Origin of the sequence: Saccharothrix sp. BKS2, assembly GCF_047689505.1 — a bacterium.
GTDB classification, from domain to species: domain Bacteria; phylum Actinomycetota; class Actinomycetes; order Mycobacteriales; family Pseudonocardiaceae; genus Actinosynnema; species Actinosynnema lopnurensis.
Map to the genome: position 1 here is coordinate 223,815 of NZ_JAUQOL010000004.1, position 114,263 is coordinate 338,077.

The following is a 114,263-nucleotide window of genomic DNA, read 5'->3' on the forward strand; positions in this document are numbered from 1 at the left end:
ACCCCGTCGTCACGCTCAAGCGCGCTCTGGACAACGTCAAGCCCGCGCTGGAGGTGAAGTCCCGCCGCGTCGGTGGCGCCACCTACCAGGTGCCCATCGAGGTCAAGCCGGGTCGCTCGACCACGCTCGCCCTGCGCTGGCTGATCACCTACTCCCGGCAGCGCCGTGAGAAGACCATGATCGAGCGCCTGATGAACGAGCTGCTCGACGCGAGCAACGGCCTGGGCGCGAGCGTCAAGCGCCGCGAGGACACGCACAAGATGGCCGAGTCCAACAAGGCGTTCGCCCACTACCGCTGGTGATGTGACGCCCCGCCGGTCCCCCGGGACCGGCGGGGCTCTCCCAGCCCTAGTGAGCCTGCTACCCAGCTAGCTCAAGACAGGGGAAACACCCGTGGCACAGGATGTGCTCACCGACCTGGCCAAGGTCCGCAACATCGGGATCATGGCCCACATCGACGCGGGCAAGACCACGACGACCGAGCGGATCCTGTTCTACACCGGGATCAGCTACAAGATCGGCGAGGTCCACGACGGCGCCGCGGTGATGGACTGGATGGAGCAGGAGCAGGAGCGCGGCATCACGATCACGTCGGCCGCGACGACCTGCTTCTGGAAGAACCACCAGATCAACATCATCGACACGCCGGGCCACGTCGACTTCACCGTCGAGGTGGAGCGCAACCTGCGCGTCCTCGACGGCGCCGTTGCCGTGTTCGACGGCAAGGAGGGCGTCGAGCCCCAGTCCGAGCAGGTCTGGCGGCAGGCGACCAAGTACGACGTGCCGCGCATCTGCTTCGTCAACAAGATGGACAAGCTCGGTGCGGACTTCTACTTCACCGTGCGGACCATCCAGGAGCGCCTGGGCGCCAAGCCGCTGCCGATCCAGATCCCGATCGGCGCGGAGAGCGACTTCATCGGCGTCGTCGACCTGGTGGAGATGCGCGCGCTGACCTGGCGCGGCGAGGTCCAGAAGGGCGAGGACTACACGGTCGAGGAGATCCCGGCCGACCTCGCCGACAAGGCCGCCGAGTACCGCGAGGCGCTCGTCGAGGCCGTCGCCGAGACCGACGACGCCCTGATGGAGCTGTACCTGGGCGGTGAGGAACTGACCGTCGAGCAGATCAAGACGGGCATCCGCGACATCGTCAAGAACCGCTCCGCCTACCCGGTGCTCTGCGGTTCGGCGTTCAAGAACAAGGGCGTCCAGCCCATGCTCGACGCGGTGATCGACTTCCTGCCCGCGCCGCTGGACCTCCCCCCGGTCGAGGGCACGCTCCAGGACGGCGAGACGCCGGCCTTCCGCAAGCCCGCGACGGACGAGCCGTTCTCGGCCCTGGCGTTCAAGATCGCGGCGCACCCGTTCTTCGGCAAGCTGACCTACATCCGGGTCTACTCGGGCAAGGTCGCCGCGGGCACCCAGGTCATCAACTCGACCAAGGACCGCAAGGAGCGCATCGGGAAGATCTTCCAGATGCACGCCAACAAGGAGAACCCGGTCGACGAGGCCATCGCCGGTCACATCTACGCCGTGATCGGGCTGAAGGACACCACCACCGGTGAGACGCTCTGCGACCCGCAGTCGCCCATCGTGCTGGAGTCCATGACCTTCCCCGAGCCGGTCATCCAGGTGGCGATCGAGCCGAAGACGAAGGCCGACCAGGAGAAGCTGGGCACCGCGATCCAGAAGCTGGCCGAGGAGGACCCGACGTTCCGGGTCAACCTGGACCAGGAGACCGGCCAGACGATCATCGCCGGCATGGGCGAGCTCCACCTGGACATCCTGGTGGACCGGATGCGCCGCGAGTTCAAGGTCGAGGCGAACATCGGCAAGCCCCAGGTGGCGTACCGGGAGACGATCCGCCGCAAGGTGGACAAGTACTCCTACACCCACAAGAAGCAGACCGGTGGTTCCGGCCAGTTCGCGAAGGTCCTCATCGACCTGGAGCCGCTGGAGAAGACCGAGGACGGCGCGCTCTACGAGTTCGTCAACGCGGTCACCGGTGGTCGCATCCCGCGGGAGTACATCCCGTCCGTGGACGCGGGCGCCCAGGACGCCATGCAGTACGGCGTGCTGGCGGGCTACCCGCTGGTCGGCGTGAAGCTGACGCTGCTCGACGGCGCGTACCACGAGGTCGACTCGTCGGAGATGGCGTTCAAGATCGCCGGTTCCATGGCGCTCAAGGAAGCCGCTCGCCAGGCGAGCCCGGCGATCCTCGAACCGCTGATGGCCGTCGAGGTCACCACGCCCGAGGACTACATGGGCGACGTGATCGGCGACCTCAACTCCCGCCGCGGCCAGATCCAGGCCATGGAGGAGCGCAGCGGCGCCCGTGTCGTCAAGGCACTGGTCCCGCTGTCGGAGATGTTCGGGTACGTCGGCGACCTGCGGTCCAGGACCCAGGGTCGCGCGAACTACTCGATGACGTTCGACTCCTACGCCGAGGTTCCCGCGAACGTCGCGAAGGAGATCATCGCGAAGGCGACGGGCGAGTAACCCCAACCGGAGCACCGCAGCACCACGCGGGCTCTCCGGGGTGAGTCCCTGGGGTCCGCACCACCCAGACGTGAGATCCGGCGGGCGGCAGTCCGCCCGCCGGATTAAGCAACAGAGTCCAGGAGGACAATCCAGTGGCGAAGGCGAAGTTCGAGCGGACGAAGCCGCACGTCAACATCGGCACCATCGGTCACATCGACCACGGTAAGACGACGCTGACGGCTGCCATCTCCAAGGTCCTGCACGACAAGTTCCCGGACCTGAACCCCTTCACGCCGTTCGACCAGATCGACAAGGCGCCGGAGGAGAAGCAGCGCGGCATCACCATCTCGATCGCGCACATCGAGTACCAGACCGCGAACCGGCACTACGCGCACGTCGACTGCCCCGGTCACGCCGACTACATCAAGAACATGATCACCGGTGCGGCGCAGATGGACGGCGCCATCCTGGTGGTCGCGGCGACCGACGGCCCGATGCCGCAGACCAAGGAGCACGTGCTCCTGGCCCGCCAGGTCGGTGTGCCCTACATCGTGGTGGCCCTGAACAAGGCCGACATGGTGGACGACGAGGAGATCCTGGAGCTCGTCGAGCTCGAGGTCCGCGAGCTGCTCTCCGAGTACGAGTTCCCGGGTGACGACCTGCCGGTGGTCCGCGTCTCCGCGCTGAAGGCGCTGGAGGGCGACGCCGAGTGGGGCGAGAAGCTCATCGGCCTGATGGACGCCGTGGACGAGAACATCCCGGAGCCCGAGCGCGAGGTTGACCGGCCGTTCCTGATGCCGGTCGAGGACGTGTTCACCATCACCGGCCGCGGCACCGTGGTCACCGGCCGCATCGAGCGCGGCATCATCAAGGTCAACGAGGAAGTCGAGATCGTCGGCATCAAGGAGCAGTCGCGCAAGACGACTGTCACCTCGATCGAGATGTTCAAGAAGTTCCTCGACGAGGGCCGCGCGGGCGACAACGCCGCCCTGCTGCTCCGCGGCATCAAGCGCGAGGAGGTGGAGCGCGGCATGGTGATCGTGAAGCCGGGCACCACCACCCCGCACACCGAGTTCGACGCGCAGGTCTACATCCTGTCGAAGGACGAGGGCGGCCGCCACACGCCGTTCTTCAACAACTACCGCCCGCAGTTCTACTTCCGCACCACCGACGTGACCGGCGTCGTGACCCTCCCCGAGGGCACCGAGATGGTCATGCCGGGCGACACCACCTCCATGGCCGTGAAGCTGATCCAGCCGATCGCCATGGACGAGGGTCTGCGGTTCGCCATCCGCGAGGGTGGCCGGACCGTCGGCGCGGGCTCGGTCACCAAGATCATCAAGTGATCTAGCTCCACATCTCACCCCCGGATTTGGTTCGCGCACCTCCGTGTGCAACTATTGACGGGTTGCTCGTCGGGGCGGCCGGTTCGAGTTCTGGACTCGGCCGCCCCGTCGCGAGCGGGGTTTGATCGGGCAAGACAAGATCCCACGGGTTGCATCAGTGGGACCGGGCCATGGCCGGACGGGCGACACGCCCGACCGCGTGGACCGGGCACCGTGACACCGCTCGGTGTCAGTCCTGAATAGGGGGCGGAGCGCGCCGGAGGTCCCGTGACCTCGCGAAAGGTGCCCGCACCGCGGCGGTACTAGAAGCAGAGGAACGGCAAGCCATCATGGCGGGACAGAAGATCCGCATCCGGCTCAAGGCCTACGACCACGAGGCGATCGACGCGTCCGCGCGCAAGATCGTCGAGACCGTGACGCGCACCGGCGCTCGGGTCGTCGGGCCTGTGCCGCTGCCCACCGAGAAGAACGTTTACTGCGTCATCCGCTCGCCGCACAAGTACAAGGACTCGCGCGAGCACTTCGAGATGCGCACGCACAAGCGTCTGATCGACATCCTCGACCCGACGCCGAAGACGGTGGACGCGCTCATGCGCATCGACCTGCCGGCGAGCGTCGACGTCAACATCCAGTAAGCGTTGGACGCGGCAGTGTTGATCCCTTTTGGGGCGGAGAGCAAAGAGACTCATGTCTGACAGGCAGGTTAAGGGCCTCCTGGGCACCAAGCTCGGCATGACTCAGGTCTTCGACGAGAACAACCGGGTCGTCCCGGTGACCGTCGTCAAGGCCGAGCCGAACGTGGTCACCCAGGTTCGGACCCAGGAGAACGACGGCTACTCGGCCGTGCAGCTGGCCTTCGGCGCCATCGACCCGCGCAAGGTGAACAAGCCTGTCGCGGGCCACTACGCCAAGGCCGGCGTGACGCCGCGCCGCCACCTGGCGGAGCTGCGCACCACGGACGCTTCCGAGTACACGGTCGGCCAGGAGATCACCGCCGAGGTGTTCGAGGCCGGCGCTGTGGTCGACGTGGTCGGCACCAGCAAGGGCAAGGGCACCGCGGGTGTCATGAAGCGCCACGGCTTCAAGGGCCTCGGCGCCAGCCACGGCACCCAGCGCAAGCACCGCTCGCCCGGTTCCATCGGCGGGTGCGCCACGCCCGGCCGCGTGTTCAAGGGCCTGCGCATGGCGGGCCGCATGGGTCACGTCCGCGTGACCACCCAGAACCTCAAGGTGCACGGCGTCGACGCCGAGACCGGGCTGCTGCTCATCAAGGGCGCGGTTCCCGGTCCCAAGGGCGGCACCGTGTTCATCAAGACCGCTGCGAAGGGTGGTGCCTGATCATGACTTCCGTTGAGATCCGCACCCCGGAGGGCGCGACCGACGGCTCCGTCGAGCTGCCCTCGGCAGTCTTCGACGCGCAGGCCAACGTGGCGCTGCTGCACCAGGTCGTCGTGGCCCAGCTGGCCGCGGCCCGCCAGGGCACGCACTCCACGAAGACCCGCGGCGAGGTGTCCGGCGGTGGCAAGAAGCCGTACCGCCAGAAGGGCACCGGCCGGGCCCGCCAGGGCTCGACCCGCGCGCCGCAGTTCGCCGGTGGTGGCGTCGTGCACGGCCCGCAGCCGCGCGACTACTCGCAGCGCACCCCCAAGAAGATGAAGGCCGCCGCCCTGCGCGGTGCCCTCTCCGACCGGGCGCGCGCCGGCCAGGTGCACGTGGTGAGCGGCTTCGTCGCGGGCGACGCCCCGTCGACCAAGTCGGCCCGCAAGGTGCTGGAGACGGTCACGCAGGCCCGCCGCGTGCTCGCGGTGCTGCTGCGGACCGACGAGGTCTCCTGGGTGAGCCTGCGGAACCTCCCGCACGTGCACATCATCGCCCCCGACCAGCTGAACACCTACGACGTGCTGGTCAACGACGACGTGGTGTTCACCAAGGACGCGCTCGACGTCTTCCTGGCGAGCAAGGCCCAGCAGGGCAAGGGCTCCGCCGAGGCGACCGCCACCGCGTCCGACGTGGACGAGGAGGCCGCCAAGTGATCCCCGACCACAGGGACATCCTGCTCGCGCCGGTCATCTCCGAGAAGTCCTACGGGCTCCTGGAGGAGAACAAGTACACCTTCGTGGTGGCTCCCGGCTCGAACAAGACCCAGATCAAGATCGCCGTGGAGAAGGTCTTCGGCGTCAAGGTCGTCAGCGTCAACACGATCAACCGCCAGGGCAAGCGCAAGCGCACCCGGACGGGCTACGGCAAGCGCAAGGACACCAAGCGCGCCATCGTGACGCTGTCCGCCGAGAGCAAGCCGATCGAGATCTTCGGCGGCCCGGCCGCCTGATGACGACGAGGACTGCGTAGAGATGGGCATTCGCAAGTACAAGCCGACGACTCCGGGTCGTCGCGGTGCGAGCGTCTCCGACTTCGCCGAGATCACTCGGTCGACGCCGGAGAAGTCGCTGATCCGCCCGCTGCACGGCCGCGGTGGCCGCAACGCGTCGGGCAAGATCACCACCCGACACAAGGGCGGCGGTCACAAGCGGGCGTACCGCCTGATCGACTTCCGCCGCACCGACAAGGACGGCGTGCCGGCCAAGGTCGCGCACATCGAGTACGACCCCAACCGCACCGCGCGCATCGCGCTGCTGCACTACGCCGACGGCGAGAAGCGCTACATCATCGCGCCGTCGAAGCTGCAGCAGGGCGACCGGATCGAGAACGGCCCCAAGGCCGACATCAAGCCGGGCAACAACCTGCCGCTGCGCAACATCCCGGTCGGCACGGTCATCCACGCGATCGAGCTCCGCCCGGGCGGCGGCGCGAAGATCGCCCGCTCGGCCGGCGCCAGCGTGCAGCTCGTGGCCAAGGACGGCCCCTACGCCCAGCTGCGGATGCCCTCGGGCGAGATCCGCAACGTGGACGTCCGGTGCCGCGCCACGGTCGGCGAGGTCGGCAACGCCGAGCACCAGAACATCAACTGGGGCAAGGCCGGCCGCATGCGCTGGAAGGGTCGGAAGCCCACCGTCCGCGGTGTCGCCATGAACCCGGTCGACCACCCGCACGGTGGTGGTGAGGGCAAGACCTCCGGTGGTCGCCACCCGGTGAACCCGGCCGGTAAGCCCGAGGGCCGCACGCGCCGCCGCAACAAGCCAAGCGACAAGCTCATCGTCCGGCGTCGTCGCACCGGTAAGAAGCGCTGAGCAGGGAGGGAGTGAAGGATGCCTCGCAGCCTTAAGAAGGGCCCCTTCGTGGACGACCACCTGCTCAAGAAGGTGGACGTCCTCAACGAGTCGGGCAAGAAGACCGTCATCAAGACCTGGTCCCGCCGGTCGACGATCATCCCCGACATGCTGGGCCACACGATCGCGGTGCACGACGGCCGCAAGCACGTGCCGGTGTTCGTCACGGAGGCGATGGTCGGGCACAAGCTCGGCGAATTCGCCCCGACCCGCACGTTCAAGGGTCACATCAAGGACGACCGGAAGTCGCGCCGCCGTTAAGGCGACGAACTAGAGGAAGAGCAAGGGGAAGCAGCGATGAACGCCCGCAACGAAGCCGAAGCGCCGGAGCTCCCGCGCGCCGTGGCTCGGGCTCGCTACGTCCGCGACACGCCGATGAAGGTGCGTCGCGTCGTCGAGCTCATCAGGGGTCGTAGCGCCAGCGAGGCCCTGGCCGTGCTCCAGTTCGCGCCGCAGGCGGCATCTGAGCCGGTCCGCAAGGTGCTCGCGAGCGCCGTGGCCAACGCCGAGAACAACCTGTCCCTCGACCCCGACACCCTGTGGGTGTCGAAGGTCTACGTGGACGAGGGTCCGACCCTCAAGCGGTTCCGCCCGCGCGCCCAGGGCCGCGCTTACCGGATCCGCAAGCGGACGAGCCACATCACCGTCGAGGTGGAGAGCCGTCCCAAGAAGACCAGCGCGAAGGGGAACCGGTAGTGGGCCAGAAGATCAACCCGCACGGCTTCCGGCTGGGGATCACCACCGACTGGAAGTCCCGCTGGTACGCCGACAAGCAGTACGCCGAGTACGTGGCCGAGGATGTCAAGATCCGGAAGCTGCTCTCGAAGGGCATGGAGCGTGCCGGCATTTCCAAGGTGGAGATCGAGCGCACCCGTGACCGGGTCCGCGTCGACATCCACACCGCCCGGCCGGGCATCGTCATCGGTCGCCGCGGCGCCGAGGCCGACCGCATCCGCGGTGAGCTGGAGAAGCTCACCAAGAAGCAGGTGCAGCTCAACATCCTCGAGGTGAAGAGCCCCGAGTCGGACGCGCAGCTCGTCGCGCAGGGCGTGGCGGAGCAGCTGTCCAACCGCGTGGCCTTCCGCCGCGCGATGCGCAAGGCGATCCAGTCGGCCATGCGCTCGCCGCAGGTCAAGGGCATCCGCGTGCAGTGCGGCGGCCGTCTCGGCGGCGCCGAGATGTCCCGCTCGGAGCACTACCGCGACGGTCGGGTGCCGCTGCACACGCTGCGCGCCGACATCGACTACGGCTTCTTCGAGGCCCGCACCACGTTCGGCCGGATCGGCGTGAAGGTGTGGATCTACAAGGGCGACGTGGTCGGCGGCATCTCCGCCAAGCGCGAGCGCGACGCCGCACCGTCGGCCGAGCGCGCGCCGCGGCGCGACCGCGGTGAGCGCCCGAACCGGGCCCGTCGTTCCGGTGCCAGCGGCACCACCGCGACGAGCACCGAGGCGGGACGCGCCGCGCAGGCCAGTGACCAGACGACCGGTGACGTTGCCGCGAGCAACGCCCCGGACGTCGCGAAGACGGAGGGCTGAGTAGTGCTCATCCCGCGCAGGGTCAAGCACCGCAAGCAGCACCACCCCGGTCGGTCCGGTGCTGCCAAGGGCGGTACGAGGGTCACCTTCGGTGAGTTCGGCATCCAGGCGCTGGAGCCGGCCTACGTGACCAACCGGCAGATCGAGTCGGCTCGTATCGCCATCACCCGGCACATCCGCCGTGGTGGCAAGGTCTGGATCAACATCTTCCCGGACCGCCCGCTGACCAAGAAGCCCGCCGAGACCCGCATGGGTTCCGGCAAGGGCTCCCCGGAGTGGTGGGTGGCCAACGTCAAGCCGGGTCGGGTGCTCTTCGAGATGAGCTTCCCGAACGAGGCCGTGGCCCGCGAGGCGCTCCGCCGCGCGATCCACAAGCTCCCGATGAAGTGCCGCATCGTCACGCGTGAGGGTGGTGAGTTCTGATGGCAGCGGGTACCACCGCTTCCGAGCTGCGTGAGCTCACCGAGGAAGAGCTCGTGCTGCGCCTGAGGGAGGCGAAGGAGGAGCTGTTCAACCTCCGCTTCCAGATGGCCACCGGGCAGCTCGACAACAACCGCCGCCTGCGGACGGTCCGGAACGAGATCGCCCGGGTCTACACCGTGATGCGGGAGCGGGAGCTGGGCCTGTCGTCCTCTCCCGACGCGGTTTCCACTGGTGAGGGTGCGGCATGAGCGAGAGCAACGAAGTGACCGGGACCGAGTCGCGCAACGACCGCAAGGTCCGCGAGGGCTACGTCGTGTCCGACAAGATGGACAAGACGATCGTCGTCGCGGTCGAGGACCGCAAGAAGCACCGCCGCTACTCCAAGGTCATGCGCTCCACCACCAAGGTGAAGGCGCACGACGAGCAGAACACCGCCGGTGTCGGCGACCGCGTCCTGCTGATGGAGACCCGGCCGCTGTCGGCGACCAAGCGGTGGCGCCTCGTCGAGGTCCTCGAGAAGGCCAAGTAGAGCTGTAAGACCGAGCCCGTCAGGTCGGAAATCTGGCGGGCCAGGAATGGTCAGGAGAAGTAAGTGATCCAGCAGGAGTCGCGGCTGCGCGTCGCCGACAACACCGGTGCGAAGGAAATCCTTTGCATCCGTGTTCTCGGTGGCTCCGGCCGCCGCTACGCGGGTATCGGGGACATCATCGTCGCGACGGTGAAGCAGGCCATCCCCGGTGCCGGCGTGAAGAAGGGCGACGTGGTCAAGGCCGTCGTCGTCCGCACCGTCAAGGAGAAGCGCCGTCCCGACGGCTCGTACATCCGGTTCGACGAGAACGCCGCGGTGCTGATCAAGAACGACAACGAGCCGCGCGGCACCCGCATCTTCGGCCCGGTCGGTCGCGAGCTGCGCGACAAGAAGTTCATGAAGATCATCTCGTTGGCGCCGGAGGTGCTCTGACCATGAAGGTCAAGAAGGGCGACACCGTCGTGGTCATCGCCGGCAAGGACAAGGGCGCGCGGGGCAAGGTCATCCAGGCCTACCCCGCCGACAACCGGGTCCTGGTCGAGGGCGTCAACCGCATCAAGAAGCACACCCGGATCACGCAGACCCAGCGCGGCGCGCAGTCGGGCGGCATCGTGACCCAGGAGGCCCCCATCCACGTGTCCAACGTGATGGTGGTCGACTCGGACGGCAAGCCGACCCGCGTTGGTTACCGGACGAACGACGAGGGCAAGCGGGTCCGCATTTCCCGTCGTAACGGGAAGGACATCTGATGACCACCGCAGAGAAGACCACGCCGCGGCTCAAGACGCGGTACCGCGAGGAGATCGCGGCCGAGCTGCGCAAGCAGTTCGAGTACGCCAACGTCATGCAGACCCCCGGCGTGGTGAAGGTCGTCGTGAACATGGGTGTCGGCGACGCCGCCCGCGACGGCAAGCTGATCGAGGGCGCCGTGCGCGACCTGGCGATCATCACCGGTCAGCGCCCCGAGGTCCGTCGGGCCCGCAAGTCCATCGCGCAGTTCAAGCTGCGCGAGGGCATGCCGATCGGCGCGCGCGTCACGCTGCGCGGCGACCGCATGTGGGAGTTCCTGGACCGGCTGCTGACGATCGCCCTCCCGCGAATCCGTGACTTCCGCGGCCTGTCGGGCAAGCAGTTCGACGGCAACGGGAACTACACGTTCGGTCTCAACGAGCAGTCGATGTTCCACGAGATCGACCCGGACGCCATCGACCGCCCCCGCGGCATGGACATCACGGTCGTCACCACCGCCACGAACGACGAGGAGGGCCGGGCGCTGCTGAAGCTCCTGGGCTTCCCGTTCAGGGAGAACTGACATGGCCAAGAAGGCGCTGATCAACAAGGCCGCGGCCAAGCCGAAGTTCAAGGTGCGGGGCTACACCCGCTGCCAGCGCTGCGGGCGCCCGCACTCGGTGTTCCGCAAGTTCGGCCTGTGCCGGATCTGCCTCCGTGAGATGGCCCACCGGGGCGAGCTGCCCGGTGTGAGCAAGTCCAGCTGGTAGTCCCAGCACGGCGGCAGGTTTTTTTCTCACTCCACTTCGCTGTAGGCCCGCTCACGACCCGGCTCCCGCGGGACACCCGCACCGAGCCGCGGACCCTGACTGGGGAACCGCAGCGAGAAAGGTTGACCAGGTCACCATGACGATGACCGACCCGATCGCAGACATGTTGACGCGTCTGCGGAACGCGAACTCGGCTTACCACGACAAGGTCGTGATGCCGCACTCGAAGTTGAAGGCCAACATCGCCGAGATCCTCAAGCGCGAGGGCTACATCGCGAGCTACGGCGATGAGCAGGGCGAGGTTGCCAAGAACCTGGTGATCGAGCTGAAGTACGGCCCGAACCGGGAGCGCAGCATCGCCGGCCTCCGCCGCGTGTCGAAGCCCGGTCTGCGCGTCTACGCGAAGTCGACCAACCTGCCGAAGGTCCTCGGTGGTCTGGGCGTCGCGATCATCTCGACCTCTGGCGGTCTCATGACCGACCGTCAGGCCAACAAGTCCGGCGTGGGCGGCGAAGTCCTCGCCTACGTCTGGTAAGGGAGGGGGACCAGGCATGTCGCGCATCGGGAAGTTGCCGATCACCGTCCCCTCCGGGGTCGACGTGAACATCGCGGGCCGGGAGGTCAACGTCAAGGGGCCGAAGGGCACCCTGTCGCTGACCATCGCCGAGCCGATCATCATCGAGAAGGCCGAGGACGGCACCCTCGAGGTCAAGCGCCCGAACGACGAGCGCCGCAGCCGCTCGCTCCACGGCCTGTCCCGCACGCTGGTGCAGAACATGGTCGTCGGCGTGACGCAGGGCTACGAGAAGAAGATGGAGATCCACGGCGTCGGCTACCGCGTGGCGCTCAAGGGCTCCGACCTGGAGTTCGCGCTGGGCTACAGCCACCCGGTGAAGGTCGAGGCCCCCGAGGGCATCACCTTCGCGGTGGAGACCCCCACCCGCTTCTCCGTGGCCGGCATCGACAAGCAGCTCGTGGGCGAAGTCGCCGCCAACATCCGCAAGCTGCGCAAGCCCGACCCGTACAAGGGCAAGGGCGTGCGGTACGCGGGCGAGAAGATCCGCCGCAAGGTCGGAAAGACGGGTAAGTGACATGAGCGAGACTGCAACGAAGTCCGTCTCTTCGGGGCGGAAGCCGGTGGGCAAGGACATCTCGACCACCCGCCGCGTCGCCAAGACCCGCCGTCACTTCCGCCTCCGCAAGAAGGTCAGCGGCACCGCGGAGCGTCCGCGCCTGGCGGTGCACCGGTCGTCGAAGCACATCTCCGTGCAGCTGATCGACGACCTCGCGGGCCACACCCTGGCGGCCGCCTCCTCGGTGGAGGCAGACGTCCGGGCGGTCGACGGCGACAAGAAGGCCCGTGCGGCGAAGGTCGGCCAGTTGGTCGCCGCCCGCGCGAAGGAGGCCGGTGTCTCCAAGGTCGTGTTCGACCGGGGCGGCAACGCCTACCACGGCCGGATCGCGGCTCTGGCCGATGCCGCCCGTGAGGCGGGGCTGGAGTTCTGACAATGCACATCTTCGGAATTGAGAGGGACGCCTGATGCCAGGACGCACGCGTCGCGAAGGCGGCGGAGGCGAGCGCGGTGAGCGTCGCGACCGTCGTGACGGCGGCCGCGGCGGCGCGGCCCAGGAGAAGACCCCGCACCTGGAGCGCGTGGTTGCGATCAACCGCGTCTCCAAGGTCGTGAAGGGTGGTCGTCGGTTCAGCTTCACCGCCCTCGTCGTGGTCGGTGACGGCGACGGCATGGTCGGTGTCGGCTACGGCAAGGCCAAGGAAGTGCCGGCGGCGATCGCCAAGGGTGTGGAGGAGGCGAAGAAGAACTTCTTCCGCGTCCCCCGCATCGCGGGCACGATCCCCCACCCGGTGCAGGGCGAGAAGGCGGCCGGTGTCGTGCTGCTGCGTCCGGCTTCGGCCGGTACCGGCGTCATCGCCGGTGGCGCGGTCCGCGCGGTGCTGGAGTGCGCCGGTGTCCACGACGTGCTGAGCAAGTCGCTGGGCTCCGACAACGCCATCAACATCGTGCACGCCACCGTGGCCGCCCTGAAGGGCCTCCAGCGTCCGGAGGAGGTGGCCGCGCGCCGCGGCCTCCCCCTGGAGGACGTGGCGCCCGCCGGCATGCTGCGCGCTCGCGCAGGGGCGGGGGTCTGACGTGGCTCAGCTCAAGGTGACCCAGGTCAAGAGCAGCATCGGTACCAAGCACAACCACCGTGAGTCCCTCCGGACCCTCGGGTTGCGCAAGATCCGCCAGTCGGTGGTCCGCGAGGACACGCCGCAGGTCCGCGGCCTGATCCACGCCGTGCGCCACCTGGTGGTCGTCGAGGAGGTCCAGTCGTGACCATCAAGATCCACGACCTGCGTCCGGCCCCCGGCGCCAAGACCGCGAAGACCCGTGTGGGTCGCGGTGAGGGCTCCAAGGGCAAGACCGCGGGCCGAGGCACCAAGGGTACCGGCGCGCGGAAGAACGTCTCGCCGCGCTTCGAGGGTGGCCAGATGCCGCTGCACATGCGGCTGCCGAAGCTGAAGGGCTTCCGCAACCCGTTCCGCACCGAGTACCAGGTGGTGAACGTGGGCGACATCGCGCGCCTGTTCCCCGACGGTGGTCGGGTGGACGTGGACGCCCTGATCAACGCCGGCCTGGTCCGCAAGAACCAGCTGGTGAAGGTCCTCGGCAACGGCGACCTCAACGGCGTCAAGGTCGATGTCGTCGCCAACAAGTTCTCCGGCAGCGCGGTCGACAAGATCGCGGCCGCGGGCGGCACGACCGTCGAGCTCTGACCACACAGGTCACCTCACCCGAGAACGGCCCCCGGAGCCCAGCTCCGGGGGCCGTTCCACTTCCCCCCGCGAGTCGTACCTCCAGACCTCGCGAGTCGTACGTTCAGACCCACCGTGTCGAACGTTCAGGACGGGTGAGTTCAACGTTCGCGCCCACCTCGGGGTTACCGGCGGGTAATTGCTGACCAGGCACGGAGCGACGCGAATGTTGAACTCGGGGGTCCGGAACGTACGACACGGTGGGCGTGGACGTACGACTCGCGGTTGACCGTTGCCGGTTGGCCAAGTGAGACGTTCGCGCAGGGCGGAAACCGGTTGTGCCGGTGAGTTGGCGTGCGGGCACGTGGCTCGTCGTCTTCTTCGGCGCCTCGGTGGTGGTCGCGTTGACCCCGGGTGCCGACAAGCTCCTGGGACGCGCCACTCCGGCTACCGCGGTCCTGTCCAGGCCGTCGTGGCGCTGTTGGGTAGGCCAGCGGTCTGGTGGCCCCGTGGTGGTCGGGCTCGGGGCCGTGTTGGCCGCGAGCCACCTCGCGTTGGCGATCACCGAGTGGGTCGGGGTGGGCTGCCCGGTGCAACCCGCGATCCGGGTCCTCACCGCCGGTCCGGGCGGGGAAAGTCCTGCTGGTGGCACCGATCCGCCGCGCGGGGAGTTCCTGGTGGCGATCTCCGACCCCGGGGCGGTGCTGGTCTTCACCGCCTTCGTCCCGCGGTTCGTCGACCCGGCGCGCGGGCCCATCCCGCTCCGGCCGGCCGTGCTCGGCGGGGTCTGCCTGGCCGCCGAACCGCTCGCCGGGACCGCCTGCGTCGCGGTCGGTGCGGGCACCCGCAGGGCCGGTCCGACCCGGCGCGCCAGTGTCCGCCCGGACAAGGCCACCGGGGCGGTCCTGCCGGGGACGGCGGGCGCTTCGGCCGTTTCCCGGACGTGGACCCCGGCTCCGCGGGCCGTCGAACTTGATCCGTTCGGCGGCTTGCGAGCACGCGTAGTCGATCAGGTACCAACTGTGTATGACGACTGGCTACGGCGATCCGCCTCGCGGCTGTTAGAGTCGCGGGCTGAACCCGGATGTCCTCCGGGTCGGTCGCGGCTACCCGTCGCTTCCGCCATCGCCGGCGTTGGCCGGCGGGACGACCGCAAGACTGTGCCGGCAACACAGCCGGTACCGCACGGATGCCGACCCAGGCGGGGCGGCAACGCTGATGGAGGTTCGCGTGCTCGGCGCATTCCGCTCGGCTCTCGCGACGCCGGACCTACGCAAGAAGATCCTCTTCACCCTGGGGATCGTCGTGGTGTTCCGGTTGGGTGCGACCATGCCCGCGCCGGGCGTCTCCTTCAAGAACGTCAAACAGTGCATCGAATCGGTCGACCAGCAAGGCGTGTACTCGCTGATCAACCTGTTCAGCGGCGGTGCGCTGCTCAACCTGTCGATCTTCGCGCTGGGCATCATGCCCTACATCACCGCGAGCATCATCGTCCAGCTGCTCACCGTGGTCATCCCGCGGTTCGAGCAGCTGAAGAAGGAAGGGCAGGCGGGTCAGGGCAAGCTGACCCAGTACACCCGCTACCTGACCATCGCGCTGGCGGTCCTCCAGTCCACGGGCATCATCGCCCTGGCCGTGCGGGACCAGCTGTTCGCCAACTGCCCCGTCCCGGTCATCCCGGACGAGAGCATCTTCAACCTGGTCGTCCTCGTGGTCGTGATGACCGCCGGCACCAGCGTGATCATGTGGCTCGGTGAGATCATCACCGAGAAGGGCATCGGCAACGGCATGTCGCTGCTGATCTTCTGCGGCATCGCGGCCCGCATCCCGATCGAGGGCAAGATCATCTGGGACCGCGGTGGCCTCACCTTCTTCCTGGTCTGCCTCGCGGCCCTGCTGATCATCGCCAGCGTCATCTACGTCGAGCAGGCCCAGCGCCGGATCCCGGTCCAGTACGCGAAGCGCATGATCGGCCGCCGGATGTACGGCGGCACCTCGACCTACCTGCCGCTCAAGGTGAACCAGGCCGGTGTCATCCCGGTCATCTTCGCCTCGTCGCTGCTCTACCTCCCCGACCTCATCGCGCGCCTGACCGCCTCCACCGACGGTTCCGCGCCGAGCTGGTGGGAGACCTTCGTGCAGACGCACCTGGTGAGCCAGTCGAGCCCGGTGCACATCGCGCTCTACTTCCTGCTGATCGTCTTCTTCACCTACTTCTACGTCGGCATCACGTTCAACCCGGACGAGCGCGCCGACGAGATGAAGAAGTTCGGTGGGTTCATCCCGGGCATCCGACCGGGTCGACCCACCGCCGAGTACCTCCGCTTCGTCTTGGGGCGGATCACGCTGCCCGGCTCGCTCTACCTGGGCATCGTGGCCATCCTGCCGAACCTGTTCCTCGACCTCACCGGTCAGGGCCAGAACCAGAACTTCCCGTTCGGCGGCACCGCGGTGCTGATCATGGTCGGTGTCGGTCTCGACACCGTGAAGCAGATCGAGAGCCAGCTCATGCAGCGCAACTACGAAGGGTTCCTCCGCTAGTGCGAATCGTTCTCGTCGGCCCGCCCGGAGCGGGCAAGGGCACGCAGGCCCAGCTGCTCAGCAGCAAGCTCGGCGTGCCGCACATCTCCACCGGGGACCTCTTCCGCGCTCACATCAGCCAGCAGACCGACCTCGGCAAGGAGGTCCAGGAGTACCTGGACTCCGGTGAGCTGGTCCCGGACGAGGTGACCAACGAGATGGTCCGCGAGCGGCTCGCCCAGGCGGACGCGACCGGCGGGTTCCTGCTCGACGGCTTCCCGCGCAACGTCGCCCAGGCGGGCGTGCTCGGCGAGATGCTGGCGGCGGCCGGCCACTCGCTCGACGCGGTGCTGGAGTTCCGGGTCGACGAGGACGTCGTGGTCGAGCGCCTGCTCGCCCGCGGCCGCACGGACGACAAGGAAGACGTGATCCGGCACCGCCAGCAGGTGTACCGGACGGAGACCGCACCGCTGCTCGACCACTACGCCGACGTCGTCGTGCCGATCGACGCGGTCGGCGAGGTGGAAGAGATCAGCGAACGGGCCATCCGCGCGCTGCGCGACGTGAAGTGAACGGTGTTGTCGATGCCCTACGGCGCGTGGTACCAGGCCGTGACCGCATGATCGAGATCAAGAGCCGCGGCCAGCTGGAGGCCATGAGGGCCGCCGGCCTGGTCGTGGCGCGCACGCTCGTGGCGCTGACCGCGCACACCAAGGCCGGGGTCAGCACCGCGGAGCTGGACGAGCTCGCCGAGCAGACGATCCGGGACGCCGGGGCCATCCCGTCGTTCAAGGGCTACCACGGCTTCCCGGCCTCGATCTGCGCGTCGGTCAACGAGCAGGTCGTCCACGGCATCCCGAGCCGCACCCAGGTGCTCGCGGAGGGCGACCTGATCTCGATCGACTGCGGCGCCATCCTGGAGGGGTGGCACGGCGACTCGGCCGTCACCCTGCCGGTGGGCGCGGTGACCGAGGCCGAGCTGAAGCTGTCCGAGGCCACCCGCCGCTCGATGCTCGCGGGCATCGCGGCGGCCGTGCCGGGCAAGAAGCTCAGCGACATCTCCTTCGCCATCGAGTCGGCCACCACCCAGGCGGGCGACGAGCACGGCGTGGACTACGGCATCGTCGACGGCTACGGCGGCCACGGCATCGGCACGAAGATGCACATGGACCCGTTCCTGCCGAACGAGGGCAAGCCGGGCAAGGGCCCCAGGCTGAAGGTCGGCATGGCGATCGCCATCGAGCCGATGCTGACCCTGGGCGGCCGGCGCACGGTCGAGCTGGAGGACGGCTGGACCGTCGTCACCGCCGACGGCTCGCGCGCCGCCCACTGGGAGCACTCGGTGGCCATCACCGAGGACGGCCCGTGGGTGCTGACCGCGCCGGAGGAGTGAATCGCTCCAACGGGTGACCAATATCCGCTGAACGAGTGACAGCTTCGTGAAACCGTCTTGTGCTGTGGATCATCGCCCCCCTCGGGGGACGCTACGGGCGTAGGCTGACCGCGTAACGGACAGCAACGGCCTCGTCGCCTGTCGCCCGGAGGAAGTGCGCAGCCCATGACCGAGTCACACTTCAAGGCCGCGGACGACGATCGCGGTGTGGTGGTCGCGCGGTTGGCCAAGGCCCACGCCGAGGGCCGGCTCACCCGGACCGAGTTCGACGAGCGGAGCCGGGCCGTCCAGGACGCCCGCAGCTACGCCGAGCTGCGCGACCTCACCGCCGACCTGCCGGACCCGGACCGGGGCCCTGACCGGGGCCAGTCCCCGGCGGACCGGGACCGGCCGCTCCCCGGCGGCGCGGGCGGCGACCGCCCCGAGCCCCTCTGGCAGAGCCGGCCGGTGCCGGTCCAGGACGACCCGAACGCCGCCCCGGTGTGGCGCAGCGCCCCGGTCGACGGCCAGGAGCAGGCCGAGAGCGGGCGACCGGCCCCGGTGTGGCAGGACGCCTCGACCCCCGGCGGCCGGGACGACCGGGCCGCGGACGCCAAGCCCACCCCGGTGTGGCAGGACGCGCCGGCGGCCGGCGGCTCCTCGGGCCGCGCCCCCGCGGGCGCCCGGATCGGTCCGGACGCGCACGCCGACCGCGACACCGGCTACGACCGGGACCCCGGCTACGACCGCGGCACGGGGTACGACCAGGGCACCGGCTACGGCGCCCCCGCAGGCACCGGCTACGCCCCGTCGTCGCAGCGGCAGCCCCAGCGCCCGCGCCGCGAGCCCCCGCCCGTGCCCGAGAAGCGCGGCAAGGCGACCGTCTTCCTCACCGTGCTGACCGTCGTCTGGCTGTTCGCCAGCGCGATCAACCTCCTCATCTGGGGCATCATCAACGGCACGTCCGAGACGTCCGTCTACCCGTGGTGGTTGTGGGTGGCCGGCCCGCTCGGCATCGTGGTCCTCACCGCCCACCTGGTCCGATTTGGGCTTCGGCGGTAACGCGCGTACTATGGACGGGTGGCGCACACGTCGCGCCGGTTCCGTCATGCCCAGGGCTTCCCCTGGTGGGTGACAAGGGTTCGCAAGGACCTTATCCGGAGTCGGGGTGCCGCGTGCCCCGGGCAAGTACCTATCCAGGAAGCACCCACCGTCACGAAACGCGGAGGACATGGGCAAGAAGGACGGGGCCATTGAGGTCGAGGGCCGCGTAGTCGAACCGCTTCCCAACGCGATGTTCCGCGTCGAGTTGGAGAACGGGCACAAGGTCCTGGCTCACATCAGCGGCAAGATGCGTCAGCACTACATCCGCATCCTCCCGGAGGACCGGGTAGTCGTGGAGCTCTCACCCTACGACCTGTCCCGCGGGCGCATCGTCTACCGCTACAAGTGACCTCCGGCGCGCCCCTCGGCGCGCCGGCTGACGCAGGAGAAGCTCAGGCGTGAAGGTCCAGCCGAGCGTCAAGAAGATCTGCGACAAGTGCAAGGTGATCCGCCGCCACGGCCGGGTCATGGTGATCTGCGAGAACCTGCGCCACAAGCAGCGCCAGGGCTGACCAGCACCGACCGAGCACGGGTCGAGTCTTCACCGACGCGACACGGAAGCAAGCCTCCTCGCACCTGCCCCGCGGCACACCCGCGCGGGCACACCCCCGGACTCCAGGCCGGGGCCGGGACACCGGTCGTGAGAACGACCGGATGGCGCAGCGAGTCAGTCCCGGAACCGGGCGAGGAGCAGACCTGGAGAAACGACGACAGGAGCAAAGCGCCGCATGGCACGACTCGTTGGCGTCGACCTCCCCCGCGAGAAGCGGTTGGAGATCGCGCTCACCTACATCTTCGGCATCGGGCGCACCCGCTCCCAGGAAGTGCTGAAGGCGACGGAGCTCTCCCCGGACGTCCGGGTGCGGGAGCTCTCCGATGAGGACCTGGCCAAGCTCCGGGACTACATCGAGAACAACTTCAAGGTCGAGGGTGACCTCCGCCGCGAGGTTCAGGCCGACATCCGCCGCAAGATGGAAATCGGCACCTACCAGGGGCTGCGCCACCGTCGCAACCTGCCCGTCCGCGGGCAGCGCACCAAGACGAACGCGCGCACCCGCAAGGGTCCGAAGAAGACCGTGGCGGGCAAGAAGAAGGCCGGCAAGAAGTAAGACCTCGCGCACTACGTAGGAGATCACCCAGAGATGCCACCCAAGTCCCGTACGGGCGCCGGGGTCAAGAAGGTCCGGCGCAAGGAGAAGAAGAACGTCTCGCACGGCCAGGCCCACATCAAGAGCACGTTCAACAACACCATCGTGTCCATCACGGACCCGCTGGGCAACGTGATCAGCTGGGCCTCCGCCGGCCACGTCGGCTTCAAGGGCTCGCGCAAGTCGACGCCCTTCGCCGCGCAGATGGCCGCGGAGAACGCCGCGCGCAAGGCCGCCGAGCACGGCATGCGCAAGGTGGACGTGTTCGTGAAGGGTCCCGGCTCCGGCCGCGAGACCGCGATCCGTTCGCTGCAGGCCGCCGGTCTCGAGGTCGGCACCATCCAGGACGTGACCCCGCAGCCCCACAACGGCTGCCGCCCGCCCAAGCGGCGCCGGGTCTGAGGCACGGGGAGGAGTAAGACACCATGGCTCGCTACACCGGACCGGCCACGCGCATCTCGCGTCGCCTCAAGGTCGACCTCGTGGGCGGGGACCAGGCGTTCGAGCGCCGTCCCTACCCGCCCGGCCAGCACGGCCGCGGTCGCATCAAGGAGTCGGAGTACCTGCTCCAGCTCCAGGAGAAGCAGAAGGCCCGTTACACGTACGGCGTGCTGGAGAAGCAGTTCCGCCGCTACTACGAGGAAGCGGTCCGCCGCACCGGCAAGACCGGTGAGAACCTGCTCCAGATCCTGGAGTCCCGCCTGGACAACGTCGTGTACCGCGCGGGTCTCGCGCGCACCCGGCGCCAGGCCCGCCAGCTGGTCAGCCACGGTCACTTCATCGTGAACGGCCAGAAGGTGAACATCCCGAGCTACCGGGTGTCGAAGTTCGACATCATCGACGTGAAGCCGAAGTCGCTGCCGACGCTCCCGTTCGAGGCCGCTCGCGCCTCGTTCGGCGACCGCCCGGTGCCGGCGTGGCTCCAGGTCGTGCAGTCGAACCTGAGGATCCTGGTCCACCAGCTCCCGGAGCGGGCGCAGATCGACACGCCCGTCACCGAGCAGCTGATCGTCGAGCTCTACTCGAAGTGATCCTCCCGGAGGGGCCGGCTCGCGTTCTCGAACCGGGCAGGTCCCTCCGGTCGGGTCCCGCGGCGGCACGGAATGGTGTGCCGCGCGCGTTCGCCGGTCTCCGCGACTGGTGTCCCACGGCGTCATATGGCGGGCGCCGGGGTAAGAGAAGAGGAAGAACCCAGTGCTGATTTCCCAGCGTCCCTCGCTCAGCGAGGAAGCGGTCAACGAGACCCGCTCCCGGTTCGTCATCGAGCCGCTGGAGCCGGGCTTCGGCTACACCCTCGGCAACTCCATCCGCCGCACCCTGCTGTCGTCCATCCCCGGCGCGGCCGTGACCAGCATCCGCATCGACGGCGTGCTGCACGAGTTCACGACCGTGCCCGGTGTGAAGGAGGACGTCACCGACGTCATCCTCAACCTCAAGGAGCTGGTCGTCAGCTCCGAGGAGGACGAGCCGGTGACCATGTACCTGCGCAAGCAGGGGCCTGGTGCGGTGACCGCAGGCGACATCGTGCCCCCGGCCGGTGTCACCGTGCACAACCCGGACCTGCACATCGCGACCCTGAACGGCAAGGGCAAGCTGGAGATCGAGCTCGTGGTCGAGCGCGGTCGCGGCTACGTCCCCGCCGTGCAGAACAAGCAGGCCGGTGCCGAGATCGGCCGCATCCCCGTCGACTCGATCTACTCGCCCGTCATGAAGGTGACCTACAAGGTCGAGGCCACCCGTGTCGAGCAGCGGACCGACTTCGACAAGCTGATCCTCGACGTGGAGACCAAGCCCTCCATCACGCCGCGCGACGCCGTCGCGTCCGCGGGCAAGACGCTGGTGGAGCTGTTCGGCCTCGCACGCGAGCTGAACGTCGACGCCGAGGGCATCGAGATCGGCCCCTCGCCCGCCGAGGCGGACACCATCGCGGCGTTCGCGATGCCGATCGAGGACCTGGACCTCACCGTCCGGTCCTACAACTGCCTGAAGCGCGAGGGCATCCACACGGTGGGCGAGCTGGTCTCGCGCAGCGAGGCGGACCTGCTGGACATCCGCAACTTCGGCGCCAAGTCGATCGACGAGGTCAAGATGAAGCTCGTCGGCCTCGGCCTCGCGCTGAAGGACAGCCCCCCCGGGTTCGACCCCTCGGCCGCCGCGTCGGACTACCCGACCGACGGTGGTTGGGGTGCCGCGGACACGTCCGTGGACACCCACGACGACGGCCAGGACTACGCGGAGACCGAGCAGCTCTGAGGCCGCTTAGCGGCCGGGCCGGAGCAGAGGATCAGGAAGAAATCCGAGGAGCAATTCGATGCCCACCCCGACTAAGGGACCCCGTCTCGGGGGCTCGCCGGCCCACGAGCGGCTGATGCTGGCCAACCTGGCCACGTCCCTGTTCACCCACGGTCGGATCACGACCACGGAGGCGAAGGCGAAGCGGCTCCGGCCGTACGCCGAGAAGCTGATCACCAAGGCGAAGGCCGGTGACCTGCACAACCGTCGCGAGATCCTCAAGGTCATCCGCGACAAGGACATCGTGCACAAGCTGTTCGCCGAGATCGGCCCGCAGTTCGCCGAGCGCACCGGCGGCTACACCCGCATCACCAAGACGCTGCCGCGCAAGGGCGACAACGCCCCCATGGCCGTGATCGAGCTGGTCGCGGAGCAGACCGTCGCCTCCGAGGCCGAGCGGGCCCGCAAGACCCGCTTCGCCAAGGACGAGGCCCCGAAGGCCACCGAGGCCACCGAGGCCGAGGAGACCAAGGCCGAGGACGTGGAGGACCAGGACGCCGAGGCGCCCGAGTCCGCCACGAAGGACGCGAACGAGGAGCCCGCCGAGGGCGCCGACGACGAGTCCGCCCAGTCGCAGGCCAAGAAGGACGAGTCCTGACGGACTCCCCCTTCGCCGACGAGCCCGTCGCCCCCTCTCGGGGTGACGGGCTCGTTCGCGTGCGCCTGGACCTGGCCTACGACGGCACGGACTTCTCGGGGTGGGCCCGCCAGCCGGGCCGGCGCACGGTGTGCGGGGTGCTGGAGGACACCATGTCCACGGTGCTGCGCTTCGACGTCGGCCTGACCGTGGCGGGGCGCACGGACGCCGGGGTGCACGCCTCGGGTCAGGTGGCGCACGTCGACCTGCCCCCGACCGTCGACGTGGCCGGCCTGCCGAGGCGGCTGGCGCGGGCCCTGCCGCCGGACGTGCGGGTGTTCTCGGCGCGGGTGGTGCCGGCGGAGTTCGACGCGCGGTTCGCGGCGCTGCGGCGGCACTACGAGTACCGGGTCACCGACGCGCCCTCCGGGGCCCACCCGCTGCGGCGGGTGGACACGCTGGCCTGGCCCCGGCCGCTGGACGTGGGCGCGCTGGGCGAGGCGTCCCGGCTGCTGCTGGGCGAGCACGACTTCTGCGCGTTCTGCCGCCGCCGGGAGGGCGCGACGACGATCCGCGAGCTCCAGCGGCTGGAGTGGGTGCGGGAGGGCGGGCTGCTGACCGCCCACGTGTCGGCGGACGCGTTCTGCCACTCCATGGTGCGCAGCCTGGTGGGGGCGCTGCTGGCGGTGGGGGAGGGGCGCAAGCCCGTCGGGTGGCCCGCCTCCCTGCTGTCGCTGAGCGGGCGGTCGAGCGAGGTGGCGGTGGCCCCGGCGCACGGGTTGTCGCTGGTGCGGGTGGACTACCCGGCCGACGGGGAGCTGGCCGCGCGGGCGGCCGTCACGCGCAACGTGCGCGGCGCGCCGGCCTGAGGGCTACCAGCCGAGGACGCCGCTCAGGTCCACGGGAATCGGGAGCGGTGCCGCCTCGACGGTCGCCCGACAGCCCGTGAGCAGGACGTCCTGGGCGAGGTACCGCCCCTGAACGAGACGGTACGCGGTCAGCTCCAGCCGGTCCCGCTGGTTGACGGTCCACACGAAGGGCACCCCTGCCGAAGCGAAGGCGGTCACCTTGCTCTCCTGCTCGGCCCGCGTGTTGCCCGGAGACCAGACCTCGACCGCCATGAGCATCGACTCCGCGGGGAAGCTCGCGTCGAGTTCGGGGTCCTGGTCGAGGACCACCACGTCCGGGATCAGGCCGGTGCGCAGCGCGGAGGAGATCCTGACCGCCACGCCGGGCACGACGTGCAGGTCCTTCCGGCCCGCGGCCCAGATGGCGTCTTCGATTTGCCTGGTCAACCGGTGGACGACGCGCTGGTGCCTACCGGCTGGTGAAGGAGACATGTGGAAGTACCCGTAGATCAGCTCGGTGCGTGACCCGTCCGTCGGTTCGGGAAGGGCCAGCCAGTCCTCGACGGTGTGAGGGCCGATCGGGTGCTGCACGGCTGCGGACATCTCCACCTCCTGGATCGACATGAGTATGAGCCTGCCCTCGCCCCAACGGCCAAACAACCCCCCTGACCAGGTGAAACGCGCACGGCCCCCTCACCGGCGGAAGGTGGTGAGGGGGCCGCGCGCGGTGTGCGCGCCCGGGGCTACCGGGGGCTCACGGGACCGGCGGGGCTCAGAGGTCGAGCGTCCACGAGTCGATGAAGCCGGTGTCCTGCCGGTACGCGTCGCGCACCCGCAGCTGCCACGTGCCGTTCGAGTTCTCGGCCGACAGGTTCACCGTGTAGGTCGCGTCGAGGTTGGCCGCGCTGTCCGAGCCGGACTCCACCTTCAGCCGCTTCACCGCGCCGCTGGGCGTGATCAGGTCGACCGCCAGGTCGCCGCGGTAGGAGTGCTTGACGTGCACCTCGACCCGCGCCGCCGCGCCGGCCTTGCCCGCGCAGCCCGACACGGCGATCGAGCTGGTCGCCGTGCCCAGGTCCGGCACGGCCACGTCGGTGGCGTTGGTCTGGGCGTCGCAGCCGGTGGGCGGCTCGGTGGCGTCGCCGACCACGCGCAGCAGCTTGTTCGGCGAGCCGGTGCCCGGACTCGTCACCACGCCGTTCGTGGCGCCGTCCACCAGGGCGTCCCGCACCTGCTGCGGGGTCGCGGTGGGGTTGGCGGCCAGGTAGACCGCCGCCGCGCCGGCCACGTGCGGGGACGCCATGGACGTGCCGCTGATGGTGTTGGTGGCGGTGTCGTTGGTGTACCAGGCCGAGGTGATCGACGAGCCCGGCGCGAAGATGTCCACGCAGGTGCCGACGTTGGAGAACGACGACCGGGCGTCGGTGTTGGTGGTGGAGCCGACCGTGATCGCCTCCGCCGTGCGGGCGGGCGAGTAGTTGCACGCGTCCGCGCCGTTGCTGTTGCCCGCCGCGATGGCGTAGGTGACGCCGGAGGCGATGGAGTTGCGCACGGCCTGGTCCACGGTGGCGTCCGCGCCGCCGCCCAGCGACATGTTCGCCACGGCCGGCTTGACCGCGTTGGCGGTCACCCAGTCGATACCGGCGATGACGCCCGCGTAGGTGCCGGAGCCCGCGCAGTTCAGCACCCGCACGCCGACCAGCTTCGACAGCTTCGCCACGCCGTGCGCGGTGCCCGCGACGGTGCCCGCCACGTGCGTGCCGTGGCCGTTGCAGTCGGCGGTGTCGTTGTCGTTGTCGACGGTGTCGCGGCCGGACGACGCGCGGCCGCCGAAGTCGCCGTGCGAGTTCCGGATGCCGGTGTCGATGATGTACGCCGTGACGCCCTCACCCTCGTTCGGGTAGGTGTAGGAGTTGTCCAGCGGCAGCGCGGCCTGGTCGATCCGGTCGAGGCCCCACGACGGGGTCGGCGCCTGCGTGCCGGAGATCGTGACCTCGCCGTCCTGCTGCACGTACGACACCGACGGGTCGGCGGCCAGCCTGCGGGCCTGGGCCTCGGTCATGGTGGCCGAGAACCCGCGCAGCGCACGCGTGTAGGTGTGCTTGACGACGGCCTGGTACTTGCCGCTCAGCGCGCTCACGCTGCTCGCGCCCGTGTCCTTGAGCACGACGATGTAGCTGTCCTTCACCGCGTTCGGCGCGCCGAGCCCGCGGATGTCCCCCTCCGCCGCTGCGCTGAAGGTGGTCAGCGCCGCCGTCACCGCGAATGCCGTGCCGGTGGCCAGGCCGGCTCCGCCCAGCCTCCTCGTCCAGGACGTGCGAACATCTCCCATGTGCGGCGTCTCCTCCTCGCAGGGTTGTGTTCGCACGGTGTCGAGCCCGATACCGTCCGAACACGGTGAGTCGTTCCTAGTTCGCCTGCGGGGGCTGCGCAAGAATTATTTGGAAACATAGGACGAACGGCCGATCAACACTTTTTTTCCAGCTGTCAACGAATTGCTGCGTAAAGTGCCTGGACCGATCGCAAAAAATATGCCCCCGAACCTGTCGGTCCGGGGGCGGTAAAGCGTGGCGGGTCGGTCGTCGAGGGTTCAGTCGCCGCGGCGCACGGCACCCAGGATCTGCTGCTCACCGGGCGTCGTGACCAGGCGCAACGGCCGCCACAGGTTCGTGCCCAGCGCGATCACCTGGTCGTCCTTCAACGTCGTCAGCTGGTGCGCCATCTGCGGCGGCAACCGCCAGATCTGCGACGCCAACTGCGCCTGCCCGATCGGCAGCCGCTGGAGCAGCACCAGGTCCGCGGTATTCGCCGTGGTCGCCGCCTGCGGGTGCAAATACGGCAACACGTACATGGTGGTCTGCCACGGCGACCGCGGCGGGAACAGCTCCTGCGGCACGTGCCCGCCGTCGTGCACGACCAGCAGCGGGCTGTCCTCCGACGGCCGGGGCAGCTCCACCGGGCTCAGCCGGCGCAGCTGCACCAGCGGCGAGGGGCGCCCGTCCTGGCCCGCGCCCGCCGCGCGCACGACCGGCTGCCACGCCGCCGGGCGGCCGGTGGCGATGGTGATCCACGCGCCCGTCGCCATGGCCCGCAGCGCGATCTGCCGCGCCAGGTACAGCCCGCCCACGACCACCATGCGGGTGGGCGCGGAGCGCAGCACCGAGATCGTCAGCGGCTCGCCCTGGAGGCCCGAGCCGAGCACCATGCCGCCGCGGTCGCCCGACGGGCTCACCACGTCCAGCAGTTGCGGCGACACCAGGAACTCCGGGGCCACGCCCGCGCCGCGCGAGTTCATCAGCCGGGGGTTGGTCACGCCACACCGCCCAGCGGGAGGGTCGCGGCCAGGCCCGAGACCTGGAGGCCGTTCAACGGGGTCAGGGTGATGTCCAGCTTGTCCGCCAGCGTCTTGAGCCGGTCGTCGGCGCGGTCCAGCTCGGACGGCGTCCGCGCGCTGACCCGCACCATGCCGCGCAGGCCGACCTGGCCCTCCTCGGTGCTCGGCGAGATGGTCAACGACAGCGTGGACGACAGCGCGCGCACCCCGGTCAGGGCGTTGAGGTTGTTGCGCATCCCCTTCGCGGGCCAGCCGGTGATCGCGTAGCTGGAGTGGCCGACGCCGCCCGCGGTCACGCCGGACCACTTCTCCCGCAGCGACACCGCGTTGTTCGACCCGGCCACCGAGGTCAGCTCGGCGGCCGAGATGCCCGCCCGGATCAGCTCGTCGGGGTCCAGCGGCCGGATCGACACCCCGGTCGACTCCAGCGCGTTGCGCACCCGCGACAGCGCGCCGATCAGCGCGCGGTGGGCGCCCACGACGCCGCCGCCGCGCTCCCGGATCGCCGCCTGGCACCGCCGCGGGTCCAGCCGCACCGCGATCCACGTGGTGCGCCGCGCCGCGGCGGGCAGCGGGCCCAGCACCTCCAGGTAGGAGTTCAGGGCCGGGGAGTTCGCCGGCAGCGCCGCGCTGCCGGGGTAGCAGTGCCAGATCACCGAGATCGCGTCCAGCACCACGCCGCGGTCCTCCAGCGTCGGCGCCAGCGCGCCCAGCGGCAGCGACGGCGCGCTGCCCACCGCGGTGATGAGGTTCGGCGCCGGGTCGACCAGCAGCACGGCGGTCCACGCGCCCTGGTGCCACGCCAGGCCCAGCGGGTTGCGCTCGTGGTCGATCCCCTTGGCCACCACCAGGTCCGGCACCGCCAGGCGCAGCAGCGCCACCCGCGGGTCGTCCGGGCCGATGACCGAGTCCTCCTCCTCCGACGGGGGCTTCGCCTCCACCGGGCCGGTGCGCTTGGCCGTGCGGCCGTGCGAGCGGGAGCTGTAGCGCACCACCAACGAGATCCACTGGGTCAGCCAGCGGCCCCGGGACTTCGTGAACGCGAGGACCAGGGCGATCAGCACCACGCCGCCCGCGACGTACATCGGCACGGGCGCGACGGTGTCCCCGGTCGCGCCGACCGCGATCAGCACCAGGCCGATGGCGATGCCGACCTCCAGCACCACCAGGTTGGCCACCGGCAGCGCGCCCAGGCTGGCGCCGGCGGTGCGGCGGCGGGCGCGGAGGAGGGTGGCGCGCACGGCGTTCCCGGCGGACTGCGCGCGGGCCGCGGCGGGGTTGGGCGGCCCCGGCTGCGGGGCGGGTCCCGGTCGTGGGGTGGTGACGGACATCCGGTCTGGTTCTCTTTCCGTCGGCGTGCGCCGGGCGGACCTGCCGGGTCTGGCCAACCCGCGCACGGACCACCCGCCGTCCGGCTATCGTGCAAGACCGTACCGCGACCGGGAGAGCAGCGAGCCGAGAATGGCATCAACACCCACCACCAAGTCACAGGTCCAGGCGTACCGATTCGTGCTGCGCCGGATGCAGTCCGCCCTGGTCCGCCGGGACGCGGTGATGCTGCACGACCCGATGCGGACGCACTCCCGCGCCACCGGGGTCGGCGTGCTGCTGGGTGTCGTGATCCTGATCGGCTTCCTCATCTACGGCTTCTTCTCCCCGGACCCGCAGGTGGACGACAACACGCAGATCGCCATCTCCAAGGAGACCGGCCAGGTCTACGTGGTGCGCCAGGGCAACCCGCGCACGCTCATCCCGATGACGAACCTGGCGTCCGCGCGACTGCTGCTGCTGGCCCAGCAGCAGCCCGACAAGAGCCAGTCCGCGGTGGGCGGCTCGGACGCGCCGGCGGGCTCCGCCGCGCAGGCCGGTGCGCCGCAGGCCGCGGGCGGCGACCCGAAGCTGGTCACCGAGAAGGCGCTGGCGAAGCTGCCCAAGGGCCGGCTGACCGGCATCCCGGACGGCCCGGACGTGCTGCCCAAGACCGGTGACCGGATCGGCGCCGACTGGTCGGTGTGCGACGCGCTGACCCTCGACGAGTCGCTGAACGACCCGGGGTCGCCGGGCCGGTTCACCACCACGGTGCTCGCCGGCTACAGCGGCGGCGACCAGGTGCTGGACGGCAACCAGGCCCTGCTGGTGCGCGCGGGCACCGACGACAAGCAGGCGTACCTGATCTACAAGGCGCCGGTGAACTCCAAGGTCACCTCGACCTCCACGGTGCGCGCCAAGGTCGACCTGACCCAGGCCGAGGTGCTCACCGCGCTGAACCTGAACAACCGGCGGCCGCGGGCGATCAGCTCCGGCCTGCTCAACGCGATCCCCGAGGCCAAGCCGCTGGTGGCGCCCGAGATCGAGGGCCGCGACCAGCCCGTGACCTACGTCTCGAACGAGCGCCTGAAGGTCGGCGACGTCATCGAGGTGGCGCGCACCGGCGCCGATCCGGTGTTCTACGTGGCGCTGCGCGAGGGGCTCCAGGAGATCAGCCGCGCGGCGGGCGACCTGATCCGCGCGAAGTACGCGCAGGGCGCCCGGCCGCGCCAGGTGGACATCGCCCGGACCAACAACGCGCAGAAGGTCAGCGAGCTGGACTTCGACGACTACCCGACCGAGGTGCCCGAGGTCCTCCAGGACAACCAGAACAACCGGGTGATCTGCCTGGGCTGGCAGGCGAAGGACATGGCCTCGGCCAACCGGTCGCAGCACACCAGGGTGACCATCTCGCCGTCGCTGCCGATCCCGTCCGACGTGGCGCCGGTGGACATCAACCAGGTGGGCGCGACCGGCGAGGTGGTCAGCCAGTTCGTGATGGCGCCGGGCAAGGCGGCCGTGGTGCGCAGCGCGACGTCCACGCAGGACTTCGCCACCGGCCCGATCCACCTGATCACCGGGCGCGGGGTGAAGTACGGCATCCCCGACACCCTGACCTCGGGCGCGCTCGGCCTCGGCGCGGACGGGTTCGTGCCCGGTCCCGAGTCGATCCTGCGGCTGCTGCCCAACGGGCCCCAGCTCAACCGCAACGACGCCTCCCGCAGCTGGGACTCCATCCCGGTGCCCAAGGAGAACGGGCTGCTGCCCGAGCAGCAGCGGGCCCGCCAGGGCGGCTGAGCGGGGCTGAGCGGGGCCGCCAAGGCGGCTGGGCGCGGCGGCGGAACCGGAGCGGACCGGCCTCCGTCACAGGTGCGGGAGGTGACGGGGTGAACGAGGTCCCACTCGGGTCCGCGGCGGCGGGCGTGTCGGTCGACCCGCGCTGGATCGAGCTGTACGCCGAGCGCCTGGAGGACGCCGCCGCCGAGCTGTCCCGGGCGCGCGACGACCTGCGCCGGGCGCCCGTGCCGCCCGACGGCTTCGGCGAGCTGGGGCGCGTGCTGCGCGGCGGCGTCGCCTACCAGCGGGCCGCCGGTGTGCTCCACCAGCAGCTCGACCGGGCGTGCGAGGTGCTGGCGGCGGCCGCCGAGGGGCTGCACCGCGTGTCCGAGCACTACGGCAGCCAGGACGACGAGGCGCTCGCGCTGGTCCGCGCCGCCGGCCGGCGCCTGGACGGGGTGGGCTGATGCGGGCCGGGGACGGCCGTCAGCTGGCCGCCGCGGTGGGACCGGAGCTGGACTACCTGTCCGGCATCAGCCGCCGGCTCGGCGTGCGGGACCTGGTCGCCGAGTACTTCAGGCCGGTGCTGGGCGAGTGGGGCGAGCTCCAGGACGAGGCCGAGCGGTGGCGCGCGGCCGGCGTGGTGGTCGAGCGCGTGACGCGCGACCTGACCGAGCCCCTGAGCAAGCTCGACTCGGCCTGGCGGGGCCGGGACGCCGATTCGTTCGTGGACCACGTGCGCCAGGTGGGCCTGGCCGGGCAGGACGTGTCCGACGCGATGCACGCCATGGGCGAGGCGCTGGACCAGACCGCCGAGGTGGTGCGGGGCATCGTGCGGGACATGTCGCGGGTGTTCGCCGAGGCGGCCGACGCGGTGTCGGGCGCGGCGGCCCTGCCGCTGGACGGCGACCGGCGCGTGGTGGAGCTGCTGGACGAGCTGCACGACCCGGCGAGGGAGCTGCACGAGGCCGTGCGCGACGTGCTGGAGGCGTTCGTCCGGCTGTGCGAGGGCGTGTCCGAGCCGGAGCGGTTCGGGGACGTGGTGGTGGAGCACCGCTACCCCGAGCGGAACTGGGCGTTCAGCGCGCCGGAGCAGCCCGCGGCCGACCAGCCGGGGAGGCCCGCGCCGGGTGGGGCCGAGGCGGGGCAGCCTGCCGACCCGAAGCCTGCCGGTGCTGGTGCCGCTGCTGGTGCTGGTGCTGCGGCCGGCGGTGGTGGCGGTGGCGTGCCCGGTGGTGGTGCGCCGGGTGGTGGTGGCGTGCCCGGCGGTGGCGGTGTGCCGGGTGGTCCCGGCGGTGGCGCGTCCGAGCAGGTGCAGCAGGGCGGGTCGACGACCGTCGCCGGGCCCTCCGCCGAACCCGCGCCGCGACCGGCGGCGGCAGCGGCGGCGGCACCGGGTGGTGCGGCGGGCGGCGCGGCCGGGACGGGCGTGGTGGGCGGCGGCATGATGCCCCCCATGGGCGGCGCCGGCGGCCAGCAGGGCGGCGACCGGGAGCACCAGTCGAAGGTCCGGGTCACCGGCACCGCCGAGGAGCTGTTCGGCAGGCCCAAGAAGTCCGCGCCCCCGGTGCTCGGCGAGGACTGAGAGCCCGAGACCGAGAGCCGAAGAAAGGGCCGCCCGGACGAACCCGGGCGGCCCTTTCCACGTTCTCCGCGAGGTCAGATCAGCGATCTCTTCGCCGGCACGGCCGCGCGGCGGGCCCGGTTCCGGTTCACCGTGTGCACGATGAACAGCGTCAGCAGCAGCAGGCCCACGCCCGCGCCCGTGCCCGACAGCGCCACGATCATCGGCGTCCGGTCCGGCGGGTTCAGCGGGTCGAGGGTGGTCATCACCTGCTCCGGCGACACGGGCTTCGCGCCCGGCCGCTCCGAGGGCAGTTCCGCGGTCAGCGCGGCCACCGGGTTGATCATCCCGTAGCCGACCTTGCGGTCCCGCCCCTCCGGGTTGCCGGGGTGCTGCGCGGTGGCCTTGATGCGGTTCATCACCTGCCGCGCGTCGAGGTGCGGGAACCGCTCGCGCACCAGCGCCGCCACGCCCGCCACGTAGGGCGCCGCGAAGCTGGTGCCCTGGATCCTGGTGGGCTTCCCACTCGGGTCGACGTTCGCGTCGGTCAGGCCCTCGCCCGCCGGGTCGAGGGTGACGATGCCCTCGCCGGGCGCGGCCACGCTGACCCACGGGCCCCACACCGAGAACGACGAGACCTCGCCGATCTGGTTGATCGAGGCCACGGACAGCACGTTCTCGGCGTACCACGGGGGCGAGGCGACCACCCGGACGTCGTCGACGTCCTCGTTGTCGTTCTGCCCCTCGCAGCCGTTGGCGGGGTCGATGTTGCCCGCCGCGGTCACCACGACCACGTCCCGGGCGTTGACCGCCCAGTCGATCGCGGCCTGGAGCTCGCGCTCCTGCCTGCTCGGCTCGTGGGGCGCGGCGCAGGCGGTCAGCGAGATGTTGACGACCTGCGCGCCCTGCTCGACCGCGACCACGATGGCCTGCGCCAGCGTGCCGACCTTGCCCGCGGTGGGCCGGTTGTCGACCTTCGCCGGGTCCTTGAACTCGTAGTGCTTGCTGGTCTGCCGGATCGCGATGACCTGGACCTCGGGCGCGGCCCCGACGAAGCCGGTCGCGTCGTCCCGGCTGGCCGCGGCGACGCCCGCCACCCCGGTGCCGTGGCCGTCGCAGTCCTTGACGCCCTTCTCGTCGGTCTCGACGTAGTCGCCGCCCGCGCTGACCCGGCCGGCCAGGCGCGGGTGCTGGGCGTTGACGCCGGTGTCGATGACCGCCAGCTTCACGTTCCGGCCGGTGGCGAAGCGGTGCGCCTCCTCCAGGCGCAGCTGCATCTGCCCCCACGGCCGGTTCTCGATGCGCCGGTTGTTCGTGCCCGACCGGATGCACTCGACGCTCTTGGTGTAGTTGACGTCCTCCCGCGCCGGCACGTTCGCCGGCCGCAGCCCCGGGTCGACCGGCGGCGGCTGTGAGTTCGGCCGGTCCGGCGGCGCGGCAGAGGTCGGCTGGGCGTGCGCGCCGGGCCCGGTCACCAGGGTGACCGCCACGGCGAGCAGCGCGGCGAGCTTGCGGGTCCGCATCACGACCTCACGCCGGGATGAGCTGGCGCATGGCGACGTACAGGTCCATCACGGCCAGCGCCAGCGGCAGCACGGCGGCGATCAGGATCGCCTCCAGCACGTCCACCGTGCGGCGCAGCACCGGCGAGAACTTCTGGTTGGGGAAGATCACGCCGAGCACCAGGGCCGCCGCGCCCACGGCCACCAGCGAGCCGAACACGTACAGCAGCCGGTCGGCGGGCGAGGACTGGAGCAGCCACCCGACCAGCACGCCGGTGCCCGCCACCATGCCGCTGACCAGCAGCGCCACCGCCTGCGCGCCGTTGGCGTAGGAGCGGCCGCGCAGCAGCAGCACCAGGGTCACCACGATCGCCAGCAGCGTGCCCCAGATGCTGTCGTCGGAGGCGGCGATCACGCCGAACACCGCGGCGATGCCGCCGCAGCCGATGATCGTGCCGGTCAGGTACTCGTGGGCGTTGGCGGTGCGGCGCTCGATGACCGAGTACTCCGGGAAGCCGGTGTCCTCCTTGAGGTCCTCGGCGCTGCCCGGGACGGTCGGCAGCGGCAGCTTGGCCAGCTGGATGGTCAGCCGCGGCAGCGCGGACAGCGCCGCCAGGGAGACCGCCGCGGTGGCCGCCGCGATGCCCTCGACCGGGTGGTCGACGAAGATGCCGATCAGGAACGCCAGGCCGCTGAGCGCGCCCGCGGTGGCGGCGGCGATGAACACCGTGATGCCGCGCCCGATCAGCAGGATCGCCACCGAGGCGAAGATCAGCACCAGCGCGCTGGCCAGCAGCAGGCTCGGCCGGCCGACCGGTCCGGGCACGGCGTAGAGGCCGGCCACGTACGCCATCGGCAGGCCGCCCGCCGCGGCGATCAGCACGCCGGTGCCGGTGGCGTTGTACGAGCGGGAGATGACCGCGCCCGCGGCCAGCGCCGCGATGGCCACCAGGCCCGCGCTGAGGGCGGGGCCCAGGTTGGTGCCGCCCGCCAGCGGGCCGGACAGCAGCACCGCGACCGCGGCCGTGATCAGCGCCAGCGCGCCCGCGAGGTGGCCGTAGCGGCGCGCGGTGTCCTTGGTCCACGGCCGGAAGCTGTCCGGGTCGGACTCGGCGATCGCGTCGACCACGTCGTCGTACAGCGGCGGCGGCGGGTTCTCGTTGCGCTTGCGGAGCTGGAGCAGCTCGCCGTCGACCACGCCGAGCGAGGCCAGCGTGCGGCTGGGGTCGAGCGGGCCGTCGCCGAGCTTGGCCAGGGCCCACCCACCGTGCCGCACACCGCCGTCCGGAGTGGCCTCCTTGGCCATGTCCAGCAGCATCGGCAGGAGGTCGGCCACGGCCACGTCGGCGGGCAGCGCGACGTCGATGCGCGTCCGCGGCGCCACCACCGTCACCCGGCTGAACACCGTCGTACCGGTCGCCACCAGCGCCCCCTAAAGTCCTGGATGAGTGTGTGCCGCAGGTCGCCCCGACTGTATTGGTCCGGTCGGCGGACCCTCCGGCGGACCCAAGTATGGCCGTCCCGGGCCTCCCGGCAGTGCCGTTCCGCACAACACGTGCGCAACACTCTTTGCCGGACCCACCTCCGGGAGGTGCCCCGATGCGCCATAGTGTCGGGTGCGACCGGCCGCGCCCGCACGCGCGCCAAGCGGTCTTGGATCGAGTTTGAAGAGGTGCCCGTCAGGTGAGCACGCTGCAGTTCAAGCGCACGGCACGCCTCGCCGCGCCCCGCCCGCCCGGCGGTGAAGTCCACCTCGAACCACCGCCCGAGGTGCCCCGGGTCATCCCCGGCAACATCATGATGAAGGCGCTGCCCGTCGTCATGATCGTCTCGTCCGTCGGGATGATGGTCCTGATGTTCGCCTACAGCAACAAGAGCCCGGCGGCCATGATCATGCCGGGCATGATGCTGATCTCGACCATCGGCATGATGGCCGGCGGCATGGGCGGCGGCCGGGGCCAGAAGAAGGCCGAGATGAACGAGGACCGCAAGGACTACCTGCGGTACCTCGGCCAGATGCGGGACCGCGCCCGCGAGGCGGCCAACGAGCAGCGCGCCGAGCGCGAGTGGGTCCACCCGGACCCGCAGGTGCTCTGGTCCCTGGCCACCACCCGGCGCATGTGGGAGCGCCGGCAGAACGACCCCGACTTCTGCCACCTGCGCGCGGGCCGCGGCTCGCAGCGCCTGGCCACCCGCCTGGTGCCGCCGCAGACCGGCCCGGTCGAGGAGCTGGAGCCCATCGCGACGCTGGCGCTGCGCCGGTTCGTGCGCGCCCACTCGCTGGTGCCCGACCTGCCCATCTCGATCGCGCTGCGCGGCTTCGCCGCGGTCGGCCTGCTCGGCGAGACCGAGGTCAAGCGCGGCCTGGCCCGCGCCCTGCTCGCGCAGATGGCGACCTTCCACTCACCGGACGACCTGCTCATCGCGGTGGTCACCACCGGCCGCACCAAGGCCGAGTGGGAGTGGATGAAGTGGCTGCCGCACGTGCAGCACCCCACCACCATCGACGGCATCGGCCAGATGCGGATGATGGCGGGCTCGCTGACCGAGGTCGAGCAGATGCTGGACGAGCAGCTGCGCGACCGGCAGCGGTTCACCCGCAACGCGCCGCCGCCCGCGGACCAGCCGCACGTGGTCATCCTCATCGACGACGGCGACGTGACCCGCGAGGAGCAGATCGTCCTGGAGGAGGGCCTGGTCGGCGTCACCCTGCTCGACCTGTCCGAGTCGCTGGGCAACCTGACCGCCCGCCGCGGCCTGCGGCTGGTGATCGAGGACGGCAAGCTGGGCGCGCGCAGCGCGAGCGGCGTCGAGTGGTTCGGCGCGCCGGACTGGCTGAGCGTGGTCGAGGCCGAGGCGCTGGCGCGCCGGCTGTCGCCGTACCGGATCGGCGGCGTGGACTCGGGCGGCGTCGACGAGGACCCGCTGTCCATGAACAACAACCCGCCGCTGCTGGAGTTCCTGGGCATCCCCGGCGACCCGATGACCTTCGACGTGCAGGCGGCGTGGCGGCCCCGGCCGGTGCGCGACCGCTACCGCGTGCCGTTCGGCATCGGCGAGTTCGGCCAGCAGGTGGAGCTGGACATCAAGGAAGCGGCGATGGAGGGCATGGGTCCGCACGGCCTGTGCATCGGCGCGACCGGTTCCGGCAAGTCCGAGTTCCTGCGCACGCTCGTGCTCGGGATGCTGGCCACGCACTCGTCGACGACGCTGAACATGATCCTCGTCGACTTCAAGGGCGGCGCGACGTTCCTCGGCCTGGACAAGGCCCCGCACGTCGCCGCGACGATCACCAACCTGGCGGGCGACCTGACCCTGGTCGACCGGATGAAGGACGCCATCGCCGGCGAGGTGGCCCGCCGCCAGGAGGTCCTGGCCAAGGGCAACTACAAGAACGTGTGGGACTACGAGAAGGCGCGCGAGAACGGCGCCGACCTCGACCCGCTGCCCGCGCTGTTCATCTGCATCGACGAGTTCTCCGAGATGCTGACGGCGAAGCCGGACTTCATCGACATCTTCCTCCAGATCGGTCGCGTCGGCCGGTCGCTCCAGATGCACATGCTGCTGGCCTCGCAGCGCCTGGAGGAGGGCAAGCTGCGCGGCCTGGACACGTTCCTGTCCTACCGGATCGGCCTGAAGACGTTCTCCGCCGCGGAGTCGCGCGCCGCGATCGGCGTGCCGGACGCCTACGAGCTGCCGCCCATCCCGGGCTCGGGCTACCTGGGCGTGCAGGGCTCGCCGCTGACCCGGTTCAAGGCGCTGTACGTGTCGGGCCCGTACCGGCCCGCCGGCATCCAGGTCGGCGGCCCGGCCGCGCCGGTGACCAGCGACAAGCGGCCCCGGTTCTTCGTGCCGGACTACATCGAGGTCCCCAAGGAGCCGATCCGGCCGCTGGAGCCGGTGGTCCAGCAGAAGAAGGAAGAGGACTCCAACGAGCCCAGCGAGCTGGAGGTCGTGGTCGAGCGCCTGGTGGGCCAGGGCCCGCCGGCGCACGAGGTGTGGCTGCCGCCGCTGAACGAGCCGCCGTCGCTGGACACCCTGCTGCCGCCGCTCCAGCAGACCGAGGACCGCGGTCTGACCGCGCCCGGGTTCTTCGCCAACGGCAAGCTCCAGGTGCCGCTGGGCGTGGTCGACAAGCCGTTCGAGCAGCGCCGCGACCTGCTGTGGGCCGACTTCTCCGGCGCGGCCGGCCACGGCGCGATCGTCGGCGGCCCGCAGTCGGGCAAGTCGATGATGCTGCGCACCCTGGTCACGTCCATGGCGTTGACGCACACGCCCGAGGAGGTGCAGTTCTACTGCCTCGACCTCGGTGGCGGCACGCTCGCCGCGCTGGAGAAGCTGCCGCACGTCGGTGGCTTCGCCAGCCGGTTGGACGTGGACAAGGCGCGCCGCATGGTGGCCGAGCTGTCCGGCCTGATCTCCGAGCGCGAGCAGCGGTTCCGCGCCCAGGGCATCGACTCGATGGTCGAGTTCCGCAACCGCAAGCGGCGCGGCGAGATCCGGGACGACGACTTCGGCGACGCGTTCCTGCTGGTCGACGGCTGGATGAACTTCCGGCAGGAGTTCGAGGTGCTGGAGCCGGCGGTCCAGGCGCTCGCCGCGCAGGGCCTGTCGTTCGGCGTGCACGTGGTGGTGGCGGCCAACCGGTGGGCGGAGATCCGGCCCGCGATGAAGGACCTGCTGGGCACCCGGTTCGAGCTGCGGCTGGGAGACCCTAGCGAGTCCGAGGTGGACCGGAAGGTCGCGGTCAACGTGCCCGCCGGCCGGCCCGGTCGCGGCCTGTCGCCGCAGAAGCTGCACTTCCTGACCGCGCTGCCGCGCATCGACGCCTCGTCGGACGCCATCAACGTGGCGGCGGGCGTGCAGGACATGATCGCCAAGGTCGGCGGCACCTGGCGCGGCAGGCACGCGCCGCAGGTCCGCCTGCTGCCCGACGTGCTGCCGCACGACGAGCTGATGAACCAGGTGCTCCAGGTCAGGCCCAACCGGGGCCACCTGGTGCCGCTGGGCGTCAACGAGGACGAGCTGGCGCCGGTCTTCCTGGACTTCGACGCCGACCCGCACTTCATGGCGCTGGCCGACGGCGAGTCCGGCAAGACGAACATGCTGCGCACCATCGTGCGCGGCATCATGGGCAGCTACACCTCCAGCGAGGCGCTGATCCTGCTGGTCGACTACCGGCGCACGATGCTCGGCTACATCGGGACCGACCACCTGCTGTCCTACGCGGTGTCGGGCAACCAGCTGACGGACATGATCAAGGACGTCCGCGGCTCGATGCAGGGCCGACTGCCGGGGCCGAACGTCACGCAGGAGGAGCTGAGGAACCGGTCCTGGTGGAAGGGGCCGGAGCTGTTCGTGGTGGTCGACGACTACGACCTGGTCGCGCCGCAGGGCGGGGTGAACCCGCTCCAACCGCTGGCCGAGTTCATCCCGCAGGCCAAGGACGTCGGCCTGCACATCATCGTGGTGCGCCGCATGGGTGGCGCGTCGCGGGCGCTGTTCGACCCGATCCTGGGCAAGCTCAAGGAGATCTCGGCGCCGATCATGGTCGGGTCGGGGTCCAAGGAGGAGGGCAACATCGTGGGCAACCTCAAGCCCTCGCCGCAGCCCCCGGGCCGGGGCACGCTCGTCACCCGCAAGTTCGGGCAGCAGCGCATCCAGGTGGCCTGGATCGACCCGGAGTAGTGCGTGGTCGGGGCCGCCGGACCGGTGGCCCCGGGCGGCTCGGAGGTCTGGACGCGCGGAGGGCCCCACCGGACACCGGTGGGGCCCTCCGCGCGTCTGCGGGAGGTGGTGCGGGCCGCGCCCGCCGGTCCGACCCGTGCTCGCGGACGTGGCACGACCCGTGGCCACCGGCGCGGGGAAGCGCCCCGGCGGCCACGGGTCGTGGCGTCCACCCCGGTCCCCGGTCCCGACCCCCGGTGTCCCCCCGGGGCCGCCCCCCGGACCTGTCCGGCGCGCGTACGGCGGACCCCCTCCTGCCTGCCGCCGCCCGCCCACCGGACCGGGACCGCGGTGAACTGGCTCCACTGTGCCCGGTGGCGCTCACAGTCGACTCACGCCGCGCTGTCACGGTGATCAGGACTCCCCTATGCTCCAACGGCGGTGGAGGTGGGGGAGCTGTCGGTCGAGCTGCGCGTCCTCGGGCCGCTGGAGGTGCGGCTCGGCGATCGTCCCGTGCCCGTTCCCGCCGGCCGGGCCCGGGTCCTGCTGGCGTCGCTGCTGCTGCGCGCTGACGAGGTGGTGCCCACCGACCTGCTCATCGACCGGCTCTGGGACGGCGCGCCGCCCACCGCGTCGCGGGCCCGCGCGACGTTGCAGATGGTGGTGACGCGGCTGCGGCAGGCGCTGGGCGAGGCCAACGTGGTGCGCACGGTCGCCGACGGCTACCTGGCCGAGGTGCCGCCGGGGAGCCTGGACCTGCACCGGTACCGGGAGCTGGTGGCGCGGCGGCGGTTCGCCGAGGCGCTGGCGCTGTGGCGCGGTGAGCCGCTGGTGGACGTGCGGTCGGACTCGCTGCACCGCGAGGAGGTCGCGCCGCTGCTGGAGGAGCGGCTGGGCGTGCTGGAGCGGCGCGTCGACGCGGACCTGGCGGTGGGCCGGGCGGCGGAGCTCGTGCCCGAGCTGCGGGCGCTGACCAGGCAGTACCCCCTGCGCGAGCGGCTGTGGGCGCAGCTGGTGGCGGCCCTGCACCGGGCGGACCGGCAGGCCGAGGCGCTGGCCGCCTACCGGGAGGTGCGCGAGCATCTGGTCGACGAGCTGGGCGTCGAGCCCGGACCGGCGTTGCGGGAGGTGCACCGGCGGGTCCTGGGCGACGAGCCGGCCCCGCGCGGCCCGGCGGTGCCCCGGCAGCTGCCCGCGCCGCCGCCGTTCTTCACCGGTCGCGGGGACGCGATCGCCGCGCTGGACGAGGCCGCGTCGGGCGGCGGCGCGGTGATCTCGGCCATCAACGGCACGGCCGGGGTGGGCAAGACGGCGTTGGCGGTGCACTGGGCGCACCGGGTGGCGACCCGGTTCCCGGACGGGCAGCTGCACGCCAACCTGCGCGGGTTCGACGTCAGCGGCGAGCCGGTGCCGCCCCGGGTGGTGCTGCGCGGTTTCCTCGACGCGCTGGGCGTGTCGCCCGCCACGGTTCCGTCCACCGTGGACGAGATGGCCGCGATGTACCGCAGCCTGCTGGCCGACCGGCGGGTCCTGGTGCTGCTGGACAACGCCCGGGACGCCGACCAGGTGCGGCCGCTGCTGCCCGCCGGCCCCCGCTGCGCCGTGCTGGTGACCAGCCGCAACCAGCTCACCGGCCTGGTCGCCGGCGAGGGCGCCGCCCCGCTGACCCTCGGCCTGCTCGACGCCGGCGACTCGGTGGTCCTGCTCCGGCGCCGGCTCGGGGCCCGGCGCGTCGACGCGGACGCGGGGGCGATCGACGAGCTGGTGGCCCGGTGCGCGGGCCTGCCCCTGGCGCTCAACGTGGTGGCCGCCCGCGCGGCGGTGAACCCCCGGCTGCCGCTGCGGGCGCTGGTCGACGAGCTGGCCGACGAGGAGACCCGGCTCGACGCGCTGGAGACCGGCGACCGGGCCACGAGCGTGCGCACCGCCCTGTCCTGGTCCTACCGCCGGCTGAGCCCGGCCGCGGCCCGGCTGTTCCGGCTGCTCGGCGTCGCGGCCGGTCGGGACGTGCCGGTGGCCGCCGCGGCGAGCCTCGCGGGCCTGCCGGTCGGGCGGACCCGCCGCGTGCTGGGTGAGCTGACCGGCGCGCACCTGCTGACCGAGCACGAGCCCGGCCGCTACGCGTGGCACGACCTGCTGCGCGCGTACGCGGCCGAGCTGGTGCAGGAGCACGAGACCGCGGAGGAGCGCCGCGCCGCGGTGCGCCGGCTGCTCGACTTCCACCTGCACTCCGCCCACCGCGCGGGCGCGCTGATGTCGCGGCACCACGCCGCGGTCCCGCTCACCACGCCCGACGAGGCCGTGCACCCGGTGGTGCTCGCCGACCGGGACGGCGCGTCCGCGTGGTGCGAGGTCGAGCACCGCAACCTGGTCGAGGCGGTCGGGCTGGCGCGGCGGCACGGGTTCCCCGAGCACGGCTGGCGGCTGCCGAACGCGATGTGGCCGTGGCTCAACCTGCGCCAGGACTCGGCCGAGTGGACCCACCTGTCCGAGATCGCGCTGGAGGCGGCCCGCGCGGTCGGCGACGAGTACGCGGAGGCCCTCTCCCTGCACACGTTGGGCTGCCTGGCGAAGAACCGCTCCGAGTACGACAGCGCGCTGCGGCTGTTCGAGGACGCGCTGCGGCTGCGCGAGCGGGTGGGCGACGTCCGGGGCACCGCGTCGACCGTCGCCCAGGTCGCGGGCGTCTACTCGCGGACCGGCCGGTTCGAGGAGGCGTGCCGGCTGCACGTGCGGGCCATCGAGCTCTCGCGCGCCCTGCCCGGCGCGGACTACACGACCGTCACCCTGAACAACTACGCCGACACGCTCACGCGCATGGGGGAGTACGAGCGGGCGCTCGCGCCCTGCCTGGAGGCCATGGAGATCTGCCTGCGGGCCGACCAGGACCTGCTGGCCTCGGTCAAGGACACGCTGGGCGTGATCTACCTGGGGTTGGGCCGGTTCGACCTGGCGATCGGGGAGTTCACCGAGATCCTCGCGTCGCCGCGGTACCTGCTCAGCGCCCGCCAGGAGGTGTTCGCCCTGGACAACCTGGCCACGGCGCTGGAGGCCACCGGGGACGTCGCGGGGGCGCGCGACGCCCTGCGCAGGGCGCTGGAGGTGCTGGAGCGCGACGCCAACCCGCGGGCGGAGGAGGTCCGGGCCCGGCTGGCGGAGCTGGTCACCGGGTGAGCGGTGCGGTGGCCCCCGACCCGGTCGGGGGCCACCGCACCGGCGGTCCCGGACGCAGCCGGCGGTCCCGGACGCAGCCGGCGGTCCCGGACGCAGCCGGCGGTCCCGGACGCAGCCGGCGGCCGCGCCGGTCGAGCTGGTGCGGGCCGATCCCCCCGGCGCGCGGTGACCCACCCGTGTGGACGGTCGCGGCTCTAGCGCGGACAACGGTGGGCGCACAACCCGCCACCAGTCGTAAACTGGTCCACGTCCAGGGGGAGGGGCATGGTGGTTCGGGTCGAGGTGCCGGGTTCCGCCCTGGCCCGGTGGGAACGTGGTCCGGTGCCACCGCACGCGCGTCGGCGGGCGGCCCTCGCGTGATCCGGTTCACCGTGCTGGGCCCGCTGGAGGTGTGGCACGGCGACGAGCGGGTCGCGGTGCCCTCGGGTCGCGGGCGGGTGCTGCCGGCCACCCTGCTGCTGCGGGCGGGCGAGCAGGTGGCGGTCGACGAGCCGGTGGACCGGCTGTGGGACGGCGGCGCGCCGAAACCGGAGCGGGCGCGGGCCACGCTCCAGATGGTGGTGCGCCGGCTGCGCCAGGCGCTGGGCGAGGCGAACGTGGTGCGCACCGTCGTGGGCGGGTACTTCGCCGCCGTGCCGCCGGGCGCGCTGGACCTGCACCGCTTCCGCGACCTGGTGGCCGTGGGCCGGGTGGCCGAGGCGCTGGGGCTGTGGCGGGGCGCGCCGCCGGCGGACGTACGGTCGGACGTGCTGCACCGCGACGACGTGGCGCCGCTGCCGGCCGACCGGCGGGCCCTGGTCGTGCTGGACAACGCGGCCGTGGACCTGCTGCGCCGCATCCTCGGGCCCGAGCGCGTGGCCGCCGAGGCCGAGGCGTCCGCGGAGCTGGTGGAGGTCTGCGGCGGCCTGCCGCCGGCGCTGCGGGTGGCCGCCGCGACCATGGCCGTCGAGCCCGGCTCGGCGGCCGACTACGTGGCGGCGCTGCGGTCGGGCGACCGGCTCTCCGACCTGGAGATCCCGGGCGACCCGGCGTCCGCGGTGCGCGTCACGTTCCACCTGTCCTACTGGGCGCTGACCCCGTCGGCCCGGCGGCTGTTCCGCCTGCTCGGCGTGGTCCCGTGCCGCGACTTCACCGCCGAGACCGCCGCGGCGCTGACCGGCACGGGGCTCGACGGCACCCGCCGCGCGCCGGCCGAGCTGCTGCGCGCGCACCTGCTGGAGCAGCCGCAGCCGGGCCGGTTCGGCATGCACGACCTGCTGCGGCTGCACGCGGAGGCGTGCGCGGCGACCGAGGAGTCCGAAGAGGACCGGCGCCTGGCCCCCGGCCGGCTGCTGGACCTCCACCTGCACAACGTGGACCGCGCGGACCGGGTGATGCGCCGCAGCCGCACGGTGCTGTCGCTCACGCCGATCGCGGACACCGTGCCGCTGCTGACGTTCACCGAGCGGCCGCGGGCCATGGCGTGGGTCGACTCCGAGATGCCGAACCTGCGCGTGCTGATCCCGTTCGCGGTGGAGCGGGGGTGGCTGGAGCACGCCTGGCAGCTGCCCACCGCGATGTGGAGCTACCTGCACACCCATTACGTCTGGGCCGAGTGGCGGACGCTCAACGAGATCGCCCTGGCCGCCGCCCGCCACCTCGGCAACCGGTTCGCCGAGGCGGTGGCCCCGCACACGCTCGGCAGCACGACCCGCCGCGTCCGGCCCGAGGACTCCCTGGCGGAGTTGGTCCTCGCGCTGGAGATCCGCGAGGAGATCGGGCACGCGCACGGCACCGCGGCGACCTGCCTCGAACTCGCCGGCGCCTACGAGTCGCTGCGGCGCTACGACGAGGCCGTGGAGTACGGCGAGCGGGCCGTGGAGCTGTGGACGGCGCAGGGCAACGAGGAGGGGTTGGCGGTGGCGTTGAACAACCACGCCGGGACCTGGAGGTGCGCGGATGACCACCACGTTCAAGGTGCTGGGCCCGCTGGAGGTGCGGCACGGCGGCGAGCGGGTCGAGGTGCCCGCCGGCCTGGCCCGGGTGCTGCTGGCGACCCTGCTGCTGCGCGCGAACCAGACCGTGACGGTGGACGCGCTGGTCGAGCGGCTGTGGGACGGCCGCGCGGGCAACCCGGCGCGGGCCCGCTCGACGCTGCACATGGTGGTGACCCGCCTGCGGCAGGCGCTGGGCGAGGCCAACGTGGTGCGCACCGCGACCAACGGCTACCTCGCCGAGGTGGGGCCCGACGCGCTGGACCTGCACCGGTTCCGCGCGCTGGCCGCCGAGGGCCGGTGCGCGGAGGCGCTGGGCCTGTGGCGGGGCGAGCCGCTGTCGGACGTGCGGTCCGACGCGCTGCACCAGGAGGACGTCGAGCCGCTGCGGGAGGAGCGGCTGGTGGTGCTGGAGCGGCGGATCGAGGCCGACCTGGCGGCCGGGCGCGCCGTGGACCTGGTGCCCGAGCTGCGCGCGCTGACGAAGGCGTACCCGCTGCGGGAGCGGTTCTGGGGCCAGCTGGTGCTCGCCCTGCACCGCGGCGACCGGCAGGCCGAGGCGCTGGCCGAGTACCGGGCGATCAGCGAGCGGCTGGTGGAGGAGCTGGGCGTCGACCCGAGCCAGTACCTGCGCGCGGTGCACCACACCGTGCTCGTCGGCGAGCCCGCGCCCCCGGCCGCGCCGCCCGCCGCGTCCACCGCGTCCACCGCGTGGACCGCGCTGTGCCAGCTGCCGCCCGAGACGGTCGACTTCGTCGGGCGCGAGGACCTGTGCAAGGAGGCGATCGCGCTGCTGACCGGCCGCTCCGGCGGCACCGGGGTGCCGGTGGTCGCGATCACCGGCCCGCCCGGCGGCGGCAAGAGCGCCTGGACGGTCCGGGTCGCGCACGCGCTGCGCGACCGGTTCCCCGACGGCCAGCTGTTCGTCCGGCTCGACGGCGCGGGCCGCGCGCCCCGCGACCCGGGCGAGGTGCTGGCCGAGCTGCTGACCGCGGTCGGCGTCGCCTCCTCGGCCATCCCGGACCGGCTGGAGGCCAGGGCCGCCGCCTTCCGCGCGCACGTGGCCGACCGCGCGGTGCTGCTGGTCCTGGACGACGCGGCGAGCGTGGCGCAGGTGCGGCACCTGCTGCCGGGCACGCCCGGCACCGCGGTGCTGATCAGCAGCCGGCGGCGGCTGTCCGGCCTGCCGGGCGTCCGGGTGCTGCGGGTGCCGCCGCTGTCCCCCGCGATGGCGCTGGACCTGCTGTCGCTGATGATCGGCGCGGACCGGGTGGCCGCGGCGGGGCGGGCGGTCGACGAGGTCGTCGAGGTGTGCGGCGGGCTGCCGCTGGCCCTGCGGATCGTGGGCGCCCGGCTCGCCGCCCGGCCGTCCCTGCCGCCGGCGAAGCTCGCCGCCCGGCTGGTCGACGAGCGGCGCAGGCTGGACGAGCTGGCGGCGGGGGACCTGGAGGTCCGGGCGAGCCTGGAGCCGAGCTACGAGGCGCTGGCGCCGGAGGCGGCGCTGGCGTTCCGCCGGCTGGGCCTGCTCGGCGCGGTGGACGTGGCCTCGTGGGTGGTCAGGGCGCTCACCGGGCTCGACGACCCGGAGCCCGCGGTGGAGCAGCTGGTCGAGGCGAACCTGCTGGAGGAGACGGGCGCGGACGCGACCGGCGAGCCGCGCTACCGCCTGCACGACGTCCTCGCGGTCTACGCGGCAGAGATGGCCGCCGCGGACGACCCGGCGGGCAACGACGCGGTGCTGCGCGCCTACTTCGGCGTGCTGACCACGCTGGCCGAGGCGGCGTCCGGGCGGACGACCCAGAGCGTGGACGAGGTGCCGCTCAGCCCGGTGGAGCCCTCGGGCGTGCTGCCCGCGCGGGAGGTCGAGCGGCTGACCGCGGACGGCGTCGCCTGGCTGCTGGCCGAGCAGGTCGCGCTGGAGCGCGCCATCGAGGCGACGGCCCGGCGGGGGTGGGCGGTCGAGTCCTTCCGGCTCTACGAGCGCGCCATGCGGTACCTGGACGTGTTCGTCCCCAACGACCGGGTGATCGAGCTGGCCGGGGTGGTCGAGCGGGCCCTCCGGGACGCGGGCGAGGACCGGTGGGCCGGGCGCATGAGGTACCACCTGGCGATCCAGCACATCAAGGCGTCGCTCGACGACGAGCTGCTGGGCTCGCTGGCGGAGTGCGCCCGCGGGTTCGGCCGGGACGGCGACCACGCCGCGGAGGCGCTCGCCCTGGCGTCGCTGGCGCACTACGGCCACCTGCACACCGGTGTGGCGGACGTGGCCTTGGCCCGGCGCGCGGTGGAGGCGGCGCGGCGCAGCGGCGTCCGGAGCGCGGCCTGCTCGGCGCGGCGCGAGCTGGCCCTGATGCTGGCCCACTCCGGGCGCTACGAGGAGGCCCTGCCGCACTTCGACGAGACCCTGGCCCTGTGCCGGGAGCTGGGCAACGAGCTGGCCGAGGTGCAGTTCAACCACAGCGTGGCCAGGTGCGCCCTCCAGCACGGCGACCTGGCGCGGGCGGCCGAGGCGTCGGCCCGCGCCGTGGCGAGGATCGACGTCGTGGACGACCTGCGGGGCACGGGCTACGTGACGAGCCTCGCGGGCCGGGTGGCGGTGGCCACCGGTCGCCCGGCCGAGGGCGTGCGGCTCGCGACGCGGGCGTACCGGATCTTCGTCGAGGTGGGCGAGGGGATCGGGGCGGCGAACGCGGCGGCGTCCATCGGCGAGGGCTACCTGGCGCTGGGCCGGCCGGCCGACGCGCTGGCCGTGCTGGAGCCCGCCCTGCGCGAGTACGGCGAGGTCGGCACGACGCTGGAGGTGGAGCGGATGCGCAGGGCCTTCGCGGAGGCCGGCGCCGCGGTCGGGGGGACGGGAGGACCCGCGGCGCCGTGACCGCGGCGGTGGCGGCGGGCGACGCGGTGGTTCGACGCGGCGGGCGAGGCGTTCCTCCTCGACCGGGGACCCGCGCGCCGTGACCGCGTGGTGGCGGCGGGGTGTGCGGCCGGGACGGATCGCTCCCGCATCGGGTATGCATGTGCGTGCCCGCGGGTGCCGGGACGAGGGGATGGCGCATGAGCTTGCACGTGGCGGTGGACTTCGGCACGTCCAGCACCTGCGTCGCCCTGTCCCGGAACGGGCGGGAACCCCAGGTGGTCGTGGTCGACGGCCAGCCGATCGTGTCGTCGGCGGTGTTCGCCGCGGCGGACGGCACGCTGTTCGTCGGGCAGGAGGCCGAGCGCCAGGCGGCCGTGGACCCCTCCCGCTACGAGCCGCACCCGAAGCGCCGGGTCGACGAGGGCGAACTGCTGCTGGGCACCAGCGTGCTGCCGGTGGCGGACGTGGTGCGGGCGGTGCTGGCGCGGGCGGTGGGCGAGGCGCGGCGGGTGGCCGGCAACGCCCCCGTCGACCTGCTGGTGCTCACCCACCCCGCGGACTGGGGCGCGATGCGGACCCGGGTGCTGCTCGGTGCGGCCCGGGGCCTGGCGCAGGAGACGCGACTGGTGCCGGAGCCGGTCGCGGCGGCCGTGTTCCACTCCGCGACCCACGCAGTGCCGGACGGCGCGGCGCTGGCAGTGCTCGACCTGGGCGGCGGCACGGTGGACGCGAGCGTGGTGGTGCGGCGGGGCGGCTCGTTCCGGGTGCTGGCCGCCAAGGGCGACCCGGGGTTCGGCGGCGCGGACGTCGACCAGGCGCTGCTGGACCACATCGGCTCGCTGGTCGCGCCGGGCGACCCGGACGCGTGGCGCGGGCTGGTCGAGGGCCGGGAGCTGGCCGACCGCCGCAAGCGCCGGGTGCTGCGCCAGGACGTGCGCGGCGCCAAGGAGACGCTGTCCCGGCACTCCTACACCGACGTGCCGCTGCCGCCGCCGTTCCCCGACGCGCACGTCACCCGCGCGGACCTGGAGCGCCTGGTCGCCGCGCCGCTGACCCGGGCCGCCGCGCTGGTCGTGGGCGCGGTGCGCGACGCCGGGCTGGACCCGCGCGAGCTGGCGGGCGTGTTCCTGGTCGGCGGGTCGAGCCGGATACCGCTGGTGGCCCGCCTGGTGCTGGAGCAGTCCGGGGTGGTGCCGACGAGCATCGACCAGCCGGAGACCGTGGTGGCGCGGGGCGCGCTGCGGGCGGTGGCCGCGGACCCGCTGCGCACCGGGGCCCTGCCGCCGCGCGACGAGGCCACGCGGCGGATCCCCGACGACGGCACCCGCCGGATCACCCGGCGCATCACCCCGCCGCCGACCGGGTTCCCCGCGCACTTCCCGTACCCGCCGCCCGCGCCGCGCCGGAGCCGGGTGCCGCTGCTGGTGACCGGGGCGGTGGTCGTGCTGGCCGCCGTCGGCGGTTCCGTGGCCTACGCGCTGAGCCGGGGCGAGGACGGCACGCCGGGACCGGCCACGACCGGGTCGTCCACCTCGGCCGCCGGCGGTCGGGCGATCGCCCAGTACGACTACAGCTTCACCGCGCCGGCGGGCTGGGAGCAGACCGGCGGGCAGGTCGAGACCCGCAAGGTGCTGCTGGAGCCCGCCTCCGGCGGTGCGGGCCCGGAGGCCATCGCGGTGCAGGAGCAGAAGCTCGACTACGACTCCTCCACCGACCCGGACCGGGCCCGGTCCGAGCTGCGCGCGCTCTACGACCGGGGCACCGGTCTGTCCGGGTTCGACGCCTCCGCCACCTTCGCGGGCAAGGACGTCGTCCACTACCGGGAGACGGCGGGCGCGACGACCATCGACTGGTACGTGCTGTTCCAGGACTCGTTCCAGGTCAGCGTCGGCTGCCAGTACCCGGCGGACGGGCGGGAGCGGGTCCGCCCCGCGTGCGAGCAGGTCGTCCGCACGCTGACCGTGACCGGCTGACAGGCCCCAGGGGAGACGATGACCGGCATTCCGGAGTCCACGGCCAGGTTCCGCGCGGACGTCGACGCCGCCGTGACCAGGGCCACCCGGGCCGCCGCGGCGGCCGGGGCCCGGACGGCGGCCCAGCGCGAGCGCAACCGGGAGCTGGCCGAGCGGGCCCGCGGCCGCGAGGTGCGGCCCGGGGCGCACGAGGCGACCTCGGCGGACGTCCGGCGCGTCGCCGCCGGGTTCCGCGAGCACCGGGGCCTGCCGGTGGAGCGGTTGCCGGCCGCGGCGGAGTTGCTCGCGCCGGAGTTGCCCGCGCCGGAGAAATCGCGAGAGCAAACGGACGCTAATGCAAATCCCGTGGCGCCCACCACTCCGCTCGGTTCTCGCGCGGTGGCCGGCCCGAGCGGTCAACTGCCCCCCGACACCGGCGATGACGAGGACTTTTCGCAAGCGCGAATCCTCTACTGACGCCGTTTGCTCCCCCAAACGTTTACTAGCGCAACTACTTCCGGGAAAAACGCGCCAGGGCGGAACCGGGCGTGGCAGGGTCTGCGTCGGAAGAGGCGTACGAACCGGGAACGCCTGATCGAGAAGACCTAGGGGGTCTCACGAATGAGTGGCTTTCAGACTGGACACGCCGAACTGGTCAAGGGCGCTGAGGACATCATCAGCGTCGACGAGTCGGTGCAGGCCATCCTGTCGCAGCTCCGCAGCACGGTAGAGGGCCTGTCCAGCGCCTGGTCCGGTAGCGCCGCGGTGGCCTTCACCAACCTGATGGAGCGCTTCAACGGCGACGCCCAGAAGCTGCACCAGGCGCTGGTGGAGATCGCGGAGCAGATGAGCGGCACCGCCGCCACCTACCTCACCCAGGACCAGGACCAGGACCAGGTGATGTCCTCCATCGCCAACCGCCTCAACGGCTGACAGGTCCTGCCGCACTTCCGCTCCACCCGCTTTTCGCTTCTTCCTGACTTGGTCTTTTAAGAGGGGAATCATGGTCGACACCAACCGCATCAAGGTCAGCTTCGGCGAAATGTCGAGCTCGGGCTCCGCGATCCAGAGCCAGGCGAACCAGGTGCAGTCCGAGCTGGACAACCTGAAGTCCCGCCTCGCGCCGCTCATCGCCCAGTGGGACGGTGGCGCGTCCACCGAGTACCAGGCCCGCCAGAAGGAGTGGGACGAGGCCGCCGCCGGCATCCAGCAGGTGCTGGCCAGCATCGCCACCGCCGTCCTCCAGGCCGGCGAGGCGTACCAGGCCGCCGAGCAGCAGAACGCGAACCGCTGGGGCGGCTGATCGCCCCCGGCGCGCAGCGCCTTTCGCGGGTCCCGGAACTCGACGTCGGTTCCGGGGCCCGCGTTTTTGCGTGCGGTGGCGGGCCGGGGCGGGGCGTCGGGGCCGGTCGGGCGGCCGGGGGGCGGCGTGAGCCGGAGCGGCCGAGGGCATCGGGCTGGCCAGGTGGCCAGGGGCGGTGGCCCCAGGGCGGTCAAGGGTGGCGACCCGGCGCGGTGCCGAGGCGTGCCGGCCCGGTCTCGCGTCTTTCTGCTCGCGGCCCCGGGGCCTCACCGAGGCGCACCCGCCGGCCGAGGCCCGAAAAATCTTTTCCGCGCGCGACCCGGAGCGCGCCGGCCCGCCCGGTTCCGCCTCTTTTCCGCCCGAAACCCCCGCCAAGCCCCCGAAAACCCGGCCAAAAGCTGTGACCCAGGGCACAAAACCACCCCTCCGGGAGCAGGTCGGAACCCGGTTGACGGGGGCGGTTTTGACCGCCCCGACCCCACCCGGTATCTTCTTACGTTGTTGTGCGGTACTCGGTGCGCAGTAGCGTGCCTGGTGTTCTGGCCCTCTGCCCACCTGGGGTCTCTGGCCTGAGCAACCGCCGCGATGACCCCAGACGCAAGTGACGACGAGGTAGACCCGTGCGCACGTACAGCCCGAAGCCCGGCGAGGTGACCCGAGCCTGGCACGTGATCGACGCCCAGGACGTGGTGCTCGGTCGGCTCGCCACCCAGGCCGCGACGCTGCTGCGCGGCAAGCACAAGCCGACTTACGCACCCCACGTTGACACCGGTGACTTCGTCATCGTCATCAACGCGGACAAGGTCGCGTTGACCGGCAAGAAGCGTGACCAGGAGTTCGTGTACCGGCACTCCGGCTTCCCGGGTGGCCTGCGCCAGCAGTCCTTCGGCGAGGTGCTCGACACCCGCGCCGACCGCCTGGTCGAGAAGGCGATCAAGGGCATGCTGCCCAAGAACCGCCTCGGCCGCGCGATCGCGGGCAAGCTCAAGGTCTACGCGGGCCCGAACCACCCGCACGCTGCGCAGCAGCCGCAGCCGTTCGAGATCAAGAAGGTCGCCCAGTGACCGAGCCGCAGCAGACCGAGGACACCGACGTGACGACCCCTGAGGCCGACCTCGACGCCGTCGAGGCGACCGACGTCGAGACCACCGACGTCGACACCGACACGACCGACGTCGACGAGACCGGCGAGGCCGCCGGGACCGAGACTGCGGAGGCCGAGGCCACCGAGCCCGAGGCCGAGCAGGCGGAGGAGTCCGACGAGGCCGAGGCCGAGCCGGCGCCCGTCCGCCACACCCTGAACGCGGGTGCGCACCACCTGGCGCAGACGGTCGGCCGCCGCAAGGAGGCCATCGTCCGCGTCCGGCTCATCCCGGGCAGCGGCAAGTTCACCCTGAACGGGAAGACGCTGGAGCAGTACTTCCCGAACAAGGTGCACCAGCAGCTCATCCGCGAGCCCCTGGTGACCACGGAGAAGCCCGAGACCTTCGACGTCATCGCGAACCTGCGCGGCGGCGGCACCACCGGCCAGGCCGGTGCGCTGCGCCTCGCGATCGCCCGCGCGCTGATCGCCGTCGACTCCGAGGACCGCCCGGTGCTGAAGAAGGCCGGCTTCCTCACCCGTGACCCCCGGGTCAAGGAGCGGAAGAAGTACGGTCTGAAGAAGGCCCGCAAGGCGCCTCAGTACAGCAAGCGCTGACCCCCACCGGGTCCAGCGAGCACCACCCTGCGGGAGCAGCCAGTTCTTCGTCGAACTGCTGCTCCCGCAGTGCTTTTCGCCACTGTTGTTCCCGTCACTGGAGGTCACGGCGATCATGGCTCGGCTGTTCGGCACCGACGGCGTCCGCGGACTCGCCAACGGGGACCTGACCCCCGAACTCGCGCTGTCCATCGCCGCCGCGGCGGCCCGCGTACTGGCCGAGCACGACCGCTCGCACCGCCCGGTGGCGGTGGTCGGCCGCGACCCGAGGGCCAGCGGCGAGATGCTGGAGGCGGCCGTGGTGGCGGGCCTGACCTCGGCGGGCGCCGACGTGCTGCGGGCGGGTGTGCTGCCCACGCCGGCGGTGGCCCACCTGGTGGCCGCGCTGGGCGCCGACGTCGGCGTGATGATCTCCGCCTCGCACAACCCGATGCCCGACAACGGCATCAAGCTGTTCGCCGCCGGTGGGCACAAGCTGCCCGACGCGGTGGAGGACGAGATCGAGCAGAAGATGGGCGAGCGCTCCCACCGCCCGACCGGCGCGGGCGTCGGCCGGGTGCGCGACGTCGAGGACGCCGAGGGCCAGTACGTGCAGCACCTGCTGAAGGTGACGCCGCACCGCCTGGAGGGCCTGAAGGTCGTGGTGGACTGCGCCAACGGCGCCGCCTCGGTGGCCGCCCCGGACGCCTACCGCCGCGCGGGCGCCGAGGTGATCGAAATCCACGCGGGCCCGGACGGGCTGAACATCAACGACGGCTGCGGCTCCACCCACCTGGACCAGGTGCGCGCGGCCGTGCTGCTGCACGGCGCGGACCTGGGCATCGCGCACGACGGCGACGCGGACCGCTGCCTGGCGGTGGACGCCAAGGGCGACGTCGTGGACGGTGACCAGATCATGGCCGTGCTCGCGCTGGCGATGAAGGACTCGGGCGAGCTGACCGACAACACGCTGGTCGCCACCGTGATGAGCAACCTGGGCCTGCACATCGCCATGCGCGAGGCGGGCATCGAGCTGAAGACCGCCGCGGTCGGCGACCGCTACGTGCTGGAGGAGCTGCGCGCGGGCGGGTACGCGCTGGGCGGCGAGCAGTCCGGGCACGTGGTGCTGCCCGCGCACGCCACCACCGGCGACGGCCTGCTGACCGCGCTGCGCCTGATGGCCCGCGTGTCCGAGACCGGCACGCCGCTGGCCGAGCTGGCGGGCGTGATGCGCCGGCTGCCGCAGGTGCTGGTCAACGTCGTGGTGACGGACAAGGCGGCGGTGGCGCAGGACGCCGCGGTCCGGGAGGCCGTGGCCGACGTCGAGGCCGAGCTGGGCGACACCGGCCGGGTGCTGCTGCGCCCGTCGGGCACCGAGCAGCTGGTGCGGGTGATGGTGGAGGCGGCCACGCACGAGCTGGCCGAGTCCGCCGCCCAGCGGCTGGCGGGAGTGGTGTCCGCGGTGCGGTGACCCCGCGCCGCCCGTCACCGCACGCCCGTCGCCGCACGCCCGTCGCCGCACGGCCGGTCCGATCGCGTGTTCGCCCAGGCCCCCTGATCCGGCGTTCGGCCCCCTCGGGCTGCTCCGAGCCGGCACCCTGTCGGCGGAACCCGGGAGCCCTCGCGGGCGTCGGACCGGGGACGAGGGGAGGCGGAGGCGATGGCAGGCTTCGGCGTCGGGCCGGGTGAGCTCCAGGGCGTTGCCAAGCAGTACGAGGACCACGGTGCGGACATCACGCAGCTGAAGAGCACCGTGACCCCGGCTGTCGGCGCGGGCCACGTGGGTCGCAAGTTCCGCGGTACCGAGACGAGGTACAAGACCTACTTCGACCGCCTCCAGGCAAGCGTGGAGACGTTCGGGCGCGAGGCCGGCAACGTCGCGCTGCGCCTGAAGGACGTGGCCAAGACGTACGAGAGCAACGAGTCCGCCACGTCCGACCAGTTCAGGGGGTAGCGGCGGTGGCCGACCAGAACGAGATCAAGCAGCTCCTCGACGACCCGAACGTCACGCCGGAGACCAAGAAGGACCTGGTCCGCGCGCTGGCCGGCTCGGGCGCGAGCGAGGAGGACGTCCGCCGCTACGCCGAGGCGAACGGCGTCGACGTCCCGAACGACCCCGGTCTGCTCCAGCACGGCGCGGGCATCCTGCTCGCCCCCGTCACCGGCGGCGCGAGCGTCGCGTTCAACGCCGGCCAGGAGGCGCGGCACGGCGACTGGACCGCGGAGGGCGAGGAGGCCGACGACCTCGTCGCCAAGGCCAAGGAGGAGCGCGAGCTCGGCAGCACGCAGAAGGTGCTGGACGAGACCGGCGACTTCCGCACCTCCGACGAGCTGCTCGACGCCGGCGCGCCCGGCCTGCGGTTCTTCGAGAAGTTCATCCCGGTCTACCAGGAGGCCGCGCCCCTGGCCGGTCACGGTGGCCAGGCGCCCGACCTGAAGACCTACGTCTACCGGAACTACGACGAGGTCCGCGAGATCGACCTCGGCAAGTTCCGCGAGGACGCCGACAAGGTCGACAAGGCCGTCGCCGAGCTGGACAACCACGAGAACGGCCTCGGCACGGCGTGGAACGGGCTGGCCTCCTGGGAGGGTGACGCGGCCAACGCCGCCAACACCTACAACGGCAGGTTCCTCAACACCGCGGGCACCTTCATCCAGGACGCCAAGGGCGCTCCCGGCACGATCACCACCGCCGCGAGCACGATCCAGCAGCTGGTCAAGGAGTACGCCCAGCACGTCCACGACCTGTACTCCGAGCAGTGCGGCGGGCTGACCGTCGACGCGGCGAGGGAGGCCATCCGGCAGGCCAAGGGCGACATCTTCGAGAACGACGCCGGCATCCTCGACTGGCTGTCCGGCGTGCCGGGCCCGCTGACCGGCGCGGTGCTCGGCGCCCTCTGCGGCGGTCCGCTGGGGATGCTCGCCGGCCTGGGCTGGGGCAGCTGGATCAGCGACGCCCGCAACTCGATCATCAACGAGGCCAAGCAGAAGCTGAAGGGCCTCTGCGAGGAGTTCGACAGCAAGAAGCAGGCGTTCGACGGGTACTGCCAGACCGTGCAGACCGGCGTCCAGGGCGCCTACGACACGATGTTCGCCCAGCTCGACACCCAGCTCAAGGACCAGCCGTTCGGCCAGGTCGGCGACCCGCCGCCGTTCACCGGCGAGCAGGGCGGCCGGGAGCAGGTCCAGCAGCCCGGCGGGAGCGGCGACACCCCCGGCGGCGGTGGCGGCACGCCGGGGGGTGGCGGGGGCACGCCCGGTGGCGGCGGTGGCGGCACGCCCGGCGGTGGCGCGCCCGGCGGTGGCGCGCCCGGCGGTGGCGCGCCCGGCGGCGCCGGCGCGGCGGAGGTGCCCAAGCCGCCGGAGAACCCGTTCGACCAGGACGGCGACGGCAAGCCGGACGTGCCGGGCGACACCGACGGCGACGGCAAGCCCGACGACCTCGACGGTGACGGCAAGCCCGACGACCAGACCGGGAAGCCGGACGGCCTCAAGGGCGAGGAGGAGCCCGAGGTCGTCACGATCCGCAGCGGTGAGAACGAGATCCAGGTCACCGAGCCGGACGCCGAGGGCCACGTGCTGATCACCGTCGACACGCCGACCGGCGAACCGAAGACCTTCGACGTCGACTTCAGCGAGAACCCGGACGCGGTGAACGCCCTGCTGGGCCAGAACGGCGCCGCCGCCCTGGCCGGCGCCGCGCCGACCGCGACCGGCACCGCGCCGGGCGGTCCGGTGACCGGCGGCGCGACCGGCGCGGACGGGCCCACCCCGATCCGGGCCGGCGAGGACGGCAGGGCGCTGATCGAGGTGGACGGCCTGGCGATCACCGCCGAGGTCGACCCGCTGACCGGTGAGATCACCCTCTCCGTGGACAGCGGCGACGGCACGCGCGACGAGTACGGCGTGGCGTTCGGCGAGGACGAGCCCCGGGGCACGCCGGGCATCCCCGGCCTGGACGGTGCGGTGCCGCTGCCCGGCGAGGGCGGCCGGCCCGCGCCCGCCGCGGAGCCGTTCACCACCACGCCCGCGCCCGACACCGGCGCCCTCCGGCCGGAGCCGGCGATCGGCTTCACCGAGCCGGGCGCCGCCCCCGCCTTCACCGAACCGGCTCCCGCCGCGGCCCCGGCCTTCGCGGAGCCCGCTGCCGCGCCCGCCTTCACGGAACCGGCCGCGGCCCCCGCTTTCACCGAACCGGCCGCCGCCCCCGCCTTCGCGGAACCGGCCGCCGCCCCGGCCCACAGCGCGTCCGGCGGCTTCACGGCCCCGGCCGGCTTCCCGGCTCCCGCGGGCTTCACCGCACCGGCCGGGTTCACCGCCCCCGCCGGCTTCGCCGCGCCCTCGTTCGACCAGCCCCTCCAGTCCGGTCTCGACGGTGGCTCCGCGTCGTCGAGCGGCGGCACGACCAGCGCGTCCGGCGTCTCGGTGCTCGGCGACAACCCGTTCAACGCCGCCGACTCGGTCCTGGGCGGCTCGGCCGGGTCCGCGGACAACCCGTGGAGCGGCCCGACCACCGACCCGGCCGACCCGGGCCTGGCCGACACGAACGCCTCCCAGGCGGGCCAGCCGGGTTCGGCGACCCTGCCGTCCATGCAGGACGCCGGCCAGCCCGGCGCCCAGGGCACCGCCGGCGGCATGATGGGCGGCGGGATGATGGGCGGCGGCATGGCCGGTGGCGGCCAGCAGCAGAGCGGCGACACCGAGCGCAGCCCCGGCCAGTGGCGCACGACCGGCTCGCTGTTCGACGACGACCTGAACCTCAGCCGGGTGCAGGGCGTGCTGGGTGAAGAGGGGAGCCGGTAGCGGTGGGCGTCATCGAGGTGGACCCGAGGGTCCAGGCGGCGTTCGACGAGCGGATCGCCGCCGCCCGGCGGGCCAACGCCGAGGTCGCCGGGGCCCTCCACGCGGACCGGGAGCGCCTGGCCGCCGCGGCCCGCGAGCGGGAGGCGCGCGCCGCGGCCGACCGCGACCGGTTGCGCGACCAGGCCGAGCAGGTCGCGGCGAAGGGCGACAAGCAGCAGCGCCAGCCGCAGTGGGCGCCGAGCGCGCAGCGCGGCACCGCCGAGATGGCCTTCGGCCCGGAGGACGACGAGGAGGCCGCGCCGCCGGCGCCGCGCCCGACCCCGCCCCCGGTGGTCCACCAGCCGCCGCCACCGCCGGTCTCCCGGCACCGCCGCGCGGCCCCGGTGGAGGACGACGACGACCTGAGCGGTCAGAGCTGGCTCACCTGAGCGCGGGGCGCCGCGGCGCTCCCCGGCGGGGGCGCCGCGGCGAACGTCTCAGCTGCGCGCCAGCGGTCCCCGCTGGTACGCCAGCACGGCGCCCTTCACGTCGCCGTCGAGCAGGGCGTCCCACTGCCGCTCGCCCTTGACCACGCGCAGCAGGAACGCCGTGGTCAGCGCCCTGGCGAGCTTCTGCGCCGCCCGCTCGCCCCTGCCGTCCAGCAGCAGTTCGCTCCAGTGCCGCCCCTCGGCGAACCCGAGGTGGCTCGCCTTGGGCAGCGTGCGCAGCTGCACCGGTCCCAGCCACGCCTCGGCGATCGCCTCCGCGTGCCCGACGGGCGGTGCGATGCGGTCCTCGCCGGCCGCCAGGTGCAGGCCGGGCACGGAGACCCGGCGCGCGGCGTCGAGGGCGGACGGGCGGGTCTCGGACGCGGCGAACGTCACCACCGCCCGCACCCGCGGGTCGTCGGCCGCGGCCAGCACCGCCGCGCCGCCGCCCATCGAGTGGCCGGCCACGACCAGCCGCTCGGGGTCCACGCTGATGTCGCCGTCGCCCAGCCGCACGCCGGTGCACACGTCGAGGGTCGTGCCCAGGTTGCCGGCGAGCAGCCGCGCCGACATCAGCGGCCCGCGCTGCGTGCCCGGCGCGGCGGCCACGAAACCCCACGTCGCCAGGTGCCGCAGCAGCGCCCGGTACCGCTCGACGGGTTGCAGCCAGCCGTGCGCGAAGGCCACGGCGGGCAGCCCGAGGCCCGAGGCGGGGGTGTAGACCAGGCCGGGGAGACCCACCAGGGCGAGGTCGCCGCGCAGCACGGGGTGCCCGCCGGGCCTGCTGAGCTGGTCGAGCACCTGCTTCGCCGAGTAGCCGCTCACCGCGTGAACGGTAGTCGATCGCCGCCCGTCGCGATTGGTCTAAACCAAATAGGGGTGCGACCTGGGGAAACGGTTGCGAGTGGGCCTCGAAGATCCCCCCGCTGGTCTGGTTACGCTGTGCGGCGTGTGCGGAATCGTGGGATATGTGGGACACCGCTCGGCGCTGGACGTCGTGCTCGACGGCCTGCGGCGCCTGGAGTACCGGGGTTACGACTCGGCGGGCGTCGCCGTGCTCGACGGAGAGGGCGGCCTGGCCGTCGAACGGCGGGCCGGCCGCCTGAGCAACCTGGAGACGCGGCTGGACGAGGTCGGGCGCGGGGCCTTCGCGGGCACCGCGGGCATGGGCCACACCCGGTGGGCCACCCACGGCGCGCCGGTCGACCGCAACTCGCACCCCCACCGGGACGTGACGGGCCGGGTCGCGGTCGTCCACAACGGCATCATCGAGAACTTCGCCGCCCTCCGCGCCGAGCTGGAGGCCGTCGGCGTCGAGATGACCAGCGACACCGACAGCGAGACCGCCGCGCACCTGATCGCCCGCGCCTACGACGAGGGCGACACCAAGGGCGACCTGGTCGCCGGCGTGCGCGCCGTGGTCCGCCGCCTGGAGGGCGCGTTCACCCTCGTCGTCACGCACGCCGAGCAGCCGGACCTGATCGTCGCCGCCCGCCGCTCCTCGCCGCTGGTGGTCGGCGTCGGCGAGGGCGAGACGTTCGTGGCCAGCGACGTGTCGGCGTTCATCGAGCACACCCGCGAGGCCGTCGAGCTGGGCCAGGACCAGGTCGTGGTGATCGACCGCGACGGCTACACCGTGACCGACTTCGACGGCCAGGAGGCCGTGGCCAAGCCGTTCACGGTCAACTGGGACCTGTCGGCCGCCGAGAAGGGCGGCCACGAGTACTTCATGCTCAAGGAGATCGACGAGCAGCCCGAGGCGCTGGCCAACACGCTGCGCGGGCACTTCGTCAACGGCCGGATCGTGCTGGACGAGCAGCGGCTGTCCGATCAGGACCTGCGCGACGTGGACAAGGTCTTCGTGGTGGCCTGCGGCTCGGCCTACCACTCCGGCCTGGTCGCCAAGTACGCCATCGAGCACTGGACGCGGCTGCCCGTCGAGGTCGAGCTGGCCAGCGAGTTCCGCTACCGGGACCCGGTGCTCGACCGCGACACCCTCGTGGTCGCGGTCTCCCAGTCCGGCGAGACCGCCGACACGCTGGAGGCCGTCCGGCACGCCCGCGCGCAGAAGGCCCGCGTGCTGGCGGTGTGCAACACCAACGGCGCGCAGATCCCGCGCGAGTCCGACGCCGTGCTCTACACGCACGCCGGCCCGGAGATCGGCGTCGCGTCCACCAAGGCGTTCCTCGCCCAGATCGCGGCGAACTACCTGGTCGGACTGGCCCTGGCCCAGGCGCGCGGCACCAAGTACCCGGACGAGGTGGCCCGCGAGTTCCACGAGCTGGAGAGCGCCGCCGAGGCCGTGCAGAAGGTGCTGGGCACCGTCGAGCAGGTCCGCGAGCTGGGCCGCGAGCTGGCCGACTCCAAGGCGGTGCTGTTCCTCGGCCGCCACGTCGGCTACCCGGTGGCGCTGGAGGGCGCGCTCAAGCTCAAGGAGCTGGCGTACATGCACGCCGAGGGCTTCGCGGCGGGTGAGCTGAAGCACGGCCCGATCGCGCTGATCGAGGAGGGCCTGCCGGTCGTCGTGGTGATGCCCTCGCCCAAGGGCCGCGCGGTGCTGCACTCGAAGCTCGTGTCGAACATCTCCGAGATCCAGGCCCGGGGCGCGCGCACCATCGTGATCGCCGAGGAGGGCGACGAGACGGTTCGCCCGTTCGCGGATCACCTGATCGAGGTGCCCGCGGTGCCGACGCTGCTCCAGCCGCTGGTCTCCACGGTCCCGCTCCAGGTGCTGGCCGCGGAGATCGCCCGCAGCCGGGGCTACGACGTGGACAAGCCGCGCAACCTCGCGAAGTCCGTCACGGTCGAGTAGGGCAGGCTGGTCGGCGTGCGCGGTCTGTGGACGACAGCTCGGGTCAGGTCGGCGGAGGAGCGCGTGCTGGCGGTGACGCCGCCGGGCGCGCTGATGCGCCGGGCGGCGTTCGGCGTGGCGTCGGTCGCGCTGGAGCTGCTCGGCGGCCGGCGGCGCGTCGGCCTGCTGGTCGGCGCGGGCAACAACGGCGGCGACGCCCTCTGGGCGGGCCACCACCTGCGTCGGCGCGGGGTGGCCGTGTTCGCCGTGCTGCTCGCGCCCGAGCGGGCGCACCCGGAGGGCCTGGCCGCGTTCCGGCGCGCGGGCGGCCGCGTGGTGGCCGAGCTGCCGCCCGTCGACCTCGTGGTGGACGGCATCGTCGGCCTGTCCGCCCGCGGCCCGCTGCGCCCGGACGCCGCCGAGCACGTCGCGCGCCTGGACGCGCCCGTGCTGGCCGTCGACCTGCCCAGCGGCGTCGACCCCGACACCGGCGCGGTCGACGGGCCGCACGTGCGCGCGCACACCACCGTCACGTTCGGCTGCCTCAAGCCGGTGCACGCGCTGGCCGACTGCGGCGACGTGCGGCTGGTGGACCTGGGCCTGGGCCCCGAGCTGGGCGGCCCGGACCTGGTCGAGCTGGAGCTCGACGACGTCGGCGCGGCCTGGCCGGTGCCCGGCCCCGAGGACGACAAGTACACCCAGGGCGTCACCGGCGTGGCCGCCGGCTCGGCGACCTACCCCGGCGCCGCCGTGCTGTCGACCGGCGCGGCGGTGCTGGCCACCTCCGGCATGGTCCGCTACGCCGGCGCCGCCGCCGACCACGTGCGGGCGCGCTGGCCCGAGGCCGTCTGCACGGGCTCGACCACCGACGCGGGCCGCGTGCAGTCCTGGGTGGTGGGCCCCGGCCTGGGCACCGGCCTGTCCGCGGAGGCGGTGCTGCGCGGCGTGCTGGAGGCGGGCGTGCCGGTGTGCGCGGACGCCGACGCCATCACGATGCTCGCCAACAACCCCGACCTGTGGGACGCGCGCGACCCCGGCACCCCGCTGGTGCTGACCCCGCACGACCGCGAGTACGAGCGCCTGCTGGGACCGGTGGGCCCCGACCGGGTGGCCGCCGCGCGCCGCGCCGCCGACCGGTTCGACGCCGTCGTGCTGCTCAAGGGCCACACCACGGTGATCGCCGGTCCGGACGGCCGCACCCTGGTCAACCGCGCCCGCAGCTCGTGGGCGGCGACCGCGGGCTCCGGCGACGTGCTGTCGGGCGTGCTGGGCGCGCTGCTCGCGGCGGGCCTGGACCCGGTGCTCGCGGCCGGCTGCGCGGCCAGGGCGCACGTGCTCGCGGCCGAGCTGGCCGCCGACGGCGCGCCGGTCCCGGCGTCGGTGCTCCTCGCGGCACTGCCGGACGCGATCCGCGCCGTCCGGCCGCTGTGACACCATGAACGGCGCCATGGCTGCTCCCCGCGCTGAGGTCGTGATCGACCTCGACCACCTCCGGCACAACGTCGCCCACCTCGACGCCCTCGCGGCCGACGCCGAGACGATGGCGGTGGTGAAGGCCGACGGGTACGGCCACGGCGCCGTGGAGGTCGCGCGGGCCGCGCTGGAGGCCGGCGCCACCTGGCTCGGCTCGTGCTCGCTGGCCGAGGCCCTGCACCTGCGCGAGCACGGCCTGACCGCGCCGGTCCTGGCCTGGCTGGACCCGCCCGGCACGGACTACGCGCCCGGCGTGGCGCGGGGCGTCGACCTGTCCGCCTCCTCGGTGCGGCAGCTGGCCGAGATCTCCGCCGCCGCGACCAGGGCCGGCCGGACCGCCCGCGTGCACCTCAAGGTCGACACCGGCCTGTCCCGCAACGGCTGCCCGCCCGCCGACTGGCCCGAGCTGGTCGAGCGGGCCGCGCGCACCCCGAACGTCGAGGTCCACGCCGTCTGGTCGCACCTGGCCGTGGCCGACGAGATCGGCCACCCGGCCACCGACGCCCAGGCCGAGCGCTTCGACGACGCGTACCGCGAGGCGCGGGCCGCCGGGCTCGACCCGAGGCGGCACCTGGCCAACTCCGCCGCCGTGCTGACCCGTCCCGACCTGCACTTCGACCTGGTCCGGCCGGGCATCGCGGTCTACGGCCTCAACCCGGTGCCGGTCCCGGCCGACCTGCGCCCGGTGATGACGTTCCGCTCGGTGGTCGCGCTCACCAAGCGCGTCCCGGCCGGCGAGGCGGTGTCCTACGGCCTGACCTGGACCGCCAAGTCCGACACCACCCTGGCCCTGGTGACCGCCGGGTACGCCGACGGCGTGCCGCGCGCCCTGTCCAACCGGGTGCACGTGTGGCTCAACGGCCGCCGGCACCCGGTCGTCGGCCGCGTCTGCATGGACCAGGTCGTGGTCGACTGCGGCGACCACCCGGTGGCCGAGGGCGACGAGGTCGTGCTGTTCGGCACGGGCGCGCACGGCGAGCCGACCGCGCGCGAGTGGGCCGACACCGCGGGCACCATCGACTACGAGATCGTCACCGGCATGTACCGGCCGCGGGTCGTCCGCACCTACCGGGGGCGGCGGTGAACACGCTGTGGAAGGCCGTCGGGTGGGCGGGCGGCGTGATCGGCGCCGCCGCGACCGGCGTGGCGGTGGGCGTGGCCGCGAACCAGAAGAAGGTCTTCCAGGACCGGCAGGCCGCCGACCCGCTGGCCGCCGAGCCGCTGGGCGAGCTGCCCGCGAGCCGCGAGTCCACCGTCGCCGCCGACGACGGCGTGCCGCTGTCGGTCGACGAGGTCGACCCGGACGACGGCGGCGCGCCGGAGCTGACCGTCGTCCTCGTGCACGGCTTCGCCCTGGACCGCCGGAGCTGGCACTTCCAGCGCCGGGGCCTCGCGGCGCTGACCGAACCGTGCGTCCGCCAGGTCCTCTACGACCAGCGCAGCCACGGCCGCTCGGGTCGCGCCCCCGCCGGGTCGAGCACCATCGACCAGTGCGCCCGCGACCTGGACGCGGTGATCCGGGTGACCGCGCCCGAGGGCCCGCTGGTGCTCGTCGGGCACTCCATGGGCGGCATGACGATCATGGCCCTGGCCGAGCAGCGGCCCGAGCTGTTCGCCGACCGGGTGCGCGGCGTCGCCCTGGTCGGCACGGCGGCGGGCGCGGTCGGCGGCGCGGGCCTGCCCAAGTCGGTGCTGTCCCGGTACAACCCGGTGACGCTGGGCGTCGGCCGGCTCGCGGGCCTGCAACCCGGCGTGGTCGAGTGGGCCCGCCGCCGGGCGTCCACGCTGACCTGGAGCGGCATCCGGCTCCTGGCGTTCGGCGACCACCACGTCAGCCCGTCGCTGGTCGACCTGATGGCGAAGATGATCAACGGCGTGCCGGTGCGGGTGCTCACCGAGTTCCTGGAGACCCTGGGCACGCACAACCGCTACAAGGCGCTGGCCGGCCTGCGGCACTGCGAGGTGCTGGTCATCAGCGGCGACGCGGACAAGCTGACGCCGTTCTCGCACGCCGAGCGGATGGCCGAGGAGATGCCGCACGGCGAACTGGTCCGCGTGCCCGGCGCGGGTCACATGCTCATGTTGGAACAGGCCGACCTCGTCACCGGGCACCTGGTCGGTCTGGTTCGGCGCAGTGCCGCCGAACGGTCGGAAAGCAGGCGGTCGTGGTGGCGACGGACGTGACGATCCCCCGGGTGACGCTCCCGGGGGTGGCGGACACCGAGGAGTTCGGGCGCAGGCTGGGTGGCCTGGTGCGGGGCGGTGACCTCGTGCTGCTGTCGGGGCCGCTGGGCGCGGGCAAGACGGCGCTGGTGCGCGGCCTGGCCGCTGGTCTGGGCGTGACCGGGCGGGTCAGCTCGCCGACGTTCGTCATCGCGCGGGTGCACGACCCCGCGCCGGGCGGGCGGGGCGTGCCGCTGGTGCACGTCGACGCCTACCGGCTCGGCGGGCACCTCGACGAGCTGGACGACCTGGACCTGGACACCGACCTGGTGGACGCGGTGGTGGCGGTGGAGTGGGGCGAGGGCGTGGCCGAGCGGCTCAGCGCCGACCACCTGCTGATCACGCTGGAGCGGCGGGAGGACGACGTGCGCGTGGCGGGCCTGCACCCGCACGGCGCGTGGGCCGACCGGGAGCTGCCGGTCTGAGGTGCGGGCGGCGCGGGTCGGTGGGCGCGGGGCTCGGCTGACCCGGGGCTCGGCTGACCCGGGGTTCGGCCGGCGAGGGCTCGGCCACCCCGTGCCTTGGCCATCCCGTGCCTCGGCCCGCGCGCGCTCGACCCCCCGGCCGTCAGGTCACCGCGCCCGCAGCTCCCGCTTGAGCACCTTGCCCATGTCGTTGCGCGGCAGGGCGTCCAGGTAGCGGACCACCCGGGGCCGCTTGTGCGGCGCGAGCAGGCGCGCCACGTGCTCGCCCAGCTCCTCCGGCGCGGGCGGCTCGCCCTCGGCCACCACCCACGCCACGACCCGCTCGCCCAGGTCCTCGTCCGGCTCGCCGGTCACCGCGACCTCGGCCACCGCCGGGTGCTCCAGCAGCGCGTTCTCGATCTCGCCCGCGCCGATCTTGTAGCCGCCGCTCTTGATCAGGTCCGTGGCGCGCCTGCCGACCAGGCGCAGGTGCCCGTCCGGCTCGACCACGGCCAGGTCACCGGTGCGGAACCAGCCGTCGCGGAAGGCGTCCCGGGTGGCGTCCGGGCGGTTCAGGTACTCCAGGAACAGGTTGGGGCCGCGCACCTCGACCTCGCCCGGCTCGTCCCCGACGACCCGCACCTCCACGCCGGGCAGCGGCGGGCCGACCGTGCCGGGCCGCCGGTCGCCGTCCACGCGGGCGCTGGTGTTCATCAGCGTCTCGGTCATCCCGTAGCGCTCGACCACCCGCTGGCCGGTCAGCGCCTCGACCCGCTCGTGCAGGGCCGCGGGCAGCGGGGCCGAGCCGGACACCAGCAGCCGGGCGCGCCGGAACGCCGCCGCGTGCTCGGGCTCGTTCACCACCCGGTGGTACATGGTGGGCACGCCGAACACCACCGTGCCGCCGCCCTCCAGCGCCGCCGCGGCCTTCGCCGGGGTGAACGACCCCACGTGGTGCACGGTCCCGCCGCGCCGCAGCACGCCGAGCACGCCCAGCACCAGCCCGTGCACGTGGAACAGCGGCAGGCCGTGCACCACCACGTCGTCACCGGTCCACGCCCACGCCCGCGCCACCGCGTCCAGGTTGGACGCCAGGGCGCGGCGGGGGAGGACCACGCCCTTGGGCGGCCCGGTGGTGCCGCTGGTGTAGACGATCAGCGCGGGCGCCTCGCCGTCCGGCTCGGGCAGGTCGGTCCCGGACCCGGACGGCAGCTCGTCGTCGACCACCAGGTCGGGCTCGCTGTCGGCCAGGACGTGGGCGAGCTCCCGCTCCCCGATCCTCGGGTTGAGCGGCACCACCGGCACCCCCGCCAGCAGCGCGCCGACGATCGCCACGCAGGTCCCGGGCGTGGGCCGGGCCCACACCGCGATCCGCCGCCTGCCGCGCAGGCCGTGCGCGACCGCGCGGGCCTCGGCGGCCAACCGCGCGTAGGTCAGCTCCCGCTCGGGGAACCGCAGGGCGACTTTCTCGGAGGGGACGGCCAGCGCCGGCAGCAGCATGGGCCAACCCTGGCGGTCCCCACCGCCACGCGCATCACAGATGTGGTTCGAGCCACGCCATCAGCTGCATCTTCGGCCGCGCCCCGACCGCCTCCGCCACCAGCTCCCCGTCCTTGTAGAGCTGGAGCGTGGGCGCCGACATGATCCGCTGGTCGCGCGCCGTCCGGGGGTTGGCGTCCGTGTCGAGCGCGGCCACCACCAGCCCGTCCAGCTCGCGGTCGATCTCGGCCAGCACCGGCTCCAGCATCCGGCACGGCGGGCACCAGTCGGCCCGGAACTCCACCAGCACCGTCCCGGTGCTCACCGCCTCGGTGAACGTCTCGTCGGTCAACGCGCGCACGGCCTGCTCCTCTGCTCGGCTTCCTCCAGTTGCGCACGCACCCGGTCCCGCGCCGCGCCCAGCCGGGCCAGGCACTCGTCCAGCTCGGCCAGCTTGCGCCGGTAGACGGCCACCGACGCCGGGCAGGCGTCCCCGCTGTCGTGCCCGTCGCGCAGGCACTCCACGAACGGGCGCGTGTCCTCCAGGGCGAACCCGATGCCGGTCAGCGAGCGGATCTCCCGCACCAGCCGCAGGTCCTCCTCGTCGTACTCGCGCTGACCGTTGGCGCCGCGCCGCGCGGGCAGCAGCCCCAGGGACTCGTAGTAGCGCAGCGCCCGGGTGGAGATCCCACCCCGCCGCGCCAGTTCACCGATGCGCACGACGCCGATCCTCCGCCTTGACGTGGACGTCAAGGCAAGTGTGGCGGGAGCCACCTCTATCCTTGTCCGTTGTGCTAGTGCTCGCCTTGGACACCGCCACCCCCGCCGTCACGGCCGGCGTCGTGGAACTGACCGCCGACCGCGCCCCGCGCCTGCTCGCCGAGCGGGTGACGGTGAACCCGAAGGCGCACGGCGAGCTGCTGACCCCGCACCTCCGGGAGGCGCTGGCCGAAGCGGGCCACGCGCTGGCCGACCTCGACGCGATCGTGTGCGGCTCGGGCCCCGGCCCGTTCACCGGCCTGCGCGTCGGCCTGGTCACCGCCGCCGCCCTCGGCCAGGCCCTCAACCGGCCCGTCTACCCGGTGCCGACCCCGGACGCCATCGCCCTGGACGCCCTCGCCCTGCCGGGCGCGGCGGGCAAGGCGCTGCTGGTGGCCACCGACGCGCGCCGCAAGGAGGTCTACTGGGCCGCCTACGACGCCGCCGGCCGCCGCACCGCCGGCCCGCACGTGGACCGGCCCGCCGACCTGGCGCCGAAGCTGCCCGCGGTGGCCGTCGCGACGGGCGAGGGCGCCGAGCTGTACGCCGACGTGCTGGGCCTGCCGGTGGTCGGGGCCCGCTACCCGTCGCCCGCCTCCCTGGTCGCCGCGGCGGCGGGTGAGCTCCTCGCGGGCGCCCGCCCGGCCGCGCTCACCCCGCTCTACCTGCGCCGGCCCGACGCGGTCGAGCCGGTCGGCCGCAAGCGGGTGACGAAGACGTGAGCGCGCGCACCGTCACCACCGGGCCGCTGCGCCACGAGGACGCCGCCCGGTGCGCGCTGATCGAGCGGGAGCTGTTCGCCGGTGACGACCCCTGGAGCGAGCAGGCGTTCCACAGCGAGCTGGACAGCGGCAACTTCTACGTCGGCGCGTACTCCGACGGGCGGCTGATCGGCTACGCGGGCCTCGGCCTGACGGACTTCGAGTCCAGCGTGCACACCCTCGCCGTGGACGCGGAGTTCCAGGGCGGCGGCGTCGGCAAGACCCTGCTGCGCGCCCTGCTGGCCCGCGCCGACGAGTCGGGCCTGCCGGTGTTCCTGGAGGTCCGCACGGACAACGCGCCCGCCATCGCCCTCTACCTCGCGCACGGCTTCGAGCACCTGGGCCTGCGCCGCCGCTACTACCAGCCGTCGGGCGCCGACGCGTACACGATGGGAAGGCCCGCGAACCGTGACTGACCGGCTCATCCTCGGTATCGAGAGCTCGTGCGACGAGACCGGTGTCGGCATCGTCCGGCTCGGCCCTGACGGGGCGGTGGAGCTGCTGGCCGATGAGGTCGCCTCCAGCGTCGAGGAGCACGCCCGCTTCGGCGGCGTCGTGCCCGAGGTCGCCTCTCGCGCGCACCTGGAGGCCATGGTCCCGACCATGCGCCGCGCGGTGGAGAAGGCCGGGATCGAGCTGCGCGACGTGCACTCGATCGCGGTCACCGCCGGTCCCGGCCTCGCGGGCGCGCTGCTGGTGGGCGTGTCGGCGGCCAAGGCGTACGCGGCGGCGCTGGACAAGCCGCTCTACGGCGTCAACCACCTGGCCGGGCACGTCGCCGCGGACACCCTCCAGCACGGCCCGCTGCCGCGGCGGTGCCTGGCGCTGCTGGTCTCCGGCGGCCACTCGCAGCTGCTGCTGGTCGAGGGCCTGGCCGAGCGGATCACCGAGCTGGGGTCCACCGTGGACGACGCGGCGGGCGAGGCGTACGACAAGGTCGCCCGGCTGCTCGACCTGCCCTACCCGGGCGGCCCGCCCATCGACAGGCTGGCCAAGCAGGGCAACGGGTGCGCGATCGCGTTCCCGCGCGGCCTGACCGGGCCGCGGGACTCCCGGTACGACTTCTCGTTCTCCGGCCTGAAGACCGCGGTCGCCCGGTGGGTGGAGCGGCAGGAGCGGGCGGGCGAGGAGGTACCGCTGGCCGACGTGGCCGCCTCGTTCCAGGAGGCCGTGGCGGACGTGCTCACCGCCAAGGCGATCCGGGCCTGCAAGGACCTCGGCGTGGACACCCTGGTGATCTCCGGCGGCGTGGCGGCCAACTCGCGGTTGTCGGGCCTGGCCGCCGAGCGGTGCGCCGAGGCGGGCATCGAGCTGCGCGTGCCGCGGCCCCGGCTGTGCACGGACAACGGCGCGATGATCGCGGCGCTGGGCGCGCACCTGGTCGCGGCGGGGGCCAAGCCGTCCCCGCTGGACCTGTCCACCACGCCCGGCCTGCCGGTCGGCACGGTGCAGGTCTTCTGAGCCGGGCCTGCTGATCCGCCTGCCGGCCGGGTCTTCCGGGCCGGGCCTGCCGGCCAGGTCTGCCGATCCGGCTCTGCCGGGTCGGGTCTGCCGGATCGGGCGTGTCGGGCGGGGTCTGTCGGGCGGGGCCTGCTGATCCTGGGTCCCCGCCCGCCCGCTCCCGCTCAGGCCACCGCGTCGGGACCACCCGCGTCGGGACCACCCGCGTCGGGACCACCCGCGTACCCGGCGTCGAACGCCGCCGCGAACCCGTCCGCGCCCAGCCCGGCCCGGACCGCGGCGGCGATCCGGTCCACGTCGCCGCGCTCGGCCGCGGGCAGCGGCACGCCCACCGAGTCGCGCGTCGCGGCCGCCGCGCCCAGCAGCCGGGCCGCCGCCGCGGGCTCGCCCGCCGCCGCCCGCGCCCCGGCCAGGCCCTCCAACCCCAGCGCGACCGCCCGCGGGTCGCCGGACCCCCGGGCCAGCGCCAGGCCCTCGGCCTGGAGCTCCAGCGCCCGCGCCGCGTGCCCGCGCAGCTCGGCCACGAACCCCAGCTCGGCCAGCACCAGCGTCGCGGCCAGGTCGCCGCCGACCCGCCGGTGCCACTCCAGGACGCGCACCAGGCGCTCCTCGGCCTCGTCCAGCAGGCCCTCCCGCCGCGCGCCCAGCGCCAACCCGGTCTCCGCGTACGCCTCGCCCGGCGAGAAGCCCTGTTCCGCCGCGATCCGCCGCGCCCGCTCGTGCAGCTCGCGCGCTGCCGCGAAATCGCCCCCCAGCAGCGCGACCCGCCCCAGCCAGGACAGCTTGTACGACACCTCCGGCCACGACCGCAGCTCCTCGGCCACCCGCAGGCCCTCCCGGTGCACGGCGGTGGCGCGCGGGTAGTCGCCGTCCAGCTCCGCGAGCGTGCCCAGCGCGAACGACGACTTCAGCAGCCCCCACCGGTCGCCCAGCTCGGTGAACAGCCCGGCGGACCGCGCGGCCGACTGCCGGGCCTGCTCGACCTGCCCGCGCCCCAGCAGCTGGCTCACCAGGTCGGCGTGCGCGGCGGCCACGCCCCACCGGTCGCCCAGCTCCTCGAACGCCGCCAGGGCCTGCCCGGTCAGCCGCTCGGCGCGGGGCATGTCCCCGGCCGTGGTCAGCACGTACCCGAGGAACCAGCGCGCCCGCGCCCGCCGCAGCGGGTCCTCGATCCGCGCCGTGCCCTCCACCGCGCCCGGTTCGACCACCTCGCCGGCGAGCGCCCCGAACCCGGACCGCCAGGCCACCGCCTCCGGGTCGTCACCGGTCAGCAGCCCGCGCGCCTCCCGCGGGTGCCCGCGCAGGAACCAGTACCAGGTCAGCGCCCGCGCCAACCGGGCCGCGCCCGCGCCGTCCAGCGCGTCGAACGCGGCCCGCAGGTTCGCCGCGTCCGCGTCGAGCAGGTCCAGCCACGCGAGCTGGTCGGGCCCGCGCAGCCCGGCGTCGGCCCGCTCGGCGACGTCCAGGTGGAACGCGGCGTGCCGCCGGCGCACCGCGTCCAGCTCGCCCGCGTCGCGCAGCCGCTCCCGCCCGTAGTCGGCCACCGACTCCAGCAGCCGGAACCGGGGCGCGCCGGTGTGCTCGGGCGCCACCACCAGCGACCGGTCGACCAGGCGGGTCACCACGTCCAGCACGTCCGCGATGCCGTCGCCCGCGCACACCGCCTCGGCGGCGGCCGGCGAGCACCCGTCGACGTGCACGGACAACCGGCGCAGCACCGCCCGCTCCGCGTCGTCGAGCAGGTCCCAGCTCCAGTCGATCACGGCGCGCAGGGTGCGGTGCCGGGCGGGCGCGTCCCGGTGGCCGCCCGCCAGGACGCGGAACCGGTCGTGCAGCCGGTCGAGCAGGGTGGTGAGGCCCAGGCCGCGCACCCGCGTGGCGGCCAGCTCCAGCGCCAGCGGGAGCCCGTCGAGCCGGCGGCACACGGCCTCGACGACCGGCGCGTTCACCGCGGTGAGGGCGAACCCCGGCGCCGCGGCGGCGGCCCGCGCGGTGAACAGCTCGACCGCGCCGGGCACGTCCAGCGGCGGGACGGCCCGGACGGTCTCGAAGGCCAGGTTCAGCGGCTCCTGGCTGGTGACCAGCACGCGCAGCCGGGGCGCGGCCCGCAGCAGCCGCGACACCAGCCCGGCCACCGGCTCCACCAGCCGCTCGCAGTTGTCCAGCACGAGCAGCGCCTCCCGGCCGCGCAGCGCGTCCACGACCCGGTCGACCGGGTCGCCGAACCGGCTGCCGCCGTCGTCCCGGACCCCCAGCACGGCGGCGACGGCGGCCACGACCCGCTCCCCGTCCCCGGCCCCGGCCAGCTCGACCAACCAGGCCCCGTCCGCCACCCCCACCCCGCGCGCGACCTCGACGGCCAGACTGGTCTTGCCCACCCCGCCCGGTCCGGTGAGGGTGACCAGCCGCACCCGGCCGACCAGGTCGCGCAGCTCGCGGACGGCCGCGTCCCGCCCGACCAGGCCGGTCACCGCCACCGGCAGGTTGCCGGCGGGGAGCGAGGCGGCCGCCTCCCCGCGCCCGGCCCTCTCCTCCCCGCGCCCGACCCCACCCGGTCCGGCGATCAACGCGGGGTCCTGCCTCAGGATCGCCTGGTGCAGCGCGGCCAACCCGGGTCCGGGCTCCAACCCGCGCTCCTCCGCCAGCACCCGCCGCAGCTCCGCGTAGCTCTCCAGCGCCTCCGCCTGCCGCCCGGCCCGGTACAGCGCCCGCATGTGCGCCCCGCGCAGCCGCTCCCGCAGCGGGTACCGCGCCACCTCCGCCGCCAGCCACCGGTCCAGTCCCGCGGCCCCGTCCAAGCGCACCCCGCCCAGACCCGCCCCCTCCGGGCCAACCCCGTCCAAGCCCGCCCAGCCCTCGGCCCACCGCTCCACCACCGCCAGCCGCTCCTCCTCCCACCGGGCCACCACCCCCGGCAGGAACGGCGCGTCCGCGAACTCCACCAGCGGCTCGCCGCGCCACAGCCCCAGCGCCTCCGCGAACCGCCCGGCCGCCGCCAGCTCCCGGAACCGCAGCAGGTCCAGCGACCCCGCGCCCACCCGCACCGCGTACCCGGCCGGCTCGCGCGCGACCAGCGGCCCGAGCAGCCGCCGCAGCTGGGACACCTTCGTCTGGAGCGTGTTCACCGGGCTCCCGGGCGGCCGTTCGCCCCACAGGCCGAAGACCAGCCGGTCCACCGACACCGGTCGCCCCTCGTGCGCCAGCAGGACCGCCAGCAGCAACCGCACCTTGGCCTCCGGCACCCGCACCGGCTCACCCGCCGGCGTCCAGACCGCCAGCGCCCCCAACACCCCGAACCGCACGACCGCACCGTAGCCAACGACCCCCAGCGAACCCCCGGGATTTCGTGCGCGCCCCCCGGCACCGTGGCGGTCACACGGACGAGGAGTGAGCGCACATGAGCAGCAAGACCCCGTTGACCTTCATCGGTCTCGGCCCCATGGGACAGGCGATGGTCGACCGGTTCCTGGCGGCCGGTCACCCGGTCACCGCCTGGAACCGCACCGCGAGCCGCGCCGACGGCGTGGTGGCCCGGGGCGCCACCCGCGCCGCGACCGCCGCCGAGGCCGTCGCGGCCAACCGGCTCGTGATCCTGAGCCTGACCGACTACGGGGCGATGTACGCCGTGCTGGCGGGCGCGGACCTGGCGGGGCGCGTCGTGGTCAACCTCAGCTCCGACACCCCGGACGAGACGCTCAAGGCCGCCGCGTGGCTGGCCGAGCGCGGCGCGGAGCTGGTGGTCGGCGGCGTGATGGTGCCCGCGGACCTGGTCGGCGACCCGGGCGCGTACGTGTTCTACAGCGGCCCGCACGAGGTGTTCGACCGCTACCGGGACACCCTGGCGCTCATCGGCAGGCCCGATCACCTGGGCGAGGACCACGCCCTGGCCCAGCTGTTCTACCAGGCGCAGCTGGACGTCTTCCTGACCGCGCTGGCGGGCGTCCTGCACGGCGTCGCGCTGGTCGGCTCGGCGGGCGTGACGGCGGAGCGGTTCGCGCCCTACCTGCTGGACCTGGTCGGCTCGCTGGGCAGCTACCTGGACGAGGTCGTCCGGGCTCTCGACGCCGACGAGCACCCCGGTGACCGGGCCACCATCACCATGATGGGCGCCACGGCCGACCACGTCGTGGGCGCCACCGAGGCCGCGGGCCTGGACACCGCGCTGCCCGGGGCGGTCCGGTCGCTCTACCGCCGCGCCGTCGAGGCGGGGCACGGTCGAGACGGCTGGACCGCCCTGCTCACCGTGATCCGGGGCCGGACGGGGGCGGCGGCCTAGACCGCGTTCAGGCCGGGGCGGCGGTCCTCGACGACGAACGACTTCAACGTCGTGGCCGGCGCCCCGGCCGTGCGGACGTGCGGCAGCGAGCGGAAGTCGGCCCGCAGCTCCCGCGCGGTGAACCTGGTCCGCACGTAGCCGCGCCGCCTGCTGTGCAGCTTGATGTGCGGGTTGTTGCGCAGCTGCACCTCGTCCGAGGTGTCGTTGCCGTCGCCGCCGGAGGTCACCGAGGTGCACACCAGCTCGGTGCCGACGGTGCGCGACGCCGGGTCGTCCCAGTCCGCCTTGATGTCGGCGGCGTAGGCGGCGTGCACGTCACCGGTGAGCACGACCGCGTTGCGGACCTTCGCGTCGACCCAGCCGCGCGTCACCCGGTCGCGGGAGGCGAGGTAGCCGTCCCAGGAGTCCATGGACAGCTCCTTCTCCGGGCCGTCCTCGCGGTCGCGCTCGGCGAAGAAGACCTGCTGGCCGAGCACGTCCCAGCGCGCCCGCGACCGGCGGAAGCCGTCGAGCAGCCACCGCTCCTGCTCGGCGCCGGTGATGGTCCGGGTGGCGGCGCCGGCCTCGGCGCAGGTCTTCCACCCGTCGCCGCACGCCTGGTCGTCGCGGTACTGGCGGGTGTCCAGCATGTGGAAGTTGACCAGACCGCCCCACCGGATTCGCCGGTAGAGCCGCATGTCGACGCCGTTGGGCTTGGCGCCCCGCCGCAGCGGCATGTTCTCGTAGTACGCCTGGAACGCCGCCGCGCGCCGGGCGGCGAAGTCCGGGTCCGGCTGCTCGGGGACCCCGTCGGCCCAGTTGTTCTCCACCTCGTGGTCGTCCCACACGACCAGCCAGGGCGCCACCGAGTGCGCCAGCTGGAGGTCCTCGTCGGTCTTGTACTGGGCGTGGCGCAGCCGGTAGTCGGCCAGCGTGCGGGTCTCCGGGCCTACCACTGCGCGCACGTCCGCCGCCTTGCCCGCGTACTCGTACTGGTAGTCGCCCAGGTGCAGGACCACGTCCGGCTGGTCCTCGGCGAGCCGCCGGTAGGCGGTGAAGTAGCCCTCGCCGTAGTGCGAGCACGACGCGAAGCACATGGTCAGGTCCTGCCCGACCACCCAGGGCTCGGGCGTGGTGCGGGTGCGGCCGACGGGGGAGACGTGGCGGTCGGCGCGGAACCGGTAGAAGTACTCGCGGCCGGGCCGCAGGCCGAAGGTCTCCACGTGCACGCTGTGCGCGGTCTGCGGCCGGGCCAGTTCCACGCCGCGCCGCACCACCCGCCGGAAGCGCTCGTCCTCGGCCAGCTCCCAGTGCACCGGGACGACCCGGTTGGGCATACCGCCGAGGCCGTCCTCGTCCAGGGGTGAGGGCGCCAGCCGCGTCCACAGCACCATGCCGTCGGAACCGGGGTCACCGGAGGCGACGCCGAGGGTGAAGGGGTCGTCGAGCTTCGCGAAGCCCGCTCCAGCGGTCGCGAGGCCCGCCCCCGCGGTTGCGAGGGCCGCACCGCCGATGAGCAGGGAACGTCGGGTCACCGAGGTCATGGCCCGCACGCTCCCCGACGCGGTTGGCGGTCGGGTGAACGCCGGTGTGACACGAGTGGACGACTTCGCGCGGGACGTTCCGGGGGGTCGTTGAACCGCTGGCACTCGCATGGGTAGAGTGCTAGACGCACGGCACCAGCAACCGCCCCGACCCCCGCGACGGCGGGGTGGCAGGAGCCGTAAACGCAACCTGCCAACGCTTTCGACGACCGTGGAGGTCAGCCCGGTGAGCGTGAACATCAAGCCGCTCGAGGACAAGATCGTCGTCCAGGCCAGTGAGGCCGAGACCACGACCGCTTCCGGCCTCGTGATCCCGGACACCGCGAAGGAGAAGCCCCAGGAGGGCAAGGTCATCGCGGTCGGCCCCGGCCGGATCGACGACAAGGGCAACCGCGTCCCGGTGGACGTGGCTGTCGGCGACGTCGTCATCTACTCGAAGTACGGCGGCACCGAGGTGAAGTACAACGGCGAGGAGTACCTGATCCTCTCCGCCCGCGACGTGCTGGCCGTCATCAACTGACGCTCGGCTGACACGCAAAGCGCCCCGGCGACCCCATCACCGGGGCTTCCCGGGGCGTTTCGCACTTGAGAGAGGCATAAGAGCATGGCCAAGCAGATCAGCTTCGACGAGGACGCTCGTCGGGCCCTTGAGCGCGGCGTGAACAAGCTGGCGGACACGGTCAAGGTGACCCTGGGTCCGCGCGGCCGGCACGTGGTGCTCGACAAGAAGTTCGGCGGGCCGACGGTCACCAACGACGGCGTGACCATCGCCCGCGAGATCGAGCTGGAGGACGCGTTCGAGAACCTCGGCGCGCAGCTGGCGAAGAGCGTGGCGACCAAGACCAACGACGTGGCCGGCGACGGCACGACGACCGCGACCGTGCTGGCCCAGGCCATGGTGCGGGTCGGTCTGCGCAACGTCGCCGCGGGCGCCAACCCGACCTCGCTCGGCCGCGGCATCCAGGCCGCCTCCGACGCCGTCGTGGACGCGCTCAAGGCGAAGGCCACCCCGGTCAAGGGGCGCGACAACATCGCGCAGGTCGGCACCGTGTCGTCCCGCGACGAGTCCATCGGCGCCCTGCTCGGCGAGGCGATCGAGAAGGTCGGCGAGGACGGCGTGATCACCGTCGAGGAGTCCTCGACGCTGGCCACCGAGCTCCAGATCACCGAGGGCGTCCAGTTCGACAAGGGCTACGTCTCGGCGCACTTCGCCACCGACCTGGAAGCCCAGGAGACGGTGTTCGAGGACGCCCGCATCCTGCTGCACCGCGAGAAGATCTCGGCCCTGGCCGAGCTGCTGCCGATCCTGGAGAAGGTGGCCGAGGCGGGCAAGCCGCTGGTCATCATCGCCGAGGACGTCGAGGGCGAGGCGCTGTCCACCCTGGTGGTCAACGCCCTGCGCAAGACGCTGCGCGTGGTCGCGGTCAAGGCGCCGTACTTCGGCGACCGCCGCAAGGCGTTCCTGGACGACCTCGCGGTCGTCACGGGCGCCACGGTCATCTCGTCCGAGGTGGGCCTGAAGCTGTCCGAGGCCGACCTGGACGTGCTGGGCAGCGCCCGCCGCGTCGTGGTCTCCAAGGACGACACCACCATCGTCGACGGCGGCGGCACCAAGGCCGACGTGGCGGGGCGCTCCGAGCAGCTGCGCCGCGAGATCGAGTCGACCGACTCCGACTGGGACCGCGAGAAGCTCCAGGAGCGGCTGGCCAAGCTGTCCGGCGGCATCGCGGTGATCCGGGTCGGCGCGGCCACCGAGACCGAGCTCAAGGAGCGCAAGCACCGCATCGAGGACGCCGTCGCGGCGACCAAGGCGGCGGTGGAGGAGGGCATCGTGCCCGGCGGCGGTTCGGCGCTGGTGCACGCGGCCAAGGTGCTCGACGGCGGTCTCGACCTGACCGGTGACGAGGCGACGGGTGTCGGGATCGTGCGCGAGGCGCTCGGCGCGGCCCTGTTCTGGATCGCCGCGAACGCGGGCCTGGAGGGCGCGGTCGTGGTCAACAAGGTCCGGGAGCAGGAGTGGGGCTTCGGCCTCAACGCCGCCAGCCTGACCTACGGCGACCTGCTGGAGGCCGGGATCATCGACCCTGTCAAGGTGACCCGCTCCGCGGTCGCCAACGCCGCTTCCATCGCCCGCATGGTGCTCACCACGGAGAGCGCCATCGTGGAGAAGAAGGAAGAGGAGTCCGGCTCCGCTGGTCACGGTCACGGTCACGGCCACGGCCACTGACCCACCGGCTCCACCAGCTCCACCCCGACGGGGCGGCGTCCACCCGACGCCGCCCCGCCTGCTTCCGCGAGTCGTACGTCCAGACCCGTCGTGTCGTACGTCCAGGACCCCCGAGTTCAGCGTTCAGGATCCCCCGAACGTGTAGCTCGGACCCCGGAAACGCGGAAGGGCGGCACCCACGGGTGCCGCCCTTCTCCGCGCGTCGTGCCTCACACGGGTGTCAACTGCCGTTTGCGGGCTTTGAGGATGCCGTCCCGCTCCGACTCCGAGAGCCCGCCCCATATCCCGTACGGCTCCTGCACCGCCAGGGCGTGCTGCCGACACATCTCCAGCACCGGGCACGACAGGCACACGGCCTTGGCCCGCGCCTCCCGCCGGGCCCGGGCCGGACCGCGTTCGCCGTCCGGGTGGAAGAAGAACGCGCTGTCCATCCCGCGGCACGAGCCGCGCATCTGCCAGTCCCACAGATCCGCGTTGGGACCGGGAAGCCTACGGGTGTCCGCCATCGAGACCGCCTCCTTGGCCCATTGACGTGCACTGCTCCATTCGGCTTAACGATGATCCACCGTAGAACCGCGTCAATGGTTGTTCAAGGGGGTGCGGGGCATACAGGCGGCAATTCATTCGATGGGTGATCGGATGCGGTTCAAACCCGAAGTTGCCCGCGACATCAGGTGAACGGACCATGTCAGCGTGACGACGCCGGCCGATCACGACGGGAGCCCGCCCGGGGGTGAACGGGAAACCGTTGCGGCGGAGGGTGATCCCGCGGGTTCCGTGCTGCTGCCCGTGGCCGCGGTGGCCCGCCGGTTGGGGGTCGCGCCGGCTACGCTGCGCACCTGGGACCGCCGGTACGGCCTCGGACCCGGTGATCGCACGATTGGGCGACACCGCAGGTACGGGCCGCTCGACGTGGCCCGCCTGGAGCTGATGCAGCAAGCGCTGCTGCGGGGCGCGCCGTCCGCCGAGGCCGCCAGGTACGCCCTCTCCGCTCCCGTGCCCGAGGGCGCCGCGCGACCCGGTCCCGTGGACGTCCCGGCCGGTGGTCGTGGTGTGCGCGGCCTCGGGCTCCACGCGGCCAACCGGTGGGCGCGGGGCGTGGGGCGGGCGGCGCTGGCGCTGGACTCGGCGGCGGTGCAGGCGCTGCTCGCGGACGCGGTCGAGGCGGACGGCGTGGTCGCGACGTGGGACGGGGTGGTCCGCCCGGTGCTGGCCGCCGTCGCCGCGCGCCGGGAGCGGTCGGGCGCCGGCCTGGAGGTGTCGCACCTGCTGGAGGAGTGCGCGCGGGCCGCGATGATCCGGGCCGCGCCGATCGTGACCGAGCCGCGCAACCCCCGCCCGGTGCTGCTGGCGTGCACGCCGGGCGAGCGCCACGACCTGCCCCTCCACCCGCTGGCGGCGGTGCTGGCCCGGCGGGGGATCGGCGCACGTCAGCTGGGTGCCGACCTGCCGCTGGACGCCCTGGTCGCCGCGGTCCGGCGCACGGCACCGGCCGCCGTCGTGCTGTGGGCCCAGCTGCACCGGTACGCCGATCCGGGTGTGGTGATCGCGTTGCCCAGGACGCGCCAGCAGGTCCGCGTCTTCGTCGGCGGTCCGGGGTGGGAGCGCGGTGTCGTGCCGCAGCCGTCGGAGCGGGTCGACGACCTCGCCTCGGCCGCCGACGCGGTGGAGCGCGCCGTCTGCTGACCCGAGGGGCGCCCGGTCGGCGGGCGCACGGGTCCTGAGCACTGAACTCGGGGGTCCTGAGCGCTGAACTCGGGGGTCCGGGACGTACGACACGGTGGGCCTGGGCGTACGACTCGCGGAGGATGGTGGGGTGGATGTTCGGCGTGCGGCGTTCGGTGACCTGCCCGGGGTCGGGGTGTGGGGCGCGGCCCGAGGGGGTGGGGTCGAGGAGCGGTGGCTGGCGGCGGTGGTGCTCGGCGGGCAGGGGCACTACGCGGCGGCGGCGACCGTGCTGGGTGGGCTGATCGGGGGTGGTGGGCTGTTCGGGTCGCTGGCGGCCTCGACGCTCGCCTCGCACCGGCGGCAGCTGGGCGGGCACGCGGCGGCCCGGCGGTGGGACGCCCTGGCGCTGGCGCTGCTGGCGGATCGGGGCGAAAAGGGTGTAGAGGAGGATCCGGACGGCGTGGACGTCGCCGGGGCCCGTGCGGACGCCCTGCTGGGGCTCGCGGCCGACGCCGTGGGGGCCGGACGGGTGGGTGAGGCCCGGAGGCTGCACGAACGGGTCGAGCCGCTCGGTTGGCGGAGCCGGGTGCGCCACCAGTGGGTGGCGGCCGAGATCGAGTTGGCCGACGGTCACGCGGAGCGCGCGGTCGCGCCCGCCGAACGGGCCGCGGCCCTCTCCAGGGAGGCGGGCGCGACGCGGCACGCCCTCAAGTCCGACCTGGTCCTGGGGACCACTTTGGTGGTGCTCGGGGCCCCCGCCGGCCTTGACAGAGGGCTCGATCTGCTCCACTGTGACCTAAATCACACGGACCAACTGGGCCTCCTGTCGTTGATCTGGCCAACGGGCTACGTCCTGGCAAACGCGCAGGAAAACCGCACTTATGCGGACGGTCAGAACATGAAGGAACGAACTCAAAACGCTCTGAGCTGCGTGTTGCGGAGGGCTGATCCGATCAGCCGACGACTGGCCCACCGGTCGCCCTGGGTCCCGACCGCGCTGCTCCGTTCCGGGGAACCCCCGAACGCAGACCCTGAGGCGAATTTCTTGACGGATTAAGCACCGGATCGTGTCAAGGTTCGGCCCCCAGCGTCCGATAGGGGATGTGGAACGTCACTCGGCTGCAGGAAGGAGTCCCCGTGACCACGGTCCTTATTTGCGACGACCGGCGCAGTGTGCGGGAGGGTCTCACCCGCGTGATGTCGGCTGTCCCCGGGGTTAGCCGCATCGACTGCGTAGCGCACGGTGACGAGTTGTTGGCTCGGTTCTCTCGGCAGCCGGTCGACGTCGTACTGGTTGGCACCCAGCGCGCCGTCCCGACCGGGGTCGAAGCGACCCGGCGACTCGTCTCGGCCAACCCGCAGGCAAACGTCATCGTCTTCGGCGCACCGGACGACGCGGGCAGCATCGCCGCGGCGATCGCCGGCGGCGCCCGCGGCTACCTCCGCTGGGACGCCTCGCGTCCCGAGCTGGTGGCCGCGCTGGCGCACACGCTCGCGAGCACCAGCGTGCCCGCGCCGCGCCAACCGTCCGACCCGGGGGTGCAGCTCACCGAGCGCGAGCTCCAGGTGTTGCGCGGCATGAGCCAGGGCAAGAGCAACGGGCAGATCGGGCGTGAGCTGTACCTCTCCGAGGACACGGTGAAGACGCACGCCCGCCGGCTGTTCCGCAAGCTCGGCGTGCGCGACCGCGCGCAGGCCGTGGCGCACGGCTTCCGGCGCGGCCTCGTCTCCTGATCCCCAGGAACAGGTGAGGCGGCTCACGCCGACGCTCCTTCCTCTTGCCGGCCCGTCGACGTCCTCGTCGCCGGGCCGGCTCGCCGTTCCCGGCGTGTCGGCAGGTCACGGACCTCTTCTCACCCGTTGCGCAACGGGTGGCCGGACGACCGGTACCGTAGGTGTCACCGGTACGGGCGACGTTGGTCGTCCCGTGCTGTTCCTTGTCGATACGCCTGTGCGTAACACCAGGGCTGCTGTCTGCGATGACCAATTTGGGGGACGGACTGGACGCCGAAGTGGGCGCGGCCGTCGATGGCGACCGCCATGCGATCGAGCGGCTCCTGGCATCCATCCGCCCTCTGGTGGTGCGGTACTGCCGCGCCCGAGTCGGAAGGCAGGAGAGGTCTTTCGCTTCGGCGGACGACGTGGCCCAGGAGGTGTGTCTCGCGGTGCTGACGGCCCTACCCAGCTATCGCGACCAGGGTCGGCCGTTCTTGGCGTTCGTCTACGGGATCGCCGCGCACAAGGTGGCCGACGCGCATCGCTCAGCCGCCCGGAACCGGTCCGAACCGGTCCCGGAGGTCCCGGACGCCCCCGAGACGGAGGCCGGTCCCGAACAGCGGGCCATGCAGGGCGAGCTGTCGAACCGGATGGCCGCGCTCCTGAAGGTCCTCCCGGAGAAGCAACGGGAGATCCTGCTGCTCCGGGTGGTCGTCGGCCTGTCGGCCGAGGAGACCGCCGATGCGGTCGGCTCGACGCCGGGCGCGGTTCGGGTGGCGCAGCACCGGGCCTTGGCCCGTCTCCGCAAGACCTTGGCAGCGGAGGAGGTGGTCTGAGTGGCTGATCAGCACGGGAAGGGCAACGGAAAAGTCGTGCGCGGACGAGATGAGAGACCGCCGCAGCCTGAAGACGCCCTGGTCGAACCGGGCGACGACCTCGCGGGTATCCGAGCCGACGACGCGCTGCTCGACGCGCTGGGCGGCCGGGACCCCGAGCAGGCTGACCCGCTCGTCGACGACGAGCTGAACGCGCTGCTGCTGGCCTGGCGGCGCGAGGTGGACAGCCGCCCGGTGGGCGAGCTGGTCGACACCGACACCGCCGTGGCGACCATCGCCGCGGCCCGCCCCCAGCCCCGGGGCAGGCACCGCTACCTCATCCCCCTCGCGAGCGCCGCCGCCGTGCTGGCCATCGCGTTCACCGGGGTCAGCCTGGTCGCCCGCGACGCCCAGCCGGGTGACGCGCTCTGGGGCCTGACCCGCGTCCTCTACTCGGACCACGCGCGGTCGATCGAGGCCGCCGTCGCGGTCCGCACCGACCTGGACAACGCGGGCACCGCGCTGCGCGAGGGCCGCTACCGCGAGGCCAAGGACGCCCTGGACAAGGCGGGCGAGTACCTCCTGTCGGTCTCCGACGACGACGGCCGCGACGACCTGACCCAGCGGCACGAGACGCTCAAGCAGGAGCTGGAGAGCACCACCCCGTCGCCGACGGCCACGCCGTCCACGGCCACCCCGTCCACGACGGCGACGACGCCGCGGGTGCCGACCAACCCGCCCTCGACGACCCAGCAGCCGAGCACCGAGCCGACGACGACCACGCAGCCGGTCCCCACGACGGAACCGCCGCCGACCACGGACGTGTCGGGCCAGCCGCCGCCCCCGCCGTCCTCGGGCGAGTCCCCCGGTCAGTCCCGGGGCGAGACGCCGGGCCAGTCCCGCGGCGAGACGCAGGACCCGAGCGGCGACAGCACCGGCGACACGCCCGCCACCCAGGAGCAGTAGCGCGACCTGTGACGAAGCCCGCCCCGCCGAACCGGGGCGGGCTTCGTCACACCGTCAACAGGCGCTCTCAGCGGGCGCTCTCGGCGGTGGCGCCGTCCGCGTAACCGCGGCAGTACTCCCAGCTCACGTAGGCGGAGGGGTCCGGGTCGTACGCGGGCTCGTGCGGTCGCATCCGACCGTCGGCCAGCAGCTGCTCCAGGCTGGACCTCAGCAGGGCCCAGTCGTGGTAGTGCGGTTCCTGGCACTCGCCGCAGTCCACCACGATGCCCCTGATCGCACGGGGTTCCAGCAGCGCCTGGTACACGGCGAGGTCGCTGAGGTCGCCCACCAGCTCGGCGCGTTCGGCGTCGTCCATCGGCGGGTGCTCGTGGTCGTGCTCGGGTTCGCCGAGCGCCCGGGCGGGGTCGTCCGGGTCACCCGCGAACGGGTCTGGTGGCAACGCGTCGTGCGGCACGACCCCGCACGGTACCGGGCGGACCCCGGACCACGTCCAGATACCATGGGCTGAACCCATCGCCGCCTGTGGAAACCCGATCCGCGGCGGCGGGATCACCGCACGACGGAAGGCAAGCCAGCCGCCATGACCAGCGAGCTCAACGCTGACGGAGTCCCGCCCAAGTTCGCCATGCTGGGACTGACCTTCGACGACGTACTGCTGCTGCCCGCCGAATCGGAGATCATCCCGAGCGCGGTCGACACCGCCACCCGGCTCTCGCGCAACGTCTCCCTGCGCATCCCGCTGGCCTCGGCCGCGATGGACACGGTGACCGAGGCGCGCATGGCGATCTCGATGGCCCGCCAGGGCGGCATCGGCGTGCTCCACCGCAACCTCTCGGTCGACGACCAGGCCCGCCAGGTGGAGACGGTGAAGCGCTCCGAGGCGGGCATGGTGAGCGACCCGGTGACCTGCTCGCCGGAGGACACCATTCGGTACGTGGACGAGCTGTGCGCCCGCTACCGGATCTCCGGCGTGCCGGTGACCGACGACAGCGGCAAGCTCGTGGGCATCATCACCAACCGCGACATGCGGTTCGAGGTGGACCACTCGCGCAAGGTCAGCGAGGTGATGACCAAGGGCCCGCTGGTCACCGCCCAGGTGGGCGTGTCCGCCGAGGCCGCGCTGGGCCTGCTGCGCCGCCACAAGGTCGAGAAGCTGCCGATCGTGGACGGCGACGGCAAGATCCGCGGCCTGATCACGGTCAAGGACTTCGTCAAGACCGAGCAGTACCCGAACGCCTCGAAGGACCCGGACGGCCGGCTGCTGTGCGCCGCCGCGATCGGCGTCGGCGAGGACAGCTTCGCCCGCGCCATGGCGCTGGCCGAGGCGGGCGTGGACGTGATCATGGTCGACACCGCGCACGGCCACCAGCGCAACGTGCTGGAGATGGTCGCCCGGGTCAAGAAGGAACTGGGCGACGAGGTGGACGTGGTCGGCGGCAACGTCGCCACCCGCGCCGGCGCGCAGGCCCTGGTGGACGCGGGCGCGGACGGCGTGAAGGTCGGCGTCGGCCCCGGCTCGATCTGCACCACCCGCGTGGTCGCGGGCGTGGGCGTGCCGCAGATCAGCGCGATCTACGAGGCGAACCTGGCGTGCGCCCCGGCCGGCGTGCCGGTGATCGGCGACGGCGGCATCCAGTACTCGGGCGACATCGCCAAGGCCATCGCGGCCGGCGCGAGCGTGGTCATGCTGGGCAGCCTGCTCGCGGGCACCGCCGAGGCGCCCGGCGAGGTGGTCCTGGTCAACGGCAAGCAGTTCAAGACCTACCGGGGCATGGGCTCGCTGGCGGCGCTGCGCGGGCGCGGCGACAACAGCAAGTCCTACTCCCGGGACCGCTACTTCCAGGACGACGTGCTGTCCGAGGACAAGCTGGTGCCCGAGGGCATCGAGGGCCGCACGCCGTTCCGCGGCCCGCTCCAGCAGGTGGCCTACCAGCTGGTCGGCGGCCTGCGGATGGCCATGGGCTACACCGGCTCGAAGACCGTCGCGGAGCTCCAGGACAAGCAGCTGGTGCGGATCACCGCGGCCGGCCTGAAGGAGAGCCACCCGCACGACATCACGATGACCGTGGAAGCGCCGAACTACACCAGTCGGTGAGCTAAGGTCCACTGGTTTGAGCAGGCACTGCGGAAGGACGACTTAAGGTGCGCGATCTGGTCGAGATCGGTATGGGCCGGACCGCGAGGCGGGCCTACGAGCTGGACGACGTCGAGATCATCCCGTCCCGCCGGACGCGGTCCTCGAAGGACGTCTCGACGGCGTGGCAGATCGACGCCTACCGGTTCGAGATCCCGCTGATCACCCACCCGACCGACGCGATCGTGTCGCCGGGCACGGCGGTCGCGATCGGCGAGCTGGGCGGCCTCGGCGTCCTCAACGCGGAGGGCCTGTGGGCCCGGCACGGCGACGTGGAGGAGGCCCTGTTCCGCCTGGTGCGGGCGGTGGAGGACACCGACGACCCGGCCGCGCCGGTGCGGGTGCTCCAGGAGCTGCACTCCGCGCCGGTCCGGATGGACCTCATCACGGAGGCGATCAAGCAGGTCCGCGAGTCGGGCGTGACGGTGGCCGTGCGGGTGAGCCCGCAGCGGGCCGCCGAGCTGACCCCCGACCTGCTGACCGCGGGCGTGGAGATCCTGGTCGTGCAGGGCACGATCATCTCCGCCGAGCACGTCTCGCGCGACGGCGAGCCGCTGAACCTGAAGTCGTTCATCGCGGACCTGGACATCCCGGTCATCGCGGGCGGTGTCGGGGACTACCGGACGGCGATGCACCTGATGCGCACGGGCGCGGCGGGTGTGGTCGTGGGCTACGGCTACACGCCGGGCGTCACGACCACGGACGCCGTGCTCGGCATCGGCGTGCCGATGGCCACCGCCATCGCGGACGCCGCCGCGGCCCGCCGGGACTACCTGGACGAGACCGGTGGCCGGTACGTGCACGTGATCGCCGACGGCGGCGCGCTGACCAGCGGTGACGTGGCCAAGTCGATCGCCTGCGGCGCGGACGCGGTGATGCTGGGCGAGCCGCTGGCGGCCGCGGCGGAGGCGCCGGCCCAGGGCCTGTACTGGACCGCGGCCTCGGCCCACCCGTCGGTGCCGCGCAGCCACGTGTCCAGCGGCGTGGAGCAGGTGGTCGACCTGCGGAGCCTGCTGTTCGGCCCGTCGGTGGACCCGCGGGGCGTGACGAACCTGTTCGGCTCGCTGCGGCGGGCGATGGCGAAGACCGGTTACTCCGACCTCAAGGAGTTCCAGAAGGTCGGCCTGACCATCCGCGGCTAGCCGCGCGGGTCAGAAGACGTCGGGCACGCCGGGGCAGTGGACGCCCACCACCCCGGCGAGCCGCGCCGGCATCGCGCCGCCCCCGTCCGCGGCGGAGGTGGTCCGGTCCTCGGCGATCCGGACGAGCCGCCCGGACGCGGGATCGGCGGCGTAGGTGACCTCGGTCAGCACGTATTCGGCCGGGCCTGCGGCCGGGGTGGGCGCGCCCGCCCTGACGGTGCTCGTGCGCACCAGCGCGCGGTCGCCGTCCACCAGGCACTCGACGCCGGTCGCCTCGTGGGCCGAGCCGCCCACCACCAGCTCGGCCAGGTCGCCGCCGACGCGGGCGAGCCGGCCGTCCACGTGCTCGAACGCGCCGATCACCACGGAGTGCGCGCCCGTGCCGGTCGGGACCAGCACCTCGGCCCGGCCGTCGCCGGTGAGGTCGGTGGCGCCGATCCAGCGGGGCACGCCCAGGTCGACGGTCGCGGGCAGGTCGAGGTGCTCCTCCCGCCCGTCCGCGAACGCGACCTCCAGCCGGGCCGAGGCCGTGCCGCCGGCCCAGGACTGGACGGCCGCGAGCCGGTCCGCCGCCCCGTCGCCGTCGAGGTCGCCGCTGGTCGAGGCGAGCTCGTAGGCGCCGCCCGTGCGGGACAGGCACACCGGGTCCGCCGGGTCGCACAGGTGGGCCAGGACCTCGTCGGAGCCGGGCGGCCGGAACCCGGGCGCGGTGATCGACCGCACGCCCGAGGCGATCGCGGTGCGGCGCCCGCCGCGTTCGAGGACCAGGGACGCGCCGTCGCGCGGCGCCCCGGGCAGGCGCGTGACCAGCTTCGAGCCGCTGCGCAGGTGGAGCGAGCCGAGCGTCGGCTCGGCCGACACCTGGACCCACCTGTTGCGCTCCAGCAGCCACTCGCCGGTCGTGGGGGCGAGGGCGGAGGTCCCGTCGCACACCCCGGCGAGCACGGCGGCCCGCAGGCGGTGCGCCGGGTCCCACCACAGCGACAGGACGTCGGTGGCGGTGGTCCGGGTGTCGGCCGGGGTGGCGGCGCTGAGGTCCGTGGGCACGGTCGACCCGGCGGCGGGCAGGGCCGCGAACACCTCGGCCGCGCTCCCGCACCGGTCGTCGCGCCCCCGGAAGGACCCGGCGACCGCGTAGGCGGTGTTGCCCGCCCCGTCGACGGCGGCCGCGACCGGGCCCCGGCCACGCAGGTAGGGCTGCCCGGAGCGGTCGCGCCGGGTGGCCGCGACCGAGCCGACCGGCGTGGTCGACCCGTCGGCCCGCACGCGGAACCAGCTCTCCGCGCCGGTCGGCCCCACCCCGCCGAGCAGCACCTCGCCGCCCGTGCCGGAGAACAGCTCCACCCGGTCGAGCGGGGGCAGCCGCACGGGGACCTCCGCCGGCTCGCCGCCGCTGCCCGGGTCGAGCGCGAGGAGCCCGGTGAACGGGCCGTCGGTGCCGGTGCCGACCAGCAGCGTGCCGCCGCCGGGTGCCGCGACGCCCGTGCACCCGTCGCACCGCGCGGAGCGGGTGTTCCCCGACCGGGCGTCCACGGTGACCAGCCGGCGGATCGCCCCGGGGGTGTCCGGCGCGCCCGTCGAGGTCAGGAACGCCGCGTGCCGCCCGTCGTCGGTCCACACCACGGGGCCCACCCGCGCCGCCCGCTCCTCCCGCCACCGGGTGACGACCCGTTCGCCCCGCATGACCACCACCTCGTCGGCGGTCGCGTAGGCGTAGGACCCGTCGTCGGGGGCGGGCGCGCCGGCCGGCGAGGACGCGGCCGCGACCAGTGCGACGGCCGCGGCGAGCCCCCGACCGGGCCTCACCGGGGGTACCGCGCCCTGCCGAACCCGATCTGCACGGTCCGCTCGCCTTCCTCGGCCGGTGGGTCGTGCACCAGGATGCCCGTCGCCGGCCTCCTTGACCACGCGGACGTCGGCGACGACCGGGGCGGGCGCACCGCCACCGAGCCGACCCCCGGTGCCGGTGTCGTCGGGCTGAACCGATGAAGAACTAGCTGTTACCCGGGGTAACCCCTAATCTCCCAACCATGGGTGAACTCGCCGGTAACAACACCGACTACGACGTCGTCGTGGTGGGCTCGGGGTTCGGCGGCAGCGTGGCCGCGCTCCGGCTCACCGAGAAGGGCTACCGGGTGGCCGTCGTCGAGGCGGGCCGCCGGTTCGCCGACGACGAGTTCGCCAGGACGTCGTGGAACCTGCGCCGCTACCTGTGGGCGCCCCTCCTGGGCTGCTACGGCATCCAGCGCATCCACGCGCTGCGCAACGTCATGGTGCTCGCGGGCTCCGGCGTCGGCGGCGGGTCGCTGGTGTACGCCAACACCCTGTACCGGCCGCTCAGGCCGTTCTACACCGACCGCCAGTGGGCGCACATCACCGACTGGGAGGCCGAGCTCGCCCCGTTCTACGACCAGGCGAGCCGGATGCTGGGCGTGGTGCAGAACCCCACCACCACCCCCAGCGACCGGGTCATGCGGCAGGTCGCGGAGGACATGGGCGTGGCCGACAGCTACCGCCCGACCCCCGTGGGCGTGTTCTTCGGCGAGCCCGGCGAACCGGCCGAGGACCCGTACTTCGGCGGCGCCGGCCCCACCCGCACCGGCTGCACGGAGTGCGGCGCGTGCATGTCCGGCTGCCGCGTCGGCGCGAAGAACACCCTGGTCAAGAACTACCTGTACCTGGCCGAGCGCAACGGCGCCGAGGTGCTGCCGCTGACCACGGTCACCGACCTGCGCCAGGCCCCCGACGGCACCTGGGCGATCGGCACCCGCCGCACCGGCGGCAGGCTGCGCCGCGGTCGCCGCACCATCACCGCGGACCAGGTCGTGCTCGCCGCCGGCACCTGGGGCACCCAGCAGCTGCTGCACCGGATGCGGGCGACCGGCGCCCTGCCGCGCCTCTCGCCCAGGCTGGGCGAGCTGACCAGGACGAACTCCGAGGCGATCATCGGCGCGGGCCGCCTCACCGTGGACGAGGAGCGCAACTTCAGCCAGGGCGTGGCCATCACCTCGTCGATCCACCCGGACGAGCAGACGCACATCGAGCCCGTCCGCTACGGCAAGGGCAGCAACGTCATGGGCCTGCTCCAGACCCTGGCCACCGACGGCGCGAAGTCGACGCCCCGCGTGCTCCAGTTCCTCGCCCAGGCGGTCCGGCACCCGGTCCGCCTGGCCCGGCTGCTGTCGGTGCACCGCTGGAGCGAGCGGACGGTGATCCTGCTGGTGATGCAGAGCCTGGACAACTCCATCACCACCTACCTGAAGAAGGGCCTGTTCGGGCGCGGGCTGTCCTCGAAGCAGGGCCACGGCGAGCCCAACCCGGCGTTCATCCCGGCCGGCCACCGGGCGAACCTGCTGGCGGCCGAGCGCATCGGCGGCATCCCGGGCGGCACCTGGGGCGAGCTGTTCAACATCCCGCTCACCGCCCACTTCATCGGCGGCTGCCCGATCGGCTCGGACCCGGCCTCCGGCGTCATCGACGCCTACCACCGGGTCCACCACTACCCGACCCTGTCGGTCGTCGACGGCGCGGCGATCTCGGCGAACCTGGGCGTGAACCCGTCGCTGACCATCACCGCGCAGGCCGAGCGGGCGTTCGCGCTGTGGCCGAACAGGGGCGAGCCGGACCGGCGGCCCGACCAGGCGGCGGGGTACCTGCGCCTCGCGCCCGTGGCGCCGGGGAACCCCGCCGTGCCCGCCCACGCCCCCGGCGCGCTGCGGCTGCCGATCGTGGAGGTGAGGTCGTCCTGAGGCCGCCCCGGAGCCGGTTCAGAGGCTGATGCCGGTGAGCACCAGGGTGCGCTCCTCGGTGAAGTCCTCCATGGCCGACCGCACGCCCTCGCGCCCGGTGCCCGAGCCCTTCACCCCGCCGTAGGGCATCTGGTCGGCCCGGTACGAGGGCACGTCGCCGATGATCACGCCGCCCACCTCCAGCTCGGCCGCCGCCTCGAAGGCCACCGCCACGTCCCGGGTGAACACGCCGGCCTGCAACCCGTAGTCGGTGGCGTTGGCCCGCTCGAACGCCTCGGCCACGGAGTCGACCACGGACACCGCGAGCACCGGCCCGAACACCTCCTGGTGCCACAGCCGCGCCGAGGGCGGCACGTCCTGCACCACGGTCGGCTCCACCGTCGTCCCCGACCGGCCGCCGCCCACGTGCAGCACCGCACCGCCGGCCACGGCCTCGGCCACCCACTCCTCGACCCGCCGCGCGTTGTCCTCGTCGATCAGCGGCCCGACCTCGACCTCCGGGTCGTGCGGGTCGCCGGTCCGCAGCGACCGCACCGCCGCGACCAGCTTCGGCACGAACTCCTCGGCGACGTCCCGGTGCACCAGCACCCGCTGCACCGCGATGCACGACTGCCCGGCCTGGTAGTTGCCGAACGTGGCGATGCGCGAGGCGGCCAGGTCCAGGTCCGGCCAGTCCGGGCACACGATCGCCGCCGAGTTGGACCCCAGCTCCATGACGACGTGCTTGCGCGGCGCGCCGTCCATCAGCGACCACCCGACCGAGGTCGACCCGGTGAACGAGATGACCGGCAGCCGCTCGTCGGTGACCAGCGCCTTCATGTCGCCGCCGCGCACCGGCAGCACCGAGAACGCGCCCTCGGGCAGGTCCGTCTCGGCCAGCAGCTCGCCCAGCATCAACGCGGACAGCGGCGTCGCCGAGGCGGGCTTGACGATCACCGGCGCGCCCACCGCCAGCGCGGGGGCCACCTTATGCGCCACCAGGTTCAGCGGGAAGTTGAACGGGGCCACGGCCAGCACCGGCCCGCGCGACACCCGCCGCACCACCGCGAGCCTGCCCTCGCCGGTGGCGTCGGTGTCGAGCCGCTGGAGGTCGCCGGTGAACCGGCGCGCCTCCTCGGCGGCGAACCGGAACGTGTTCACCGCCCGCTGCACCTCGACGCCGGCCCACTTCAGCGGCTTGCCGTTCTCGGCGGTGATGATCTCGGCGATCTCCTCGGCCCGCTCGGCGAGCGCCTGCGAGACCTGGAGCAGCGCCTTGGCCCGCACGTGCGCGGGCGTGCGCCGGAACTCCTTGGCCACGGCCGCCGCGGCGGCGACCGCGCGTTCCACCTGCTCCGGTCCCGGCACCGCGACGGAGGCGACCTCCGTGCCGTCGAACGGGTGGTGCACGGTGATGGCCTGCACGCCCTGCTCGGCGTGTCCGGCGATCCAGCAGGGCCGTGGCTCGGGGGTGGTCGCGTCCATGGGGATCACCGTATGCCCGTACGGCGTGCTCGGCGCTATCGATCTTGGAAGTGCGCCCGTACGTACGCCGCGTGGCCCAGGTAGTGGGTGTCGTGCCCCTCCGCCCGCTGCCGGTGGAACTCCGGCAGCCCGCGGATCATCGCCACCATGTCCTCCAACCGGGCCAGCACCCGGGCGCCCAGCCCGGTCGCGGGCATCCCGTAGGCCGCGCAGAACAGCTCCGCCCGCCGCCGCTGCTCGTCGGGCGTGCCGAACTCCGGCGAGAACGGCACCAGGCAGTACGCCGTGTACGCCACGTCCCACCACCGCGGCCCCGGTCGCGCGGTGTCGAAGTCGATCACACCAACGGGTGATCCCCGGCGGAACACGACGTTGTACGGCGCCAGGTCGTTGTGGCAGATCACCTCGACCGGCTCGACCGGCGGGAACCGCCAGCCCTCCCGCAGGTGCGCCAGGCCCGCGCTCGCGTCGTGCAGCCGGCGGGCCAGCCGCGCCACCTCGACCAGCACCCGGTCCGAGCGCAGCGCCGCGGGCAGCGGCGGGTGGGCCACCTCACCCTCCAGGTAGGACAGCACCTCCCGGCCGCGCTCGTCCACGCCGTGCGGCACGGGCGAGATCCCCAGCGGCGCAAGGTGTTCCAGCAGGCGGTGCACGTTGGGCGTCCACGGGCCGGTCGGCCGCCGCACCGTGGCGCCGATCCGCACGACCTCGTTCAGCCCGCCTCCGGTGAGCAGTTCCCCTTCCACGCATGACATCCTTCACCTGCGCGGACCCGCCGGACGAGAGGTTTTCCCCCAGTGGTCGAGAGCAGCAACCGCCCTGTGCTGGTAGTCGACTTCGGCGCGCAGTACGCGCAGCTGATCGCCCGGCGCGTCCGGGAGGCGCAGGTCTACTCGGAAGTCGTGCCGCACACCACCCCGGTGTCCGAGCTGGTGGAGCGCGACCCGGTGGCCATCGTGCTGTCCGGCGGGCCGTCCAGCGTCTACGAGCCGGGCGCGCCGCAGGTCGACCCGGAGCTGTTCGACGCGGGCGTGCCGGTGTTCGGCATCTGCTACGGCTTCCAGGCCATGGCCGGGGCCCTCGGCGGCACGGTGGAGCACACCGGTACCCGCGAGTACGGCCGCACGGAGCTGGGCGTCGAGCACTCGGGCGGCCTGCTGCACGACGAGCTGCCCGCCAAGCACCCGGTGTGGATGAGCCACGGCGACTGCGTGACCAAGGCGCCCGAGGGCTTCACCGTCACCGCGACCAGCGAGGGCGCGCCCGTGGCCGCCTTCGAGGACCGGGAGCGCCGGTTCGCCGGCGTCCAATATCACCCGGAAGTGGGTCATTCGCCCCACGGCCAGGAGGTCCTGCGCCGGTTCCTGCACGACATCGCGGGCATCCGCCCCCGGTGGACGACGTCCTCGATCGTGGACGAGCAGGTGGCCCGCATCCGGGAGCAGGTCGGCGACGGCAAGGCCATCTGCGGCCTGTCCGGCGGCGTGGACTCCGCGGTCGCGGCGGCCCTCGTGCAGCGCGCCATCGGTGACCGCCTGACGTGCGTCTTCGTCGACCACGGCCTGCTGCGCGCGGGCGAGCGGGCCCAGGTGGAGCGCGATTTCGTGGCCGCGACCGGCGTCAACCTGGTCACCGTGGACGCCCGCGAGCGCTTCCTGGACGCGTTGCGGGGCGTCACCGACCCCGAGCAGAAGCGCAAGATCATCGGCCGCGAGTTCATCCGGGTCTTCGAGCAGGCCGAGCGCGACCTCAAGGCCGAGGGCGACTACGGGTTCCTCGTGCAGGGCACGCTGTACCCGGACGTGGTCGAGTCCGGCGGCGGCTCGGGCGCGGCGAACATCAAGAGCCACCACAACGTGGGCGGCCTGCCGGACGACCTCCAGTTCACCCTGGTGGAGCCGCTGCGCGCGCTGTTCAAGGACGAGGTGCGCCGGGTCGGCGCGGAGCTGGGCCTGCCCGAGACCATCGTCCAGCGCCAGCCGTTCCCGGGGCCCGGCCTGGGCATCCGGATCATCGGCGAGGTCACCCAGGAGCGCCTGGACATCCTCCGCAGGGCCGACGCGATCGCCCGCGAGGAGCTGACCACCGCGGGCCTGGACCGGCAGATCTGGCAGTGCCCGGTGGTCCTGCTCGCGGACGTGTGCAGCGTCGGCGTCCAGGGCGACGGCCGCACCTACGGTCACCCGGTGGTGCTGCGGCCGGTGTCCAGCGAGGACGCCATGACCGCCGACTGGACCCGCCTGCCCTACGAGGTGCTGGAGCGCATCTCCACCCGCATCACCAACGAGGTGAACGAGGTCAACCGGGTCGTGCTGGACGTGACCAGCAAGCCGCCGGGCACCATCGAGTGGGAGTGAGCGCACGGTGAAGGGCCCGTCCACCAGGACGGGCCCTTCGCCTTCCGCACCCCCGTGCGTCCCCCGGACCGGGCTACCCCCGCCGGCGCACCGACCCCGCCAGCAACCCGATCCCGATCACCATCGCCCCCCCGGCCAGCGCCCACCTCAGGTCGAGGAACTCCGGCCACGCCGCCCCGTCCGACAGCACGTAGGCGGCGGCGACCAGGGCCGCGACCCCGAACACCAGGCCGACCACGTCCACGCCCCGCTTCTCCACGCACCGGTGCTCCTGGTCAGCCACGGCTCACCTCCACCTCTCCCACGTCGCTGCGCACGTCCAGTTCGATCCTCAGCCCGCCGGGCCCGTCCGGGCCGTCGTCGTCGATCCGCTGGACCGCGTCCTTGCCGTCCGACTCCCGCCCCAGGCACCGCACGCTCCCGAGGTCGGCCCGGCACGTCACGCTCACGTCCGCGCCCTGCGGCACCCGCACCCGGGCGCTGCCCAGGCCGACCTCGACCTCCGTGCGCACCGTGCCGGTGCCCGGCAGCCGGGTCAGGTCCAGGTCGACCTCACCGACCCCCGAGTCGTACCGGCCCTCCACCTGCTCGATCGACGTCGGGGCGTCCCGGGTGCTGCCGACCCGGTCCGACCGGATGCCGTCGAAGTCGGCCGCGGTCGCGGCCACGCCGATCACCGACAGCGGCACGACCAGCCAGATCAGGCCGCGCCCCCCGCCGCCGCGCAGCGCGCCGAACACCAGGCCCGCGCCCAGCACGGCCACCACCAGGCCGAGGGTGTGCGCCTCGTCGAACCACGACCACTCCCGCGACACCGCCGCCGCGGTGGCCAGCACGATCAGCGCCAGCGCGAACGTCACCGTCCCCACCCGCGACCGCCGCCGCGCCGGCCGGTGCGCCGCGGGCGCCTGCTCGACGTCCGCCGCGGGCTCCGGCAGGTCCCACGCGAACGGCGCCGCGCCCAGCGGGTCCCACGCGGGCGGTGTCACCCGTCCGTCCCGCTGCTCCTGGAGCGCCGGCCCGCCGACCGGGTCCACCCCGTCCGTGCTCGCCGCCACCGAGCCCATCCCCACCGAGCCCATCCCCACCGGGCCCACCCCCACCCCGTCGAAGGCCGGGGCGGGCGCCGGGACCGCCTCCGGCCGGTTGAACTGCCCGCGACCGCGGTGCAGCAGGTAGATCCCGCCCACGGACAGCAGCACCCCGCCGACCATGGTGAACCCGCCGTCGACGAACACGCCGGTCGCCGGCACCACGGCCAGGCCCAGCAGCACGGTCAGCGGCGTCGGCGTGGCGCTGCGGCCCCGGCCGAGCAGCGCCTCCGCGGGCGACACCTCGTCGTCGGCCTGCGCCAGCCACAGCCAGCCCAGCAGGTAGACGAGCACCCCGGCGCCGTTGCACAGCGCCATGGCCACGAACGCGACCCGCACGATCACCGGGTCCACCTGGTACCGCCGCGCGATACCGGCGGCCACCCCGGCGATCTTGCGACCGTCGTGGGGCCGCCTGGGCCTGCTGGCCCAGAAGTCCTTCAACGTCTCCTCGACGTTGGCCGCGTTGATGTTCCCGCTCACGGTGACGAGCTTGCTGGAGCCGGGGGGTCGCGCACATCCGGGACCCACCCTGAACCCGACATGGGGTGGAACCCTGATGACCGGCCCTCGGGGGCGTGTGACCCTGTGGGGGTGAGCGTGGAGACGAAGGCCGTCAAGACCGTCGAGCCGGTGCGCCGCAGGCGGACCGGCCGGGTGGTCGCGGGCGTGGCGGGCGGGGTCGCGGACCACCTCGGCGTCGAGGTGTTCTGGGTGCGGGCGGTGTTCGCCGCCCTGACCGCGCTCAACGGCGTCGGCGTGATCGCCTACGGCCTGCTGTGGCTGTTCGTGCCCCAGCACACCGCCGGCGGCCCGGAGGGGCCCTCGAACCCCCGGGAGCGGCAGCAGGCGCTGGGCCTGGTCGCCCTGGGCATCGCCGCGGCCGTGCTCACCGGCCTGTTCTCCGGCCCGGTGAACGGCTGGATCGCCGGACCGCTCGCGGTGGCCCTGGTGGGCGCGGCCGTGGTGTGGCGGGAGGCGGACGAGGCGCAGCGCCGCCGCTGGCGGGACGGCGCCAGGTCCGGGTTCCTCGGCACCGGGCGGACCACCGCGGTGCGCGTGCTGGCGGGCGTCGCGCTGGTCGCCATCGGCATCGGCGTGCTGCTGGTCAACAGCTACGGCATCGACCAGCTGCGGTTCGCGCTGCTGGCGGTGGTGGCCACGCTCGGTGGCGTGGCGGTGCTCACCGTGCCGCTGTGGGTGAGGCTGATCAACGACCTGGGGGAGGAGCGGCGGGCCCGCATCCGCACGGAGGAGCGCGCCGAGATCGCCGCCCACCTGCACGACTCGGTGCTGCAAACGCTTGCGCTGATCCAGAAGCAGGCCGAGCGGCCGCGCGAGGTCAAGCGGCTGGCGCGGGGCCAGGAGCGGCAGCTGCGCGAGTGGCTGTACGGGCGGGTCGTGGAGGAGAACGACCTGCCCACCACCCTGTCCGTCGCGATCGCCAAGGCGTCCGGCGAGGTGGAGGACGCGTTCGCGCTGGTGGTGCAGCAGGTGGTGGTGGGCGACTGCGAGCTGGACCCCAACCTGCACGCGCTGGTGCAGGCGGCCCGCGAGGCGGTGGTCAACGCGGCCAAGCACGCGGGCGTCGCGGAGATCAGCGTCTACGGCGAGGTCGAGCCCGAACGGGTGACGGTGTTCGTGCGCGACCGGGGCAAGGGCTTCGACCCGGACACCGTCCCGGAGGACCGGCATGGCCTCGCGGACTCGATCCGGGGGAGGATGGACCGGCACGGCGGCGAGGTCCGCGTCCGCACCGCACCGGGTGAGGGCACGGAGGTGCAGCTGATGATGCCGAGGAAGACAGCGGACAAGTGAGGGACGGGGGCCGAACCGTGGCCGTACGGGTGTTCCTGGTGGACGACCACGCGCTGTTCCGCGCGGGGGTGCGGGCCGAGCTGGACTCGATCACCGACGAGGTCGAGGTGGTCGGTGAGGCGGGCTCGGTCGGCGAGGCCGTCGTGGGCATCGCCCACCACCGCCCGGACGTGGTGCTGCTGGACGTGCACATGCCCGACGGCGGCGGCGCGGAGGTGCTGCGGCAGGTCCGCACGTCGCTGCCCGAGGTGGTGTTCCTGGCGCTGTCGGTGTCGGACGCGGCCGAGGACGTCATCGCGGTCATCCGCGCGGGCGCCCGCGGCTACGTGACCAAGACCATCTCCAGCCAGGAGCTGGTGAAGGCGGTCGTGCGGGTCGCGGAGGGCGACGCGGTGTTCAGCCCGCGCCTGGCCGGGTTCGTGCTGGACGCGTTCGCCGACCGGCCCGGCGCGGCCCCGATCAGCGACCCCGAGCTGGACCTGCTGACGCCGCGCGAGCGGGACGTGCTGCGGCTGCTGGCCCGCGGCTACGCGTACAAGGAGATCGCGTCCGAGCTGTTCATCTCGGTGAAGACGGTCGAGACGCACGTGTCGAGCGTGCTGCGCAAGACGCAGCTGTCCAACCGGTACGAGCTGTCCCGCTGGGCGTCGGACCGCCGGCTCGTCTGAGGAGGTTCAGCCGACCGGGGGAACGGTCGGGCCGGGCAGCTCCTCGGCCGCCACGATCCTCGGCCGCCCCTCGTAGTGCTCGACCCGCAGCAGGTAGGTCCCGGTGCTCTCCACCCCGCCGCGCACGAACGTCACCGCGACGTGCACCCAGACCCGCGCGGCCTCCTCCCGGACCTGCACCAGCTCCGCCCGCACGTCGTCGTACCGGCCCCAGAACGCCTGGTACTCCTCCGGTGACTGGCTGTAGGACGGGGTGAGGTTGTCGTAGGCGACCCCCGGGTCCTCGGGCAGCAGGTCGTAGTGCCCCTGGACGAGCGCCACCGCGTCCTCCACGGCGACCCGCGGCAGGGAGGCGGGCTGCGCGTGCTCGCCGGCCCGGCCGCCGGTCCCGTCGGGCAGCATCGACATGGCCGCGACCGACGCCGCGCCCGCCACCAGCACGATCGCCGCGACCAGCGGGGCGAGCCACCGGCGCCGGCGCGGGTGCTCCACCGCGCCCTCCAGCTCGACGGGGCCCTCCTCCGCGCGCGCCGCCGGCTCCTCGGTCCGCTCCGGCTCCTCCGGTGCTTCCGCCGGGAGCTCGGCGAGCAGCCGCACGGCCCCCTCCGCGGTCGGGCGGCGCTCCGGGTCCGTGTCGAGCATCCTGGTCAGCAGGTCGGTCAGCGCGCCCGCCCGCGCGGGCGGCTCGACCCTGCCCGCGGCGGCCCGGTACAGCAGGCCGAAGCTGTTGTCGGAGGTCCCGTACGGCGACCGGCCCTCGGTCGCCGCGTACAGGGTCGCGCCGAGGGAGAACACGTCGGAGGCGCTGCTCGGCTGCTCGCCGCGCGCGACCTCGGGCGCGAGGTACGCCGGGGTGCCGGTGATCATGCCGCTGTCGGTGAGCGTGCCGTCCCCCGCGGCGCGCGAGATGCCGAAGTCGGTGAGCTTCACCGTGCCGTCGTGGCCGATGAGCACGTTCGACGGTTTCACGTCCCGGTGCACGATGCCCGCCGCGTGGGCCGCGGCGAGCGCGGCGGCGAGGTGGCAGCCGATCAGGGCCGCCTCGTCCGGGTCCAGCCGGCCCCGTTCCGCCAGCAGGGCGGCCAGGCTCCGCGAGGGCAGGTGCTCCATGACCAGCCAGGGCCGGTCGTCCTCGACCACCACGTCGAAGACCGAGATCGCCCCGGGGTGGTGCAGCCGGGCGGCGTTGCGCGCCTCGCGCATGGCCCGCGCCCTGGCCGTGCCGGCCTCCTCGGGCGTCAGGTCGGGCAGGCGCAGCTGCTTCACCGCGACCTCGCGGTCCAGGAGCTCGTCCCGGGCCCGCCAGACGACGCCCATGGCGCCGCTGCCGATCCGCTCGACCAGCGCGTACCGACCGCCGACCATCCCCCCGGCCTCCGTCACGGGTCAGAGGGTAGGCGACGGACGGGCGGGCGCCGCCGTCAGTTGGTCGAGACGAGCTTGGCCAGTTCGCGGTCGAAGTCGATCCACAGGTCCTCCTCGCCGGGCTGGACCACGTCGTAGGTCAGGTCCAGGAACTCGGCGATGTGCTCGGCCTCGGCGGACAGGATGGCGAAGCCCGTGGGCGCGTTCAGCTCCAGCAGCACCCGCTCCGGGTCGTCGGCGGCCGGGCGGATGAGGATGTCGCCCTCGCCGGAGGGGGTCAGCAGGCCGTCGGCCAGCAGGTCGCGGGCGAAGATCCACTCCACCTTGCCCTGTCCGGTGTGGAACAGGACGGCGACCGCGTACGGGTCCTCCGGTTCGTAGTGCAGCTCGGCCTCCACGGGTGCCGGGGCGATGCCCGGGACGAGGAGGTGGAACGTCGTCGTGGTGGTGATGCTCTCGGTGCTCATGGCTCTGGGGTTCCCTCCTGGGTCGAGTCCTTTCATCTGAGGAGACGTCCGAAGGGGCGTTCCAGGACGCGGTTCGCCTGAACACCACGCGATCGGGGGAGACCTGCGTCGCAATACCACCCATTTGCCCAGGAGGCATGTCTCAACTGGACTGTACCGACGAGTAACCCAGTGTTACCGCAGGTCACTTGAGCGTAGTCAGGGTGACCGGGGTCACCGGCACGGCCGCCGTCACGGCCACCGGGGCGGGCGCCGGCGCGGGCCGCCGCCGGGTCAGCGCGACCCCCACGAGCACCACCGCCATGCCGATCACCACCCGCACGCCGATCGCCTCGTCCAGGAACACCGCGCCGAGCAGGACGGAGACCACGGGCAGCAGGTAGCCCACGGTCGTGGCGTTGGTCGCGCCCTCGTCCTCGATGATCCGGTAGTTCAGCACGAACGCGACGCCCGTCCCGAACACGCCCAGGACCGCCACGGCCGCGAGCGGGGCCCAGGACGCGTGCACCGGCTGGAGGCCGCCCACCGGCACCGCCAGCCCGGTCAGGCCCGCCGCGCCGATCAGCTGCGTGGAGGAGATCTGGACGGGGGTCAGGCCGCGCCCGGAGATCGTGCGGCCGATGTAGGCGTAGCAGACCGCGTAGGACGCGGCGGCGAGCAGGCACGCCAGTGCGCCCCAGCTGGCCAGCCCGGCCCGCTCCCACGGCGCGAAGATCAGCAGCACGCCGACGAAGCCGAGCGCCAGGCCGACCAGCCGGGCCGGGTTCCGCTGCCGCTCGGTGCCCAGCGCCAGGCCCAGGCCCAGCGCCCACAGCGGCGTGGTGGCGTTGAGCACCCCGGCCACGCCGGAGTCCACGGTCTGCTCGCCCACCGCGAACAGGGCGAACGGCACGGCGCTGCCGAACACCGCGGCGACCAGCAGGTGGAGCCGGGAGCGGCGGTCGGGCGGCAGCCGCTGCCCGCTCACCCGCAGCACGACGAGGAGCACCAGCGCGCCCAGGAGGCTGCGCGCGAAGGCGATCTGCACGGGGGAGAGCCCGGTGAGCGCGATCTTGATCCACAGGAAGCTCGAACCCCACAGGAGGGCGAGCGCACCCATCCTGACCAGCGTGCCGGAACTGTTCACGTCCACACCCTGAGCCTCGCGAAGCATCAGGACAAGTGAATAGAACTGCACGACCGTTAAGCGCAGCTGTAAGGTCCGTCCATGTTGGACGTGCGACGGATGCAGGTGCTCCGGGCCGTGGTGACCACCGGCTCCATCACCGCCGCGGCGGTGAACCTCGGGTACACGCCCTCGGCGGTCAGCCAGCAGGTCGCGGCCCTGGAGAAGCAGGCGGGCCTGCCGCTGCTCGACCGCGTCGGGCGGGGCGTCCGGCCCACGCCCGCGGGCCGGCTGCTCACCGAGCACGCCGCCCGCATCACCGACCGGCTGGCCGAGGCCGAGGCCGCGCTGGCCGACCTGCGGGCGGGCCGCACGGGGCGGCTGCGGGTGCGCTACTTCGCCACCGCGGGCGCGGCGCTCGTGCCGCCCGCCGTGGCCGCGTTCCGCCGGTGCCACGCCGACGTGCGGCTCGACCTCAAGCTCACCGGGCCCGACGACCCCATGGCGGAGCTCCAGGCGGGCCGCGCGGACGTGGCCATCGTGGTCCGCGGGCGGAACGCCGAGCCGCCGCGCGGGGTGCGCGTCGTGCACCTGCTCGACGACCCGTACGTGGCGGTGCTGCCGCGCGGCCACGAGCTGGCCCGCAAGCGCGTGCTGGACCTGGCCGACCTGTCCGGGCAGCCGTGGGTGGACGCGGTGGTCGCGCCCGGCGCGTGCCGGGACGTCGTGCTGGACGCCTGCGCGGCCGCCGGGTTCGCGCCGAACGCCGTGGTCGAGGCCGACGACTACCCGACCGCGCAGGGGTTCGTCGCCGCCGGGCTCGGCGTCACCATCGTGCCCAGGCTCAGCCTGGACGTCGTGCACGCCGGCGTGGTCGTGCGCAGGCTGCGCCACCCCGAGCCGACCAGGACCATCGGCGCCGCGGTCCGCGAGGACTCGGCGGGCGCGCCCGCGGCGGCCGGCCTGCTGGCCGCGCTGCGGGACGCCGCGAACCGCTGAGCGCCTACGGCTTGCCCAGGTTCTGCTCGTTGGAGATGAACAGGCTCTGCTGGGCCCACTGGAGCACGATCAGCTTCTTCTCCTCGCTGGTCGTGCCGTCCTTCATGCGGAAGGTGACCTCGATCACGTAGGCGAAGTCCTCGTTGTACTCGACCTCGTCCAGCTCGACCGACTCGACCCGGTCCCACCAGTTCCGGTAGCTCTCGAAGCCGCCCTGGACGTTCTGCATGGACGGCGCCAGGCGCGCCCAGCTGTCCTCCAGGTTGCCCGGCACCAGCGCGTAGTAGTCGCGGAGGGCCTGCTCCTGCTGCTGGCGCGTCGGCGTGGAGGTGTACGTGGCGGGCGGGCCGGCCGACTTCTTCGTCTGCGAGGTCGACGGCTCCCCGCCGGCGGCCTGCGCCGTGCTGGAGGACGTGGGCGACGCGGCGTCGTCGTTCGGCGAGTTGTCGGAGAACACGCTGGCCAGCATGATGCCCACCACGGCCGCGCCCGCGATCGCCAGCGCCGTCAGCACGGCCGACCGCTTGTTCCTCAGCTGACCCGACCCGCCGGTGCGGGGCGAGCCGCTCGCCCCGGGGGACCGCTTCCGGCCGGCGTCCGAGTGCTGCGGCGGGGGCACCGGGGCCACGCGCGTAGCCGGGTGGTGCCCGCCCTGGTTGTGCGCCGACTGGTTGTGCCCGCCCTGGTGGTGCGCCGCGGCCTGGTGGTTCTGCCCCTGGTGGTTCTGGGTCTGATGGCTCTGGGCCTGGTGGCTCTGGCCGACCGGCGGCATCGCGCGGGTCTGCGCGGGCGCCTGCACGGGCGAGCCCTGCCACGACGGCGGGTGGCTCTGCGGCATCGGCACCGGGAAGTCCGGCGCGGCCCGGCCCGCGGCCACCGCGGCCAGCGCCTCGCGCGCCTCCGCCATGGTCGGCCGGTCCTCCGGCTCGGCGCGCAGCAGGCGCATCAGCAGCGCGGTCAGCGGCCCCGCCTGCTTGGGCGGCACCACCTTGCCCGACGCGACCTGGTGCAGCAGCGCGATGGTGTTCTCGTTCAGGCCGAACGGGGGCGCGCCCTCGACCGCCGCGTACAGCGTCGAGCCCAGCGAGAACACGTCCGACGGCGGGCCCGGGTCGTAACCCTTGGCCACCTCCGGCGCCAGGTAGGCGGGCGTGCCCGCGAGCATCCCGGTCGCGGTGACGGTGACGTCGCCGGTGGCGCGGGAGATGCCGAAGTCGGTGATCTTGACCGTGCCCTCGTTGCCGAGCAGCACGTTGCCGGGCTTGATGTCGCGGTGCACGATGCCCGCGTTGTGCGCGGCGGCCAGCGCGGAGGCCACCTGCGAGCCGATCGAGGCCACGTCCCGGGGCGGCAGCGTGCCGCGCTCCGAGAGGGCCGCCGACAGGCTCTGGGACGGCAGGTACTCCATCACCAGCCAGGGCTGGCCGTCGTCCTCCGCCACGTCGTAGACCGCGATCGCGTGCGGGTGCTGGAGGCGGGCCGCGATCCGGCCCTCCCTCATCGCCCGGCGCTTGGCCTCGTCGGTGTCCGCTTCGGCCAGGCCGGGCTGGAGCAGCAGCTGCTTCACGGCCACGGTCCGGTGCAGGCGCTCGTCGTGCGCCTGCCAGACGATGCCCATCGCTCCGCTGCCGATCCGCCGGCCAAGGCGGTAGCGGCCGGCGACCAGGCGGCCATCGTCGGTCACGGCGTGCTCCCAGGTAGCTGCTAGGGCTCTTCAGCGGCGAAATGCAGGACGCCACTAGGACAAAGACGTTGCGTCACCCGATCGGGTTCAACGCCCACCTTACGAGGTTCACTGCTGCTCCTGTGTGGTGGGCGGCACCTGGGGTGTCGTCGTGGGCGGCGTCGTGGTCGGCGCCGGCCTCGTCGTGGTGGTGGGGGGCGTGGTGGTGGTGGTCGGCGCCGGGGCCTCGGTCGTGGTGGTGGGCTCGGGCTCCGGCGTGGTGGTCGTCACCTCGACGGTGACCGTCTCCGTCTGCACGGTGGTGGTCACCGGGGGCGGGGTGGTCGTGGTGGTCGGCGCGGGCGTGGACGTGGTGCTCTCGTCCGCGGGGGGCGTCGTCGGGTTCCGGTCGAACACGTCCAGCGCCACCAGCAGCACCCCGAGCAGCAGGATCACGCCCAGCACCACGGCGGTGATCACCAGCGGCCTGGTGCCGTTCTGCCCGGCCGGCGGCGCGACCGGCGGCATGGCCCCCGTGCGCGGGCCGACCGTGCGCGGACCGGGCCGCACCACGCGGGTGCGGTCGGGGTCCACCACGGTCGTGGCGCCCGCGCCGACGACCGGCGCGATGGCGGTCGCGGTGGACGCCGGCATCCCGGTGAGGCTCGGGTTCCGGCCCTGCGCCACCGCGTTGAGCAGGTCCCGGGCCTGGACCATGGTGGGCCGGTCGGCCGGGTCGTAGTTCAGCAGGCGCAGCAGCACGTCGGTCAGCGGGTGGTCGACCGTCGGCGGGTTGATCCGGCCCGCGGCGACCGCGTGCAGCACGCCCAGCGTGTTCTCCGACAGCCCGAACGGCGGCTCGCCCTCGGCCGCCGCGTACAGCGTCGAGCCGAGCGAGAACACGTCCGAGGCGGGTGTCGGGTCCTGGCCGCGGGCGATCTCCGGGGCCAGGTAGGCGGGCGTGCCCGCGATCAGCCCGGTCTTGGTGACCGTGACGTCGTCGCTGGCCCGCGAGATGCCGAAGTCGGTGATCTTGACCAGGCCGTTGTCGGCGAGCAGCACGTTGCCGGGCTTGACGTCCCGGTGCACGATCCCGGCGGCGTGGGCGGCGGCCAGCGCGGCGGCGGCCTGCGCGCCGATCTGCGCCACCTCCACCGGGTCGAGCGGGCCGTGCTCGGCCATCGTGTCGGCCAGGCTGTAGGACGGCAGGTACTCCATGACCAGGCACGGAGCGCCGTTCTCCTCCACCACGTCGTAGACCGCGATGGCGTTCGGGTGGTGCAGCTTGGCGGCGATGCGGCCCTCGCGCATGGCGCGCTGGATCGCCTCGTCCTGCTCGCGCTCGTCCAGGCTGGGCTGGAGCAGCAGCTGCTTGATGGCCACGATGCGGCCGAGCCGCTCGTCCTGGGCGCGCCACACGACGCCCATCGCACCGCTGCCGATCCGGTCCAGGAACCGGTAGCGGTCGGCGATGACACGACCGTCGTTGCTCACCGGACCACCTCGCTGGGGCGCTGCGTGACCGCGGCAAGGGCAGCTGGTCTCACGCTCGGGCTCCTCGTCGTGCGGATCGGTGCGCGGAACAGGCTAGGCCACCGCTCGCCCGCAGAGCCTACCCCGGCCCGAACTACCGCTCGGGCACCGTTGTGCAGGTCACGCGAGCCGAGGGGTGACCGGGAAGGGATACCTGATGCCGGCGGAAAACGGCACCCGTTCGTGTGAAGATCACCACGATTGCGGCCGAACGGCCCAATCCCCGCCGCCCACGACCCCCGGTGGGCGCGAGTCGAACACCCGGACCCACCGTGTCGAACACCCGGGACCCCCGAGTTCGTCATTCGGGACATCGGCGTGTCGCCCACCCGGGCACCGCGTGTCGTCGACCTCGGTGCCGCGCATCCCCCGTTCCGGTCGGGCGTGTCGACCGGTCGGGGGATCAGTTCGACGGGGCGAAGAAGTCGAAGCCGCCGATCGGCTCCAGGATGCCGCCGAGGTCCAGGCCGATCCCGACGCCCGGCGCGGGCTGCTCGGAGGACGAGGGCGGCGGCGTGCTCGGGTCCGCCGAGGACGGCGTGGTCGAGGGCGGGGTGGTGCTGGAGGAGGGAGGCACGGAGGACGACGAGGGCGGCGGCGGGGTGCTGGTGCTGCTGGGCGGCGGCGTCGTGGTGCTCGTGCTCGGCGGGGTGGTGGTCTGGTTCGTCGTGGTGCTCGGCGCCTGCGTGCTCGTCGGCGCCTGCGCGAGGGGGACCTGCCGCTGCTGCGGCTGCGTGGCGCGCTGCGTGCGCTGCGTGGTGGTCTGCTCCGGCGCGTCGGTCGTCGTCTCCGCCTGCGCCTGCTGGACCTCCTGCTGCTTGGCCGCGGCGGTGAGGTCCTTGGTCAGCGTGTTGGTGGCCCGCGCGGCCTGCCGGGCGTCGAAGCGCACCTCGGCGAGCGGCCGCTCGTCCGGCGAGGACACCAGGCTCGACGCGGTGAACGCGACCGCGCCGGCGAGCACCACACCGCCACCGGCCATCGCCACGATCTTCGGCACGGGCAGCCCGCCGCCGCGCTCCTCCTCGCCGGCGCGCCCCTCGCGGCGCAGCAGCTCGGTGATGTGCAGCTCGCGACCCGAGAGGTTGGCGGCCGGCTTGAACCGCACCGTCTCCGGCTCCACCTCGGTGATCCGCGGGATCGGCTGCGTCTCCGCCTCGCGCCTGGCCACCAGGTCGGCGACGGACAGCTGTGCCGTCGAACCATCCCGCCGACGGCGTTTGTCGTCGTTCGACACCGCTGGACACCTCTCCCGGGGAGTGCGTTGCGCTACTGACCGGGATCATGGATACCGAATCGTGACCGAGTTCGTAACCCCTTCGGGGGAAGTTTGGCACAGAAACACAGTTGACATCAACGCTGTGTTAGTCCCATAGCGCGAAAAGTCACGGGGAGTCAGTTCCGCTGGGCCGACAGCACCTCGGTGCCGACGATGAGCGGGACGGTCGTGTCGGACAGCCGGAACAGCTGCTCGACCCGCATCCAGCCGCCGGTGCGCTCCTGCATCGACACCACCGCGAGCACGGCGCCGCCCGGCTGGAGCGTGGTCGACTCGATGGTGATCGCCTGCACCCGGTCCCACGCCGCCACGAACTCGCGGGCGTCCTCGCCCAGCAGCTCCGGGGCCAGCAGCCGCAGGGCCTCCGCGGGCCTGGCGGGCAGCAGCTCGTAGAACCGCCGCACCACGTCCACCCGCGGCCGCGGCCCGGGACGCGGCGCGGCGGGCATCACCACGGCGTCGCCGGTCGGCACCTCCACGGCCTGCGGCGCGGTCGGCCGGTCCACCGCGAGCAGGTCGGCCCGGCTGCCGCCCAGCTCGGCCGACAGCAGGTCCGGGCGCAGCGCCGGTGGCCCGCTGATCTGCGGCGGCGCCTCGACGAACGGCCGCTCCGGACCGGCGTCGCGGTGCCCCGCCAGGACGGTCGCCGCCGCCACGGTCGCCAGCAGCACGACCACACCGGTGGTCACGCCGACGAGCTTGGCCACCCGGTTGGGCGGCCGCCGCGCGGGTGGGTCCGCGAGCAGGTCGCGGACGAGTTCGTGCGCGGCGGTCCGACCGCGGTCCCCGGACCGGATGCGCAGCGGGGCCGGCTGCTGCCTGATCAGCTCGGCCACGCTCACCGAGCCCGCGCGGTTGTGCCGGCGGCCGCTCGTCGTAGGGCGCTGCACTGGCGACTCCCTCGCTGTGACGTCGCCAGCACTCGTACCGTCTCCCACCAGCGAAAAGCCAGCTCAGGGCCGGAGTTCACCCGTTCGTGGCGACCAGTGGTCGGTCGCTGGGCGCTATCGGGTGAACGACTACGGAGCGACGTGCCGTTCCGCGTTCCCGGTGGACCCCTGGGCGCCGCCCGCCGGTCGTTCGGCGTTGATCAACGGCTCGCCGGTGGTGGCGAACCCGAGCTCCCGCTCCTCGACGACCCGGGTCCCGTCCTTCCGGGTCAGCTGCAACGTGCTCAGCGTGACGCCCTTCGCCGGATCCACCCGGATGGCGGTCACCTCGACCAGCGACACGTCCGCGAACCGCTGCGCCAGCAACGCCTCGGCGCCGGGCCGGAAGGAGTCCGAGACCATCGCCAGCGCGGTGCCCGCGTCGCGCACCGCCTCCTCGTAGAACCGCTCCGTGCGCGCGGCGATCACCAGCCCGTCCACCCGCGGCGGTTCCGCGCCGCCCGGCACGGTGGTGACCTCCGGCGACCCGGTCGGCGCGGCCAGGACGGCGGCGGCGGCGGGGGCGGCGTCGCCGGCGGCGGGCTCGGCGGTGGTCGGCGCGGCGTCGACGGGTTCCGCGACCACCCCGACCCCGGCGGCCCGGCGCCGCGCGTCGGGCGACCGGGGCGCCTCCGGGCGCCCCGGCTCGGCGGTGGCCGGCGCGGCGGTGTCGGGCGGCGGGCTGGTCGCGGAGCTGGACCCGGTCAGCAGCGGCACGTCGGTGGGGTAGCCGGGCAGCCCGACGCGCTCCGCCGGGCCACCCGAACCGACCAGCTCGGCCGCCGCCAGGGCCAGCCCGACCAGCACGGCCGCCGAGGACAGGACCGCGAACCACGCGGCCCGCTTCCACGTCCCGGGCGGCGTCGCCGACGCGGGCACCAGGCCGATGTTGAACTTGCGCAACCCCACCGCGTCGCTGTCCGCGAGCGGGTCGCGTGCGCGCTGCACGGGCAGCGCCGACGCGCCGTACGCGCGTTGCGGCGGCAGCGCCGGGGTCGACGGCGGCGCCGGCGCCGCGGGCGAGTGGTCCAGTTCGCCGCCCGCGGGCAGCCACATCGCCGCCCCGTCCTCCGACCGGTGCCGTCCCGAGCGCTCCGGTTCCCCGATCTCCATGCGTGTGGATCCCTCCACCCCGCTCTCGCGACCCTCGCGACTGCGCACCTGTTCTGCTCAAGTGGCGCGGGGTGGGGGTGGGACGACGAGGGGCCCCGCGACCACCTCAGGGTAGGCGCAGGGCCCCGAGCGGACGGCCCAAATCAACCTCGGAGCGGCAAGTGACACTCGGAAGAGTGAATCTTCACCTGCCGCTGTTCAGCTGCTTGCGCGTGCCCTGGAGCGAGTTCGCCGCGGCCAGGCCGGCGCCGCCCGCGATGAGCGCGCCGATGATGTCGCCGGACACCCCGCCGCCCGCGGTGATCAGCAGGCCCACGAGCGCGATGATCGTCGTCACCCCGGCGAGGGTCCACCGGCTGCGCACGTACTGGGCGATGGGCGCGCCGGCGGCGCGCTTGGACTTGGCGGCCGAGCCCAGCATCGCGAGGTAGCCGTCGTGCGCCAGCGTGGCCAGCACACCCACGATCGCGATCAGGCTCGTGATGAGACCGATGACCATGCCAACAGTGTGCCCACGCCCAAACCCGCTGGACCATGGGTGATCGCCCTGATATCCACCCCCGGTGGAGGTCTTCTGGCACGACGCCTGCCTTGAGCACGACACCGGGAGCGGCCTGTGGGAGCTGCCCGGCCGCTGGGACTGGCTCGACGTCGCCGAACCGCACCCGGAGAACGCCGCCCGGCTGCGCACGTTCCGGCACGCCCTGCGGCACGGCCCGGTCGCGCCGCACCTGACCTGGTCGACCGGCCGGTTCGCGGACGGGGAGGAGCTGGCCCGCGTCCACACCCCGGACTACCTGGCGCGCCTGCGCGAGGCGTGCCGGGAGCGCACCTGCGTCGAGGTCAACACGGTCGTGGGCCCCGGCTCCTGGGACGCGGTCCGCGCCGCCGCGGGCACCGCCCTGGCGGCCCTGGACGCGGTCGCCGCCGGCCGCACCCGCCTGGCCTACGCCCTGGTCCGCCCACCCGGCCACCACGCCCAACCGGACCTGCCGGACGGGTACTGCCTGGTCAACAACGCCGCGCTGGTCGCCGAGACCGCGCGCCGCGGTGGCCGGCGGGTGGCCGTCCTGGACTGGGACGTGCACCACGGCAACGGCACCCAGGAGACCTTCCGCGACACCCCGGACGTGCTCACCGTCTCCGTGCACATGCGCCACGGCCCGTGGGGCGCCAACCACGCGCAGACCGGCGCGCCCGACGAGAGCGGCCCGGCCAACGTCAACGTCGAGCTGTCCCTGGGCGCGGGCGACCTCGCCTACCGGCGGGCGCTGGAGGAGATCGCGTTCCCGGCGCTGGCCGAGTTCGGCGCGGACCTCCTGGTGTGCGCCTCCGGGTTCGACGGCTCCGCGTTCGACCCGAACGGCAGGCACAACCTGACCGCCGCCGGCTACCGGTGGATCGGCCGGGCGGTGTCGGACCTCGGCCTGCCGACCGTGCTCACCCAGGAGGGCGGCTACCTGCGCGGCTACTCGGCGCTGTGCCTGCACGCCCTCGTGGAGGGCCTGCTCGGGCTGGAGCTGCTGGAGGACCCGCTGGCCTACGTGCCGGACGACACCCAGCTGGTGGACGCGGACCTGGACCGGGCCAGGGCCGCGCTCACCGACTGGGCGTTCGCCACTAGCGCCCCAGCGGGCCGCGGCCGAGCTTGAGCAGGACCATGGCCAGGTCGCGGCCCTCCGGGCCCAGCTCCCGGTAGCGGTTGAGCACGTCCAGCTCGCGGTTGTGCACGATCCGCGTCCCGCCGGCGGCCATCCGCGCCGCACCGATGATCTTGGAGATCTCGATCCGCCGCTTCACCAGGCGCAGCAGCTCGGCGTCCACGTGGTCGATCTCCTGGCGCAGCGCGTCGATGTCCTGGGCGGACTCCGTGCCGGTGTCGGTGCTGTTCATCGTGACGACCTCTCGGGGTGGTCTGCGGAGTGCCGGCCCCGGCAGCAGCGAAGCCCCGGGTCCGAGGACTCCGGGGCTTCGTGGTGGCTGGTCGCGCTAGCGGTCCACGGGAGCCGGAGTCCGGTTCCCGTAAAAGTAGAAGTTGGCCGCGAGCACGACCACATCATGCCACAGCCCCCGGCCCGTCGGGGGTTGCGGGTAACGTGGACAGGCGATGAGCGCCTTGTTCGACTTGCCCTCAAGTCCCCCCGCCCCCCGGACCGCGCGGCTGCTCGACGACCTCAACCCGGCCCAGCGCCGGGCCGTCGAGCACGCCGGTTCACCGCTGCTGGTCGTCGCGGGCGCGGGGTCCGGCAAGACCCGCGTGCTCACCCGGCGCATCGCCCACCTCCTCGCCGAGCGGGGGGTGCACCCCGGCGAGGTCATGGCGATCACCTTCACCAACAAGGCCGCCGCCGAGATGAAGGAGCGCGTGGCCGACCTGGTGGGCCCGCGCGCCCGCTCGATGTGGGTCTCCACGTTCCACTCGATGTGCGTGCGGCTCATGCGCCGCGAGGCCAAGGTCCTCGGCATGTCGTCCAACTTCTCGATCTACGACTCGGACGACACGCGCCGGCTGATCACGCTGGTGGCGCGCGACCTGGACCTGGACCCGAAGCGCTACCCGGCCCGCACGCTGGCCGTCCACATCTCGAACCTGAAGAACGAGCTGGTGGAGCCCGCGACCGCGAAGGACCGGGCCGCCAACGACCTGGAGCGCCGCGTCGCCGAGGTCTACGAGAGCTACCAGCGCCGGCTCACCGAGTCGAACTCGCTGGACTTCGACGACCTCATCATGAGGACGGTCGAGCTGCTCCAGAACCACCCGGACGTGGCCGAGCACTACCACCGCCGGTTCCGGCACGTGCTGGTCGACGAGTACCAGGACACCAACCACGCCCAGTACACGCTGGTCCGCGAGCTGGTCGGCACCGGCGCGGACGGCGTCCCGCCCGGTGAGCTGTGCGTGGTGGGCGACGCGGACCAGTCGATCTACGCCTTCCGCGGCGCGACCATCCGCAACATCGTGGAGTTCGAGCGGGACTACCCGCAGGCCACCACCATCCTGCTGGAGCAGAACTACCGGTCCACGCAGACGATCCTGAGCGCCGCGAACGCGGTCATCTCGCGCAACCCGGACCGGCGCGACAAGCGGCTGTGGAGCGACCTGGGCGACGGCGAGAAGATCGTCGGCTACGTCGCGGACAACGAGCACGACGAGGCGCAGTTCGTCGCCAACGAGATCGACCGGCTGGTCGACTCGGGCGACGCGAACAACGGCGAGATCGCCGTGTTCTACCGGACCAACAACCAGTCGCGCGTGTTCGAGGAGATCTTCATCCGCCTCGGCCTGCCCTACCGGGTCGTCGGCGGCGTGCGGTTCTACGAGCGGCGCGAGGTGCGCGACGCGCTGGCGTACCTGCGGGCGCTGGCCAACCCGGACGACACGGTCTCGCTGCGGCGGATCCTCAACGTGCCCAAGCGCGGCATCGGCGACCGCGCGGAGGCGTGCGTGGCCGCCCACGCCGAGCGGGAGCGGGTCAGCTTCGCGGTGGCGCTGCGCGCCGCGGTGGCGGGCGGGGTGGCGCTGCTCAACCCGCGCTCGCGCAACGCGATCGCCGGGTTCGTCGAGCTGATGGACGAGCTGGGGAAGCTGGTCGAGCGCGGCGACGACGTGGCCGACGTGCTGGAGGCGGTGCTGGAGAAGACCGCCTACCGGGCCGAGCTGGAGGCCAGCGAGGACCCGCAGGACCACTCCCGCGTGGAGAACCTGAACGAACTGGTCACGGTGGCCCGCGAGTTCACCGACCTGGGCGCGGCCGTGCCCGTGCCGGACGAGGACGAGGGGCTGCCCGCGGAGGGCTCGCTGGCGGCGTTCCTGGAGCGGGTGTCGCTGGTCGCGGACGCGGACTCGGTGCCGGACGCGGAGTCCGACGGCGTGGTCACGCTGATGACCCTGCACACCGCGAAGGGCCTGGAGTACCCGGTGGTGTTCTGCACCGGCTGGGAGGACGGCGTCTTCCCGCACATGCGGGCGCTGGGCGACCCGGCGGAGCTGTCCGAGGAGCGCCGGCTGGCGTACGTGGGCATCACGCGGGCCCGGCAGCGGCTGTACCTGTCGCGGGCGCTGGTGCGCTCGGCGTGGGGGCAGCCGGCGGCGAACCCGGCCTCGCGGTTCCTGGACGAGATCCCGGCCGACCTGGTCGAGTGGCGGCGGGTGGAGCCGAGGCGCTCGGCGCCGTCCGCGCCCACGTCGTGGGGCCGCTCGTCGACCTCGTCGCGGCCCTCGCCGTCGAACTCGCAGTGGAAGGACACGCCGGCGGTCAAGCTGGACGTGGGCGACCGGGTGAGCCACGACAAGTACGGGCTGGGGCGCGTGGTGGCCGTGGACGGCTCCGGGCCGCGCGCGACCGCCACGATCGACTTCGGCGGGGCCGGCACGGTCCGGCTGATGCTCATCGGCGGGGTGCCGCTCGTGAAGCTCTGAGGGCTTCCCGGAGCTTGTTCCTCACTCGTCCGGGTTGAATCCGTTTTCCGGGCAACCCGGATCGGTCGTGCGCGTCTTCAGGTTTGTCACCAGCGGGATGGCCGGGCGTTCGGGGCGCGGGGTCATCGGGGAGCCGCGGTCGTGGCGCGGGGGGATCGCGGGAGCCGTGTCGGGGCGGTGACCGCGGTGGGAATCGTCGGCAGGGGGGCCTGGGCGGCGGTTCTCGTGAGGGGGAGGTTCTACGAGGGGAGGGCCGGGTCGCTTCGGCGGCCCGGCTTCTCGCGTTCTCGGCCCGGCCTCCGCGTTCTCCGCCTGGGCCCTCGGTCCCCGCTCCCGGGCTCTCGTGCGCCCCGCCACCGCGTTTCCGCAGCTCAGACACCCCGCGACCGAAAATTGTCGGTGCCCGGGTGTTTGATCCACACCGAGGCCGACGACACGGGGGTGTGCGGTGTGGACGAGGTGCTGGCCCGGCTCTTGGACGAGCGCGTGGGGGACTACCTGGACGCGGTGGACCGGCTGGGCGCGCGCGGTGGCGCGCCGGGCCTGGAGGCCCGGCGGTTGGCCGCGGCGTGGCGGGCGCTGCTGGGTGTGCACCGGCGCACGCCCGCCGGACGGTGCCGGCGGTGCGTCGAGCGCGGGCGCATGTGCGCGGTGTGGCGGGTGGCCTGTGCCTACTTCGTGCACCGGCTCCCGTTCGACCGCGGGGTCAGACGCTGATGCCCTTGGAGTTCAGCCAGGTCAGCGGGTTGGTCTTGCGGCCGGACGCGTCCCAGACCTCGAAGTGCAGGTGCGGGCCGGTGGAGAAGCCGCGGTTGCCCATCCGGGCGATCTGCTCGCCCGCCCTGACCCGCTGGCCCTCGCGCACCGAGTAGGTGTCGACGTGGCCGTAGACGGTGACCGAGCCGTCGGCGTGCTCGACCTTGACCCAGAGGCCAAAACCGCTTGCCGGACCGGCCTCGATCACGACACCATCCGCGGCGGAGAGGATCGGCGTGCCGATGGGACCCGCGATGTCGATGCCGTAGTGCATCGTGCCCCAGCGTCCGCCGAAGCCGGAGGTGAAGTCACCGGCGGCCGGGCGGGCGAACTTGGGGCGCGCGGCCTCGGCGGCGGCGGCCTCGCGGTCCTGGGTGATCTGCTGGCTCTTGACGAGCTTCTGCGCCTCGGCGGCCGCGTCGACCGTCTTGGCGACGGGGAGGACCTGGGGTGCGGCGGGGCCGGTGCCGCCGACGCCGAACGCGGCGGCGCCCTCGGCGGCGTTCGCGAGGGGGGTCACCTCGTCCGAGCTGCTCGGCGAGTCGGAGCCCAGCGCGTGGAGCGTCTGCCCGGCGCCTGCGGCGGCGAACGCGCCTACGGCGACAGCGGCGACCATGATGCGGCCGCGCAGCGCCGAGGGGGGCGGCGGGATCCGGTGCGTGGCCACAGCACGCGTCGAGGCACGGTCTACCGCCTCTTCGAGCGCGTTCGAACTCGTATGGCCGCCGGGGGAGCGGTGTCGAGACAAAACCTGACCTTCCGTCTTCGGGGAGTCCGGTCGGACACCGGGCGGGGGATCCCGGTTGAGCCGGTTGGGGTAACCGACTCCCTGTCCAGGTTGTGACCAGACCGTGACAACGGACCGGGGGACAGTAACGGCGCGGAGCCCTTAAGGGCAATCCCTGGTGGGGATCTCTACCGATTAGCGGTCAGGTGGACTACTCGGCACATGACTGGTGACTTTGGGTCATGACAGCGCTACTAAACCGCGAGCGTGCAGGCACGATGGGGTGATTCTGGACGTCATACGAATGCGTGATGGCGATCACAAAGAGGTAGAGGTGCGCCCGGAGATCGTGAGCCAAAGGTGACCTGAATCACGTATCCGGTGCTCCTGGGTGGCCGAAACCCGCTACTCCAACCGGACGTCACCCTCTGGTGAGCGCCCGAGCACCTCACGCCGGGTCACATCACGGCGTGGTGGAGCGGGTACGGCTCGGCCCCGTCCCGAGCTGTCCGGGTCCCGGGCTGTCCCGCCCCGGGCGGTTCGCGCCCCGGAACCCTTGACGGCCCACGCCCCGGGCGTGGTCAGGTCCTGCTCCGGAATGGTCTGCGCGGACGCGCTCCCCAGGCGTTCGCGCAACGCGGTGGTCGGCCGCGCTCACCGCTCCGGTTCCCCGCCTCCGCAGCACCCCCGACAGCACTGCGAAGGCGGACCGGTCGTCCCCCGGTGCCCCGTGCACCAGACGCGAATCGGGTGCCCGCCACTTCCGGGGTCGAAACGGGCCGGGGCGCCGGCCGGACGGTTCGGGGGAGCCTCCACCACGCCCTCCAGCCTGCAATTGCTCTTCAGCGATGATGAGGTGGAGCGGGATCGGCGGACATCCCCGCACCCGGCGGTTCTTGCGGCACCACCTGGCGAAACGGCGAACCGGCCAAGATCGTCGGAAACGCCGGTTCCTTCCCCGAGGGGCGGCGGCCATCCCCGGTCCCGCCCACCCCCACCCCGACCGGATTTCCGCGCTAGACCACCCGTACGGGTGAGCAAAGGCGACATCAGGCCCAACTCGGCGGCACCCAGGACCCGTTCCCGCGCCGGACCAGGTCAGGGCTCGGGGGCCGCCGGCGCACCGGGGGGACCGCCCCCGCGACGGTGCGCGGGACCTCCCCGGCCTTTGCTAGCGTCCGACCGGTGATCCGAACCGGAACCGCTGACCCGGTCGCCCCGACATCCACGAGGCTGCGGACGGCGGTCGGGCTCGCCGCCCTGGGCTCGGTGTTCGCGGCGGCGGCCCCGGTGGTCGGGGTGGTCGACGCCTCCGTGCCCCCCGCGTTCACCGCGTGGCCGCTGCTGGCGGTCCTCGCCCTGCTGCCCACCGCGCTCTCCGTCGTCCTGCTGGCCCGAGGTCAGGAGACGACCGCGGCGGCGGTCCTCGTCGCGCCCGCCGTGTTCGCGGTCGGCCGCCTGTTCAACGACCTCCAGATCGTGGTCGACCCCGTCGACACCTCCCGCCCCGAGCTGTTCCTCCTCACCGACCTCGGGTCCCCGGCCCCGGGCGCCGGGGCGTGGCTGCTCCTCGTCGGGCACGTGCTGGTGATCGCGGGCGGCGCCGCGGCCGCGACCGCCCTCGTCGAACCGGACGTGCGCAGCGAGCCCGCGGGGTTCGTCCTGCCGGCCACGGCGGGCCTGGTCGCGGCGGTCGGGCTGTTCACCGTTCCCTTCACCTCCACCGACGCCTTCATCCCGGCGCGCGGCCCGTTCGAGTCGGCCGCGCTGCCGATGGTCGGCGGCCTCCTGCTCACGATCGCCGCGCCCGTCCTGGCGGTGGTGGCCGCGAGCGCCACCACCCCGGAGGTCCGGCGGGGCGGCCTGCTCGGGCTGGCCGCCGTCCTGGTCGCCGTGGCGCTGCCGCCGGTCGCGACGGGGATCGCCGTCGA

110 protein-coding genes (2 of these 110 cut by a window edge) are annotated in these 114,263 nt (G+C 73.2%); 79 read left to right on the forward strand and 31 right to left on the reverse strand.

The genetic code is table 11. The annotated features are described in order from the left end of the window. The 36 genes from rpsG to truA form a co-directional block, all read left to right on the forward strand. Nucleotides 1-302, forward strand: the 3' portion of a protein-coding gene (gene rpsG, locus Q5530_RS09670) for a 30S ribosomal protein S7 (RefSeq protein ID WP_415361868.1). Its footprint begins 169 nt before the window's first position; the window shows 302 of its 471 coding nt (coding positions 170-471); its start codon lies off the left edge, out of view; it ends in the stop codon at nt 300-302. A gap of 91 nt (nt 303-393) precedes the next feature. Further along, on the forward strand, nt 394-2,496 hold the full coding sequence (gene fusA / locus Q5530_RS09675; RefSeq protein WP_415361869.1) for an elongation factor G: 2,103 nt from the start codon (nt 394-396) through the stop codon (nt 2,494-2,496). Nucleotides 2,497-2,630: 134 nt separating this feature from the next. Beyond that, the gene (gene tuf / locus Q5530_RS09680; RefSeq protein ID WP_380634313.1) at nt 2,631-3,824 is read left to right on the forward strand and encodes an elongation factor Tu; all 1,194 of its coding nucleotides are present in this window, start codon (nt 2,631-2,633) and stop codon (nt 3,822-3,824) included. Between the two features lie 329 nt (nt 3,825-4,153). After that, nucleotides 4,154-4,459: a 30S ribosomal protein S10 gene (gene rpsJ, locus Q5530_RS09685; protein ID WP_003938093.1), complete on the forward strand. Its 306-nt coding sequence runs from the start codon at nt 4,154-4,156 to the stop codon at nt 4,457-4,459. 52 nt (nt 4,460-4,511) lie between these two features. Continuing rightward, nucleotides 4,512-5,162: a 50S ribosomal protein L3 gene (rplC, locus tag Q5530_RS09690; RefSeq protein WP_380634312.1), complete on the forward strand. Its 651-nt coding sequence runs from the start codon at nt 4,512-4,514 to the stop codon at nt 5,160-5,162. 2 nt (nt 5,163-5,164) lie between these two features. Continuing rightward, nucleotides 5,165-5,857: a 50S ribosomal protein L4 gene (gene rplD, locus Q5530_RS09695; protein ID WP_380634311.1), complete on the forward strand. Its 693-nt coding sequence runs from the start codon at nt 5,165-5,167 to the stop codon at nt 5,855-5,857. Further along, on the forward strand, nt 5,854-6,153 hold the full coding sequence (gene rplW, locus Q5530_RS09700) for a 50S ribosomal protein L23 (protein WP_073885918.1): 300 nt from the start codon (nt 5,854-5,856) through the stop codon (nt 6,151-6,153). Before rplD ends, rplW begins: the two co-directional genes overlap by 4 nt. 22 nt (nt 6,154-6,175) lie before the next feature. After that, nucleotides 6,176-7,012 (forward strand): 50S ribosomal protein L2, encoded by an 837-nt coding sequence (gene rplB / locus Q5530_RS09705; protein WP_380634309.1) that lies wholly within the window; start codon nt 6,176-6,178, stop codon nt 7,010-7,012. Between the two features lie 18 nt (nt 7,013-7,030). Then, nucleotides 7,031-7,312: a 30S ribosomal protein S19 gene (rpsS, locus tag Q5530_RS09710; RefSeq protein ID WP_015105260.1), complete on the forward strand. Its 282-nt coding sequence runs from the start codon at nt 7,031-7,033 to the stop codon at nt 7,310-7,312. Nucleotides 7,313-7,348: 36 nt separating this feature from the next. Next, nucleotides 7,349-7,747, forward strand: coding sequence for a 50S ribosomal protein L22 (gene rplV, locus Q5530_RS09715; protein ID WP_344036140.1), 399 nt, complete (start codon nt 7,349-7,351; stop codon nt 7,745-7,747). Beyond that, the gene (gene rpsC / locus Q5530_RS09720) at nt 7,747-8,589 is read left to right on the forward strand and encodes a 30S ribosomal protein S3 (RefSeq protein ID WP_344036139.1); all 843 of its coding nucleotides are present in this window, start codon (nt 7,747-7,749) and stop codon (nt 8,587-8,589) included. Before rplV ends, rpsC begins: the two co-directional genes overlap by 1 nt. A gap of 3 nt (nt 8,590-8,592) precedes the next feature. After that, nucleotides 8,593-9,012, forward strand: coding sequence for a 50S ribosomal protein L16 (rplP, locus tag Q5530_RS09725; RefSeq protein WP_033436719.1), 420 nt, complete (start codon nt 8,593-8,595; stop codon nt 9,010-9,012). Further along, nucleotides 9,012-9,260: a 50S ribosomal protein L29 gene (gene rpmC / locus Q5530_RS09730; protein WP_380634307.1), complete on the forward strand. Its 249-nt coding sequence runs from the start codon at nt 9,012-9,014 to the stop codon at nt 9,258-9,260. The genes rplP and rpmC overlap by 1 nt, the downstream gene beginning before the upstream one ends. Beyond that, nucleotides 9,257-9,541 carry a 30S ribosomal protein S17 gene (gene rpsQ / locus Q5530_RS09735; RefSeq protein ID WP_380634305.1) on the forward strand — a complete coding sequence of 95 codons (285 nt, stop codon included), beginning with the start codon at nt 9,257-9,259 and terminating at the stop codon, nt 9,539-9,541. Before rpmC ends, rpsQ begins: the two co-directional genes overlap by 4 nt. 63 nt (nt 9,542-9,604) lie before the next feature. After that, complete coding sequence (rplN, locus tag Q5530_RS09740; RefSeq protein WP_015805282.1) at nt 9,605-9,973, forward strand: 50S ribosomal protein L14; 369 nt, start codon at nt 9,605-9,607, stop codon at nt 9,971-9,973. Nucleotides 9,974-9,975: 2 nt separating this feature from the next. Then, nucleotides 9,976-10,290 carry a 50S ribosomal protein L24 gene (rplX, locus tag Q5530_RS09745; protein ID WP_344036135.1) on the forward strand — a complete coding sequence of 105 codons (315 nt, stop codon included), beginning with the start codon at nt 9,976-9,978 and terminating at the stop codon, nt 10,288-10,290. Continuing rightward, a complete protein-coding gene (rplE, locus tag Q5530_RS09750) occupies nt 10,290-10,853 on the forward strand; it encodes a 50S ribosomal protein L5 (RefSeq protein WP_380634304.1) in 564 nt (187 codons plus the stop codon). Before rplX ends, rplE begins: the two co-directional genes overlap by 1 nt. Nucleotide 10,854: 1 nt before the next feature. Next, nucleotides 10,855-11,040 carry a type Z 30S ribosomal protein S14 gene (locus Q5530_RS09755; protein WP_053715226.1) on the forward strand — a complete coding sequence of 62 codons (186 nt, stop codon included), beginning with the start codon at nt 10,855-10,857 and terminating at the stop codon, nt 11,038-11,040. 136 nt (nt 11,041-11,176) lie between these two features. Then, a complete protein-coding gene (gene rpsH / locus Q5530_RS09760) occupies nt 11,177-11,575 on the forward strand; it encodes a 30S ribosomal protein S8 (protein ID WP_344036131.1) in 399 nt (132 codons plus the stop codon). A 16-nt stretch (nt 11,576-11,591) separates the two neighbouring features. Continuing rightward, on the forward strand, nt 11,592-12,131 hold the full coding sequence (rplF, locus tag Q5530_RS09765; protein ID WP_380634302.1) for a 50S ribosomal protein L6: 540 nt from the start codon (nt 11,592-11,594) through the stop codon (nt 12,129-12,131). 1 nt (nt 12,132) lies between these two features. After that, on the forward strand, nt 12,133-12,546 hold the full coding sequence (gene rplR / locus Q5530_RS09770) for a 50S ribosomal protein L18 (RefSeq protein ID WP_415361870.1): 414 nt from the start codon (nt 12,133-12,135) through the stop codon (nt 12,544-12,546). 34 nt (nt 12,547-12,580) lie between these two features. After that, complete coding sequence (gene rpsE, locus Q5530_RS09775) at nt 12,581-13,189, forward strand: 30S ribosomal protein S5 (protein ID WP_037330379.1); 609 nt, start codon at nt 12,581-12,583, stop codon at nt 13,187-13,189. Between the two features lies 1 nt (nt 13,190). Further along, on the forward strand, nt 13,191-13,376 hold the full coding sequence (gene rpmD / locus Q5530_RS09780; RefSeq protein WP_033428588.1) for a 50S ribosomal protein L30: 186 nt from the start codon (nt 13,191-13,193) through the stop codon (nt 13,374-13,376). Next, nucleotides 13,373-13,816, forward strand: a complete 444-nt coding sequence (rplO, locus tag Q5530_RS09785; protein WP_380634300.1) for a 50S ribosomal protein L15 — start codon at nt 13,373-13,375, stop codon at nt 13,814-13,816. The genes rpmD and rplO overlap by 4 nt, the downstream gene beginning before the upstream one ends. Nucleotides 13,817-15,025: 1,209 nt before the next feature. Continuing rightward, nucleotides 15,026-16,336: a preprotein translocase subunit SecY gene (secY, locus tag Q5530_RS09790; RefSeq protein ID WP_380634298.1), complete on the forward strand. Its 1,311-nt coding sequence runs from the start codon at nt 15,026-15,028 to the stop codon at nt 16,334-16,336. Next, a complete protein-coding gene (locus tag Q5530_RS09795) occupies nt 16,336-16,887 on the forward strand; it encodes an adenylate kinase (RefSeq protein ID WP_380634296.1) in 552 nt (183 codons plus the stop codon). The genes secY and Q5530_RS09795 overlap by 1 nt, the downstream gene beginning before the upstream one ends. Before the next feature lie 47 nt (nt 16,888-16,934). Beyond that, nucleotides 16,935-17,708, forward strand: a complete 774-nt coding sequence (map, locus tag Q5530_RS09800; RefSeq protein ID WP_415361871.1) for a type I methionyl aminopeptidase — start codon at nt 16,935-16,937, stop codon at nt 17,706-17,708. Nucleotides 17,709-17,873: 165 nt separating this feature from the next. Further along, a complete protein-coding gene (locus Q5530_RS09805) occupies nt 17,874-18,749 on the forward strand; it encodes a DUF1707 domain-containing protein (protein WP_415361872.1) in 876 nt (291 codons plus the stop codon). Nucleotides 18,750-18,918: 169 nt separating this feature from the next. Beyond that, a complete protein-coding gene (infA, locus tag Q5530_RS09810) occupies nt 18,919-19,140 on the forward strand; it encodes a translation initiation factor IF-1 (RefSeq protein ID WP_005166804.1) in 222 nt (73 codons plus the stop codon). 49 nt (nt 19,141-19,189) lie between these two features. Beyond that, complete coding sequence (gene rpmJ / locus Q5530_RS09815) at nt 19,190-19,303, forward strand: 50S ribosomal protein L36 (protein ID WP_010148647.1); 114 nt, start codon at nt 19,190-19,192, stop codon at nt 19,301-19,303. A 216-nt stretch (nt 19,304-19,519) separates the two neighbouring features. After that, a complete protein-coding gene (gene rpsM, locus Q5530_RS09820) occupies nt 19,520-19,900 on the forward strand; it encodes a 30S ribosomal protein S13 (RefSeq protein WP_380634290.1) in 381 nt (126 codons plus the stop codon). Nucleotides 19,901-19,933: 33 nt separating this feature from the next. Then, entirely contained in the window at nt 19,934-20,341 is a 408-nt protein-coding gene (rpsK, locus tag Q5530_RS09825) for a 30S ribosomal protein S11 (RefSeq protein WP_015105236.1), read from the forward strand. Nucleotides 20,342-20,364: 23 nt separating this feature from the next. After that, entirely contained in the window at nt 20,365-20,970 is a 606-nt protein-coding gene (gene rpsD, locus Q5530_RS09830) for a 30S ribosomal protein S4 (protein WP_344036119.1), read from the forward strand. A gap of 163 nt (nt 20,971-21,133) precedes the next feature. Continuing rightward, entirely contained in the window at nt 21,134-22,192 is a 1,059-nt protein-coding gene (locus Q5530_RS09835; RefSeq protein ID WP_380634288.1) for a DNA-directed RNA polymerase subunit alpha, read from the forward strand. 58 nt (nt 22,193-22,250) lie between these two features. Next, nucleotides 22,251-22,829 (forward strand): 50S ribosomal protein L17, encoded by a 579-nt coding sequence (gene rplQ / locus Q5530_RS09840; protein WP_415361873.1) that lies wholly within the window; start codon nt 22,251-22,253, stop codon nt 22,827-22,829. A gap of 59 nt (nt 22,830-22,888) precedes the next feature. Then, nucleotides 22,889-23,677 carry a tRNA pseudouridine(38-40) synthase TruA gene (gene truA, locus Q5530_RS09845; RefSeq protein WP_415361874.1) on the forward strand — a complete coding sequence of 263 codons (789 nt, stop codon included), beginning with the start codon at nt 22,889-22,891 and terminating at the stop codon, nt 23,675-23,677. 3 nt (nt 23,678-23,680) lie between these two features. Here the strand turns inward: truA and Q5530_RS09850 are convergent, their stop codons facing one another. From Q5530_RS09850 to eccE, 4 genes are all read right to left on the reverse strand, one after another. Then, a complete protein-coding gene (locus Q5530_RS09850) occupies nt 23,681-24,280 on the reverse strand; it encodes a Uma2 family endonuclease (RefSeq protein ID WP_415361875.1) in 600 nt (199 codons plus the stop codon). A 148-nt stretch (nt 24,281-24,428) separates the two neighbouring features. After that, nucleotides 24,429-25,988, reverse strand: coding sequence for a S8 family peptidase (locus tag Q5530_RS09855; protein ID WP_415361876.1), 1,560 nt, complete (start codon nt 25,986-25,988; stop codon nt 24,429-24,431). A 258-nt stretch (nt 25,989-26,246) separates the two neighbouring features. Continuing rightward, the gene (locus Q5530_RS09860; protein ID WP_380634646.1) at nt 26,247-26,951 is read right to left on the reverse strand and encodes a hypothetical protein; all 705 of its coding nucleotides are present in this window, start codon (nt 26,949-26,951) and stop codon (nt 26,247-26,249) included. Nucleotides 26,952-26,965: 14 nt separating this feature from the next. Then, complete coding sequence (eccE, locus tag Q5530_RS09865; protein WP_415362084.1) at nt 26,966-28,168, reverse strand: type VII secretion protein EccE; 1,203 nt, start codon at nt 28,166-28,168, stop codon at nt 26,966-26,968. Nucleotides 28,169-28,451: 283 nt separating this feature from the next. On the opposite strand from eccE, the gene eccB reads away from it, so the two are divergent. The 3 genes from eccB (at nt 28,452) to Q5530_RS09880 (ending at nt 31,659) form a co-directional block, all read left to right on the forward strand. After that, a complete protein-coding gene (gene eccB / locus Q5530_RS09870; protein WP_415361877.1) occupies nt 28,452-30,095 on the forward strand; it encodes a type VII secretion protein EccB in 1,644 nt (547 codons plus the stop codon). An 89-nt stretch (nt 30,096-30,184) separates the two neighbouring features. Continuing rightward, entirely contained in the window at nt 30,185-30,541 is a 357-nt protein-coding gene (locus Q5530_RS09875) for a hypothetical protein (RefSeq protein WP_415361878.1), read from the forward strand. Further along, complete coding sequence (locus Q5530_RS09880; RefSeq protein WP_415361879.1) at nt 30,541-31,659, forward strand: WXG100 family type VII secretion target; 1,119 nt, start codon at nt 30,541-30,543, stop codon at nt 31,657-31,659. The genes Q5530_RS09875 and Q5530_RS09880 overlap by 1 nt, the downstream gene beginning before the upstream one ends. Nucleotides 31,660-31,733: 74 nt before the next feature. On the opposite strand, the gene mycP is transcribed toward Q5530_RS09880, so the two are convergent. Continuing rightward, nucleotides 31,734-33,161 (reverse strand): type VII secretion-associated serine protease mycosin, encoded by a 1,428-nt coding sequence (gene mycP / locus Q5530_RS09885; protein WP_415361880.1) that lies wholly within the window; start codon nt 33,159-33,161, stop codon nt 31,734-31,736. 7 nt (nt 33,162-33,168) lie between these two features. Further along, complete coding sequence (gene eccD, locus Q5530_RS09890; RefSeq protein WP_415361881.1) at nt 33,169-34,563, reverse strand: type VII secretion integral membrane protein EccD; 1,395 nt, start codon at nt 34,561-34,563, stop codon at nt 33,169-33,171. Between the two features lie 260 nt (nt 34,564-34,823). On the opposite strand from eccD, the gene eccCa reads away from it, so the two are divergent. Together eccCa and Q5530_RS09900 are read left to right on the forward strand one after the other, a co-directional pair. Next, the gene (eccCa, locus tag Q5530_RS09895; protein WP_415361882.1) at nt 34,824-38,828 is read left to right on the forward strand and encodes a type VII secretion protein EccCa; all 4,005 of its coding nucleotides are present in this window, start codon (nt 34,824-34,826) and stop codon (nt 38,826-38,828) included. A 420-nt stretch (nt 38,829-39,248) separates the two neighbouring features. Further along, nucleotides 39,249-41,981, forward strand: coding sequence for a BTAD domain-containing putative transcriptional regulator (locus Q5530_RS09900; protein WP_415361883.1), 2,733 nt, complete (start codon nt 39,249-39,251; stop codon nt 41,979-41,981). Nucleotides 41,982-43,041: 1,060 nt separating this feature from the next. On the opposite strand, the gene Q5530_RS09905 is transcribed toward Q5530_RS09900, so the two are convergent. Next, nucleotides 43,042-43,533, reverse strand: a complete 492-nt coding sequence (locus Q5530_RS09905) for a hypothetical protein (protein WP_415361884.1) — start codon at nt 43,531-43,533, stop codon at nt 43,042-43,044. Between the two features lie 386 nt (nt 43,534-43,919). Here Q5530_RS09905 and Q5530_RS09910 point away from each other — a divergent pair, with 386 nt between their 5' ends. From Q5530_RS09910 to Q5530_RS09960, 11 genes are all read left to right on the forward strand, one after another. Then, complete coding sequence (locus tag Q5530_RS09910; RefSeq protein ID WP_415361885.1) at nt 43,920-46,829, forward strand: BTAD domain-containing putative transcriptional regulator; 2,910 nt, start codon at nt 43,920-43,922, stop codon at nt 46,827-46,829. 179 nt (nt 46,830-47,008) lie between these two features. Further along, entirely contained in the window at nt 47,009-48,784 is a 1,776-nt protein-coding gene (locus tag Q5530_RS09915) for a type VII secretion-associated protein (protein WP_415361886.1), read from the forward strand. An 18-nt stretch (nt 48,785-48,802) separates the two neighbouring features. Then, nucleotides 48,803-49,240 carry a hypothetical protein gene (locus tag Q5530_RS09920; protein ID WP_415361887.1) on the forward strand — a complete coding sequence of 146 codons (438 nt, stop codon included), beginning with the start codon at nt 48,803-48,805 and terminating at the stop codon, nt 49,238-49,240. A gap of 144 nt (nt 49,241-49,384) precedes the next feature. Continuing rightward, the gene (locus Q5530_RS09925; protein ID WP_415361888.1) at nt 49,385-49,696 is read left to right on the forward strand and encodes a WXG100 family type VII secretion target; all 312 of its coding nucleotides are present in this window, start codon (nt 49,385-49,387) and stop codon (nt 49,694-49,696) included. 70 nt (nt 49,697-49,766) lie between these two features. Next, a complete protein-coding gene (locus Q5530_RS09930) occupies nt 49,767-50,066 on the forward strand; it encodes a WXG100 family type VII secretion target (protein ID WP_380634258.1) in 300 nt (99 codons plus the stop codon). Between the two features lie 620 nt (nt 50,067-50,686). After that, on the forward strand, nt 50,687-51,130 hold the full coding sequence (gene rplM / locus Q5530_RS09935) for a 50S ribosomal protein L13 (RefSeq protein ID WP_380634969.1): 444 nt from the start codon (nt 50,687-50,689) through the stop codon (nt 51,128-51,130). A 29-nt stretch (nt 51,131-51,159) separates the two neighbouring features. Then, nucleotides 51,160-51,765 (forward strand): 30S ribosomal protein S9, encoded by a 606-nt coding sequence (gene rpsI, locus Q5530_RS09940; protein ID WP_380634989.1) that lies wholly within the window; start codon nt 51,160-51,162, stop codon nt 51,763-51,765. A gap of 115 nt (nt 51,766-51,880) precedes the next feature. Further along, nucleotides 51,881-53,215 carry a phosphoglucosamine mutase gene (glmM, locus tag Q5530_RS09945; RefSeq protein WP_415361889.1) on the forward strand — a complete coding sequence of 445 codons (1,335 nt, stop codon included), beginning with the start codon at nt 51,881-51,883 and terminating at the stop codon, nt 53,213-53,215. Nucleotides 53,216-53,404: 189 nt separating this feature from the next. Then, on the forward strand, nt 53,405-53,698 hold the full coding sequence (locus Q5530_RS09950; RefSeq protein WP_380634966.1) for a WXG100 family type VII secretion target: 294 nt from the start codon (nt 53,405-53,407) through the stop codon (nt 53,696-53,698). A gap of 5 nt (nt 53,699-53,703) precedes the next feature. Next, nucleotides 53,704-56,547, forward strand: coding sequence for a hypothetical protein (locus tag Q5530_RS09955; RefSeq protein ID WP_415361890.1), 2,844 nt, complete (start codon nt 53,704-53,706; stop codon nt 56,545-56,547). Nucleotides 56,548-56,549: 2 nt separating this feature from the next. Continuing rightward, on the forward strand, nt 56,550-56,975 hold the full coding sequence (locus Q5530_RS09960) for a hypothetical protein (RefSeq protein WP_415361891.1): 426 nt from the start codon (nt 56,550-56,552) through the stop codon (nt 56,973-56,975). A 48-nt stretch (nt 56,976-57,023) separates the two neighbouring features. Here Q5530_RS09960 and Q5530_RS09965 read toward each other — a convergent pair whose 3' ends face one another. After that, nucleotides 57,024-57,839, reverse strand: a complete 816-nt coding sequence (locus Q5530_RS09965) for a dienelactone hydrolase family protein (RefSeq protein WP_380634963.1) — start codon at nt 57,837-57,839, stop codon at nt 57,024-57,026. A 124-nt stretch (nt 57,840-57,963) separates the two neighbouring features. Here Q5530_RS09965 and glmS point away from each other — a divergent pair, with 124 nt between their 5' ends. From glmS to tsaE, 5 genes are read left to right on the forward strand one after another with little or no spacing between them, the layout of a single operon-like run. Further along, the gene (gene glmS, locus Q5530_RS09970) at nt 57,964-59,826 is read left to right on the forward strand and encodes a glutamine--fructose-6-phosphate transaminase (isomerizing) (RefSeq protein ID WP_415361892.1); all 1,863 of its coding nucleotides are present in this window, start codon (nt 57,964-57,966) and stop codon (nt 59,824-59,826) included. A 15-nt stretch (nt 59,827-59,841) separates the two neighbouring features. After that, a complete protein-coding gene (locus Q5530_RS09975; RefSeq protein WP_380634960.1) occupies nt 59,842-61,236 on the forward strand; it encodes an NAD(P)H-hydrate dehydratase in 1,395 nt (464 codons plus the stop codon). A 16-nt stretch (nt 61,237-61,252) separates the two neighbouring features. Continuing rightward, nucleotides 61,253-62,362, forward strand: coding sequence for an alanine racemase (gene alr / locus Q5530_RS09980; protein ID WP_415361893.1), 1,110 nt, complete (start codon nt 61,253-61,255; stop codon nt 62,360-62,362). Further along, nucleotides 62,359-63,462, forward strand: coding sequence for an alpha/beta fold hydrolase (locus Q5530_RS09985; protein ID WP_415361894.1), 1,104 nt, complete (start codon nt 62,359-62,361; stop codon nt 63,460-63,462). The genes alr and Q5530_RS09985 overlap by 4 nt, the downstream gene beginning before the upstream one ends. Nucleotides 63,463-63,473: 11 nt before the next feature. After that, a complete protein-coding gene (gene tsaE, locus Q5530_RS09990; RefSeq protein WP_415361895.1) occupies nt 63,474-63,926 on the forward strand; it encodes a tRNA (adenosine(37)-N6)-threonylcarbamoyltransferase complex ATPase subunit type 1 TsaE in 453 nt (150 codons plus the stop codon). Nucleotides 63,927-64,073: 147 nt separating this feature from the next. Here tsaE and Q5530_RS09995 read toward each other — a convergent pair whose 3' ends face one another. The 3 genes from Q5530_RS09995 to Q5530_RS10005 are packed head-to-tail and all read right to left on the reverse strand — an operon-like array spanning nt 64,074 to nt 66,104. Further along, nucleotides 64,074-65,405 (reverse strand): acyl-CoA synthetase, encoded by a 1,332-nt coding sequence (locus Q5530_RS09995; protein ID WP_415361896.1) that lies wholly within the window; start codon nt 65,403-65,405, stop codon nt 64,074-64,076. A 34-nt stretch (nt 65,406-65,439) separates the two neighbouring features. Continuing rightward, nucleotides 65,440-65,745, reverse strand: a complete 306-nt coding sequence (locus Q5530_RS10000; protein ID WP_415361897.1) for a thioredoxin family protein — start codon at nt 65,743-65,745, stop codon at nt 65,440-65,442. Beyond that, a complete protein-coding gene (locus Q5530_RS10005) occupies nt 65,733-66,104 on the reverse strand; it encodes a MerR family transcriptional regulator (protein ID WP_415361898.1) in 372 nt (123 codons plus the stop codon). The genes Q5530_RS10000 and Q5530_RS10005 overlap by 13 nt, the downstream gene beginning before the upstream one ends. Nucleotides 66,105-66,175: 71 nt before the next feature. On the opposite strand from Q5530_RS10005, the gene tsaB reads away from it, so the two are divergent. Genes tsaB through tsaD form a run of 3 tightly spaced genes read left to right on the forward strand, consistent with a single transcriptional unit; the run spans nt 66,176 to nt 68,365 of the window. Beyond that, the gene (gene tsaB, locus Q5530_RS10010; RefSeq protein WP_415361899.1) at nt 66,176-66,865 is read left to right on the forward strand and encodes a tRNA (adenosine(37)-N6)-threonylcarbamoyltransferase complex dimerization subunit type 1 TsaB; all 690 of its coding nucleotides are present in this window, start codon (nt 66,176-66,178) and stop codon (nt 66,863-66,865) included. Further along, nucleotides 66,862-67,320 (forward strand): ribosomal protein S18-alanine N-acetyltransferase, encoded by a 459-nt coding sequence (rimI, locus tag Q5530_RS10015; protein WP_415361901.1) that lies wholly within the window; start codon nt 66,862-66,864, stop codon nt 67,318-67,320. The genes tsaB and rimI overlap by 4 nt, the downstream gene beginning before the upstream one ends. Next, nucleotides 67,313-68,365, forward strand: coding sequence for a tRNA (adenosine(37)-N6)-threonylcarbamoyltransferase complex transferase subunit TsaD (gene tsaD / locus Q5530_RS10020; RefSeq protein ID WP_415361902.1), 1,053 nt, complete (start codon nt 67,313-67,315; stop codon nt 68,363-68,365). Before rimI ends, tsaD begins: the two co-directional genes overlap by 8 nt. 164 nt (nt 68,366-68,529) lie before the next feature. Here tsaD and Q5530_RS10025 read toward each other — a convergent pair whose 3' ends face one another. Further along, entirely contained in the window at nt 68,530-71,667 is a 3,138-nt protein-coding gene (locus Q5530_RS10025; RefSeq protein ID WP_415361903.1) for an AfsR/SARP family transcriptional regulator, read from the reverse strand. Nucleotides 71,668-71,762: 95 nt separating this feature from the next. Here Q5530_RS10025 and Q5530_RS10030 point away from each other — a divergent pair, with 95 nt between their 5' ends. Continuing rightward, complete coding sequence (locus Q5530_RS10030; RefSeq protein ID WP_415361904.1) at nt 71,763-72,641, forward strand: NAD(P)-dependent oxidoreductase; 879 nt, start codon at nt 71,763-71,765, stop codon at nt 72,639-72,641. On the opposite strand, the gene Q5530_RS10035 is transcribed toward Q5530_RS10030, so the two are convergent. Continuing rightward, entirely contained in the window at nt 72,638-74,164 is a 1,527-nt protein-coding gene (locus Q5530_RS10035) for an alkaline phosphatase D family protein (protein ID WP_415361905.1), read from the reverse strand. The two genes, Q5530_RS10030 and Q5530_RS10035, sit on opposite strands and share 4 nt — an antisense overlap. A 226-nt stretch (nt 74,165-74,390) precedes the next feature. On the opposite strand from Q5530_RS10035, the gene groES reads away from it, so the two are divergent. Next, on the forward strand, nt 74,391-74,684 hold the full coding sequence (gene groES, locus Q5530_RS10040) for a co-chaperone GroES (RefSeq protein ID WP_015105192.1): 294 nt from the start codon (nt 74,391-74,393) through the stop codon (nt 74,682-74,684). Nucleotides 74,685-74,768: 84 nt separating this feature from the next. Beyond that, nucleotides 74,769-76,391 carry a chaperonin GroEL gene (gene groL, locus Q5530_RS10045; protein WP_415361906.1) on the forward strand — a complete coding sequence of 541 codons (1,623 nt, stop codon included), beginning with the start codon at nt 74,769-74,771 and terminating at the stop codon, nt 76,389-76,391. 209 nt (nt 76,392-76,600) lie between these two features. On the opposite strand, the gene Q5530_RS10050 is transcribed toward groL, so the two are convergent. Continuing rightward, nucleotides 76,601-76,897 carry a WhiB family transcriptional regulator gene (locus Q5530_RS10050; RefSeq protein ID WP_380634945.1) on the reverse strand — a complete coding sequence of 99 codons (297 nt, stop codon included), beginning with the start codon at nt 76,895-76,897 and terminating at the stop codon, nt 76,601-76,603. A gap of 271 nt (nt 76,898-77,168) precedes the next feature. Here Q5530_RS10050 and Q5530_RS10055 point away from each other — a divergent pair, with 271 nt between their 5' ends. The 5 genes from Q5530_RS10055 to Q5530_RS10075 all read left to right on the forward strand — a co-directional run bounded on the left by Q5530_RS10055 (nt 77,169) and on the right by Q5530_RS10075 (nt 81,556). Beyond that, nucleotides 77,169-78,077 (forward strand): MerR family transcriptional regulator, encoded by a 909-nt coding sequence (locus tag Q5530_RS10055; protein ID WP_415361907.1) that lies wholly within the window; start codon nt 77,169-77,171, stop codon nt 78,075-78,077. Nucleotides 78,078-78,207: 130 nt separating this feature from the next. Continuing rightward, nucleotides 78,208-79,116, forward strand: a complete 909-nt coding sequence (locus Q5530_RS10060; protein WP_415361908.1) for a hypothetical protein — start codon at nt 78,208-78,210, stop codon at nt 79,114-79,116. Nucleotides 79,117-79,196: 80 nt separating this feature from the next. Continuing rightward, nucleotides 79,197-79,793 carry a response regulator transcription factor gene (locus tag Q5530_RS10065; protein WP_015805222.1) on the forward strand — a complete coding sequence of 199 codons (597 nt, stop codon included), beginning with the start codon at nt 79,197-79,199 and terminating at the stop codon, nt 79,791-79,793. A gap of 245 nt (nt 79,794-80,038) precedes the next feature. After that, nucleotides 80,039-80,611 carry a sigma-70 family RNA polymerase sigma factor gene (locus tag Q5530_RS10070; RefSeq protein WP_380634940.1) on the forward strand — a complete coding sequence of 191 codons (573 nt, stop codon included), beginning with the start codon at nt 80,039-80,041 and terminating at the stop codon, nt 80,609-80,611. 36 nt (nt 80,612-80,647) lie between these two features. After that, a complete protein-coding gene (locus Q5530_RS10075; RefSeq protein ID WP_415361909.1) occupies nt 80,648-81,556 on the forward strand; it encodes an anti-sigma-D factor RsdA in 909 nt (302 codons plus the stop codon). Between the two features lie 67 nt (nt 81,557-81,623). Here Q5530_RS10075 and Q5530_RS10080 read toward each other — a convergent pair whose 3' ends face one another. Beyond that, nucleotides 81,624-82,070 (reverse strand): DUF5319 domain-containing protein, encoded by a 447-nt coding sequence (locus tag Q5530_RS10080; protein WP_380634936.1) that lies wholly within the window; start codon nt 82,068-82,070, stop codon nt 81,624-81,626. Between the two features lie 66 nt (nt 82,071-82,136). Here Q5530_RS10080 and guaB point away from each other — a divergent pair, with 66 nt between their 5' ends. Together guaB and Q5530_RS10090 are read left to right on the forward strand one after the other, a co-directional pair. Beyond that, nucleotides 82,137-83,651, forward strand: a complete 1,515-nt coding sequence (guaB, locus tag Q5530_RS10085) for an IMP dehydrogenase (RefSeq protein ID WP_380634935.1) — start codon at nt 82,137-82,139, stop codon at nt 83,649-83,651. Between the two features lie 47 nt (nt 83,652-83,698). Then, a complete protein-coding gene (locus Q5530_RS10090) occupies nt 83,699-84,832 on the forward strand; it encodes a GuaB3 family IMP dehydrogenase-related protein (RefSeq protein WP_415361910.1) in 1,134 nt (377 codons plus the stop codon). Between the two features lie 9 nt (nt 84,833-84,841). On the opposite strand, the gene Q5530_RS10095 is transcribed toward Q5530_RS10090, so the two are convergent. After that, nucleotides 84,842-86,638, reverse strand: a complete 1,797-nt coding sequence (locus tag Q5530_RS10095) for a hypothetical protein (RefSeq protein WP_415361911.1) — start codon at nt 86,636-86,638, stop codon at nt 84,842-84,844. A 224-nt stretch (nt 86,639-86,862) separates the two neighbouring features. Here Q5530_RS10095 and Q5530_RS10100 point away from each other — a divergent pair, with 224 nt between their 5' ends. Continuing rightward, a complete protein-coding gene (locus tag Q5530_RS10100; RefSeq protein ID WP_415361912.1) occupies nt 86,863-88,581 on the forward strand; it encodes an FAD-dependent oxidoreductase in 1,719 nt (572 codons plus the stop codon). Between the two features lie 18 nt (nt 88,582-88,599). Here the strand turns inward: Q5530_RS10100 and Q5530_RS10105 are convergent, their stop codons facing one another. Next, nucleotides 88,600-90,045, reverse strand: a complete 1,446-nt coding sequence (locus Q5530_RS10105; RefSeq protein WP_415361913.1) for an aldehyde dehydrogenase family protein — start codon at nt 90,043-90,045, stop codon at nt 88,600-88,602. Between the two features lie 35 nt (nt 90,046-90,080). Then, nucleotides 90,081-90,791, reverse strand: a complete 711-nt coding sequence (locus Q5530_RS10110; RefSeq protein ID WP_415361914.1) for an aminoglycoside phosphotransferase family protein — start codon at nt 90,789-90,791, stop codon at nt 90,081-90,083. 51 nt (nt 90,792-90,842) lie between these two features. Between Q5530_RS10110 and guaA the strand changes: the two genes are divergently transcribed. Next, a complete protein-coding gene (gene guaA / locus Q5530_RS10115) occupies nt 90,843-92,402 on the forward strand; it encodes a glutamine-hydrolyzing GMP synthase (protein ID WP_415361915.1) in 1,560 nt (519 codons plus the stop codon). Nucleotides 92,403-92,475: 73 nt separating this feature from the next. Here the strand turns inward: guaA and Q5530_RS10120 are convergent, their stop codons facing one another. After that, a complete protein-coding gene (locus Q5530_RS10120; protein ID WP_380634921.1) occupies nt 92,476-92,685 on the reverse strand; it encodes a hypothetical protein in 210 nt (69 codons plus the stop codon). Then, on the reverse strand, nt 92,678-93,976 hold the full coding sequence (locus Q5530_RS10125; protein ID WP_415361916.1) for a PspC domain-containing protein: 1,299 nt from the start codon (nt 93,974-93,976) through the stop codon (nt 92,678-92,680). The genes Q5530_RS10120 and Q5530_RS10125 overlap by 8 nt, the downstream gene beginning before the upstream one ends. A 111-nt stretch (nt 93,977-94,087) precedes the next feature. Between Q5530_RS10125 and Q5530_RS10130 the strand changes: the two genes are divergently transcribed. Together Q5530_RS10130 and Q5530_RS10135 are read left to right on the forward strand one after the other, a co-directional pair. Continuing rightward, nucleotides 94,088-95,311: a PspC domain-containing protein gene (locus Q5530_RS10130; protein WP_415361917.1), complete on the forward strand. Its 1,224-nt coding sequence runs from the start codon at nt 94,088-94,090 to the stop codon at nt 95,309-95,311. 17 nt (nt 95,312-95,328) lie between these two features. Then, nucleotides 95,329-95,979: a response regulator gene (locus tag Q5530_RS10135; protein WP_415361918.1), complete on the forward strand. Its 651-nt coding sequence runs from the start codon at nt 95,329-95,331 to the stop codon at nt 95,977-95,979. 6 nt (nt 95,980-95,985) lie between these two features. Here the strand turns inward: Q5530_RS10135 and Q5530_RS10140 are convergent, their stop codons facing one another. From Q5530_RS10140 to Q5530_RS10150, 3 genes are all read right to left on the reverse strand, one after another. Beyond that, the gene (locus Q5530_RS10140; RefSeq protein ID WP_415361919.1) at nt 95,986-97,362 is read right to left on the reverse strand and encodes a serine/threonine-protein kinase; all 1,377 of its coding nucleotides are present in this window, start codon (nt 97,360-97,362) and stop codon (nt 95,986-95,988) included. A gap of 38 nt (nt 97,363-97,400) precedes the next feature. Then, complete coding sequence (locus tag Q5530_RS10145; RefSeq protein ID WP_380634914.1) at nt 97,401-97,811, reverse strand: SsgA family sporulation/cell division regulator; 411 nt, start codon at nt 97,809-97,811, stop codon at nt 97,401-97,403. A 184-nt stretch (nt 97,812-97,995) separates the two neighbouring features. After that, nucleotides 97,996-98,943 (reverse strand): DMT family transporter, encoded by a 948-nt coding sequence (locus Q5530_RS10150; protein ID WP_415361920.1) that lies wholly within the window; start codon nt 98,941-98,943, stop codon nt 97,996-97,998. A gap of 75 nt (nt 98,944-99,018) precedes the next feature. On the opposite strand from Q5530_RS10150, the gene Q5530_RS10155 reads away from it, so the two are divergent. Then, entirely contained in the window at nt 99,019-99,915 is an 897-nt protein-coding gene (locus Q5530_RS10155; protein WP_415361921.1) for a LysR family transcriptional regulator, read from the forward strand. Nucleotides 99,916-99,919: 4 nt separating this feature from the next. On the opposite strand, the gene Q5530_RS10160 is transcribed toward Q5530_RS10155, so the two are convergent. The 6 genes from Q5530_RS10160 to Q5530_RS10185 form a co-directional block, all read right to left on the reverse strand. Then, entirely contained in the window at nt 99,920-101,599 is a 1,680-nt protein-coding gene (locus tag Q5530_RS10160; RefSeq protein ID WP_415361922.1) for a protein kinase domain-containing protein, read from the reverse strand. Nucleotides 101,600-101,707: 108 nt separating this feature from the next. Next, on the reverse strand, nt 101,708-103,072 hold the full coding sequence (locus tag Q5530_RS10165) for a serine/threonine-protein kinase (protein ID WP_415361923.1): 1,365 nt from the start codon (nt 103,070-103,072) through the stop codon (nt 101,708-101,710). A 442-nt stretch (nt 103,073-103,514) separates the two neighbouring features. Further along, nucleotides 103,515-104,345, reverse strand: coding sequence for a hypothetical protein (locus Q5530_RS10170; protein ID WP_415361924.1), 831 nt, complete (start codon nt 104,343-104,345; stop codon nt 103,515-103,517). Nucleotides 104,346-104,503: 158 nt separating this feature from the next. After that, nucleotides 104,504-105,277 carry a hypothetical protein gene (locus Q5530_RS10175; protein ID WP_415361925.1) on the reverse strand — a complete coding sequence of 258 codons (774 nt, stop codon included), beginning with the start codon at nt 105,275-105,277 and terminating at the stop codon, nt 104,504-104,506. Nucleotides 105,278-105,406: 129 nt separating this feature from the next. Next, nucleotides 105,407-106,429: a hypothetical protein gene (locus Q5530_RS10180; RefSeq protein ID WP_415361926.1), complete on the reverse strand. Its 1,023-nt coding sequence runs from the start codon at nt 106,427-106,429 to the stop codon at nt 105,407-105,409. A gap of 184 nt (nt 106,430-106,613) precedes the next feature. Next, on the reverse strand, nt 106,614-106,928 hold the full coding sequence (locus Q5530_RS10185) for a hypothetical protein (protein WP_380634901.1): 315 nt from the start codon (nt 106,926-106,928) through the stop codon (nt 106,614-106,616). A gap of 64 nt (nt 106,929-106,992) precedes the next feature. Between Q5530_RS10185 and Q5530_RS10190 the strand changes: the two genes are divergently transcribed. Beyond that, on the forward strand, nt 106,993-108,081 hold the full coding sequence (locus Q5530_RS10190; protein WP_415361927.1) for a histone deacetylase: 1,089 nt from the start codon (nt 106,993-106,995) through the stop codon (nt 108,079-108,081). On the opposite strand, the gene Q5530_RS10195 is transcribed toward Q5530_RS10190, so the two are convergent. Further along, nucleotides 108,050-108,322, reverse strand: coding sequence for a chorismate mutase (locus Q5530_RS10195; RefSeq protein WP_380634897.1), 273 nt, complete (start codon nt 108,320-108,322; stop codon nt 108,050-108,052). The two genes, Q5530_RS10190 and Q5530_RS10195, sit on opposite strands and share 32 nt — an antisense overlap. 214 nt (nt 108,323-108,536) lie before the next feature. Here Q5530_RS10195 and pcrA point away from each other — a divergent pair, with 214 nt between their 5' ends. Both pcrA and Q5530_RS10205 read left to right on the forward strand, forming a co-directional pair. Next, nucleotides 108,537-110,849, forward strand: a complete 2,313-nt coding sequence (gene pcrA / locus Q5530_RS10200; RefSeq protein ID WP_415361928.1) for a DNA helicase PcrA — start codon at nt 108,537-108,539, stop codon at nt 110,847-110,849. A gap of 411 nt (nt 110,850-111,260) precedes the next feature. Next, nucleotides 111,261-111,566 (forward strand): hypothetical protein, encoded by a 306-nt coding sequence (locus Q5530_RS10205; RefSeq protein ID WP_380634893.1) that lies wholly within the window; start codon nt 111,261-111,263, stop codon nt 111,564-111,566. On the opposite strand, the gene Q5530_RS10210 is transcribed toward Q5530_RS10205, so the two are convergent. Continuing rightward, nucleotides 111,556-112,221: a M23 family metallopeptidase gene (locus tag Q5530_RS10210; RefSeq protein ID WP_380634986.1), complete on the reverse strand. Its 666-nt coding sequence runs from the start codon at nt 112,219-112,221 to the stop codon at nt 111,556-111,558. The two genes, Q5530_RS10205 and Q5530_RS10210, sit on opposite strands and share 11 nt — an antisense overlap. Before the next feature lie 1,296 nt (nt 112,222-113,517). Between Q5530_RS10210 and Q5530_RS10215 the strand changes: the two genes are divergently transcribed. Then, on the forward strand, nt 113,518-114,263 hold the 5' end (the start) of the coding sequence (locus tag Q5530_RS10215; RefSeq protein WP_415361929.1) for a hypothetical protein. 889 nt of this gene lie beyond the right edge of the window; only the first 746 of its 1,635 coding nucleotides appear in the window; its start codon is at nt 113,518-113,520; its stop codon lies off the right edge, out of view.

Bases quoted from the DNA above. Each gene is read 5' to 3' on its own strand.
- rpsJ (WP_003938093.1), top strand. From the start codon at position 4,154: ATGGCGGGACAGAAGATCCGCATCCGGCTCAAGGCCTACGACCACGAG.
- rplC (WP_380634312.1), top strand. From the start codon at position 4,512: ATGTCTGACAGGCAGGTTAAGGGCCTCCTGGGCACCAAGCTCGGCATG.
- rplD (WP_380634311.1), top strand. From the start codon at position 5,165: ATGACTTCCGTTGAGATCCGCACCCCGGAGGGCGCGACCGACGGCTCC.
- rplB (WP_380634309.1), top strand. From the start codon at position 6,176: ATGGGCATTCGCAAGTACAAGCCGACGACTCCGGGTCGTCGCGGTGCG.
- rpsS (WP_015105260.1), top strand. From the start codon at position 7,031: ATGCCTCGCAGCCTTAAGAAGGGCCCCTTCGTGGACGACCACCTGCTC.
- rplV (WP_344036140.1), top strand. From the start codon at position 7,349: ATGAACGCCCGCAACGAAGCCGAAGCGCCGGAGCTCCCGCGCGCCGTG.
- rpmC (WP_380634307.1), top strand. From the start codon at position 9,012: ATGGCAGCGGGTACCACCGCTTCCGAGCTGCGTGAGCTCACCGAGGAA.
- rpsQ (WP_380634305.1), top strand. From the start codon at position 9,257: ATGAGCGAGAGCAACGAAGTGACCGGGACCGAGTCGCGCAACGACCGC.
- rplX (WP_344036135.1), top strand. From the start codon at position 9,976: ATGAAGGTCAAGAAGGGCGACACCGTCGTGGTCATCGCCGGCAAGGAC.
- rplE (WP_380634304.1), top strand. From the start codon at position 10,290: ATGACCACCGCAGAGAAGACCACGCCGCGGCTCAAGACGCGGTACCGC.
- Q5530_RS09755 (WP_053715226.1), top strand. From the start codon at position 10,855: ATGGCCAAGAAGGCGCTGATCAACAAGGCCGCGGCCAAGCCGAAGTTC.
- rpsH (WP_344036131.1), top strand. From the start codon at position 11,177: ATGACGATGACCGACCCGATCGCAGACATGTTGACGCGTCTGCGGAAC.
- rplF (WP_380634302.1), top strand. From the start codon at position 11,592: ATGTCGCGCATCGGGAAGTTGCCGATCACCGTCCCCTCCGGGGTCGAC.
- rplR (WP_415361870.1), top strand. From the start codon at position 12,133: ATGAGCGAGACTGCAACGAAGTCCGTCTCTTCGGGGCGGAAGCCGGTG.
- rpsE (WP_037330379.1), top strand. From the start codon at position 12,581: ATGCCAGGACGCACGCGTCGCGAAGGCGGCGGAGGCGAGCGCGGTGAG.
- map (WP_415361871.1), top strand. From the start codon at position 16,935: ATGATCGAGATCAAGAGCCGCGGCCAGCTGGAGGCCATGAGGGCCGCC.
- Q5530_RS09805 (WP_415361872.1), top strand. From the start codon at position 17,874: ATGACCGAGTCACACTTCAAGGCCGCGGACGACGATCGCGGTGTGGTG.
- infA (WP_005166804.1), top strand. From the start codon at position 18,919: ATGGGCAAGAAGGACGGGGCCATTGAGGTCGAGGGCCGCGTAGTCGAA.
- rpsM (WP_380634290.1), top strand. From the start codon at position 19,520: ATGGCACGACTCGTTGGCGTCGACCTCCCCCGCGAGAAGCGGTTGGAG.
- rpsK (WP_015105236.1), top strand. From the start codon at position 19,934: ATGCCACCCAAGTCCCGTACGGGCGCCGGGGTCAAGAAGGTCCGGCGC.
- rpsD (WP_344036119.1), top strand. From the start codon at position 20,365: ATGGCTCGCTACACCGGACCGGCCACGCGCATCTCGCGTCGCCTCAAG.
- rplQ (WP_415361873.1), top strand. From the start codon at position 22,251: ATGCCCACCCCGACTAAGGGACCCCGTCTCGGGGGCTCGCCGGCCCAC.
- Q5530_RS09850 (WP_415361875.1), bottom strand. From the start codon at position 24,280: ATGTCGATCCAGGAGGTGGAGATGTCCGCAGCCGTGCAGCACCCGATC.
- Q5530_RS09855 (WP_415361876.1), bottom strand. From the start codon at position 25,988: ATGGGAGATGTTCGCACGTCCTGGACGAGGAGGCTGGGCGGAGCCGGC.
- Q5530_RS09860 (WP_380634646.1), bottom strand. From the start codon at position 26,951: ATGAACTCGCGCGGCGCGGGCGTGGCCCCGGAGTTCCTGGTGTCGCCG.
- eccB (WP_415361877.1), top strand. From the start codon at position 28,452: ATGGCATCAACACCCACCACCAAGTCACAGGTCCAGGCGTACCGATTC.
- Q5530_RS09880 (WP_415361879.1), top strand. From the start codon at position 30,541: ATGCGGGCCGGGGACGGCCGTCAGCTGGCCGCCGCGGTGGGACCGGAG.
- mycP (WP_415361880.1), bottom strand. From the start codon at position 33,161: ATGCGGACCCGCAAGCTCGCCGCGCTGCTCGCCGTGGCGGTCACCCTG.
- Q5530_RS09910 (WP_415361885.1), top strand. From the start codon at position 43,920: ATGACCACCACGTTCAAGGTGCTGGGCCCGCTGGAGGTGCGGCACGGC.
- Q5530_RS09915 (WP_415361886.1), top strand. From the start codon at position 47,009: ATGAGCTTGCACGTGGCGGTGGACTTCGGCACGTCCAGCACCTGCGTC.
- Q5530_RS09920 (WP_415361887.1), top strand. From the start codon at position 48,803: ATGACCGGCATTCCGGAGTCCACGGCCAGGTTCCGCGCGGACGTCGAC.
- Q5530_RS09925 (WP_415361888.1), top strand. From the start codon at position 49,385: ATGAGTGGCTTTCAGACTGGACACGCCGAACTGGTCAAGGGCGCTGAG.
- Q5530_RS09930 (WP_380634258.1), top strand. From the start codon at position 49,767: ATGGTCGACACCAACCGCATCAAGGTCAGCTTCGGCGAAATGTCGAGC.
- glmM (WP_415361889.1), top strand. From the start codon at position 51,881: ATGGCTCGGCTGTTCGGCACCGACGGCGTCCGCGGACTCGCCAACGGG.
- Q5530_RS09950 (WP_380634966.1), top strand. From the start codon at position 53,405: ATGGCAGGCTTCGGCGTCGGGCCGGGTGAGCTCCAGGGCGTTGCCAAG.
- alr (WP_415361893.1), top strand. From the start codon at position 61,253: ATGGCTGCTCCCCGCGCTGAGGTCGTGATCGACCTCGACCACCTCCGG.
- Q5530_RS09995 (WP_415361896.1), bottom strand. From the start codon at position 65,405: ATGCTGCTGCCGGCGCTGGCCGTCCCCTCCGAGAAAGTCGCCCTGCGG.
- Q5530_RS10030 (WP_415361904.1), top strand. From the start codon at position 71,763: ATGAGCAGCAAGACCCCGTTGACCTTCATCGGTCTCGGCCCCATGGGA.
- Q5530_RS10035 (WP_415361905.1), bottom strand. From the start codon at position 74,164: ATGACCTCGGTGACCCGACGTTCCCTGCTCATCGGCGGTGCGGCCCTC.
- groL (WP_415361906.1), top strand. From the start codon at position 74,769: ATGGCCAAGCAGATCAGCTTCGACGAGGACGCTCGTCGGGCCCTTGAG.
- Q5530_RS10050 (WP_380634945.1), bottom strand. From the start codon at position 76,897: ATGGCGGACACCCGTAGGCTTCCCGGTCCCAACGCGGATCTGTGGGAC.
- Q5530_RS10070 (WP_380634940.1), top strand. From the start codon at position 80,039: ATGACCAATTTGGGGGACGGACTGGACGCCGAAGTGGGCGCGGCCGTC.
- Q5530_RS10080 (WP_380634936.1), bottom strand. From the start codon at position 82,070: ATGGGTTCAGCCCATGGTATCTGGACGTGGTCCGGGGTCCGCCCGGTA.
- guaB (WP_380634935.1), top strand. From the start codon at position 82,137: ATGACCAGCGAGCTCAACGCTGACGGAGTCCCGCCCAAGTTCGCCATG.
- Q5530_RS10100 (WP_415361912.1), top strand. From the start codon at position 86,863: ATGGGTGAACTCGCCGGTAACAACACCGACTACGACGTCGTCGTGGTG.
- Q5530_RS10105 (WP_415361913.1), bottom strand. From the start codon at position 90,045: ATGGACGCGACCACCCCCGAGCCACGGCCCTGCTGGATCGCCGGACAC.
- Q5530_RS10145 (WP_380634914.1), bottom strand. From the start codon at position 97,811: ATGAGCACCGAGAGCATCACCACCACGACGACGTTCCACCTCCTCGTC.
- Q5530_RS10155 (WP_415361921.1), top strand. From the start codon at position 99,019: ATGTTGGACGTGCGACGGATGCAGGTGCTCCGGGCCGTGGTGACCACC.
- Q5530_RS10180 (WP_415361926.1), bottom strand. From the start codon at position 106,429: ATGGAGATCGGGGAACCGGAGCGCTCGGGACGGCACCGGTCGGAGGAC.
- Q5530_RS10185 (WP_380634901.1), bottom strand. From the start codon at position 106,928: ATGGTCATCGGTCTCATCACGAGCCTGATCGCGATCGTGGGTGTGCTG.
- Q5530_RS10195 (WP_380634897.1), bottom strand. From the start codon at position 108,322: ATGAACAGCACCGACACCGGCACGGAGTCCGCCCAGGACATCGACGCG.
- pcrA (WP_415361928.1), top strand. From the start codon at position 108,537: ATGAGCGCCTTGTTCGACTTGCCCTCAAGTCCCCCCGCCCCCCGGACC.
- Q5530_RS10210 (WP_380634986.1), bottom strand. From the start codon at position 112,221: ATGGTCGCCGCTGTCGCCGTAGGCGCGTTCGCCGCCGCAGGCGCCGGG.